Below are 93,771 nucleotides of genomic sequence, written 5' to 3'. Positions count from 1 at the left end.
TCGCACTCCAACCCGTGGAGCACTACACACTCGCCACCGGCGAAGCGATCGCGCCCCACACGGAGACTCAACCACCCTACCAGACACGCTCACACCCTCCAAATCACTGTGGACCGGAGTTCATGGCTCGCTGCGGTGCGTTGAATAAGTTACGCAACGATGACGCGTACACCAAATCCGCACGTCACCGTGTTCATTAGCGAATGAATACGCAGGTCAGCCTGATACGCATGTGCCACTTTCGCTCACCGAGACGACAAACGAACTCAAGTGATGTGGGACACATTCAGATTGCAGCCTCAGAACCCGCTATCGAGCAAACGCTTCGGCGACCATCTCGGCGGTCAGCCCGTAGTCGCTGAGCTCATAACGGTGCTGCGGTTTACGGTCACCGCTGCGGCTCTCCCGGTCGAGTCGCTCCATCTCGGCGCGGGCGGCCGGCGACACCGTCGATCCCACTGCCTCGTAGACCCGCTCGACCGTGCCGAACGGATCATTGCGCAGGTCGGCGAAGTCGACGTCGACGAACTGCGCGGGATCGTATCGAGAGCGCGCCTCGTCGTACGTCTTCAAACCACGCGACCACAACTCGAGCTGCGCCCGGCCGACGACGTCCCCGGTGAACTTCGTCGACCACCCCGGCGTCGCCTGTTCGGCGAGACTGCACATCGAAGCGATGATCGTCTCCGGGGCACGGTGTGTTTGCACCACAACGGCGTCGGGATAGGTCGCCATCAGCGCGTCGAGCGCGAACAGGTGGCTCGGGTTCTTGAGCACCCATCGTTTGTCTGGCTCATTCAAGCCGATGAGCTGCAAGTTTCGGCGATGTCGGGCGTATGCGGGCGTCCAGTCCTGCTCGGCCAGCCACTGCGAGTAGGTCGGCAGGTAGGCCAGCGACTCATACGAGATCGACATGACGTTCTGCCGCAGCAACTGCCAGCATTCTTCGACTTCGGCGGCATCCATGTAGTGCACCCCCATGAACTCGGGGTTCTCGACGTGGTGTTTCTCGAAGCCGGCATTGATCTGCTGGTAGACGGGGTTATCCACCCAGGTGTCGCGCGGTGGCCGCGGCTGAGGAAACTCCGCCAGCCACATCTGGAGCCCCTGGTGCATCGGGTCCGCGGTCAGCAGTCTGTGCAGGGCCGTCGTTCCGGTGCGCGGAAGGCCGGTCACGAAGATCGGCCTGGCGACTTCGACGTCGACGTAGAAGGGATTGGCCTTCCACGACGCCTCGCTCAGCAACCGCGCGACGAGCGCGCCCTTGAGGAAGTAGCGAAACATCTTGGACCCCACCGGGGTGAGTTCCGCATCGTCGCGGTACGCGTCGAGCAGAATCCCCAGTGGTTCGCGATAGTCGTCGTCGCCGAAGTCTGTCAATCCCGTTGTGCGCGTGGCAGCTTCATGGAGTTCGTCGACTGTACCGACCGAGGTCCGGACACTGAGGTCAGTCATGGTATTCACCGCAGTTCACGTCGAGGGTATGGCCGGTGATCGCACTCGCCATCGACGACGCCAGGAACACCACGGCGTCGGCGATTTCGTCTGGCTCGGGCAGGCGGTTGAGGTCGGACTTACTCGCGGTCTGCTCGTAGACCTGTTCGGGCGTGATCCCGTATTTCTTGGCCACTTCCGCGAAGTACCACTTGAGCTGGTCGTCCCAGATATACCCGGGGGCGACGCTGTTGACGCGAATCCCTTTGTCACCCAACTCAGTTGCCAACGACTGCGACATGGCCAACAGTGCCGACTTGGTGAGCTTGTAGCTGCCGTAGCGCGGTTCGGAATGCCGGATGACCATCGAGTTGATGTTGACGATGGCGCCCCTGCGCTCCGACAGCGCGTCGGTGAACGCCTTGATCACCCGCAGCGTGCCGAGCACCGTCAGATCGATGCTTGTGGCGATCTGATCGAAATCGGTGCGCGCCAACGGTCTCATCGACGGCAGCGCGAACGCGTTGTTGACCACCACGTCGACCTGACCGAATTCCTCGATCGTCCGCGCGACGAGATCGTCGACCGCGGCGTCGTCGGTGATGTCGGTGGGTACCACCAACGTCTTTTCCCCGATCGCCTGTACCTCGGCGGCGATGTCGACCAGACGTGACTCGGTGCGCGCCGCGAGAACCACGGTCGCACCCGCCGCGGCCGAGCGCAGACAGATCGAGCGTCCCAGGCCAGGGCCGACGCCCGAGACCACGACCACCTTGTCGGACAGGATTCCCACGCAAGTTCCTTTCAGTATGGCCTACGGCGACGCTTGGCTCAGCCGAGCATGCGCCAGGCAAATGCCCGCTGCCGCACAGTGATTCGGTCCCGCCACCCAGCCTCGTCGATGACATTGTCGGCGTAGTACGGCAAGTGGGCGGCGACGTCGCCGACGTCGATCACCTGCGCGGTGGGGCCGAGTTCGGGTCCGATCGCGTCGTCGGTGCGCTGCCAGCGGAATTGGAGGATCCCCCGGCGTCGGCCCGTCGTCTCGATCCAGTTGGTCACGCCGGGATTGTCCTTGGACACGACCAGCCGGATCATGCCGTCCGGATCCACTTGCGCCTGAGCCGAATTGAGGCTGGTCTGGTGGTTGACGTAGTCGAGGGAGATGTACCACATGCTGCCCAATTGGAAACCCTGATAGGGCGCAGTCGACTTGGGCACGGTGATGATCATCGCCTCGCCATCGGCGAGTTGGTAGTGGCCCACCGACGAGTATTGAGTGGCCAGGCCACCGGGCGTGCGACGGGGCGCGGTAAAGGAGTTGACCGGCTCGTCGAGGTAGAACCATTTCGGAAAGTTGAACCAGGTGTGCACCCGCGCGGTCAGCATCTTCGCCGCAATCGCATACCGTTTGGCCATCCGCGCGACGTCCGGCTCAACGGGAGCGGTGCCGACGGTGTCGACGCGTTCGATGGTGACCGAGCCCTTGATCTCACTGTGCCAGTCGCCGTAGACCTCGCGTACCGCGAGCATCGACGCGCCGTCGCCGAGTGCGAAGTAGTTCGGCGGCGGGTCATCGAGTGCCGGACCGAACGTCAGTTCATACGTCCCGTCGTCGGCGATGTCGAGGCGACGGTCGTCGAACGCGTCGTCGCCGCCCGGCACCGCGCTGGGAGTGTAATCACCGCGCAGCACCTGAAAGCTCAGATCGACTGTGCTGCCGCGTATTCCGCGCACCACATAGGTGGCGTCGGGCTCGACGGTGGCGTGGTAGTAAAGCGTGTCGGGATTATCGAGGCCCATTTTGGCGTACGGACCGGTCGACGTGACGAAGTACGGATGGGATTTGCTGTGTGCACGCGAGAGTTGCAGGATCGCCGACACGGACCCCGCGAGATAGTCGTATCCCTCGGCCAGGTCGGCGTCGGTATCGATGAATTCCGCTGAGGCGATGAGCTTTTCGGCTTCGGCGACGGCCGCGGTGAACGGTGCGGTCAGCAAGGGCCGCGGCCCGTCGGCCGCAGCGGATTCGGCGTCGGTCACAGCCACGTGTCGCCTCCGGTATAGGTGAGGAAGTTTTCCAGCTCGGCCTGCGCCGGAGTGACCCGGGGATGCTCGGTGGACAGATACCCGCCGCGGTAGAAGAGCAGCGGTTTGTCTTGCAGCACTTCGCCGAGAGTCAGCGCGCGGCCCACGACGATGTAGTGGTCTCCGGCGTCGACGACGTTGTCGACATCGCATTCCACCCAGGTGAGACTATGCCGGATGACGGGCAGACCCGCCGGCGACGGATCCCACACAATGGAACGAAACTTGTCGTCACCCGGCGCACCGAACGTCGCCGAGACGTCTTGCTGGCGGTGCGAGAGCACATTGACGACGAACTTTCCGTTCGCTTCGATCACCGGCCAACTGCGCGAGGTCTTCATCGGGCAGAACAGCACCAGCGGCGGATCCAAGGAGAGGGCCGCAAAGGATTGGCAGGCGAACCCGGCCGGGTTCGCGTCGGCGTCGATGGTGGTGATCACGGTGATCCCGCTGCAGAATTGGCCCATGGCGGTGCGGAACTGTCGTGAGTCGAAATCGGTTGTGCCGTATGGCCCTCCCGCGACGCCGGAGGGCCGCGGCTGGCCCGCGGTACTCATCGGCCCGTGAATCCGATGGAGAAGTCGTGGCCCCACAGGCTGACCGCGGTCGATTCGCGGGCAATCCAGTCGTTGTCGTCGACTGTGCGTCCCTCACAACCGAATTCGACGTCGAATCCCCCGGGGGTCTTCATGTAGAACGACAACATCAGGTCGTTGACATGGCGTCCCAGCGTCGCCGACATCGGCACCTTCTTGCGCAACGCACGGTCATGCGCCAGCCCGACGTCGTCGGAGTTCTCCACCTCCACCATGAGGTGCACGATTCCGGTGCTGTTGGGGATCGGTAGGAATGCCAGCGAGTGGTGGCGCGGGTTGCACCCGAGGAAGCGCAGCCACGGTGGCTCGTCCCCTTCTTCGCGACCCACCAGCTGCGGCGGTAGCTTCATCGAGTCGCGCAGCCGGAATCCGAGGACGTCGCGGTAGAATTCGAGGGTCGCCTGGTCGTCGCTGGTGGTGAGTACGACGTGGCCGAGACCCTGCTCGCCGGTGACGAACCTGTGCCCGTACGGGCTGACGATGCGCCGATGTTGAAGTGCCGCACCGTGAAACGCTTCCAAGACATTGCCGGTGGGGTCGGCGAACACGACCAGTTCGTCGACGCACCGGTCGGCCCGCTCCTGCGCCGTACCCTCGCGATACTCGACGCCCGCCGCGGCAAGGCGATCCCGAACCTCTTGCAGCCCAGCGGCATTCGCGGTCTCCCAGCCCGAGCAGGCGAGATGATCGCGATCCGACGGCACAATCACCAACCGTGCCGGGAAGTCGTCCATCCGAAGGTACAGTGCGCCTTCGGTTTTGCCCGTTCCCTCGATCATGCCGAGCACCTTGAGACCATAGTCCCGCCAGGCGGCCACGTCGGTGGCGTCGATCCGCATGTAGCCGAGGGACCGGATGGGTCCGAATTCTGAAGTCATCGAAGCTGTTTCCTCATCGGGGCTGAAAGAAATTCCGTCGCTGCACGTCTCGTGTCCGGTCGCGGCGGGATCGTGGTGTCCGGCCGATCGCGGAGCCGGTCAGACCATCGTGTCACCGATCGGAATTCCGAACTCGCCGTTGCCATATGCCACATACGCGCGCTCGGCGTCGTTGGCGGCATGGACGCGCCCGGCGTGTGCGTCGCGCCAGAATCGCTGGATGGGTGTGCCGTTCTCCAGTGCGTGCGCGCCGGAGTTCTCGAAGAGCCGGTCGATCGCCGAGATCGAGCGGCCGGTGGCGCGCACCTGATCGCGACGCGCCGCGAGCCGCAGTTCCATCGGCACTTCTTCGCCCGCGACGATGAGGTCGTATTCGTCTTGCAGGTTGCCCGAGAGCTGCCGCCATGCGGCATCGATGTCGCTGGCCGCCTCAGCGATACGCACCTTGGCGAACGGATCGTCCTTCGCCTTCTCACCCGCGTAGGCGGCACGGACGCGCTTGCCTTGGTGCTCCACGTGCGCTTTGTACGCGCCGTACGCCATGCCCACGATCGGCGCCGAGATGGTGCTGGGATGAATTGTGCCCCAAGGCATTTTGTACACCGGCGCGGTGTTCTGCGCGAGGCCTGGCGCCGCGCCGGCGCTCATCGTGCGAAACGACAGCATCCGATGGCTCGGCACGAAGGCGTCCTTGACCTCGATGGTGTTGGAGCTGGTGCCGCGCAGACCGACGACGTTCCACACGTCCTTGATGTTGTAGTCCGAGCGCGGGATGAGGAAGCTGACGAAGTCGACCGGCTTGCCGTCTTTGAAGACCGGACCGCCGACGACCACCCAGTCGGCGAGGTTGCTGCCCGACGACCACGCCCAGGAACCGTTGACCTTGTAGCCGCCGTCGACCACTTCGCCCATGCCCATCGGCGCGTACGACGAGGAGATGCGCACCGACGGGTCGTCGCCCCATACGTCTTCCTGCGCTTGCTGATCGAACAGGGCGAGGTGCCAGTTGTGGATGCCGACGATGCCCGACACCCAACCGGTGGATCCGCACGCGGTGCCGATGCGTCGCACGGCCTCATAGAAGGTGACCGGGTCGACCTGGTAGCCGCCCCACTGTTCGGGCTGCATGAGCTTGAAGAAGCCTGCGTCGTCGAGTGCCGCCGCGGTCTCGTCGGATACTTTGCGGTTGTCCTCGGTCTCTTGCGTGCGCTGTTCGATCTCCGGCAGCAGCGCGTTGATCTTCTCCAGAACAGCCTGACCCTGCTCCGAGGCACTCACGAATTCGGACATCCGTTTGGCTCCTTGTCCTAGCCTTGTACGGCGCGTGGGTGCGCCACATCTTCTCGCGCCAGCGAACTGGCATGAGGCCAGATTAGAACACGTTCTCATTTCTGTCGAGCAGTCGGTCAAATCGCTGGTTATCGGCCTGACGCAGCGCAATCTCGGGAATCTCGAACACGTTGGCTACCCAATTTCTGTAACGTGTTCTAGTATTGAGCCAGCGAACTCGATCAGTTCCGTTCACACCAGGGAGACTTTCGATGACAGCCAGCAACGCATCCGACATCCGCGAGATCGACACCGGCACTCCGCCGACCCGATTCGCTCGCGGATGGCACTGCCTGGGTCTCGTCGGCGACTTCAACGACGGCAAACCGCACTCGATCGAGGCCTTCGGCACCAAACTGGTCGCGTGGACCGACACCGCCGGCGAGTTCCACGTACTCGACGCCTACTGCCGGCACATGGGCGGCGATCTCAGCCAAGGTGTCCTGCGCGGCGACAACGTCGCGTGCCCGTTCCACGGTTGGCAGTGGAAGGGCAACGGCCGCTGCGGTTCGGTGCCCTACGCCAAGCGACAGCCTAAGCTCGCCAAGACCCGCACGTGGCCGACGATGGTTCGCAACGGACAGGTGTTCGTCTACAACGATCCCGAGGGCAATCCGCCTGGAGAAGACGTCATCATTCCCGCACTCGACGAGTTCGGCACCGACGAGTGGACCGGGTGGACCTGGAACCAGATCGTCATCGAAGGATCCAACTGCCGCGAGATCATCGACAACGTGGTCGACATGGCGCATTTCTTCTATGTGCACTACGCACTGCCGGACTACTTCAAGAACGTCTTCGAGGGCGAGACCGCAGCGCAGTACATGAATTCGCACGGCCGTCCCGACGTCGGCATATCGTCGTCGTACGGCGACACCCGGCTCGAGTCGATCGCGGCATATTACGGACCGTCGTACATGCTCAACCCGATGGTCCAGTACTACGGCGGGTACGCCGTCGAGACCATCCTCACCAACTGCCACTACCCGATCGATGCGAATTCGTTCGTCCTGATGTACGGGGTGATGGCCAAGGTTCCCGAAGGCCTGACCACCGAGCAAGCCGCCAAGATGGCAGCGAAGATCACCAAGGGCGTCGAGATCGGTTTCCTGCAGGACGTCGAGATCTGGAAGCGTAAGACCCGCATCGACAATCCGCTGCTCGTCGAAGAGGACGGTCCGGTGTATCAGTTGCGGCGCTGGTACGAGCAGTTCTACGTCGACGTCGACGACGTCACCGAGGAGATGACGGGCCGCTACGAATACGAGATCGACACCGAAAAGGCTCTGGAGAACTGGAATATCGAAGTCCAGGAGAACCTGGCCCGGCAGGCCGAGGAACGGGCCGCGCAGGAAGCGGCCGCCGCGACGGCCGAGGTCTGACAATGACCCCGGCAAGCGGGTGGGCCAAAGCACCCGACTACGCCGCCGACCCGGACCGCCTCGCCGCCCTCACGTCGGCGACGGCCCGCGACCGCCGGCACTACCTGTGCGGTGGCATGCGCGAAATCGAGTGTCGCGCATGCCATTCGACGCTGCTGGTCAAGAAGACCGGCCCGCATCAGACCAGTGTGCAGTGGAACGCCGCCGCACGCGCACAATGCCCCGAGTTCGACCAGGTGCGGCGCGACGGCGGCAACCCCGCGATGCTGCCGACTTGCCCCCGATTGTCGGCGAGCATCGACCATGCGGTGGCCGAGGGGATTCTGCCCCGCGAGTCACCGGCGGCGGATCCCGATGGGTACTGGTGAGCTTCTAGTCAGCGGTTCGCTACCGCCTCGCGCACGTTGCGCACCCGATCGGCCACCACCGGAACAGCGCGCTCCTTGAAGTTCTCCGACGCCGTGTGTGCCCGGTCGGCTACCACCGGCGCGTAGCGACGCGTCGTGTCCGCCGCCGACGCCGCAACCTCCGGTGCCCGCTGCGCGACCTCGTGCGCGACGACGTCGAATCGCTCGCCCGCGGCTTTCGCCAACTCCGATGCTCGTTTCGCTGCCGTCGACGCCGCGTCGGACACCACCGGAGACGCGGTGGCCACCGCATCCTCCCACCGGTGGGCCGCGACCTTGCCGGCCGCCGACAGTCGATCCGCGGCTTGCGCGGCGAAGTCCTCGGCATTCGACGCCCAGTCGTGGGCACGGTCGCTCACCTCCGACGTCGTCGAGTCGGACGGAATGATCGCCGAAACCGCGCCGGACACCTGGTCGGATACCCGTTCGGCCGCCCGCTTGGTGCGCCAGACAACGCCCGGGCGCCCTTCGGTGTCGAATCCTGCGATGAGCAGCCCACCGAGCAGCGCGACATTCTGCAGGAAATGAGTCAGTGCCTCGTCCCGGGCCGCGGGGTCGGTCTCGTTCCAGAACGGGTACTCGACGTATGTGGTCGGTACCAGCGACCCGGCCAATGTGAGGGATGCCACCCTGGGTAGCTTCCCGGTCGCCAGCAGGACGCCGCCCGCCAGTTGCACACCCGCGTTGATGCGGACCCAGGCCTGCGGATCCTGCGGTACCGCGGGAGAATCAGGCAGCACGTCGGTCGCCTTATCCACCAACGGCGCGGCGGCCGCCGCGGTGCTCTCTGAATTGCGAAGTGTGCGATATCCGCCGTAGATGAAGATCGAGCCCAACAACGGTCGTGCAATTCGCCGAATCATGAGTGGTGTCACCTTCCTCGCTCCTCTGCGTCCGGACGACGCAGTGCAGGAGGGGTATACCCAGCCGCGAGCGGGGTTAAACCTTCGCCTCGCCGGTGAGGTACGTCGCGGCACTCACCCCGACCACCGCACACACGCCTGCCACGACGATCGTCCCGATCAGCCCCCAGCCGGGCCGCAGCACCGACGATCCGCCGCCGAGCGCGTCGTTGACCGCGGCGTCGAACAGCTTTGACTCGAGAGACCAGACGGTGAGCATGGCCCAGATCGCCGTCGCGAGGGCGACGATCGCGGCCACAGCAGAGGCCACCCGGTGCAATTCTGTTCGCCACCAAGATAATACGGCGGAGATGGCGATCACGATGCCCAGCACCAGACTCACCAGACCCGGTCGCCCGGTGTGGGCTTGGAGGAAGGCGACGTCGTCGGCGGTGAGTCCCCGTACCGAGACCTTGCCCAGGCCGGTGACAGTCGGCTGCACGCCCTGCGTCCCGACGCCCCACGTCGCGAAGGCGAGGCCGAACAGCACGAGCCCGCCGACGAGAAGGATCGGTGGACACCATTTTCGGAGGTCGGTCGTGCGCACGGACTCCAGGGTGTCACACGCCTACGCCTTCGGTGACCTTCGCGACCGCCCGATCCCATGCCATCCGTGCGCCGGCCGTCAGTACGTCCGGCGACTTGACGATGTCGCCGGTCATCATCGCCGTCGCCGACGCCTTGGTCGCGACGGATGCCTTAGACATGTGGCCCGAATCGAACGGCGGCTGCGGGTCGTACTCGACGAGAAGCTGCACCGCTTTCGCTTTGGCCTCCCCCGCGATCTCACCGGTCAGCCACAACGCCAGATCGAGGCCGGCCGACACCCCCGCGGCCGTCACGACCGTGCCCTCCCGCACGATGCGTTCGTCGGCCACCGCCGTCACCCCGAATGCCCTCAGCGCAGGCAAGGCGATCCAGTGCGACGTCGCGCGTTTGCCGTCGAGCAGCCCGGCTGCCGCCAACACCACCGACCCCGAGCACACCGACGTCGTCCACGACGCTCGCGGCGACACCTCGCGCAGCCACCCCAGCACCGCCTCGTCGCGGGCGGCCGGTGCCGTTCCCGGACCGCCCGGAACCAACACGACGTCGGGTTCCGACGTCTCGTCGAAGGTGTGCGTCGCGCCGATCAACAGCACGCCCGAGTCGGCGCGAACGGGCCCCGTCTCCTTCCACACGAAGCGGACTTCGGCGTCGGGCAATTGGCGCAGAATCTCGTACGGCCCGATGAAGTCGAGCGCGGTGAAATCGGGATAGACGACGATGGCGATCTGCATGTGCTGCTCCTCGGAGATTCAAGCGAAGGTCTTGCGGTACTGGTCGGGTGACACACCAACGCGCCGGACGAAGTTGCGGCGCAACGACTCCGCCGACCCGAATCCGCATCGGGCGGCGATCACCGAGACGGTGTCCTCGGTCTCGGTGAGCTGACGGCGTGCCGCGCCGGTCCGGATGCGCTCGACGTAGACGCCCGGCGATTCGCCCACCTCGCCGGTGAATAGTCGCGTGAAATGGCGCGCACTCATCCCCGCATGCCCGGCCAGGGACGCGACGCTATGCGCTGCACCGGGATTCGACTCGATCAAATGTTGGACATCGCGAATGGGAGCGCGCCTGGCGCGCGGCATCCAGACCGGCGGCGCGAACTGCGTTTGGCCACCGGACCGGCGAAGGGAAAGAACCAGTCCACGTGCCACGGTCTGCGCGACGCGGGTACCGTAATCATCCTCGACCAGGGCCAGGCACAGGTCGATGCCCGCGCTCACCCCCGCCGAGGTCCACACGCGTTCAGAACTGCGCACGAAGATCGGGTCGGGATCGACGTCGACCGCGGGGAACTCATCGGCCATCCGCCCCGCCCACGCCCAATGTGTCGTCGCCGTGCACCCGTCGAGGAGTCCGGCCTGCGCGGCGATGAATGATCCCGTACAGACGGTGACGACGCGTCGCGCCGACGACCGCCGCAGCCAGCAGATCAGTTCCGACGTGCCACGCGCGGCGTCCATGCCGTATCCACCGGGAATGATGACCGTGTCGATCGGTTCAGCGACGTCGGACAGCGACGCCGCGGCGAACTCCAGCCCCCGCCCAGCGGACACGGCGCCGCCGTCGATGCTTGCCAACGTGATCGAGTATCCGCCGGTTGCGGCACGGCCTGTACGCGCGGCGTCGACGTCGAGGCGCAACGTCGCCCCCGACAGCACATCGAACGGCCCGACGACGTCAAGCGCCTGCACGCCCGGATACCCGACGATGACCACGTTCTTCTTCACATCACCCAGTCTCAGGCCCGGATCGCGTGACGTCCAGGACACCTACCCCACAGATCAGGCCATCGTGGGCGACCGACAAGTCGGCCCGCACCGATCCGACGATGCGGTCGCGTAAGCCGCCACCGATAACAGCGATGCGTGCACTCCTGCCGCCTTCCCGGGGCAGACTTACGGTGTCCGCAAATCATCGGTTCGTCCACGATGACTTCTGTCCGCCTGCCCAGTCTGTACTCGTGATCGCCCACTTCGAAAGGACCTCCAATGCCTGACTACATCGCCGCGACCGGCGCGCCCGTCTGGTTCGACCTGATGAGCTCCGACCCCGCGCGTGCCGCAACGTTCTACGGCGACCTGTTCGGTTGGGAGGCAACCGAACCCGCCGCGGAGTTCGGCGGCTACCAAAACTTCTCGGCCAACGGCCGCCTCGTCGCCGGACTGGCGCCGCCGATGGACCCGACCGGCCCCGCCGACGTCTGGTCGGTCTACTTCAAGGCCGACGACGCGGCCGCAGCGGTCGAGACCGCCGCCGCAGCGGGCGCCACCGTCATCGTCCCCGCGATGCCCGTCGGGGATCTCGGTGTGATGGCCGTCCTCGCCGACCCGGCAGGCGCCGCGTACGGATTCTGGCAGCCCGGCACCCACGCCGGTTTCACCGAACGCGGCACCCACGGCACCCCCTACTGGTTCGACGAGATGAGCATGGACTACCCGGCGTCGACGGCGTTCTACCAGCAGACCCTGGGCTGGCGGCTCAACGAGGTCGGCACCGGCGGCGACCCGGATTCCGTTGGCCCCGACCACTATTCGGAGGTCTTCCCAGCCGGGTCGGAGGAGAGCGTCGCCGGCATCATGGCCGCGGCCGGGATGTTCGGCGACGGCCACCCCTCGTTCTGGCAGGTCTACATCACCGTCGACGACGTCGCGGCCACCCTTGCCAAGGTGACCGAACTCGGCGGCGAGGTCTTGATGCCCGGCGAGGAGACGCCGTGGGGCACGCTGGCGTCCTTCAAGGACCCGATGGGTGCCGCGATCTGTCTCGGCAAGCCGCCGGCCGGTATGTAGCGTCATCGCCATGGTCAACGAGCAGATGCGGCAGAACTGGACTCAGGGCGCGGCCGGTTGGGTGGAGAACGAGCAGATCTTCGACTTCACCTACCAGCCGGTCACGTCTGCCGTCGTCGCCGCCGCAGCACTCGCTCCTGGCCAACGGGTCCTCGACATCGGTTGTGGCACAGGAACTCTGCTCCTCGCCGCGATCGACGTCGGGGCCGTCCCGGTCGGCGTCGACATTTCGCCGGTGATGGTCGCCGCCGCATCGGCCCGCGTGCCCGACGCGACCGTCGGCATCGCTGACGCGCAGACCGACGACCTCCTGGCGATCGCCCCGGGCCCGACCTTCGATCGAGTCGTCTCCCGATACGGCGTCATGTTCTTCGACGACCCGACTGCCGCGTTCACGAACATCCGCAGCGCCTGCACGCCCGGCGCCCGGCTCAGTTTCGCGTGCTGGCGTGACGTGAGCGAGAACCCGACGTTCACGTTGGGCACCACCACACTGCTCGACCTGATGACCGATCCGCCGCCGACGCCCGGTCCCCGTGCGCCGGGTCCGATGGCCTTCGCCGAGCCGAGCTACGTCCACGAATTCCTCGGTGCCGCAGGTTGGTCCGACGTCGACGTGGCACCGCTGGACTTCGACTGTTTCTACAGCGAGGACGGCGACGGCGTCGAAGAACGCCTGACGATCGTTCTCGGGCTGGCATCGGGTCGTGTCGCTGCGGCGCAGTTGCGCCCGCGACTCGGCGAGGAGGGTTGGGCGGCCCTGCTCGACGACCTTCGAGCCGAGTTGCGCACCCACGTCGTCGACGGCAAGGCTTGCGCATCCGGGCGCGTGCTGGCTGGTCACCGCTCGGGCATGACGGTCGGCTACGACGCGCCCACTCCCCTGTCGACCGAGCCTCGATCACCGATGGCAGGCCCCTCCGCTGGTTGAGCCTCGATCACCGACGGCAGGCCCCTCCGCTGGTTGAGCGTCGATCACCGACGGCGGGCCCCTCCGTTGGTTGAGCCTGGTTTCACCGGTCCGGGCACTGCATCTGCTGGTTGAGCCGCGAGGAGCGCTAGCGACGAGCGTGTCGAAACCCCTGTACCACAATGCATTTGATGTCAGCGCACTTGTCGAACTGTGATGGTATCGGACATCGAGGCGTGTGCACCCGTAGGGTGCACACGCCTCGATTGCCGGGTGTCATCGCCGATGTTGGCGCGCATCATCGAAAGTCGTTGTGGCTGAGAGGTTTCGACACGGACTCGGCTAGCGCCTCGCTCAGCACGGCGCTCGTCCGGCTCAACCAGCAGAGGGGCGCTTCGGCCGGTAGATCCAGGCTCAACCAAGGCTCAACCAGGCTCAACCAGCGGAGGGGGTGCCATCGGCGGATCCAGGCTCAACCAGCGAAAATGGGTCCACCATCGGTGAATCCATGCCGAGCAGTCGGCTACGTCCCGCTCTGCTCGAACGGAACCCGTTGATATACACAATGATTCAACCAGTTCGCGTATAGCAGCACACCGTGGCTGCGCCAGTTCAGGACGGGAGTTCGGGTCTCGTCGTGGTGGGGGTAGTAGTTCGCGGGCATCGCGGTTCCCAGCCCTGCGTCGCGATCGCGTCGATACTCGCGCGACAACGTGTCGCGGTCGTACTCGGGATGCCCGGTGATGAACACCTGCCGGTTGTCGGGGGTCGCGGCGAGCAGAACGCCTGCCTCGTCGCTCGTCGCGAGGATGTCGACGGCCCCGGTCGCGGCGATGTCGGCAGCGTGGACGTCGGTGTGCCGCGAGTGCGGCGCCCGGAAGCGCTCGTCGAAGCCGCGCAGCAGTGCGGAGTCGGGCCGCAGTACCCGATGGTCGAAGACACCCGAAAGCTTCTGCGGCAGTTCATACTTCGGCACGCCGTAGTGGCGGTAGAGGGCCGCCTGCGCACCCCAGCAGATGTGAATCGTCGAGTAGACGTGCTCCCGGCTCCAGTCCAGGATCTGCGTCATCTCCGGCCAATAGTCGACGGCTTCGAAGTCGAGCAGCTCGATGGGTGCACCGGTGACCACCATGCCGTCGAAGTAACGATCCTCGACGTCGGCGAAGGTGGCGTAGAACGCCTCGAGGTGTTCGGGCGCGGTGTTGCGCGACGCGTGGCTGGCCATGTGCAGCAACGTCACCTCGACCTGCAGCGGGGTGCTGCCGAGGACACGCAGCAGTTGCGTCTCGGTCGCCTCTTTGGTGGGCATCAGATTCAGGATCGCGATGCGCATCGGCCGGATGTCCTGGGATCGCGCCCTCTCGTCGGACATCACGAAGATGCCCTCGTCTTCGAGGATCGCGCGGGCGGGGAGATCCCGCGGAATGTTCACCGGCATGGGTTCGATTCTGCCACTTTGCCAGGTTGTCCCCGCGCAGCGGTCACCCATCGGCGCCGGACTCAGCGATTCCACAGCCGACGCGCGCGACAATCCGTCAGGTGTCCGCCGTCCCCGCTCTGCCGCCACTGACGTTTTCCTCCGCGCTGAGCAGCTGGCGCGCCGACCCGGCGACACTCGTCGCGGTCCTCGTCGTCGCGGCGGCGTATCTGTATCTCCGACGCCGGTCCGACGTCGGGCGGGGTCCGGCAGCGGTGTTCCTCGGCCTCGGCTGCGGCGTGTGGTTGCTGTCTGGAATCAGCTTCGTCGGCGTTTACTCCGACACCCTGTTCTGGGTTCGAGCGCTGCAAGTCGTGATGCTGCTGATGATCGCGCCGTTCGGGTTGGCGCTGGGCAAACCACTGACGGTGCTGGCTGCCCAACCGAGCTGGGGCCAGTACGTCGACGCTGCGCTGCACAGTCGGTTCGGCCGGATCATGACGTCGCCACCGGTGACCTCCGCGATATTGCTCGTCACCCCGTGGCTCATCTATCTCACCGGTTGGTATCCGGCGCTGCTGGGCAACTCCCTGCTCGACGCCGTGACCCGGTTCTGGCTGATCATCGCAGGTTTCGGCTACTTCTATGTCCGGCTGCAGATCGATCCGGTGCCGCGCCGTTTCTCACCGGCATTGTCGTTGTTGATCAGCGCGGGCGAGGCGATCGGCGACGGCGTGCTCGGCATCGTCCTGTGGCAGGGGCCGCTGGTCGCGGCCGCCCACTACGAGGCACTCAACCGGACGTGGGGGCCGAGCATCCGCACCGATCAGACCATCGGTGCGGGTGTGCTCTGGATCCTCGGCGACGTCGTCGGGCTGCCGTTTCTGCTGGTGCTGTTCCGGCATTTTACCGACGACGATCGCCGACGCGCGAAAGACGTTGATGCGCAGTTGGATTCGACGGACGACGCAGACGACACGGAAGCCCCGCCGTCGGCGCTGTGGTGGCAGAACGACGAACAGTTCCAGCAGAGGTTCAAACGGTAGGGGCCGACTCAGATCCCCGCGTCGGCGTCGGCCTTCTTCTTCAGTTCCAGCGCGATGTCGATCAGCTGGTCCTCCTGTCCGCCGACGAGTTTGCGTGATCCCGCTTCGAGCAGGATGTCCGCCGCCGAGACTCCGTACTTCTCCGCGTGCGACTCGGCGTGCTTGAGGAACGAGCTGTAGCAGCCCGCGTAGCCCATCATCATGGCCGGGCGGTCGACGAGACACTCGGTCGGCATCACCGGGCGGACGACGTCCTGCGCGGCGTCGGCGATCTTCATGAAGTCGATGCCGGTCTTGATGCCGAGCTTGTCGGCGACGCCGACGAAAGCCTCGGTGGGCGTATTGCCCGCGCCGGCTCCGAATCTGCGGATCGATCCGTCGATCTGTTGGGCGCCCGCGCGCACCGCGAGCACCGAGTTGGCGATCGCGATGTCGAGGTTCTCGTGCCCGTGGAAGCCGATCTGGGCGTCGTCGCCGAGTTCGGCCCGCAGCGCCGAGACACGGTCGGAGACCTGCTCGAGGACGAGCGCACCCGCGGAGTCGACGACGTAGACGCACTGGCATCCGGCGTCGGCCATGATGCGTGCCTGTTTGGCGAGCACCTCCGGCGGCTGGCTGTGGCTCATCATCAGGAAGCCGACGGTTTCCAAACCCAGGTCGCGGGCCAGGCCGAAGTGCTGGATGGAGACGTCGGCCTCGGTGCAGTGCGTCGCGATGCGACAGATCTCGCCACCGTTGTCCTGCGCGGCGCGGATGTCGTCTTTGGTCCCGAGTCCGGGAAGCATCAGGAATGCGATCTTGGCACGCTTGGCGGTCTCGGCGGCAGCCCTGATCAGTTGCTGTTCGGGGGTTTTCGAGAAGCCGTAGTTGAACGACGACCCGCCGAGGCCGTCACCGTGGGTGACCTCGATGACCGGGACACCCGATTCATCAAGTGCGGCAACGATATTTCGAACGTCGTCCTCGGTGAACTGGTGACGCTTGTGATGCGAGCCGTCGCGCAGCGACGAGTCGGTGATACGGATGTCGAGTCGGTCGGAGAACGGTCGGGCGTCGGCCATCAAATCGGTGCTCACTGCTCAGACTCCCAACTTCTGCTTGGCGATTTCCTCGCCGACCTTGGTGGCCGCCGCGGTCATGATGTCGAGGTTGCCCGCATATGGGGGGAGATAGTCGCCGGCGCCTTCTACCTCGACGAAGATCGACACGCGCGCGTGCCCGCCGTTGATGACGCTCGGGGCGTCGAACTGCGGGTCCTGCAGGAGCCGGTAGCCGGGCACGTACTGCTGAATCTCCCTGCACCGCTTGTGAATCGACTCGGCGATCGCATCGGTGTCGGAGTCGGCCGGGATCGCGCAGAAGATGGTGTCGCGCATGATCATCGGCGGGTCGGCCGGGTTGAGGATGATGATGGCTTTGCCCCTGTCGGCACCGCCGATCGTCTCGATGCCCTTCGACGTCGTCTTGGTGAATTCGTCGATGTTGGCGCGCGTGCCCGGCCCTGCGGACTTCGACGCCACCGATGCGACGATCTCCGCGTACGGTACTGGCACCACCGACGACACGGCGTGCACCATCGGGATGGTGGCCTGGCCGCCGCAGGTGATCATGTTGGTGTTCGGTGCGTCGAGGTGTTCACGCAGGTTGGCCGGCGGAACCACCGCTGGCCCGACGGCGGCGGGCGTCAGGTCGATGGCGGTGATGCCCGCGGCCTCGTATTTCGGTGCGTACTCACGGTGCACGTACGCCGACGTCGCCTCGAAAATGAGGTCGGGCCGCTCGGCGGAACCGAGCAGTTCGTCTGCGCCACCGCTCATGGTGATCAGCCCGTGGTCGGCTGCGCGCTTCATTCCGTCACTGTCGGCGTCGATGCCGACCATCCAGCGCGGCGCGATCACGTCGGAACGTTCCAACTTGTACATCAGGTCGGTGCCGATGTTGCCGGATCCGATGATGGCGGCGGTCAATTTGCCTGCCACGTTTCCTCCTTCGAATTGTGCATTGTGTCCTCGTCGACGCCGGTCGAGCGTCGGATGCCGGGTGGCTTTCGCGCTGGTCGATGGTTGCCGCGGGTCGGGGTGGGGTGTTCGGCCTACGGGGTTTCGACTCGGGGCTTCGCTAGCGCTTCGCCCCGGCTCAACCAGCGGTGGGTGGGGCGGGGTGGCGGGCAAGTGGTGGCCGGCGGAGCTGGGCGGGATGGGGCGGCGGGCAACCGGGCCGGCGGGGTGGGGTGGGGTGGGGTGGGGTGGCTCGCAGGCAAGTGGTGGCCGGCGGGCGGCGCCGTCTCACACGAAATCAAGCGTCACGCTCCCCAATCCGTCGAACTCCGCGACGAAATGGTCGCCGGAGTCGATATCGATGGCTCGCGTCGCGGTGCCCGGCAGAATGACATCTCCCTTGCGCAGCCGGACGCCGAAGCTCGACACCGTATTCGCCAACCACGACACCGCGGTCAACGGGTGACCGAGCACCGCGGACGAATTGCCCTGCGCGACAACCTCTCCGTTGCGGTGCAGTCGGGCGTCGATGTTTCCGGTGTCGATGTCGGCGAGGGCGATGCGCTGCTCACCGAGGATCCATCCGCACGACGACGCGTTGTCGGCGATGGTGTCGGGCAGCGTGATCTTCCAGTCTTTGATGCGCGAGTCGATGAGTTCGATCGACGGGACCACGTATTCGATCGCGGCGATCACGTCGTCGCGGGTGCAACCGTCGCCGGGCAGGTCGTCGCCGAGGATGAAACCCACCTCGACCTCCACCCGCGGGTAGCACAGTCGCGACCGGTCGATCGGGGTGTTCTCGAAGTACTGCATGTCGTCGAGCAGATGTCCGTAGTCTGGCTGGTCGACATTCATCATCTTCTGCATGGCCTCCGACGCGAGGCCCACCTTGTGGCCGGCGATCTTCGCGCCCGCGTCGAGTCTGCGTCGGATGTTGATGAGCTGGATCTCGTATGCGTCGACCGCGTCGAGGTCGGGATGCGCCGCCGTCGGCGGATCGATGGCGACCGCGGTTGCCTCGGCGCCGGCGAGTTCTGCGGCGAGCTGTGCGCGGATGGTGTCGCTGACTGCCATCGACTGCCACCTTTCTGTGGGCGGGGAATTTGGTATAGCCTTACGGACAACGGCAATTCTATAACGTGTTCTAGTTTTTCGGAACCTCTCCGCCACTGACCGGGACACGGCGCCGACAGCTCGCGAGCGAGCCCACACGCAACAGGAAGGCGAAACCCGATGACCAGCCCAAATGATGCCGAATCCACCTCGACAGACACCGAAACCGTCGACGTCGTGGTGGTCGGCGCGGGCGCGGCGGGCCTGTCCGCCGCGCTCACCGCAGCGACCCAAGGCCTCAAGACGGTTCTGATCGAGAAGTCGCCGTACTGGGGCGGCTCGACGTCGCGCTCCGGTGGCGGCGTGTGGATCCCGAACAATTCGGTACTCAAGCGCGACGGCGTCGACGACACCGTCGCCAAGGCGCGCGAATATGTGCATGCGATCATCGGCGAGTACGCCGCGCCGGACAAGATCGACGCCTACATCGACCGCGGCCCGGAGGCCCTCGACTACCTGATGGCACATTCGCCGCTGGAGCTCGAGTGGGTCAAGAACTACTCCGACTACTACCCAGAGGCACCGGGTGGCCGGCTGGGCGGGCGCTCGGTCGAGCCCAAGCCGTTCGACGCGCGCAAGCTCGGCGACCACCTGCAGAATCTGCACCCGCAGTACACCAAGGCGCCGCTGAATATGGTTGTGCTGCAAAGTGATTACAAGTGGCTCAACGTCGGCATGCGCCATCCGCGCGGCATCGGCAAGCTCGTCAAGGTCGCCGCGCGATTCACCTGGGCCAAATCGCGCAATAAGAAGCTCATCGCGATGGGCGCGGCCTTGGCCGCCGAACTCTACCTCGGAGTACTCGACGCCGGCGTCGACGTGCGATTCGAGAGCCCGCTTGTCGACCTGATCACCGACGACGGCGCGGTGCGGGGCGTCATCGTCGAGCACGACGGCGAGCGGCAGGAGATTCGCGCCCGCCACGGCGTGATCCTCGGATCGGGTGGCTTCGAGCACAATGCGCAGATGCGCCGGCAGTACCAGCGCCACCCGATCGGCACCGAATGGACCACCGGCGCGGCGTCGAACACCGGCGACGGCATCAATGCGGGCCTTCGCGCCGGTGCGTCGGTCTCGCTGATGGACGACGCCTGGTGGGGCCCGACGATTCCGCTCCCCCGCGGCCCGTGGTTCGCACTGTCCGAACGATCGGTGCCCGGCACGTTCATCGTCAACGAACGCGGCGAACGATTCATGAACGAGTCGCTGCCCTACGTCGAGGCCGTCCACCAGATGTACGGCGGCGACTTCGGTCAGGGCGAGGGCCCGGGCGAGAACGTGCCCGGCTGGATGATCATGGATCAACGATGCCGCAACCGCTACCTGTTCTGTGGCATCAACGCGCGTGCGCCGCTGCCGAAGAGCTGGCTGAAGGCGGGTGTGATTGTGAAGGCTGAGTCGCTGGCGGCGCTGGCCGAGCAGATCGGGGTGCCCGCCGACACGCTCGCGGCCACCACCGCACGGTTCAACGAGTTCGCCCGCACGGGCGTCGACGAGGACTTCGGTCGCGGCAACAGCGGCTACGACCACTACTACGGCGATCCGACCAACAAGCCCAATCCGAGCCTCGGCCCGGTCGAGCGCGGGCCGTTCTACGCGGTCAAGATGGTGCCCGGCGACCTCGGCACCAAAGGCGGCATCGACACCGACGCCACCGGTCGCGCGCTGCGCGGCGACGGCTCGGTGATCGACGGCCTCTACGCCGCCGGCAACACCAGCGCACCGGTGATGGGTCACACCTACGCCGGTCCCGGAGCAACCATCGGTCCCGCAATGGTTTTCGGCTATCTGGCCGCACTCGACACCGCCGCGCGCGCCAAGGCACCGGATTCGTCGGGCGACGGCTCGACGGCGTCGACCACCACCGCATCCACCAGCACCGGAGCCTGACTCATGCCCATCGATCCCAGCATCGCCGTCGGCGCCGAGCTGCCCGAGGTGAGCTTCTCCTGGACGGCGAGCGACGTCGCCCTCTACAACCTCGCCGTCGGCGCGGCCGCGGACCCGATGAACGAGGCCGCACTCGACTACATCGACGACGTCGCCCCGAAGGTGCTGCCGAGCTTCGCCACCGTCGCCGCCACCTTCCACGTCACCGAGGCGCCGAAGGTGTCGTTCCCCGGCATCGACATCGATCTCGCGAAAGTGGTTCACGGTTCACAAGAGGTCGTCGCGCACCGTCGGATCCCGGCGTCGGGTACCGCCACGACGCGATCTCGAGTGGTAGAAGTGCAGGACAAGGGTTCGGCCGCGGTCGTCATCTCGGAGAAGGTGACCTCCGACGCCGACGGCCCGCTGTGGACCGAGCGCTCGTCGATCTTCGCCAAGGGCGAGGGCGGATTCGGCGGCGAACGCGGAGCGTCGACGCGCGTCAGCTATCCCGATCGAACCGCCGACCATCGCATCGAAATACCCACGCACGCCAACCAGGCCCTCCTGTACCGGCTGTGCGGCGACCGCAATCCGCTGCATTCGAGCCCCGCGTTCGCGAAGGCCGCCGGATTCCCCCGCCCGATCCTGCACGGATTGTGTTCCTACGGGCTGGTCTGCCGGGCACTCGCCGACGAGCTCTTCGACGGCGACGTGACCCGAATCGGCGGCTACGCTGCGACATTCGCGGGCATCGTGTTCCCCGGTGAGACATTGATCGTCGACGTCTGGGATGAGGACTCGCAGTTGAAGATGACGGCGTCGATCCTCCAGCGCGACGGCGCACCCGCGCTGGGCAACGTGGTGGCGACTCGCGCCTGAGCCTCGTACGACGAGCGACGGTATCCTGATCTGCGGCGTCGGAACCACCGGCGCCGCAGACGCATAACGCATTTCAAGGAGCAACGACAGATGAGCGATTCCCTGCAGTCCCTGGTCACCACGAATCGTGATGCGGTGGTCACTGAACTGGTGGGTGTCATCGACGCCGAGGTCAAAGACCAGTCGGGCCTATCCGGCGCGGCAGTCAAGACCGCCTACGCCGCCGCACAGAAGGTCAAGCCGGGCGTCGTGGCCAGCGCCACCGACAAGATGCTCCCGGACTTCGTGACCGCTTTGACGCCGTTCTGGGATTCCAAGCCCGCCGGAGCATCGTTCGGCGATCACCTGTCGACCAATTCCGACTCCGCGGCCGAGGCACTACTGGCCGTCACCGACGCTCAGGCGTCGTCGGCCAAACCCGCACTGGCAAAGGCCTACAACTCGCTGCGCGGCAAGGCGAAGAACTACGTCGTCGCCGCGTTGCCGCGAGTCGGCGCAGCCGTCGAGAAGCACGCGTAAGACCGCGTCGACGATGCGCTGAAGACGGGTGTCAGGCGGCGCTGGTGGCAATCACGATCAACCCGACGATGATTGCGACCAGCGCCGCCACCATCGAAAGCACGCGCCACACGTGCACTCGCGCGGGGGTGTAGTCGGTGACCTGGTTTGCAGCCATGATCTCCCACTTTCGGTAGTTTGTACCGGCCACAGCGGCCACAGTTCAGGATCGCTAGACCTGGAGTTTGTTACTCCTGTGAACAATGTGACACAGGTTGAAACACTTCGCCTTCTTCGGCGCGGTGTGTCGGAAAATCGTCTTAAGTTTTTCACAGTTCGACGCCGAACGCTCGCGCTCGGCGCACGGGAAGGCGGACCACGGTGACCGAGCGCATCAACGGATCGGCCGACGCTCAGCCGACCGACCGAATGGATCTACGGTCGCTGTGGCTACTGATCATCGTGTGTGCGGCGGTCAGCATGGTGGTCGCGGCGATGGCCGCCCTGAACACCGCGCTGCCGGAGATCGCGGTCGCCGTCGGGGCCGACGCCAACCAGATGACCTGGATCATCGACGGATACACGCTCGCGCTCGCCGCGCTCCTGCTGCCCGCGGGTGCGCTCGGCGATCGCTACGGCCGTCGGGGCGTACTCATCGTCGGCCTGGCGATATTCGCCGTCGCGTCGCTGCTTCCGGTATGGATCGACGGTCCCACCCAGCTGATCGGGACTCGGTTGATCGCCGGCGTCGGAGCCGCACTGATCATGCCCTCGACGCTGTCGCTGATCACCTCGAACGTTCCCGAGAACAAGCGACCGATCGCCATCAGCGTGTGGGCGGCCGTCGCGGGCGCGGGCGCGATCGCCGGCTTCTTCGTGACCGGCGTTCTGCTGCAATTCTTTTCGTGGGAGTCGATCTTCATCACGTTCGCGGCGTCGGCCGCGCTGACGATGGTGCTGTGCCTGACCATCGGATCATCGAAGGATTCCGATCCGCAACGATTCGACTTCGCCGGATCTCTCACGTCGATCGTCGCCATCGCTGCGATCGTGTTCGGACTGATCGAGGCACCGCACCGAGGCTGGCTCGATCCGCTGACCCTGCTGTGCCTGATCGGCGGCGCGGCGCTCGCGGCATTGTTCTGCGTCATCGAGCTTCGCCTGCCGCATCACCTGCTCGACGTGCGACTGTTCACCAACCGGGCGTTCGGTGCCGGATCGCTCGCCGTGGCGCTGCAGTTCTTCGGCTCCTTCGGCGTCTTTTACCTTGTACTGCAACAACTTCAGCTCGTGTTCGGCTATTCGGCGCTGCGCTCGGCGGTAGCCTTGTTTCCGATGGTCATCGGCGTCGCCGTGTTCACGATGCTTGGCAACTGGATCGCGGTGCGTTTCGACGCCCTCAAATTCGTCCTGGGTGGCGGAATCTGGATCGCCGGATTGGGCATTCTGCTGATGGGCACCATCGACTACGACCAGTACTGGCAACTGGGTTCGCTGCTCGCGGTGGTCGCGGTGGGGATCGGATTGGCGAGTGCCCCGGCGACGACCGCCATCATGTCCAACACTCCGCTCGACGACCAGGGCGTCGGGTCGGCGGTCAACGACACGTCCCGGGAAGTCGGCGCGGCAATCGGCATCGCGCTCGCGGGCAGCCTGCTGGCCGCCGGCTACTCCGATCGGATCGGGCCCACCGCCGAGCTGGCCCGTCGACAGATCGGGGCCGTCGACCCGACTCGCGGCGCCGAAGCGGCCGACCACATCTCCAAGTCCCTCGCCGAGGCCACGCAGGTCGCAGGCCGGCTGCCCGAGCCGCTGTCGTCGCAGATCCTGCACGGCGCACAACAGGCGTTCACCGAGCCGATGCAACTGGGCTGCATCATCCTGGCCTGCGTGATGATGGTCGGCTCGGTGGCCCTCACCTGGTTCGCACCGCGCAGCGTCGTCGAACAGTCCGCGACTTAACCGGCTTCGTCGACCTCGTCGCGTTCGGCTTTGCGTTGCGCCGTCACGCCGAAGTAGTCGCCGCCCTTACGTGCCGGGTTGTCGGTGCCCCAAGCGCGGTCGATGGACGCTGCCGGCACCAGCGCGGGGATGTGCTTGCGGCAGTGAATGTAGGCCTCGTGAACGTCGACGCGCACCCAGACGTCGGGGATGCGGCCGCGAATCGTCTCCTCGGGGAGGTCGGGGACCTGGGCGCGCATCTCGTCGTCGGTGACGATGGACGCGCGACCGTTGATGTGCAGGCCGATGCGGTCCCGCACGAAGTCGAGCATCATGATGCCGACATGTGGATTCTCGCTGATGTTGCCGAGGCTGGCCATGACGCCGTTGCCGCGGTACTCCGGGTAGCAGATGGTGCCGGCGTCGAGCACCTGGATGAACCCGGCCGGACCCGCGCGAAATGAACAGTCGGCCTCGCCGTTGGCGTCCGCCGTCGCGATGAAAGCCATGTCCATCCGGCCGATGAACTCGATCATCTCGTCGTTGAGCGAGTCACTCATCTGATCGCTGTAGAACTTATGGGCGCGTCGCGTGGTTCCGAGTTCATGCTGCAAAGCATGTTCACCGTCGGATCCAGGGTAATGGTGTGCGCTATTCACGATCCTCAATCAATGTCGTTGTCTAGCTCAATGATTCCCATAACTGTGTCATGAAAATGACATCGGTCCCACTCGAGTGGGGACTTTCGCTCTTGACTGATTGCGTTTACTCAGTCGTTCGCGTCGAGGATCGGATGACTCGTCGATAAGCCGGTGTGCGGCGTTCGATGGCACTGTGCGGGTTCAGGGCGCGGCGGGAACGGGCAGATTGCAATCGGGCCGCTCAGGTGCGGCAAGGGAGCCCGTCCCTCGACGACGGTGACGGGGCAGATTGCAATCAGGCCCGCACCCGCGACCACACGACAGATTGCAATCAGGCCGCCCAGGCGCAGCGAGGGAGCCCGTCCCTCGACGACGGTGACGGGGCACATTGCAATCAGGCCCCGCACCCTCGGCCACAGGGCAGATTGCAATCAGGCCGCTCAGGGGGCAGCGAGGGAGCCCGCCCCTCGACGACGGTGACGGGACAGATTGCAATCAGGCCCCCACGCTCGACCACACGACAGATTGCAATCAGGCCGCTCAGGCGCAGCGAGGGAGCCCGCCCCTCGACGACGGTGACAGGGCAGATTGCAATCAGGCCGCTCACCCTCGGCGACAGTGACGGGACAGATTGCAATCAGGCCGGCCAGCCCCGGCAAGGGAGCCCGCCCCTCGGCGACAGTGACGCACCAGATTGCAATCAGTCTCCTCAGGGTCGGCGAGGGAGCCCGCCCCTCAACGACAGTCACAGGACAGATTGCAATCAGGCCCCGCACCCTCGACCACACAACAGATTGCAATCGGGCCGCTCGGGCGCCGCGAGGGAGCCCGCCCCTCGGCGACAGTGACGCACCAGATTGCAATCGGGCCACCGACCCTCGTCGACGTCAGACGTGCGCCGACGCCGCCTCGGCTTTCGCCCATTTGTAGTCGGCCTTACCGGCGGGGGTCCGCTTCACCTCGTCGACGAAGACGACGGTGCGCGGCACCTTGTAGCGGGCGAGTTCGGCTCGAGCATGCTCTTGAATCTCCTCGAGGCTCGGCACATCGAACCCGTCGGCGACTTTGACGACGGCAGCCACCCGCTGGCCGTATTTCGGGTCCGGGACGGGAACGACGAGGGCGTCGGCGATGGCCGGATGCGCGTGTAGAGTCGCCTCGACCTCTTCGGCGTACACCTTCTCACCGCCGGTGTTGATGCACTGCGAACCCCGGCCGAGGAACACGATGCTGCCGTCCTCCTCGAGGTAGCCCATGTCGCCGAGGACGGAGATGCGACGACCGTCGGCCAGGGTCGGGAACGTACGCGCCGACTTCTCCTCGTCCTTGTAGTAGCCGAGCGGAACATTGCCGATGCGCGCGATCATGCCGACCTCCTTCGGCGTGGTGATCTGGTTGAATCGCTCGTCGACGACCATCATCTTGTCGGTGGGCGCGGTCTTCAGGTTTCCGTTCTCGTCGAGCATGATCTCACCGTCGTTGCCCGACTCAGATGCTCCGAAGTTGTCTCGTAGCAGCAGGCCCTCCTTCACCGCGACCATCCGGTCGCGGACGTGCTGCGACCAGATCGCACCGCCGGAGGTGACCGAGAACAACGACGACATGTCGACACTGTCCTTCTGCTTCTCCATCTCGTCGACGAGCGGCATACCCATGGCATCGCCGACGATGAGGATGATCTGCGTCTTGTCCCGTTCGATGTTCTTGACGATCTTGGCGGCGTCGAAGTCGCGCTCAATGATCAGCCGGCCGCCGAGGGTGAGGAACGTGAACAGCGAATACGACGCCGCTCCGTGCATCAGCGGGGCGGCGAGCAGAAACGCAATCGACGGAAATTCCTTTACGGCAGTGCCGATTTCGGCGAGATCCTTGCGCGCTTCGCCATACGGATTGCCGCCCGAGATGGGCTTGCGGAAGAAGTCGTCATGCTGCCACATGACGCCTTTCGGGTAGCCGGTGGTTCCGCCCGTGTAGAGCAGGTAGAGCTCCTCCCCGGTGCGTGGCTCGAAGTCGCGCTCGGTGGGCTGGTCGGTGTGGTCGGCGAACGATACGACCTTCACTTCGCGCCCGTCGGGCAGGTTCGACGCCGCGTCGGCCAGCTCTTCGACGATCTCCCCGACTACGAAAACCGTTCGTACCAAGGGAATTTCCGGGAGAAGCCGGGCGACGCTGCGCTGGTGGTCGGGCAGTTCGACGATGATCGCACGTGAATCGGAGTTGTCGAAGATGTATTGCAGTTCGACGTCGGTGTACCGGTAGTTGACGTTGACCGGCACCGCTCGGATCTTGATCAGGCCGAGCAGGCTCATCACGTGTTCGACACTGTTCTTGAGAAACAGCGCGACGTTGTCGTGCGCTCCGATTCCATTGGCGGACAACAGATGAGCCACCTGATTCGCGAGTTGGTCCATCTCCGCATAGGTGGTCTGCGCCCCCTCGAAGCTGAGCACCACACGCTCCGGCACGGAATCGGCCACGGTCTCGAATACGTCGGCGAGGTTGAATTTCATGACTGCTTACTCCTATTGAGACCGGGTGAGAATGAGACCGCTGGTCGGCACGCCGGTGCCGGCGGTGACGAGGACCTTGGTCGCGTCGTCGACTTGGTTGACCGAGGTACCACGAAGCTGCCGAACGGCCTCGGCGATGCCGTTCATCCCGTGAATATAAGCCTCGCCGAGCTGTCCGCCGTGGGTGTTCAGGGGCAGGCGACCACCGACTTCGAGTGCACCCGGCTCAGCGACGAAGTCTTTGGCCTCTCCGCGGCCGCAGAAGCCGAGTTCTTCGAGTTGCATCAGCGTGTAGGGCGTGAAGTGGTCGTACAGTACGGCCATGTCCATGTCCGCGGGCGACAACCCCGACTGTTCCCACAGTTGCCGCCCGACGAGACCCATCTCCGGGAGTCCGGCGAGCTCTTCGCGGTAGTAGCTGGTCATGATGTATTGATCTGTGCCACTTCCGGATGCGGCACCGGAGATGATCGCCGGTGGGTGCGGAAGATCCCTGGCACGTTCGGCAGACACGACGACGATGGCCACTCCGCCGTCGGACTCCTGGCAGCAGTCGAGCAGATGCAGCGGCTCGGCGATGTAGCGCGACGCCTGGTGGTCGGCCATGGTGATCGGCTTGCCGTAGAAGAAGGCATTCGGGTTCACCGCGGCATGTTTGCGGTCGACGACGGCGACCCGGCCGAAGTCCTCGCTGGTGGCGCCGTAGTCGTGCATATAGCGCTGCGCGACCATCGCGACGAAGGCCGCTGGCGTCGAAAGTCCGTGCGGATAGGAGAAGGCATTGTCGGTTCCCGACGAATTCTCTTGCGCCGCAACGGATTTGTTGACCTGACCGAAGCGAGTCCCGGATCGCTCGTTGAAAGCCCGGTAGGCAACGGCGACATCGCAGACACCTGTCGCGACGGCCATGGCGGCCTGCTGCACAGTCGAACACGCGGCACCGCCACCGTAGTGAATCCGCGAAAAGTACTTCAATTCAGGGATTCCCACGGCGCGCGCCACCGCGATCTCCATGTTGGTGTCCATGGTGAAGGTGACCAGACCGTCGACGTCGGCCGGGGTCAGTCCGGCGTCGGCGAGCGCGGCATTGACGGCCTCGGCCGCGAGTCGCAATTCACTGCGGCCGGAGTCCTTGGAGAACTCGGTCGCGCCGATGCCGACGATGGCGGCCTCGCCGGACAAGGACCGGCGACCCGCCCCCGACGCCGGTGACCGTTCGCTCATGCCGCGACCTCCTTGGTGAAGGTGACCGTGGAGATCACATGCTTGCCGAGGCTGTTGGTGCCGGTGACAGCGACGGTGATTTCGACTCGCTGCGCTCGCTCAGTCTGCAGGGCGGCCTCAGCTCGCTCAATCGGCGGGGCGGGCCGCGTTTCCTGCCGGTTGAGCGACTCCGGAGCGCCAGCGGAGGAGCCAGTCGAAACCCCAACCACCTCTCCGGTGAAGGTCAACGTGTCGTAGGCGTACCAGGGCACACCGAGTTTCAACGAGATCGACGCGATCCGCGCGGACGGTCCGGCCCAGTCGGTGACGAAGCGCTCTACCAGACCGGTATCGGTCAGGATGTTGACGAAGATGTCCTTGGACCCCTTCTGCTGGGCCAGGTCGCGGTCGTGGTGCACGTCCTGGAAGTCGCGGGTGGCCAACGCGGTGGACACGACGAACGTCGGCGTGGCGTCGAGGACCAGCGGCGGCAGTGTGTCGCCGACCGAAATCTGTTGGGTGTCGAGCAATGTCATGTCTACTCTCCCTCCGCGAGGGGCTGCCACGCATACAGCGTCCACGGCTGGCCACCGGTATCGGCGTCGGCGGGGAAATCGAGGAATTCCACCTGTACCCGATCACCGATGGTCACCGACGACGGGTCGACGCCGCGCAACTGGCCGAGCATCCGCACGCCCTCGTCGATCTCCACCAGGGCGACGATGAACGGCAGCTCGCGCCCCGGCACGCGCGGCGCGTGATGCACGACGTAGCTGTAGACGGTTCCCCGCCCGCTCGATACCACGTAATCGGTTGGGGCATAAGTACCGTCGTCGTTGCGATCGGTCCACACCGCGGGCACCGGCGGGTGTTGCAGCGTGCCGTCGGGACGTTGCTGAATGCGCAGTTCGTGAGCGTTGACGCCGTCCCAGAAGAACTGCGTGTCACGGGAAGCGGTGGGCCGGATCAGGTTGGTGTGGTCGATGCCGGCGGGGTCTCGATACGGGTCGTCGCTGCGCTCCTCCCCTACTCGACCAGCAGGGGACGGATCGTCGCTGCGCTCCTCCCCTACTCGACCAGCAGGGGACGGGCCGTCGCTACGCTCCCCTACTCGACCACCAGCAGACGGGGGCCGGAACTTCAGAATGCGGAACAGCATCTCGGCGACCACTTCGTCGTCGACGGTCCAGACATTACGGGTGGTGAAGAACCACCCCTCGCCGAGCGCGGTGTTCTTCGGCCCGACGACGTCGAGCAGTTCCGACGAGATGCTCACCTGCTCGCCCGGCCGGGTGTAGCGGTGGTAGGTGGAATCACAGTTGGTCGCGACCACCGAGGTGTAGCCGGCGTCGTCGAACAGCTGGGAGGCCAGTCCCAGCGGATCATCTTGTGCACGTTGACCATTGAGCCCGCGCATGGTCCAGACCTGGGCCATCGCGGGCGGCGCGACGATGCCGTCGTGTCCGGCCGCGCGGGCGGCGGCGTCGTCGACGTAGACGGGGTTGGTGTCACCCATCGCCTCGACCCAGTTGTTGATCATCGGCTGGTTGATGGGGTCGCGCCCGACGACCGGCTTGCTGAGTCCGCCCGCTTTGATGGTCTCCGCGGCGGACAGAATCTCTGTTTCGGTACTCACACTCGTGCTCCGCTATCGCTTGGCTCGCGGCAGGCCGAGGCCGGCCGTCGCGATCATGTCTCGCATCACCTCGTTGACGCCGCCGCCGAAGGTGATCACCACGTTGCGCTTCTCCTGGGCATCGAGCCACCGCGCCAATTCCCCGGTCTGCGGGTCGGCATAGTCGCCGAACTGGGCCAGCAGATCGTCGATGAGCCGTCCGATCAACTGAATGCGTTCGGTGGCAAAGACTTTCGTGGCAGCGGCGTCAGCCATCGAGATGGTGTCACCGGTGGAAGCGACCTGCCAGTTGAGCAGTTCGTTGATTCGCGCGTACGCGTCGATTCGAGCCAGCGTGCGCCGGACGTCGACGTGCGCGGACACTCCGGCACGCTTCGCCCACTCCGCCGTCCGCCGTGCCAGACCTTCGATTCGTCCGGCCGGCCCGAGCATCACCCGCTCATGGTTGAGCTGGGTGGTGATGAGCTTCCAGCCATCGCCCTCCTCGCCGACGCGCATGCCGACCGGCACTCTGACGTCGGTGTAGTAGGTGGCGTTGACGTGGTGCGCACCGTCTGCGGTGATGATCGGCGTCCAACTGAAGCCGGGGTCCTTGGTATCGACGATGAGGATGGAGATGCCCTTGTGCTTGGGTGCCTGCGCATCCGTTCGCACGGCCAGCCAGATGTAGTCGGCGTCGTGACCGCCGGTGGTGAAGATCTTCTGACCGTTCACGACGTAATGGTCGCCGTCGAACACCGCGGTCGTGGTCAGGGACGCGAGGTCGGTTCCGGCCTCCGGCTCGGTGTAGCCGATGGCGAAATGCACGTCGCCGGCGAGGATCGCCGGCAGAAACTTCCGTTTCTGTTCCTCGGTGCCGTACACCTGCAGCGTCGGCCCGACGGTCTGCAGGGTCACCGACGGCAGCGGGACGTCGGCGCGTACCGCCTCATTGGTGAAGATCTGTTGTTCGATGTCGCCGAATCCCTTGCCGCCGAATTCTTTTGACCAGCCGACGCCGAGCCAGCCATCCCGCCCCAGCTGCGCGATGACCTTTCGGTAGGTGGGGCCGTGTCGTTGGACGAGCATCGTTTCGGCGTCGTCGGCACTGATCAGATCGGCGAAATACTCACGTACCTGCGCCTTGAGCGCGCGCTGGTCGTCGGTCAGATCGATCAACTGGGTGGTATCGGTGCTCGCGACATCGCGTGCGGCCACGGGCTGTGCGAGCGCATCAGCCAGGTTGTCCAGGGTGACGGCCGATCCGCCGACCATCCGCGCCAGATCCTTGGCGATGGAGAAGTAGCGGTGCAGCGGATAGGTGATGTCGACGCCGACGCCGCCGTGCAGGTGGGTCATCGTCCGCAGTGTCGCCGGTATCTCGGCGGCGAGCCAGTAGGTTGCGATCGCGATGTCGACGCCGGCGTCGAGCCCCTGCCCCAGCCGCCAAGCCGCCGCGGTGGTCGCCAGATTCATGGATCGGCCGATCACGTAGATGTCGGCGAGCTGCTGTCCGACGGCCTGAAAGAGTGCGATCGGCTTGCCGAACTGAGTGCGTTGTGACACGTGGTCGGCAGTGAGTCTCGTTGCGCCGGAGACCAATCCGTCCGCGTAGCCGGCGAGGACGAGGCGCCCGGCGTCGAGCAGCGCCGACGCCGGGACGTCGAGCGCATCGGCTTGTGCGCCGTCGAGACCGACGGCGTACTCACTCCATCCACTGGAGGAGAACGTGCGGGTGAGCGTGACACCGTCAGCAGCGGGATCGATCGCGTAGACGGCGTTGGGCGTCGCGATCAACAGCACCGCGGCGCCGTCGGCATGGAGCGCGCCGGCCGCCGAACCCGACAATCGACCGTCGTCGACGGTGACGAAACCGTCGACCGCAACCGCTCCCCAGCCGTCGACGAGACGTTCCTGCCAGAACGCCGCGACGTCACCGGTTGCGCGTTGCAGGACCAGCTGCGCGGCAATCGTCCCGAGCGCCGGGGTGACCGCGGCGGCCCGCCCCATCCGGCGCAGGAGCGGTAGCAGGGCACCGGGCCCGACGTCGTCGCCGCCGAGCGATGCCGGCAGGGCGAGGGACATGACGCCCGCGTCTTGCAGCGCGGACCAGGCGACCTGATCGAAACCCGGCAAGTCGGTGAACTTGTCCGACCACACGGGCTGCAGGCGCCCGAATACGTCGTTCGCGACGTCGGCTACCGCCTCGGCCGTCGCGTCCAGGGCAAAATCCACCCTGCCTCCTAAGAAATTAGAACCTGTTCTAGTTGTATCAGAAAGCCGGAGTCACCCGCGAGGCAAGCCCAGAATGCGTTCGGCGGCAGCGGTTTTCAGAATCTGCGTGGTACCGCCCGCGATCGACAGGCACCGATTGAGCAGGAACGTGTCCGACGCCGCCGACGCCGCGATGCCGTCGACGCCGAGCAAGCGCAGCGCCAGGTCGGGTACCGACTGCCGATGAGTGACGCCGATCAGCTTGCGCACACTCGACACCGCACCCGGGTCGATCGTCGACGACCCCGCCGCTCCGCTCGCCCGATCGAGGCTCTGCGTCACGGCCCGAGCGTCGAGGGCCCGGCCATTGTGAGCGTCGGCGACGAGCGTGCCGAGTTCGGCGAACTGCCCATCGGTCAACTCGGCGTCGGCGACCTGACTCAGCAGGGCATCCATCTCCTTGCCGAGGCCCGACCCGCCCATCGCGACGCGCTCGTTGGCCAGCGTCGTGCGCGCCAGCCGCCAGCCGGCGTCGACCTCGCCGACGACGCACTCGTCGGGCACGAAGACCTCGTCGAGGAAGACCTCGTTGAACAGGGCGCGTCCGGTGAGTTCGCGTAGCGGTCGGACGTCGATGCCCGGCGAGGCCATGTCGACGAGGAAGTAGGTGATGCCCTTGTGCTTGGCGCGTGGTTCCCCCGTCGTTGCGCTCGCCCAGGAATCGGTTCGCGCCAGACACACCGCCCACTGCGCGGTATGCGCCGCCGAGGTCCAGATCTTCTGCCCGGACAACTTCCAGCCGCGCTCGCCCTGCGGCCCTTCGGCACGAATCGCCTTGGTACGCAACGATGCGAGATCGGATCCCGCTTCGGGTTCGGAGAACAGCTGGCACCAGACGATATCGCCGGCCAGGGTGTCGGCGACGAACCGATCGCGCTGCGCCGCTGTCCCGTGCTCGAGGATCGTCGGGATGGCCCAGCCCGCGATGACGAGATCGGGACGTACGACGCCGGCCCTCTCCAACTCGGCGTCGATCAGGAGCTGTAGCGCCGGATCGGCCCCCAGTCCGTACGGCACCGGCCAGTGTGGTGTGAGGTATCCGCTGGCGGCCAAGGCTTTTCGACGATCCGCCGGGTCATCCAGACGTGCGATGGCCGCGATGGTCGCACGCACGTCGTCGCGCTGTGACTCGACAGCCGACAAGTCCACCTCGAAGCGGCGCCGTCGGCCCTCGGTCGCCGACCGCCCGAGTGCGACGCGTTCGCGCTCGGCACCGCCGAGCACCGCACGTGCTGCCAGCGCCGACCGAAGGTACAGATGAGCGTCGTGCTCGAAGGTGAATCCGATGCCACCGAGCACCTGTATGCAATCCTTGGCGTTGGCCAGCGGAAGGTCGGCGACGAGTACCGCCGCGGCGAGGTTCGCCAGCTCCCACTGCTGCATCGCCGACTCCTCGCCGGCGAGCAGATCATCGACGGCGTTGGCCTGATCCCACGCCGCTGCGGCGAGTTGCTCACTGCGGCAAAGCATTTCGGCGCAGATATGCTTGACCGCCTGGAACGATCCGATCGGCGCGCCGAACTGCGTGCGCACCTTGGCGTAGTCGACGGCGGTGTCGAGGGTCCACTTGGCTACACCGCTCTGGTACGCGGCGAACGCGGCGGCCAGCGCCGCACCGGCGGCGACGGGCAGGTCGATCAGCTCGTCGGCCGATACTCCCGCGACCGACAGCCGCGACAGCGACACGGTGCCGTCGAGCGGTTCGACCGCCTGCGCGTCGCGCGTGCCGACTCCGGGCGGTAACAACGCCCAACCCGCCGCGACGGCGAGGAGCAGCGCGGCGTCGTCGACGTATCCGGGCACCAGCCCGAGGTCGGCGGCACCGTCGTCGACGACGGGCGTGCGCGCCAGTCCGTAGTGGGCGGCGGGCACGACCACGGGGAGTTCGCCGCCGATGATCCGCTCCAACAACCGAGCCGCACGCTCGTCGTCGACCAGCCCGAGTCCGACGGCGGCCGCGACGGTCGGCGCGATCGGCCCCGGCACGATGCGGCGCCCGCACTCTTCGACCATCGCCGCGGTATCGGCGAAACGTGCGCCCAAGCCGCCCGACTCTTCTGAGACGGCAGCACCGAACAGTCCCAGCTCGGCGAGTTGCGTCCATAGGTCCCGCCACGAATCGCTAGGTTTGTCGATGTCGGCGCGAACTCTGGCGGCGGCCTCGGCGCGCGCGGCCCACGACGCGATGGCGTCGCAGACCGCGATTTGTTCGGCTGACGTGGCGATTGTCACGGAGTTTTCCTGCAATTCTTCTTGTGGGCGCTAACTAGAACCTGTTCTAATATGACATGAGAGTGCAGTGTTGCCTAGCGGTGGCTTAAACTCTCACGACTATCCGCAACTACGACACCGCTGGTTCGCCAACATGAACCACACCGCGAGTTAGGACCACTCGACATGGCACGATCCGCAGCCGACTCAGGCGTCGACGAGGGCAGTGCCCCCGCGACGGACTCGGCGCCGGCGGGCGCCGAAGTCGGATCCAGCGCTCAGCGTGAGCGCCGACGTCGCATCCTCGACGCGACGTTGGCCCTGGCATCCAAGGGCGGCTACGACGCCGTCCAGATGCGCACCGTCGCCGAGAAAGCCGACGTCGCCGTCGGCACCCTCTACCGGTACTTTCCGTCGAAGGTTCACTTGCTGGTCACCGCACTCGCCCGCGAATTCGAGCGCGTCGAATCGCGCGTCGACCGCGCGTCGCTGCCCGGCGACACGGCGACCGAACGCCTGCGTCACGTGCTCGACATGATCACGTTCTCGATGCAACGCGACCCGTTGCTGACCGAGGCGATGACCCGCGCCTTCATGTTCGCCGACGCATCGGCGGCGGCCGAAGTGGACAAGGTCGCCAACGCCATCGACCGACTCTTCGCGGGAGCGATCGTCGAGATCACCGGCGAACCCGGCGACGAGGATCTGGCGATCGCGCGCGTCATCTCCGACGTATGGATGTCGAACCTGGTGCAATGGCTGACCCGGCGCGCCTCGGCCACCGACGTCACCAACCGACTGGAACTGACCATCAAGCTGCTGCTCGACGGCCGGTCCCGACGGGACGGATCGAAGTAGCACGCACCGAAACCGACAGCCCCAACACTTGTACAGTGTTGGGGCTGTTTGTACTTCGCGACACGGTTTGTATTTCGCGACACGGTCGGGCGCACCCTACTTCAGATCGGCCTCTAGCTTTGGCCAGGTGTTGTGCAGATCGGTCGCCCAGTAGGCCCACGAGTGAGTTCCGTTGGGACGGAAGGTCGTTTGCACCGGAACACCGGCCGCCTTGAACTTCTCGGTGAGCTCGCGGGTGCAGAGGTTCACCACCGCCTCGATTCCGCCGCCGACGACGATCTGGTTGGCCAGGACCATCGGATCCCCCTTCACCAGTGGGGCGGTGAGGGTGTCATTGGGTCCGGGCAGTCCCGAGCCGGCGGTCATGTACACCTTCATGTTCCGCAGCCGCGACGCGTTGAGATACGGATCGTTGGCCACCCAGTCGAGCGATCCCGGCGGGCCCCACATGTTGTTGACGTCGCCGCGCCCACGGTCGGCGACGACCATGCGAATGTAGGCCTGCCCCAACGGGTCACTGGTTCGCGCGCAACCGCTGAACGCGGCGACCGCACGGTAGAGCTTCGGAGCCGCGACCGCCAGGTTCATCACCGACGTCCCCGCCATCGAGATGCCCGCGATGGCATTCGTCTTGGTGGTGTTGAACTGCGCGTCGATCAGCGGCGGCAGTTCCTTGGTGAGAAAGGTCGTCCACTTGTTGCGGCCGAGCACCGGGTCGTCGCGGATCCAGTCGGTGTAGTAGGAGAACGCCCCGCCGATCGGCGTCACCACGTTGACCTGCTTGTCGGCGAAGAATTTCACGTAGTCGGTCTTGGCGGCCCACGTAGCCGAATCCTCTCCACCTCCCGCACCGTTGAGCAGATAGAGCACCGGGGCCGGCTTGCTGGTGTCTTTGGGCCGCAGCACGCTGACCGGGATGACCTTGTCCATCGAGGCCGAATACACCAGCACGGTCAGCTGCTGCTTGGTGCTCTCGATGGTTCCCTGGATCTTCGACGCGTTGACCTGCGGGGTCGACGCCGGGGTGGTCGACGCGGCGGGAGTGGTCGGTGAATCCGGGGCATCGGGCACAGTCGGCGACGCGGGTGCGGTCGGTGCCGCGGGTGCGGTCGGCGCGCCCGGAACGGTATCCGCTGCGCCGGGCGAGACGACGGTCAGTGCCAACACTGCGGCAACCAGCACCGACCCGGTTCCGGCCAGCGTGCGCCGACCTATCCGACGACTAGTCACAGCAGCCTCTTTCATCACAATAATCACATCAGTAACATTTCGAGGTTAGCCGCCTGAACAGCACCGCTCCTAATCGGAGCGAGCAATGTTAGGCAGTTGTGACCGCACCTATGACGCGCACCACAGACCGCGATGAAGACACAGATTTGATCAAACGTCCCACAGGGTGGCGCTGTTGCCGTAGCGTGCTCTCCGAGCATCCGCACAGAATCGGGGTTGGCATGCGTTCTTACCGGGTTCGATCACTCTTCGGGGGATTTCTCGTTGTGGCGGCACTGGTTGCGTCGACCGCGGGCGTGGGCGTCGCCGCGGCGGGCAATCACTACTTCCCATACATCTCCGAGACCGCTGTACCACGGGCCGCGTGTGGCCCGGGTGACCTCGCCGAACGCGGTATCCAGGGCGACGTCAGCGCCGAGGACCGCAATTCCGGCCGCAGCCGCAGAGGCTACAACTGCAATATCACCGAGCTCGGCAACGTTCGCGGCACCGGCGGCGGGATCGTCTCGGTGACCAGCGACCACTGCAGCTACACGTCCAGCTTCTTCCCGGCCAGCGCGGTGGCGGCACGTCGCGGGGTGCAGATCGTCGACGCCGCGAACCCTCGGCGGCCGAAGATCGTGGGATCCCTCGACGCTCCCGCGATGATCGGCGGCACCTGGGAGTCGCTGAAGGTCAACCACAAACGCAAACTCCTCGCCGCGACGTCGGTGCCGTTCCTGTGGGGCGGCGGCTTCTTCGCCGTGTACGACGTCTCCGACTGCGCCCATCCGAAGCTCCTCAACACGGGCGCCGGAACCGCCTGGCCGCTGCCCTTCACCTCCCACGAGGGCGGCTTCTCCCCAGACGGGCGCACCTATTGGGCGTCGGGCGTGTTCCCCGGTCATCTGACCGCGATCGACGTGTCACACCCGCAGAATCCGACCGTCATCTGGAGCGGGCTGCACAGCTTCCTGGGGCACGGATTCGGCATCAGCCCCGACGGTAACCGGATGTTCCTGTCCAACATGGCGGGCATCACCGTGCTCGACATCAGCGCGGTCCAGCGTCGAGCGCCATATCCGCAGGTCTCCACCATCGCCGCGTATCTCTGGCCCGACGGTCAGCTCAATCAACACAGTATCCAGGTCAGTTATCACGGCCGGCGTCATCTGTTCAGCCTCGACGAGGCCGGGTCGGGCGGCGTGAAGGTCTTCGACATCGAGCGACTCGACGCCCCCAAGCTCCTCACGTCGATCAAGTTGGAGATCAACCTGCCGAAGAATCAGGACACCCTGCTGCGCTCGAGCGCGGGCGGGTCGCTGTTCGGCAGTAATCCGCACTACTGCGCGGTCGATCGCCCCACCGATCCCACGGCCCTCGCCTGCGGATGGGAATCGTCGGGAATCCGCGTCTTCGACGTCCACGACCTCGGCAAGATCCGCGAGATCGGTTACTACAACCCGCCCGCTCAGAAGAATGCGACGATCGCGCAACTGCCCAACTCTCCGCACGTCGCGGCGTCGATCATCGGCATGCCGGTGCTGGAATTCCTCAGCCTCGGCATGTCGATCGCCAACGGCAAGGTGTCGCTGCCGAAGATGCTCGGACCCCGTTCCGGAATGCTCGTCGGCGGTGACATGGCCACCGACTGGTGCTTCTCGCCACCGGAGTTCCACGGCAGCCAGTTGTGGACCACCTGCGCGGACGGCGGGTTCATGGCGCTGCAGTTGAGCCCGTCGGTGTACACCCCGCCCGCCGACCAGGCGTCGACGCACGGCTCGGACTGATGGCCGACTTCCCACGTCGACGATGGCTTCTCATCGCCGGATCTGCCTGTGTCGCAGTACTTTTGGTCGCGGTAGGGGTTGCGGTCGGCATCGGCGTCGAACATCATCGGGCGTCGACGCCGCCGATCACCGCGCCGTCGTCGACCGACGTCGGGTTCGCTCAAGACATGTCGGCGCACCATGACCAGGCGATCCTGATGTCCCGATCGTTGCCGTCGAGCGCCGACGCCGAGACCCGCAATCTCGCGTCGCTGATCATCGCGCAACAGCTCTCGGAGGTGTCGACGCTGCGCGGCTGGCTCACCTGGTTCGGACAACCGTTGACGTCGGAGCATCCCATGTCCTGGATGACGACGTCGGGGCATATGCATACCGCAACCGTCGCGCCGTCGTCGGGCGATCAACCGCCGATGCCCGGCATGGCCAGTGTCGCCGAGCTCGCAAAACTCACCGGACTGTCCGGGTCAGCGGCATCGATCTTCTTCTTGCAGTTGATGATTCGACATCACAAGGGTGGACTGACGATGGCGCAGGCGGCCTACAACGCACCCGACGCGGCGCCGGCGACCAAACAACTGGCGATGGCCATGATCGGCGATCAGGGCACCGAGATCGCGCAGATGACGTTGATGCTCAACGCTCGCGGAGCGGCGCCGTTGGCGTCTCAGTAGACACCGGCCGGCCGATCGGATCGCCGATCGGACCGGCGAAGTCGGCGTACGGTGGCATCGAGCGGCGCGGTCCGCTATAAGTAGAGTTATAGAGATCTACGCAACAACAACTGGAGAGCGAATCATGCCCGACATCACCAAGTTCTACATCGACGGCCAGTGGGTCGACCCGATCGGCGAACTGAATGTCCTCGACGTCATCAACCCCGCTACCGAGAAGGCGGCCGGACAGGTCGCGCTGGGCACCAGCGCCGACGTCGACGCCGCCGTCGCCGCCGCTCGCCGCGCCTTCGACTCGTGGTCGCAGTCCAGCGTCGCGGACCGAATCGCCTTGCTACAGGCCATCATCGCCGAATATCAGAACCGTTCCGCCGACCTCGCCGCGGCGGTCACCGAGGAGATGGGCGCTCCGGCCGGTCTCGCCAAGGCCGCTCAGGTGCCGATCGGACTGGCGCATCTGATGACCGCGGCGGCATCGTTGGAGACCTACTCCTTCTCCGAAGACCGCGGGTCGTCACGCATCGTCAAAGAGCCGATCGGCGTGTGCGGTTTCATCACGCCCTGGAACTGGCCGCTGAACCAGGTGATGTGCAAGGTGGCGCCGGCTCTCGCGACCGGGTGCACCATGGTTCTCAAACCGTCGGAGGTCGCACCGTTCTCAGCGGCCATCGTCGCCGAGATCTTCGACGCCGCGGGCGTTCCGGCAGGCGTGTTCAACCTCGTCAACGGTGACGGACCCGGCGTCGGGTCGGCACTGTCGGCGCATCCCGACATCGACCTGATCTCCTTCACCGGCTCTACCCGCGCCGGCATCGAGGTCGCCAAGAACGCTGCACCGACCGTCAAGCGCGTCGCCCAGGAACTCGGCGGCAAGAGCCCCAATATCCTGCTCGACGACGAGTCGCTGACCCGCAACGTCGCCGCCGGCGTCGCCGCGATGATGGTCAACTCCGGCCAGTCGTGTAACGCGCCGAGCCGAATGCTGGTGCCCGCCAACCGAATCGACGACGTCACCGCTGCCATCGTCGAGGCTGCGGCGGACATCACCGTCGGCGACCCGACGAGCAAGGTGAAACTCGGCCCGGTGGTATCGGAGCCGCAGTTCACCAAGATCCAGGGACTCATCGAACGCGCCATCGCCGACGGCGCGACCCCGGTAGTCGGTGGCGCAGGTCGCCCGGAGGGCCTCGAGACCGGGTACTACGTGCAGCCGACCGTGTTCACCAACGTCACCAACGACATGGAGATCGCCCGCACCGAAGTCTTCGGTCCGGTCCTCGTGGTGATCGGCTACGACTCCGTCGATGAGGCCATCGAGATCGGCAATGACACGGAATACGGTCTGGCTGGCTATGTTTCGGGTGACGACCTCGACGAGGTCCGCCGCATCGGCGCCAAGTTGCGCGCCGGCTCCATCACGCTGAACTCGGCGGGCCTCGATCCGGCCGCCCCCTTCGGTGGCTACAAGAAGAGTGGCAACGGCCGCGAGTGGAGCGACTACGCCTTCAGCGAATTCCTCGAAGTGAAGTCGTTGCTGGGCTTCGGAGCGTAGGACGTCCAGTTCAGCCAGCGGCGCGCCGCTCCGCTGGCTGAGCCGGGATTCACCGATGGAGAACTCATCTCGCTGGTTGAGCCGGACGAGGCGCTAGCCGAGTCCGTGTCGAAACCTCTCAGCCACAACGACTTTCGACGGTCCGCGCCAATATCGGCGACTTTCACCCGGCAAGCGTCGCGTGTGCACCCTTCGGATGCACACCCCTCGATGTTCGATACCATCACAGTTCGACAAGTGCGCTACCATCAAATGCATTGTGGTACAGGGGTTTCGACACGCTCGTCACTTCGACTCGGCTAGCGCCTCGCTCAGTACGGCGCGCTTACGCTCCTCGCGGCTCAACCGGCAGATGCAGTGCCCGGACCGGTGAAACCAGGTTGATCCGGCGCGAAACCCCCCTAGTCCTGCCGTTTGCCGAAGACGTCCGCGTGGATCGCGTCGGCGAGCGGCCTCCTGTTCCGCCAGCCGAATCGCTCCAAGTCGGGAACGGTCTGGAACTCCTCGACCGGCCCGACGCACAACCATGCGATCGGCACCACGCCGTCGGGTGCCGCGATGAAATCGGCGAGCACGTCGCGGTCGTAGAACGATACCCAGCCGACGCCGATTCCCTCTGCCGCAGCGGCCAGCCACAGATTCTGAATGGCCAGCGCCGCCGAGAAGACGCCGGTCTCGGGGATGCTGGCACGGCCGAGGATATGGGTACCGCCCCGCGAATGGTCGTAGGTGACGACGATTCCGGTGCCGCTCTCGCGAACGCCCTCGACCTTGATCGGGTCGAACACCTGCGCGCGCTCGGGCGGCAGGCTGTCGGCGAACTCTTTGCGCTTGGCAGCCACATGATCGGCGAAATGCTTGAGCCGCTGCGGATCTCGCACGACGATGAAGTCCCACGGTTGAGTATTGCCCACACTCGGGGCGTGATGCGCGGCGTCGAGCAGTCGAGCGAGCACCTCGTCGGCGATCACCTCACCGGTGAATTCGGCGCGTACGTCGCGCCGCGAACGGATGGCGTCGTAGACGGACATCGTGGGTTCCGCCGAGATGCGCCCGTCGAGCGTGGGATCGATGGTCATCAGCCCATCATCGCAGTGTCCGGTTCAGGTCCGAGGCTGCGGTGGCGGCCTCGCGTCCGCGTCGCGCGGGACACAGCAGATCGGCAGGAAGCGACGTTACCGTGGAAACCATGACGTCCACTCTCGATTCCGAACCGATTTCCGCGCTGATCTCCGACCTGTACGAAAAGGCGCAGCATTCTCATCCGGCACGCCACGCCATGCACCGCGACGCCTCGGCGACAGTACAGGAACGCGCCGACGCGGCGGAAGATCTGTACCTGCCGATCGACCCGCAGACCGGTCGACTGCTGTACTCCCTCGTCCGCGCGACGCGACCAGCCGTCGTCGTGGAATTCGGCACGTCCTACGGCATTTCGACGCTGCACCTCGCTGCCGCGGTGCGCGACAACGGAATCGGACACGTCTACACCACCGAGACCAGCGCCAAGAAGATCGCGGCCGCACGTGCCACCTTCGTCGACGCCGGGCTCGACGATGTGATCACAGTGCTCGACGGCGATGCCCGGCAGACGTTGCGGACTGTCGCCGATCCGATCGGCTTCGTCCTGCTCGACGGCTGGAAGGATCTGTATCTTCCGATACTCGAGCTCCTCGAACCACTTCTGCGCCCGGGCGCCCTCATCGCCGCCGACAACGCCGAAAGCGACTCGGCCGCACCGTACCTCACCTATGTCCGCGATTGCGCGAACGGCTACACCAGTTTCAACTTTCCCGCCAAGCAGCACGACAGCATGGAACTGAGTTCGCGCAACTAGGGCGTGATGCAGACATCCTCACCGACCGAGCTCCGGCGGGTCGCAGCCATCATGCTGGCGATCCTGTCGGTGACCGGCACGGTGCTGTTCACCGCGCCGACCGGTTCCAGTCCTGCGGCCACACTGTTTCCGCAGGCGCAGTCCGCCTCCGACGGCTCGCGGATCGTCTCTGTCAAGCCAATCAGTAACCGGCGCTTCGTGATTGCCGTGTACTCTGCGGCGATGCGGCGAGCGGTGTCGCTACAGGTCATCCGTCCCTCCGACACCACCACACCCGCGCCCACGATGTACATGCTCGACGGCGCCGAAGACGGGTGGACGTCGACCGGCGGCACCAAGACCTGGGAGTCCGAAACCGACTTGGTGAAATTCGTCGCCGACAAACATGTCAACGTCGTCACCGTCATCGACGGTGCGTACTCCTACTACACCGACTGGCTCGCCACCGATCCCGTGCTGGGACGCAACAAATGGCAGACCTTCCTGACTCGGGAACTGCCGTCCGTCCTCGACTCGGCCTTCGACGCCTCCGGACGCAACGCGATTGTCGGAGTGTCGATGTCGGCGACGTCGGTCCTGCAACTGGCGCAGTCTGCGCCCGGCCTGTACCGCAGCGTCGGCTCATTCAGCGGATGCAGCGATCTGGACAATCGATCCTGCACCGCGGGAGTTGCGGCCGTGCTCGCGCTGGGGCGTGCCGACATCGACAACATGTGGGGACCCATGCACGGAAAGCGTTGGGTCGCAGAAGATCCCGGCACATCGGCCAACCTCGCCAAGTTGCGCGGCACCAATCTGTTCTTCGCCTCGGGCAGCGGGCTGCCAGGCAATCACGACAACGTACAGAGTACCGGCAACGATCTCGTGCAACTCGGTCGTCAGCTCGTCATCGGCGGAGGTCCCGAAGCCGTCATCGCGCAGTCCAATCGGCGAATCCAGAAGAAGCTGGCTGCCCTGGGTATCGCAGCCACCTTCCGGTTCACCCCCGCGGGCACCCATTCCTGGGGCTACTGGCAGGACGATCTGCATGCGGCCTGGCCGAGCTTCGCGAAGTCGTTGGGGGTGCCGACGACGCAACGATGACGAGGAAGGCGTCACTCGAAATACCGGTACACCCCCTCGACGACGACCGCGGGCCGGTCGCCGCCGTCCAGTTCGATCACGCCGCCGACCGTGACCTGCACACCGCCGTCGGGGAGATGCTCGACGGCCTTGAGGGTGGCGCGCAAGCGTACTCGGCCGCCCGCCGGCACCGGTGAAGTGAATCGAACCTTGTTGAGGCCGTAGTTGACTGCCATCGTCACGCTGTCGACCGCGAATACCTCACCCCACATCGGAATGATCAACGACAACGTCAGGTAGCCGTGCGCTATCGGGCCGCCGAACGGGCTCTCGACCTTCGCCCGCTCCACGTCGACGTGGATCCATTGGTGATCGTCGGTGGCGTCGGCGAACGTGTTGATCCGATCCTGCTCGACGGGGAACCACGAACTCACGCCCAGTTCGGTCCCGACCAGGACGTCGAGATCGGCGAGAGCGGCGACTCGAGTGGTGACGGCGTCAGTCATGCTGTCCTGCTTTCGATTTCGATGCCGAGAACGTCGAATGCGTTCCGTTTGAAGATGAGTGGCTTGACTTCGGGCTTGATGTCGAGCTCGGCGAAGTCGGCCCGCCAGCGGTCCACCTGGATGACTGGAAAGTCGGAGCCGAAGAGCGCCTTGTTGCGGAGCAGGCCGTTGACCGCGCGAACCAGTTGCGGCGGAAAGTATTTCGGTGACCACCCGGACAAATCGAGATAGACATTGGCCTTGTGGGAGGCGATGGAGATCTGCGCGTCCACCCACGGCACCGCGGGATGCGCCATGACAATGGTCAACTCGGGGAAGTCGGCGGCGACGTCGTCGAGGAGCATGGGGTCGGAGTAGCGCAGCTTGATGCCGTGACCGCCGGGCAGTCCGGCACCGATTCCGGTCTGGCCGGTGTGGAAGAGCGCGGGCACACCGTATTCTGCGAGAGCCTCGTAGATCGGGTAGTACCGTCGGTCGTTGGGTTCGAAGCCCTGCATGCTCGGATGGAACTTGAACCCCTTGACGCCGTACCCTTCGACGAGGGCGCGCAGGCGCTTGACCGCAGCCCTGCCTTGCAACGGATCAACAGATCCGAACGGAATCAAGACGTCGTTGAATTCGGCGGCCTTCTCGGCGATCTGCTCGACACTGTTGGGTTGATGCCCCGACGCCGACGCCGCGTCGACGGTGAAAACGATTGCGGCCATGTTCCGTTCGCGGTAATGCGCAGCGATCGACTCGATGGTCGGGGTGCGCTCCGCACCGGACTTGAAGTACTTCTCCGACGCCTCGATCAGTTCGTCGTCCATCGAGCGGTGGCCGCAGCCGTCGATCTCCACGTGGGTGTGGAAGTCGAGGGCGTCGATGGCGGCGAAGTCGATGCCGTATTTATAGCGGCCTCCGGCATGGGCGGTCATCGTGCGGCTCCGGTCAATTCAGCCGGGAATTCTTCTCCGACGGATTCGAGACGGCCGGCGAAGGTCGTCGGCCATTGTGCGGCGACGTCGTCGGCGCTGAAGCCGCCGTCGTGGAACGCCGTCGCCGTCAATTGTGGGTGCGACCAGAGCGCGAGGCGATCGCCGCCGATCGAGATGGCTTGACCGGTGACGTCGGACGCGGCGTCGGAGGCGAGGAAGGCGATGACGCCCGCGACGTCGCCGGGGGTGCCCATGCCGACCTCGCGGCGAATGACGGCGGGCAGCGGTTCACCGGCGCGCATGCCCTCGATGTAGGGAGCCAGGAAGGGGATGGTCTCGGTCATCGCAGTGGCGGCGACCGGGCAGACCGCGTTGGCTGTGATGCCTGCCTTCTTGAGTTCCATCGCCCAGGTGCGAACCATGCCGACGATCGCGGCCTTGGCGGCGGAGTAGTTGGTCTGTCCGAAGTTTCCGCGCTGACCGGCCGGTGAGCCGATGCAGATGAGCCGACCGCCCTGCCCCTGCTCGCGGAAACGCTCGACGGCGGCGCGCACGCAGGTGAAGGTGCCGCGCAGGTGGACGTCGATCACGGCGTCGAAGTCGTCGTCGGACATCTTCCACAGCACCTTGTCACGCAAGATGCCGGCGTTGGTGACCATGATGTCGAGGCGGCCGAAGGTTGCGACCGCGGCGTCGACGAGGGCGATGGCAGTCGCGGTGGTGCCGACCGGTGCGACGACGGCGACGGCTCGTCCGCCGGCGGCGGTGATGCCGGCGACAGCGGCGTCGGCGGTTTCCTGCCGAACGTCGTTGATGACGACGGCGGCACCGCGGCGGGCGAGTTCCTGTGCGTAGGCGAGTCCGAGGCCCTGCCCGCTGCCGGTGACGACGGCGACTTTTCCAGTGAGATCCATGGTGTGCTCCTGACCTGAGTGGGTGACTACATTCGATTAGAACATCAATCATTGCGTGTTTCAATGATTGATCGAGTGGTACCGTTTCGGCATGACCGACCGGACCACCCGAGATCACGCCTACCTGGACTCCGACCTGGGGTTTCTGCTGGCGCGAGGCAGCGCGACGTTGTCGAGGGCAACCAACGCCGCGCTGGTGCCAGTGGGCCTGAAGGTGCGCGCGTACAGCGTGCTGGCGGCGGTCTGCGACGAACCCGACGGCGCCACTCAGCGTCGACTCGCGACGACCGTCGGACTGGATCCGAGTCAGATCGTGGCGCTGGTCGACGAATTGGAGGGTCGCGGCTTGGTGGTCCGCACCGTCGATCCAGCCGATCGCCGCAACAAGCTGATCAGCGTCACAGCTGAGGGAATTCGCCTGGCAGACAAGGCGAGTCGGATCAGTGCACAGGTGTCGGCAGAGCACTTCCCGGACGTGCCGGCGAAGGATCTGGCGACGATGCGGCGGGTGCTACGTCTGTTGGGCGAGTAGAGCGAAGCGAGCGGCCTCGCCTATGCGTAGATCGACCGCAGTCGGTCCTTACGGATCTTGCCCGTCGCGTTGCGCGGGATCTCCGCGAGGACGACCATCGACTTGGGAATCTTGTAGCGCGCCAGTCGATCCGACAGATAGCTGACGAGATCGGCGAAGGTCAGCGTCGCGCCAGGCGCCAATGAGACTGCGGCGCAACCTACTTCGCCCCATTTCTCGTCGGGTATACCGAACACGCCACACTCGACGACACCGGGCATCGACAACACCACGGCCTCGATTTCGGCGGGGTAGATGTTCTCGCCGCCGGAGATGATCATGTCTTTGAGGCGGTCGACGACGGTGATGAATCCCTCGTCGTCGCGCACGCCGACGTCGCCCGAACGGAACCAGCCGTCGTCGGTGAAGCTCGCGGCGGTGTCAGCGGGGCGGTTCCAGTATTCACGCATGACATTGGGGCCGGAGATCTGGATTTCGCCGCGCTGTCCGACTTCGGTTTCGACACCGGCGGCGTCGACGACGCGGACGTCGGTGAAGAAGTGCGATTTGCCGGCCGAACCGAGCTTGCGTTCGACCTCGTCGGGCTTGAGAATCAGTGCGCCAGGACCGGTTTCGGTGAGACCGTACGCCTGGCAGAGCGCGACGCCCCGGCTCGCGTAGGTGGTCAGGGTGCGTGGCGGCACCGGAGCGGCAGCGACGATCCAGCGGCGGATCGAGGACAGATCGGCGTCGTCGAAACTCGGATGCGCACTCATCGCGTCGAGCATCGTCGGGACACCGAAACCGTAAGTGACGCCATAGTTTTCGATGACCGCGAGGACACGCTCGGCGTCGAATCCGTCTTCGATGACGACTGTCCCGCCTTTGAGCAGCGTCGGCAGCGAGATGAAATTCAGCGCGGCGGTGTGGAACAGCGGAGCGACGACGAGGGAGACTTCGTCGCTGCGCAGGTCGAGGTCGACGATCGGGTTGAGCGCGGCGAAGGTGACCGAACCATGTGTCAGCACAACACCTTTCGGGTGTCCGGTGGTGCCCGAGGTGTACATGATGAAGCACGGGTCGTCGTGGCTGACGGCAACGTCGACGTCGTCCGCACTCGCCTGCGCGATCACCGTCTCGTAGTCCAGAATCGACTCGGCACCCGCCCCGTCCAGCGAGATCAGCACCTCGGCGCCTGCTTGCGCCGACGACTGGGCCGCAACGTCCGACAGCGCTGCGGAATGGATGAGCACTCGCGCACCCGAATCGGCCAATGCGTAGGTCACCTCGGGCGGGGTCAGCCGCGCATTCAGTGGAACGAGCACCGCACCGAGCAGCCCGGCGGCGAAGAGCGCCTCCAGATATGCGGGATGGTTCGCACTGAGCAGGGCGATGCGATCCCCCTGCTCGACGCCGCGCTCGGCCAGTGCATGAGCCAGGCGGCGCGACCGCTCATCCAGCTGTTCGTAGCTGATCTCGTTGCCGCGGAAGATGATTGCGGTCTGCTCCGGCGAACGTCGCGAGGTACGGCGGGGCCAGCTTCCGACGCCTTGATTGCGCATGGATCCTCCTGGAGAGCGCGGTGTGAACACACACTACGATCAATCATTGAGATCGTCAATGATTATTCTTCGCAATCGCTGTGTGGCATTCAGCGTAGGACGTCGGATTTCTCATTCACGAGGGACATCGGGCCGAGAGTGCTCCGCGAGGTCCAGCCCGGCCCGATCCGCTGCCGTCAAGGCCAGCCACAGCAGTGCGGACCCCTGCGTCGACGTGGGCTTGAGGCCGGTCAGTTGCTCGACCTTCTTCAATCGATAAACGAGAGTCTGCCTGTGTACTCCGAGTGCGTCAGCGGCCCGCTGCCATCCGCCGTCGTTGTCGAGGAAGACGCGCACCGACCGCACCAACTCTGCGCCGGCGTCGGCATCATGGCGGATCAACGGTCCGAGGATATTTCGCACCAGGTGCCGCGTGTCTTCGACGCTGGTCGGCAGAAAGTCCGCCCGCACCGCCACCTCGCCGTATGCCGCGACCGTACAGCCACGCTCATTCGCCTGCGCGACGGCGAGGTGCGCCTGCCGAAATGCCTCGGGCACTTGCGAATTAAGCGCGAGAACGGCCGACAGTCCGACGCCGCAACTGGGCGCCAGGGCGCACGCGACACGCCTGAGCGTCTCCGTGTCATTGGGGACGATCGCGATCAGCTCCCCGTCGCGCACACTCAGCAGGGGCGCGACGTTCTGCAGGCAACGCAGATGGTGGATCGAGGTGTGATCGAGCGGTTGTCGGTCGGGCGCCGAGAAGCAGGCGACCACCAGCTCGCCGGTCATCGACCGAAGGCCGAACTCCGGCCACACCGCAGACAGTGTGATCGACTCGTCGAGTAGTCCGTTCAGCAACGCCCGGCCGGACTCTCGCATCCGATCACGTTGCTCCGCAGCATGTTCCAGCTCTAAGGCGATGAGCCCACCGACATGTTCGAGCAGCGGCCGGTCGGTCGGCTCGCCGGCGTCGACGCCGGCAATCAATGCGGTGCCGGCTGCGCCGGGCAGCTCGACCTGCACTTCGACGTCGTCGACGTCGCCCTCAAAAGCTTTACGTCCCAGCGCAATCGACTCGCCTGACGAGAGATCGACGACGCGCAGGCTCCACCCCGTCGAGCGTTCCAGCGCCGACAGCCGCTCAGCGAGGGTCGCACGGCGGTGCAGCGACTGCCAGTAGGTGTCGTACAGTCGTTTGATCGCGGCGACGCGTTGGCGCTCAGACTCGATCGCACTCTCGATCACAGTGCGCGCCAACGTCACGAACTGAAGGTCGTACCCGGCCGCCAAGACGGGAAACCCTCGATCTCGCGCGACGTCGAGCATGCCGGGGGTGATCGCCGGCGCCGATTGCCCGGGCGCGACCACCAGTCCCGCCACTGCGCTGTCGATCAGCGAGGTGATCCACCTACGCTGATCGTCCTCGCCGTCCGGCAATCCGCCGCAGGTGGTCATCACCAGGTCGCCGGAGTCGAACCACGACCACGGATCGGGCAGATCGCACGCGTGCGCCCAGGTGACCAATCGCGAACCCCCTCGTTCCCCGGCCAGGTAGCGCAGGCCGAGTGACGGAACCGCGACGAGCTGGTCCACCGAAATCATGACGTACCTCCTTCATACGAAAGTATGAAGGCCTTCGTCAGGTCTAGCGAGTCTACGAATGTCCAAGCTCGGCTGCGCACCACACACTGATGGTCGACGACGTCACGCTCGACGTCGACGACATCTGAGGAGTGGGAAATGACAGTTCTCAAGCCGACCGGTCGGCCGACACCGGGCGTACCGCTGTGGGCGTCGCAGAGTAGCACCGCGACTCGGCCCATGCTCGATGGCGACATCGACGTCGATGTCGCCATCGTCGGTGCCGGCTTCACCGGGCTGTGGACCGCCTACTACTTGTTGAAAGCGGAGCCGAGCCTGCGCGTGGCCATCATCGAACGCGAGTTCGCGGGCTTCGGGGCCTCCGGGCGCAACGGCGGATGGGCGTCGTCGATCTTTCCTGTCTCGCTGGCACACGTGGCCAAGCGGTACAGTCACGACGCCGCACTCGATCTGCAGTCGGCGATGAACGACACCGTCGCCGAGATCGGCGAGGTCGTGACAACCGAGGGCATCGACTGCTCCTACGCCCGCGAAGGATTTATCTCGTTGGCACGCAACGAGGCTCAACTCGCCCGGGCTCACGCTACGGTCGCCGCGTCGGCGGCGTTCGGCACTCACCGTCAGTGGTCGTTCCTGTCGGCGTCCGAGGCGTCGGAGAAGATCGCGGCGACCGGCGTCCGCGGCGGCATCTTCACCGAGCACTGCGCACTCCTGCAGCCGGACCGGCTCGTTCGCGGCCTCGCCGATCGCGTCGAGGCGCTCGGCGCGACGATCTACGAGAACACCCCGGCGTCGAGCATCGCCGCCGGGGTGGTGCAGACCGTGTACGGCCGGGTCACGGCGTCCACCGTGGTGCGTGCCACCGAAGCGTTCACACCGGAGTTCGCGGCCTACCGCCGCAACGTCGCACCGCTCTACTCGCTGGTGGTGGCCACCGCCCCGCTGCCCGACGACGTACGAGAGTCCTTGGGGCTCAACAGTCGTATCGCCTTCAACGATATGCGCAACCTGCGGATCTACGCGCACCCCACGGCCGATGGGCGACTCGTCTTCGGTGGCCGCGGCGCGCCTTACCACTTCAACTCGAAGGTCGACGCACGATTCGACGTCGATGACCGAATCCACGCGAAGATCGTCGCGACGATGCACGAGTTCTTTCCCGCGTTCGCCGACGTTCCAATCACGCATCGCTGGGGCGGACCGCTCGGCGTGCCGCGCGACTGGTTCCCCTCGGTCGGCTATGACCGCCGCAACAAGCTCGCGTGGGCGGGGCCGTACGTCGGGGACGGCGTCGCGACCAGCAACCTGGCCGGGCGCATCCTTCGAAACCTGTTGCTGGACAAGCCCGATGCACTCAACAGCCTGCCCGTCGTCAACCACAATTCAAAGAAGTGGGAAGTGGAGCCGTTCCGGTGGCTCGGCGTCAACGCCGGATTGCAGGCGGCGTCGGCCGCCGACGCCGAGGAAGCGATTACCCGCAAACCCTCAAAGATCTCCGCTCTGCTCGAAAGACTCACCGGCGCACACTGATTCGTTACCTTCCAAGGGAGTTTGCCATGATCTCGCTCGTACACCTCGCACAGTCCACGGTCACCGGGCCGCTCACTCCGGCTGGACAGCGCCCCGGCGCCGACAGCGGCGATCCCCGGTTGGCGACACTGACCGTCGACGCGGCCGCACCCGCTCAGGTCGGCATCTGGGAATGCCGTCCCGGTGGCTGGCCCGTCGTCGACCGCCCCGACACCGAAACCTGCTACATCATCTCCGGTCGCGCCACCATCACCGACGACGCGTCCGGCACGACCGTCGACGTCAGTGCGGGCGACTTCCTCACCCTGCCTGTCGGCTGGAGCGGGCGATGGGACATCACCGAGACGCTGCGCAAAGCCTATTCGATCTTCTAGTGGATTGTCGCGGCTAATGGTATTGATATCTTGCCGTACCCCTGCTTCGCCGCATCCTGCTGGTTGAGCGAGTCGAAGCTGAGTCGAAACCACGGTGACGCTGCGGGTTTCGTCATTTCCCGGCCGGCGGGGTTTTGACTCGCTCCGCTCAACCTGGATCCGCCGATGGTGGGCCCATTTCGCTGGTTGAGCCTGGAACCACCGGCCGAAGCGTCCCTCTGCTGGTTGAGCCGGACGAGCGCCGTGCTGAGCGAGGCGCTAGCCGAGTCGAAGTAGCGCTAGCCGAGTCCGTGTCGAAACCTCTCAGCCACAACGACTTTCGATGATGCGCGCCAACATCGGCGATGACACCCGGCAAGTGAGGCGTGTGCACCCTACGGGTGCACACGCCTCGTTGTTCGATAGCATCACAGGTCGACAAGTGCGCTGCCATCAAATGCATTGTGGTACAGAGGTTTCGACACGCTCGTCGCTTCGACTCGGCTAGCGCCTCGCTCAGTACGGCGCGCTTGCGCTCCTCGCGGCTCAACCAGCGGGTAGGGCCCGTCGTCGGTGGATCCAGGTTGAGGCGGCCGACTTGATGGGCCAGGACGTCGCCGGTCCGAGACGCTAGCCGAGTCCGTGTCGAAACCACGGTGACACAACAGGTTTCGCGCGACCGTTCACCTCGCGTTCTGATCGCGTGACCTTCTCCAGTCGAATACACCCAGCAGGTGCATTCGACGCATACGCTGAAGTCACCATCCCCACCTGCCTCGACTCACCGAAATCCATTGTCTCACTGTGGTTTCGACACGCTCGTCGCTAACGCTCCTCACGGCTCAACCAGCGGAGAGGGCCACCATCGGTGCACCAGGCTCAACCGGCAGAGGAACGCAACGGTCATATAGCTCTTTAGTGCGACACCCTAGGGTGTGCCGTCGGGCCGCAATTCCAGGCGGCGGACCATCCTGCGGACCCGCTCGACGATCTCCTGCGCGACGTCGTCGGGTTCGATCACGCGAACACCATCAGCGAAGCGCCACAACACATTCGCGGCGTGACGTCGATCGGAGAACTTGACGGTCAGTCGGGTGTCCCCGTTGCCCCGTGGTTCCGACTCCAGGACTTTCGCGGCGTGACTGAGCGCGGGGAGAGTCTCGGCGTCGACGTCGACGACTACCTCGATGAACTCGAACCGCTCGCGGAATGATCGTCGGCTCTCCTCCCAGATCGATTCGAGGTCGACGTCGTCGGGTCGGTCTGCGGGGTCGTCGAGGACCTCGACGTCGCGGCAGCGCGATACTCGGAACATTCGTTGGGCACCTTGTGAATTCGCGACAAGATACCAAGCGCTGTCGGCGGCGATGAGGCCGATCGGATCCAGGGTGCGCGGCTTGGGTTCACCGTCGAACCTGCGATAGGTCAGTCGGACTCTACGTCCTTCGAGCACGGCCTGCTGTAGCGGAGCAAGTACCGTCATCGGCGTCGACTCGCCGAGGTAACCTTCTGGGCGCACCAGGATGCGCTGCGCGGCGTGAGTCGCTTGTGCGCGTTGCCGTTCCGGAAGGGCGACCGCGATCTTGCGCATCGCGCTGGCGAAGTCGGCGGGGGCGAGGCGACCGGCGCCGGCGAGCAGCGCCGTCGCCTCGTCGACCGAGAGCGTCGAGAGGTCGGCGCGAAACCCGGGAAGCAGCGAGAATCCGCCGTTTCGGCCACGTTCGGCATACACGGGGATACCGGAGATCGATAGCGAGTCGATGTCGCGCAACACCGTTCGTTCCGAGACCTCCAGTTCGCCGGCGATCTCGGCCGCCGTCATCCGGCCGCGCAGTCGCAGTAGCGCGACGAGGGACAGCAGGCGGTCGGTGCGCATGTCAGGTCAGGGCCGCGGTCATCGTCGTCTGGATCAAGCGAAAGTCGTTTTCGCTCAACGAAATCAGTCCCCTACGCAGTTGATATCCCCAGTTGGGCGCGGTAGTCAGCACCAGTCGGGTGTGCAGCTCCGCCAGTGGAACCGCCTCTGCGTCAAGGTAATTCACTCGACGCCGATACGGCTTGAACGACCCCTCGTCGGCCTGCCAGATGTCGTCGTCGGCGACGATGCCGACTGCGGTGAACGCTCGCAGCGGATCACCGTCGGGGTAGTCGGTGCGCGGTGAGTAGTAGACAAGGCCGTCGCCTCGTGCCATCCGGGCCAGCCCCGCGCGTTTGCCGTGGTTGACTTGGGCGATGCCGAGGTCGATGCCGCGTCGGACGTGACTCGCGCTTACGACGCCGAGCCAGTAATTCTGGTGCGTTGAATTAGTCATCTTCATCTCCTGCTTCGAGGCTCTCCTGCTCCATGACTCCGGGCGGAACCGCCGAAACAAACTTCTCAAACAATCATGACAGAACTTGTCAGGTATTGCCGATCTACTTGGTTCACCACCGAAACAGCCGATCAACAGGAGGACATCATGACCGCACCGACCCAACTCGATCCTCGACCCATCTACTTCGCCGCAACCGCCTGGGTGACCGAACTGTTGCACAACGTCGACGCCGGGCAGCTCGGCGATCCGACTCCGTGTACCGAATTCGACGTCGCTACGTTGGGCTCCCACCTGGTCGCGACGGTTGGGCGAGCCGCCGTCGTCGGCGAGGGCGGCGACTTCTCGTCGATGCCGGTGCTGGCCGAGGGCCACGACGCCGATGCCTATGCGGCGGCAGTCGAGCGCGCTGCCGCCGCCTGGGCAGACGACTCGCGACTGTCCGCGATGGTGACAGTGCCGTGGGGCGAGGTTCCCGGCGCCGGCGCATTGTGGGGATACATCAACGAGACACTGGTGCACGGCTGGGACCTGGCCGTCGCGACGGGGCAACCCGCGGAAGCCGACCCCGCCCTGGTCACCCCGGTACTGGCCGCGGTGAAGAACTTCCTGCCCGCGCACATCCGGTCCAGCGACGAGGTTCCGTTCGGCGAGGTAGTGACGCCGCGCGACGACGCTGGCTTGACCGAACAGTTGGCGAACTGGTCTGGGCGAGCGCCGTTTACGCGGGCTTAGGCCGGCGTCGATGCAGTGGGCAGATTGCAATCTGTCTGTTGAGCGGCGGCGAGGGGCCGGCTCCCTTGGCGTCCGTGAGGCGCCAGACTGCAATCTGTCTGTTGAGCCGCGGCGAGGGGCCGGCTCCCCCGGCGTCGGCCACGGGCAGATTCCAATCGGCCCGCTGAGCCTGGGCGAGGGGCCGGCTCCCCCGGCGTCCGTGAGGCGGCAGATTGCAATCGGCCCGCTGAGCCTGGGCGAGGGGCCCCGGGCCCCTCGACGTCCGTGAGGCGCTAGATTGCAATCTGTCTGTTGAGCCGCGGCGAGGGGCCGGCTCCCCCGACGTCGGCCACGGGCAGATTCCAATCGGCTCGCTGAGCCGCGGCGAGGGGCCGGCTCCCCCGACGTCCGTGAGGCGCCAGACTGCAATCTGTCTGTTGAGCCGCGGCGAGGGGCCGGCTCCCCCGACGTCGACCAGGCGGCAGATTCCAATCAGCCCGCTGAGCCGCGGCGAGGTGCCCGCTCCCCCGACGTCGACCAGGCGGCAGATTCCAATCGGCCCGCTGAGCCTGAGCGAGGGGCCCGCTCCCCCGGCGTCGGTGACGCGCCAGATTGCAATCTGTCTGTTGAGCCCGCCGCAAGGGGCCGGCTCCCCCGGCGTCGACCACGGGACAGATTCCAATCGGCCCGCTGAGCCTGGGCAAGGGGCCGGCTCCCTCGGCGTCGACCAGGCGGCAGATTGCAATCTGGCTCATTCAACAGCAGCACGCTGTCCGCGGTCGCCTGGTTGCCTGGTCGCCGGAAATACCTTTGGGCACGTTGGTATTTCGGCTTACGACCCCTCGTTACACCGAACCTCGTTCACTTCGACTCGCAAGCTCGCTCCGCACGGCTCCTCGCTTCGGCACTCGGCGAACGAGGCAGGCACCGCAAAGCGACGAGTGACTACTCCACCAAATCCTCGTATCGGTACTCGGTCGAAATCGACTGTCCCGCTTGGCTTGCATCGGCTTCGCGACGCTGTAGCTCCACTCGCCTGATCTTGCCCGAGATCGTCTTGGGGAGCTCGAAGAATTCGACGCGGCGGACCTTCAGGTAGGGCGCCAAGTGGTCACGCGAGTATTCGAGGATCGCCTTGGCGGTGTCGGCCGTCGGCTCCCACCCGGCTGCCAGGGTGACGTACGCCTTCGGCACCGCCAACCGCGTCTCGTCGGGCTGCGGCACCACCGCGGCTTCGACGACGGCGGGGTGCTCGATGAGGACGCTCTCGAGTTCGAACGGTGAGACTTTGTAGTCCGACGACTTGAACACATCGTCGGTGCGCCCGACGTAGGTGATGTAGCCGTCCGAATCCCGTTGTGCCACATCGCCGGTGTGGTAGTAGCCACCGGCCGTCACGGCTTCGTTTCGAACGGGGTCGCCGAGGTAGCCGGTCATCAGATTCATCGGATGCTTCGACAGGTCCAGACAGATCTCCCCCTCGTCGCCCAGCTCGCCGGTGAGTGGGTCGACCAGGACGACCGGCACGCCCGGCATCGGCCGACCCATGGAGCCCGCCTTCACCGGCTGTCCCGGTGTGTTGCCGACCTGCAGAGTCGTCTCCGTCTGACCGAATCCGTCGCGAATCGTGAGCCCCCACCCCTCTTCGACCTGCCGGATGACATCCGGATTGAGCGGCTCACCTGCTCCGAGCAATTCCCGGAGTCCGGACGGCTTGTCACCGAGGTCGGCCTGAATCAGCATGCGCCACACCGTCGGTGGGGCGCAGAATGTGTTGACCTTCGCCCGACGCAGCTGTTCCATGAGCGCGACGGCGTCGAATCGCGTGTAGTTGTAGACGAAGATCGTCGACTCCGCGATCCACGGCGCGAAGAAGCAGCTCCACGCGTGCTTGGCCCAGCCGGGGGAGCTGATCGCGAGGTGCACGTCCCCCGGCCGCAACCCGATCCACGCCACGGTCGTGAAATGCCCTACGGCATAACTGATTTGGGAGTGCTCCACCAACTTGGGCCTACTGGTGGTGCCCGAGGTGAAGTAGATCAGCATCGGCTCGTCGATCGTCGTCGTCGACTCGAACGGCCCGGACGACTCGACGTCGGCCGCGTCGGCGTAGGCGATCCATCCCGGCGCCTCGCCCCCGACGACGATACGCAGGTAGTCACCGTCGATCTCGGCGAACTTCGGGACGTCGGCGAAATTGGTGATGACACAACGAGCTTCGCCCCGATTGATGCGGTCACGCAGATCCTCGGGCCCGAGCGCCGCGGTGGTCGGCATCACGATAGCTCCGAGCTTCAGCACCGCGAGCATCACCTCCCACAGCTCCACCTGATTGCCCAACATGAGAATCACCCTGTCCCCCTTGGTGATTCCCAGACTGCTCAACCACGTGGCGACTTGGTCGGAGCGACGTGCCATCGCGTCGAAGGTGACTTTGAGTTCCGAGCCGTCCTGCTCGGTGATCCACAGCGCAATGCCGTCGTTGCCGCGGGCGAACGCGTCGAACCAGTCGATGGCCCAGTTGAAGGTTCCAGTGAGTTGCGGCCAGCGGAACTCGGCGACGGCGCGGTCGTAGTCGCTGATCGTCTCGATCAACTGGTCGCGGCTGCTGCGGTAAAGCTCGGTATTGGTCATGGATTTATGATCCACGTCACTTCGACGACGGGCCACCCTCCGAAGAGGGTGGCCCATCGCCTCACGCCTTGGAAAGCTTGGCGTCGACCCATTCGAGCAGGTCGTCGCGCACTTCCTCGCGGTTGGTCTCGTTGAGGATCTCGTGTCGCGCCTCGGGATAGCTCTGCAGAGTCACGTCGGTCAGACCGCCGGCGGCGAAATGAGCGAGGAGCAGGTTCGCCAGTGCCAGTTGCCCGTTCACCGGGTCGTGCTCGCCGACTGCGACGAGGATCGGCAGTTCCGAACGCATCGCGCCGACGGCCGACGCGTCGGCGAGCGGCCGTGCCCCGACGAACATCGCCTTGCCCGACGCCGCGTCGATGCCGAATCCGCAAAACTCGTCGGCGACGTACTTGTCGACTTCCGCTTCGTCTCGCGACAGCCATTCAAAACCGGTGCGGGCCGGCTCGAAAGGCGCGTTGAACGCCGAAAGGTCAACGCCTGCATCAAGATCGAGCGCGGGCTCCAGACCGTCTAGTGCCGCGGTACCGCTGAGAATCACGGCGTCGGGAACGTCGGAGTTGGTCAGCAGATACTGCTGGGTCGCAAAAGACCCCATGCTGTGTCCGAGGATCGCAAGTGGCAGATCGGGGTGTTCGCGGACGGCATGATCGACGACGACGCCGATTTCCCCGACCAATGCCGTCCAACCGTTCTCGCCGAGATCGCCGAGCTCGCGGCCGTCGAGTTTCGACAGCCCATGGCCCCGATGGTCGTAGGCGTAGACGACGAATCCTTTGTCCGCGAAGAACTCTGCGGTCGCGGCGTAGCGCAGTGAATGCTCTCCCATGCCGTGGACGAGGACCAGGACCGCGCGGGCGTCACCTGTCGGGTCCCAGCGCCGCCCCGCCAAAGTGTTGCCATCGATTCCGGTCTCAGTGAAGGTCTCCACAGAAATGCCCTTTCGTCGCACGTGGTCGATGCGAGTCTATGCGGCCCGATCGGTGCGCGAGGGCACTCCACGGATGAGCCGCGGGCTCGTTCGCCGTAAGTTTGCGGTCATGACACCTACGACGTCGAGGCGCGTATCCCGGGTGATCGACGCGGTCGTGTCGGTGTTGCTGGCACTCGGACAGATCGTCGTGGTCGTCGCCATGTTCGGCATCGCGCTGGGCGGCGGCATGGCCACCGGCAACTGCTTCCGGCCGGACCCGTGTGGGAGTCAGTCGTGGCTGACCGGCGGGATGTGGGTGGGAATCGTCGGGGCCGCGGTGATTCCCGTGGGCTCGTGGATTCTCGCGGGTGCGCGGGCCAGACGGGGCCGATACGCATGGTGGGTCGTGTTGTGCGGCTTGGTCCTGTTGGTCGTCGTCGCGACGGTGATGGCATGGATGATCCGGCAGGCCACGCCATGACGGACTGTCCCAAGAAACGATCGATCTCGCTGAAACGACGAACGCACCCAAGGGTGAAAACCCTTGGGTGCGTTGGCCGTTGCCGCTAGGCGACTACGACGCGTCCGCTTCGCCTGCCTTCGACAATTCGATCGGGGCGTCGGGCACGGCGCGCGGCTTGTCCGATCCGACGAAGGTGAACTTCGCCTGATCTCCGTCGCCCTCGCCGTCCCAGTTCTCGACGTCGACGAGAACGATCTGGCCCGGAGCGATGTCGCCGAACAGGATCTTCTCCGACAACTGATCCTCGATCTCGCGCTGGATCGTACGGCGCAGCGGGCGGGCACCGAGGACCGGGTCGAAGCCACGCTTGGACAGCAACGACTTCGCCTTGTCGGTGACCTCGATGGCCATGTCCTTGTTCTTCAGGGCACCCTCCACCCGGTTCAGCATGAGGTCGACCATCTGGATGATCTCTTCCTGCGTGAGCTGGTGGAACACGACGATGTCGTCGATGCGGTTGAGGAACTCGGGGCGGAAGTGCTTCTTCAACTCGTCGTTGACCTTGAGCTTCATCCGCTCGTAGTTCGACGTCGAGTCGTCGCCCTTGGTGAAGCCCAGCCCGACCGCCTTCGAGATGTCACTGGTGCCGAGGTTCGAGGTGAAGATCAGCACGGTGTTCTTGAAGTCGACCGTACGACCCTGACCGTCGGTGAGGCGACCGTCTTCGAGGACCTGCAACAGGGTGTTGTAGATCTCCGAGTGAGCCTTCTCGATTTCGTCGAACAGCACCACCGAGAACGGCTTGCGGCGCACCTTCTCGGTGAGCTGACCGCCCTCTTCGTACCCGACGTAGCCGGGAGGGGCACCGAACAGGCGCGATGCGGTGAAGCGGTCGTGGAACTCGCCCATGTCGATCTGGATGAGCGCGTCGTCGTCGCCGAACAGGAAGTTGGCCAGCGCCTTGGACAGTTCGGTCTTCCCGACGCCCGACGGCCCCGCGAAGATGAACGATCCGGACGGACGCTTGGGATCCTTCAGACCGGCGCGCGTGCGACGGATCGCCTTGGAGACGGCCTTGACGGCGTCTTCCTGGCCGATGATCCGCTTGTGCAGTTCGTCCTCCATGCGGAGCAGACGGGTGGTCTCCTCTTCGGTGAGCTTGAAGACGGGGATGCCGGTCCAGTTGCCGAGCACCTCGGCGATCTGCTCGTCGTCGACTTCCGCCACGACGTCCATATCGCCACTGCGCCACTGCTTTTCGCGTTCGGCGCGCTCGGCGACGAGGGTTTTCTCCTTGTCGCGCAGGCTCGCTGCCTTCTCGAAGTCCTGGGCGTCGATCGCCGATTCCTTCTCCTTGCGAGCGTCGGCGATGCGGTCGTCGAACTCACGCAGGTCTGGCGGTGCGGTCATCCGGCGGATACGCATGCGCGCGCCCGCCTCGTCGATGAGGTCGATCGCCTTGTCCGGCAGGAAGCGGTCGTTGATGTAGCGGTCGGCGAGCGTCGCCGCGGCGACCAGCGCGCCGTCGGTGATCGACACGCGGTGGTGCGATTCGTAACGGTCGCGCAGACCCTTGAGGATCTCGATGGTGTGCTCGACCGACGGCTCGCCCACCTGCACCGGCTGGAAACGGCGTTCCAGTGCGGCGTCCTTCTCGATGTACTTGCGGTACTCGTCGAGGGTGGTGGCGCCGATGGTCTGCAGTTCGCCGCGGGCCAGTTTCGGCTTGAGGATCGACGCGGCGTCGATCGCGCCCTCGGCGGCGCCCGCACCGACCAGCGTGTGCAGCTCGTCGATGAACAGAATGATGTCGCCGCGCGTGTTGATCTCCTTGAGGACCTTCTTCAGGCGCTCTTCGAAGTCGCCGCGGTAGCGGCTGCCGGCGACCAGCGACCCGAGGTCGAGGGTGTAGAGCTGCTTGTCCTTGAGGGTCTCGGGCACATTGCCGCTGACGATCGCCTGCGCCAGCCCTTCGACGACGGCGGTCTTGCCGACACCGGGCTCGCCGATCAGCACCGGGTTGTTCTTGGTGCGACGGCTCAGCACCTGCATGACCCGCTCGATTTCCTTTTCCCGGCCGATGACCGGGTCGAGTTTGCCCTCACTGGCCGCGGCGGTCAGGTTTCTGCCGAACTGGTCGAGGACCAGCGACGTCGACGGACTTCCCGACTCGGTGCTGCGTCCGCCGGTGCCCGCCTCCTGCGGCTCCTTGCCCTGGTAGCCCGAGAGCAGCTGGATGACCTGCTGGCGCACGCGATTGAGGTCGGCGCCGAGCTTGACGAGGACCTGAGCGGCGACGCCTTCACCCTCGCGGATCAGACCGAGCAGGATGTGCTCGGTGCCGATGTAGTTGTGGCCGAGCTGCAGTGCCTCACGCAGCGACAGCTCGAGGACTTTCTTGGCCCGCGGCGTGAACGGGATATGCCCCGACGGCGCCTGCTGGCCCTGGCCGATGATCTCCTCGACCTGGCTGCGGACGCCTTCGAGCGAGATGCCCAGCGACTCCAGCGCCTTGGCGGCGACCCCTTCACCCTCGTGGATCAAACCCAGCAGGATGTGCTCGGTGCCGATGTAGTTGTGATTGAGCATGCGCGCTTCTTCTTGGGCCAGAACCACAACCCGTCGAGCGCGATCGGTGAACCGTTCGAACATCGTTCTCCCTTTCCAAAAACCTTCGACCCCTTACCGCGGTGACACGACAAACAGCCTGCTTGGCTCAAGTCTAGTGGTCACGTATGCGCTGCTTGCAGTTAATGTGCACCCCGACGATCGACGCCGGGGCCCTGCTGCGGGTCTTGGAAGGCTCAACGTCGCAGGCAGGGGGTATGTTCCGGGGTCGCTACGCTTTGAGCGAACGGCACCGCGGGTTAGGCCCGCAGCGCGTTGATCAGCTGTTCGACGACGTCACGCGTCTCGCGGCGGGCCTGCTGCGCGTCGTCGGCGCGGGAAATGTAGAGGGCCAGTTCGTCGACGGCACCGAGGACGAGGTGTGCCAGCGGCCGCACCGGTTGGTCACGGAGTTGCCCGAGTTCGATCGCGTGGGTCAGCGCGGCCTCGATGGAGGCGAACGCATACTGCTCGCCACGCAGCCGCCACTGCTCCCACCCGAGGACCGCCGGAGCGTCGATCAAGATGATCCGGTTGACCGCCGGGTCGGCCATCCGCGCGATGAAGTCGTCGAATCCGACGATCAGGGCCCCGAGCGGATCGGCGGGGTCGGCTCCGGCGATCGCCTCGGCGGTCTGCCCGATGACTTGCGCCTCGACGTCGTCGAAGACCGCGGCGAACAGCGCGGCCTTGTCGCCGAACTGGTGATAGAGCGCGCCCCTGCTCACCCCCGCGGCGTCGACGATCATCTGCGTTCCGACGGCGGCATACCCGTGTTCGGCGAAGAGGGCGCGCGCGGCGTCGCGCAGGGCGAGTCGCGTCTTCGCGGTTCGCTCCGCCTGGGTTCGACCATTGACTTTCATACAGACTGTACGTAACTTTCATGCAAGATGTTTGTAAGTTCGAGCAAAGGATAGCTCCCGTGCAGCTCGCAGAATTGCCGTCCGGCCGAATCGAGTACGACGTCTACGGCCCCGACGACTCCACCCACCCGCCCGTACTGTTCGTGCACGGGGTGCTCGTAAACGGTCTGTTGTGGCGCGACGTCGCCGAACGCCTCGCCGCCCTGGGCTACCGCAGCTACGTCCCGACGTTCCCGCTCGGCGCACATCGCATCCCCGTCGAGGCGGGCAGCGAGCTGAGCCCGCCGGCGATCGCCCAGCTGATCCGGGAGTTCGTGCACGCCTTCGAACTCGACGACGCCACCCTCGTCGGCAACGACACCGGCGGCGGGCTGTGCCAGTTCGCACTCGGCGTCGAGCCGGATCTGGTCGGGCGCGTGGTGCTGACCAATTGCGACGCCTTCGACGTGTTCCCGCCGCAACCGTTCCGATTCGCCTTCAAACTGCTCAAGCGACCCGCAGTCCTGAACCTGGCCATGCCCGGATTCGGCACCGCGGCGCTGCGGCATTCGTGGCTCGGATTCGGTTTGCTCGCAACCCGACCCGACGCCCGCCTGACCGACGAGATGACCCGTTCGGTGCGCACCGATCCCGCAATCCGCGCCGATGCCGCCGCCGTCCTGGCCGCAATCGACGAGCTCGGCGACATGACGATGGCGACCAAGCGGATGTCGACGGTGCAGGTGCCGGTCACCGTGCTGTGGGGCATGGCTGACCGATGCTTCGGCGCGCCATTGGGCAAGCGCCTCGCTTCGACCTTCCCGAACGGACAGTTCGTCGAGGTGCCTCGATCTCGGACGTTCGTGTCGCTCGACGCCCCGCAGGCCGTCGTCGACGCCGTCGTAGCGATCGGGGACCAGGGTTGACTACGCTTGACCGATGGGCATGCCGCCGATCCAACCGTTCCCGTTCAGTGAGTCTTCGCCGCTGGCAACGGCTTTCACCTGGACGGGTACCGCCACACTGACCCCCGACCAGCAGGCGGCGCTCAATGTCGGCGCAATTCTCAACAGCACCAACGGTTTCGCGTGCGATACCCTCGCCGTCGGCGAATCGCCCGACGACGCTCGACGCCGGATGGTCGACTGGTGGGGCGTCGACAGCGCGGTATCGGCGCGAATCACGGTGGGCCGCTTACTCGATGGCATGCACAGCCGGGGTTTCGAGGTGGTGGCGCCGCTGGTCGCCGATGCGATCGACAGCACCGACGGACTCACCATCGACAATCATCGTGAGTTCCTCACCGCGCGGCTGATCGGTTCCACCCAGCCGATCGCCGGCGACGTCGACGACTACAACGCGCTCTACAACCTGCGGACCATGGATATTCTGCGCCCGGTGCTGCGCAACGAGAACTTCCCCGACCACATCCGCGCGTGGGACCTGGGACGTATCCCGTTCATCGTCCGGATGAGTCTGCGCTGCGGATACCTGACCGACGACGAGGTGTGGCCGTTGCTGAGCGCGGCGCTGTCCGCGGCCCGGGACTACTACGCGAACTGGCGGCAGTTCGCACACGGGTACCTGATCGGGCGCGCCTATTGGATGGCCGGCTACGACCTCAAGAAGGCCGGAACCGCGGCAAACGAGGTGGGCGCGATGATCAACGCCCTGCTGGTACGGCAGGACAGTCCGTGGCGGCGGCAGCCACTGGCGAGCTGAGTTCGGCCCGCTATGCGAAGATCCGCGCGATCGCGTCCCGCGCGGTGGGCTCGTCGAGCCCGCCGGATCGCTGGGCCTCCCGGATCGACATGAACCGTTTGAACTGATCGCGCACCCCGGCATCGTCGGCCTTGTCCAGTTGGTCGCGACGCTCGCTCATCTGTTTACGCGTCAGCCAGAAGATGCGCTGGTCGGTGATGTCGACGGGCAGCTTGTTGCTGGTGAAGATCTTGGTCCAGGACTCGTAGTCCTGCAGCTGTCCGATGAAGTACTTGCCGTCCTTGTCGCCGTGGGCGAATCCGAGGACCGCCGCGGCAGGCAGCTCGTAGGCGAAACCGCGCTTCTCGTCGGATCCGGCGGCTACCATCAACACGCGTTCGGTGGTCACCGCGAGGATGCCCCACAGCCCCTTGAACCAGGCGACCGCGGCATTGAGCAGCAGTTCGCGAGAGCTGAGGTAGGCGATCAGGTGTTCGGCGTCGGCATCGTCGGCGCCCGCCCACCACAGCGCCGCGGCGATGTCGGCGCGCTCACGCCCCGCCACACCGAAATTCGGTTCATCTCCCACAGATGCAATGTAGCCGCCCCCGCTGACATTCATTGCCGGTCGTAGGCTTCCCGCGCCAGTTCGACATCGCCGACACGGCCTTCGACGACGTCGATCAGTACCAGCAGCTGATCGGCGACGATCCGTCCGAGGTCGGTCAGCGAGTACTCAACCTTCGGCGGAATGGATTGCAGCACTTCACGATTGACGAATCCATCACGCTCGAGAGATTGGAGCGTCACCGACAGCATGCGCTCGCTGACACCGTCGACCCGGCGTCGAAGCGCACTGAACCGCAGGTCACCTTCGCGGAGCGCGGCCAGCGCGAGCAACCCCCAGCGACTGGTCACGGTCTGCAAGATGTCTCGCGACGCGCAGTTGCGCGCGAAGACGTCGGCTTCCAGGGTCGCATCGACGACGGGTTCTCCCGCGGACTCGTCAACCCTTCTCGGCTCCATGAATGTGAAGCATACGCCATCGCATGCGCTTACCCTGGTATTGACACTTACTTCTAGTAAGTGCATAGTGAGTGAGAAGCGCCCAAGACTTGGGCATCGTCGAGCGAGGAGACAATCCATGACCACCTATGCGGTAACCGGAGCAACCGGCGGACTGGGCAGCAGTGCGATCGACGCACTGTTGAGCAGCGGCATCGACGCAGCCGACGTCGTCGCGATCGTGCGCGACCCCGCTAAGGCGGCAACGCTGGCCGACGCCGGCGTCACCGTCCGCCGGGCCGACTACGACGACGTCGATGCACTGACCGCGGCCCTATCCGGAGTCGACCGGTTGCTGTTCGTATCGGGGTCGGAGATCGGCCGGCGGGCCACCCAGCATGCGAACGTGATCGCGGCGGCCAAGGCGGCGGGTGTGCCGTTCGTCGCCTACACCAGCCTGCTGCGCGCCGACGACAGTTCGTTGAGTCTCGCCGAGGAGCATCGCGCCACCGAGCAGGCCCTGGCCGAGAGCGGGATCAACCACTCGCTGCTGCGCAACGGCTGGTACTGGGAGAACTACGTCGCCTCGGCCGGGCCCGCCAGCGAATCGGGCACCCTCTACGGCGCTGCCGGCGACGGCCGGGTGGCTGCCGCGGCTCGCGCCGACTACGCGAAGGCCGCGGCGGCGGTGCTCACCTCCGACGCGCCACGCGCTGTCTACGAATTGGCGGGCGACGTATCGCTGAGCTACCCGCAGATCGCGGCGCAGATCTCCGACGCATCCGGGAAACCCGTTGCGTACCAGAACCTTTCCGAGGGCGACTACGCGGGCGCACTCGTCGGCGCCGGCCTCCCCGAACCGGTGGCCGCCATGCTGGCCGACTCCGACACCGGCGTGTCGAACGGGCAACTCGATTCGGCGTCGACCGACCTCGTCGACCTCATCGGGGGACCGGCGACGTCGTTCGCGCAGGTGCTGCGCACAGCGCTGTAGGTCGACGCCGGCGGCCGACGCCGATCCCGACCTTCGCCCGTGGAACCGCATGATTGACTGATAGCCATGTCAGGGCAGCGAAATTCGGTCACGCGGCGATTCGGGATCGGCACGGTGGTGGCGATCTGCAGCGTGCTGCTCGTGGCCGCGGTCGGCGTGGTCCTATCCATCAAGACCCCGCCGGCGACCGGCGACGGCCGGCTGCGCGACTATTCGTCGGCGCCCGACGTCGCCTGGACCGTCGACCGCGACACCCTGCCCGGCTACGGAGAGGGAACCGAGATCACCGTCGCCGGAACATGGATGGATCGCTGGTTGCTCGCCTACCCGTCCGGCCTCGGCCGCGCGTATCTCATGGTCAGCGCGGTCTCCGGACATCCCGTGTGGGACAACCCGATTCGGGTCGGGCTGGGCGGCTGCGCACTCAACGGCGACGGAATCGTGGGTTGCGCGATGCGACTGGGCGATCACCCCGACGGATTCTACCTCGCCGACCTCGACACCGGAAAGCTCAGCGCCCCAACAGATCTCGATGCGACGACGCAGGTCGTCGGGCTGGGTCAGAACTTCGTGCGCATCGACGACGCCGGATACCGGGTCATGCTCAGTAAACCGTCCGGCGAGGAGATCTGGACCCGCACCTTCGCCAGCGCCACCACCGCGCGATACGACGACGGGGTCCTCGTCGCCACCGGGTCCGACGGCACCAACGTCGTGCTCGACGCTGCGACCGGCGCAGGCGAATTGTCCTGCACCGCCTGCGACATCAGCCTCTACCCCACTGGAATCGCAGTGCAGCACAACACCTACGGCCACGAGGGCGTCGACTTCTACGGCATCGTCGACGGAGTGCTGAACACGTCGCAGCCGACATATCGAGCCACCCGCATACAACTCGTGCGTGGACGGTCGACGCTGCCCGTACTCACCGGCGTCGGCGAGGCCACGGTGCAGGATACTCAGGGGCACTTCGAGATTCGGGATCCCGCGAAACCGAAAGCGTTGTGGGCCATCACCGATCCGGAACTGTCGAAGGCCGGCGCGCGGCCATGCGGCGGCGCGGTCTCGTTCGCACTGAAGGATCGCTCACGAGTGGTGTATCGACTCTCCGACGGCCGGTCACTCGGCAAAGGTCCCTCGCCCGACGTCGGCAACCCCGATGCCGACATCGATCAGCTGACCTGCGTCGGAGCGTCGCCGTCGACGATGGTGTTCGCGAACAACAATCAGCTCAACGGATTCCGCATCGCCGACGGCACGCATTGGGAACTTCCGATCATCGGCACGGCGCAGGCCGTCGACGGCTACATCGTGCTGCATCAGGGACAGTCGATGTCGGTGCTGGCGCCGAACTGAGCGGTTGCGACTGCAGGCGACGCCCTGGCCCGGCAGAGCCTAGCCCAGCAGAAATGCCTGCAGCGCAGCGGAATACATCCAGACGTCGTCGACGCCCATCAGTTCCCGAGCGCTGTGCATCGCGAGCTGCGGCGCGCCGACGTCGACCGTGCGCAGTCCGGTCCGCGTCGCGGTGATCGGTCCGATGGTGGAACCGCAGGGCAGGTCCGCGCGGTGCACGTAACGCTGCAGTGGCACTCCGGCACGTTCGCATGCCAGCGCGAACACGGCCTCCCCCAACGCATCCGACGCATAGCGTAGGTTCTGGTTGACTTTCAGAACCGGGCCACCGTTGATCGCGATCCGGTGAGCCGGCTCGTGACGTTCGGGATAGTTCGGGTGCGTCGCGTGCGCCATGTCGCCCGACACGCAGACACTGGCCGCCATCGCACGATGGTAGTCGTCGCGGGAACCGCCGCGCGCCGACACGATCCGCTCGCAGACGGTAGCGAGGAAGTCCGACGCCGCGCCCCGCTCCGAGCCGCTGCCGACCTCTTCGTGGTCGAACAGGGCGAGCATTCGGATACCGTGCATCGGCACCTCGGTCTCGCCGGAGTCGAGCAGCGCCCGCAGCCCCGCATAGCAGGTCCCCTGGTTGTCCAGTCGGGGCGCACTCAGCAGATCTTGTTGTGCGCCAATGATTCTGCTCGGTGTCACGTCGTGCGTCATCAGTTCCCAGCCGAGCACCGCCGCGGGATCGATGTCGAGCTGTTGCGCGACCCAGTCGAGCAGCGGTGGCGCGTCGGCGACGCCGAAGATTCCGTCGACATGACGCTGCGGATCAAGGGCCACGCCCTTGCGGTCGTCGGACAGGTGAATCGCCAACTGCGGCACCCGAAGTACCGGCTCGGTGATGTGCACGAGCTGGTGCGCGACCGTGGTCGAATCGCGATAAGCGAGGCGACCGGACAAGCCGAGGTCACGGTCGAGCCAGGAGTTCAGCCAGGCACCGCCGTACGATTCGAGACCGACCATCGCGACGCCCGCCGACGTCTTGTCGGGGTGCTGTTTGACCCGCAGATTCGGGCTGTCGGTATGACCGCCGACGATGCGGAAGTCGCCGTTGCCGGTCGCCGACGACCACGCGATGATCGACCCGCCGCGAATCACGTAGAACGAGCCGCCGCTACCCATCCACGGGTCGGTCTCGGCCAGCTCACGGAAGCCGGCCGCGTCGAGTTCGCTTGCGACGCTGGCACATACGTGAAACGGCGACGGCGAAGCGTCGATGAATTCGCCGAGACCGACCGCACTCGCCGACGTGTCGAGCGTCATCGGGATCAGGCGGTCGCCAGCACGGCGTCGAGCACCGAGTAGAACAGGCCGAGCCCGTCGTCGCTGGGCCCGGTGAGTGCTTCGGTCGCGTGCTCGGGGTGCGGCATCAATCCGACGACACGGTTTTTCTCGCTGCAGATGCCGGCGATGTCGAGCTGCGATCCGTTGGGATTGCCGCCCGCATAGGAGAAGACGATGCGTCCCTCGCCCTTGAGCTCTTCGAGCTTCTCGTCCGAGGCGACGTAGCGACCTTCGCCGGACTTCAACGGCACCAGGATCTCGGCGCCGAGGTCGAATCGCGAGGTCCACGCGGTGGTGTTGTTCTCGACTTTGAGCCACTGGTCGCGGCAGATGAAGTGCAAGCCCTCGTTGCGGGTGAGCGCGCCGGGGAGCAGACCCGCCTCGCACAGCACCTGAAAACCGTTGCAGATACCCAATACCGGCAGGCCCTTGTTCGCGGCGTCGACGACCGACCGCATCACCGGCGCGAACTTGGCGATCGCTCCCGCACGCAGGTAGTCGCCGTAGGAGAATCCGCCCGGAACGACGACGGCGTCGACTCCCTTGAGGTCGTCGTCGCCGTGCCACAGGTCGACCGACTCGGCGCCGGCGAGACGTACCGCCCGCGCGGCGTCGACGTCGTCGAGGGTGCCTGGAAACGTGATGACCCCGATGCGTGCGCTCACGTCAGGCCTCCACGCGGGTGACGTTGAAGTTCTCGATGACGGTGTTGGTCAGCAGCTCCTCGGCGATGCGCTCCAGAGCGAGGTCGTCGACGGTGTCGTCGACTTCGAGCTCGAAACGCTTGCCCTGCCGGACATCGACGATGCCGGAGAATCCGAGCCGGCCCAGTGCACCGACAATCGCCTGCCCCTGAGGATCGAGAATCTCGGCCTTGGGCATCACGTCGACAACCACACGCGCCATGTAAGAGCACTCCTTATAGGTGGAGACGCCGCGGGGATGACCGCGGCGTCGCACAAACCGGTCGCCTCAGCTTACCCGGCGCTTCGACGCGTGTTCGTTCTGGAGCGAGAGCACTGGCGTCGCGATATCAAGCGACCGCCGAGGGTCGGGCCGAGCGGCTACCGCCGTTTGCTGGTTGACCGGTGCCCGACGCGCCGTGTCTAGCGAACGCAGCGGGTCGAAGTGACGCGCCCGCGTCGAAACATGGTGAGACGAGTTACCAACTGTCGCTATGTGTTTGGTGCGCTGGCATCGTCGGGTTGCGTGGTTTCGACACGGGCCTTCGCTAACGCTCCGGCCCGGCTCAACCAGCGGAGTGGATGGTCAGTGCTAGCGCTGCGGCCCCAGGCTCAACCAGCGGAGTGGATGGTCATCGCCGGCGCTCCGGCACGGCTCAACCAGCGGACGAGGGAAGAATGCGACTTCAGCTCCGCCCCGACCACTCGAGCTAATCCAAAACAGCCTCGATGGCCGAGATGACCTCGGGCGCATCGGGTTCGGTGCGCGGACGGAAGCGGTTGACAACGGTGCCCGAGGCGTCGACGAGGAATTTCTCGAAGTTCCACTGGATGTCGCCGGCCTCGCCGTCGGCGTCGGCGGCCTCGGTGAGCTCGGCATAGAGTGGGTGGCGGCCCTCGCCGTTGACGTCGACCTTCTCCAGCAGCGGGAAGGTGACACCGTAGGTGGTCGAGCAGAAGGTCGCGATCTCTTCGGCGGTGCCCGGCTCCTGCCCCATGAACTGATTGCACGGCACACCGACGACCGTGAGGCCGCGGTCGCCGTAGGTCTTGGCGAGCTGTTCGAGCGCCGTGTACTGCGGGGTGAGGCCGCACTTGCTGGCGACGTTGACGACGAGGAGGGGCCCGGCGAAGTCGGCGAGGCTCAGGGCGCTGCCGTCGAGGGCGGTGACTGCGATGTTCTTGACGTTGCTCACGCTGTTCGACGCTACTCCAGGCGTGGGTCACGCACTCGCCCAGCATGTGGTTCGCGTCACGGAAAACGCCTGGACGTGCGCGAACTCACCATTAGTTGCGCTTGCGGTAATAGTTGCGTTGGCGTTACTTTTGTTCGCGTGCAACCAACCGTCTCTTCGTCCGACGACCCCGTCAGCGCCACCTGCGCGGTGATGGAACAGTTCTTCGAGCGCCTTACCTGCTCGGCGAAAGCTGCGACGATGGACAGCCTGGTCGCCACCGAACTCAGCCTCTCGCAGATGCGTTCGGTGTTCATCCTCGGTTCGCATGGTTCGCCGATGTCGGTCAACGAGCTCGCCGGTGAGCTCGGTCTGTCGCTCGCCGCCGCAGGTCGGGGCATCGACAAACTCGTCGGGCTCGACATCGTCGATCGGCGCGAAGACGCGTCGGATCGTCGCATCAAACGTATTTCCCTAACCGAAAAGGGGCGAGAGATCGTCGACGCCCAGATGTCGGTCAAAGAAGATCTGTTGCGCGACTTCGTATCTCGGCTCCCCGCCGAAGTCCGCGACAACCTCCGGTCCGCGTTGGACGCGGTAGTCAACGGCGACCACTACTTCGCAACCTCACTCTCACAGGAAGCTCACGCATGACGTCACCATCCTCGGCCGGCGCCACGAAGGCCCCGGACACCACCCTCGACCGGCATGTGCTGGTCGTCGCGGGCGTGGTCGTGCTCGGCGCGATCATGTCCATCCTCGACGTCACCGTCGTCTCGGTGGCACAGAACACTTTCCAGACCACCTTCAACACCGACGCCGCCGGCGCTGCCTGGACGATGACCGGCTACACCCTCGCGCTCGCATCGGTGATCCCGTTGTCCTCTTGGGCCGCAGCACGTTTCGGCACCAAGAAGGTGTACCTGACTTCGCTGGTCCTCTTCACCGCCGGTTCCGTTCTTTGTGCGCTGGCCCCGAATATCGGTGCACTGGTCGCGTTCCGCGTGGTCCAGGGTCTCGGCGGCGGCCTGCTCATGCCGATCGGCATGATGATCCTCACCAAGGCGGCCGGTCCGGAGCGGATCGGTTCGATCATGGCGGTGCTCGGCATCCCGATGCTGCTCGGCCCGATCGCCGGCCCCATCCTCGGCGGTCTGCTGATCGAGAAGGCATCGTGGCACTGGGTGTTCCTGATCAACGTCCCGGTCGGCATCGTGGCACTGATCTACTCGGCGCTGGTCCTCAAAGACGACGACGAGAAGTCGAAGCCGAAGATCGACATCGTCGGCCTGCTGATGCTGTCGCCCGGTCTCGCACTGTTCCTCTACGGCGTGTCGTCGAGCACCGAATCCGGCACCTTCATCACCCCCAAGGTGCTGATCCCGGCGATCGTCGGAGCCGTCCTGATCGGTCTGTTCATCCGCCACGCGTTGGTCGCCGACAAGCCGCTGCTCGATCTGCGCCTGTTCAAGAACAAGACGCTGACCATCTCGGTGGTCACGATGAGCATCTTCATGATCGCGTTCTTCGGGGCGTCGCTGCTCTACCCGCAGTACTTCATCGCCGTGCGCGGCGAGTCGACGCTGGCCGCTGGGCTGCTGCTCGCACCGCAGGGGCTGGGCGCCATGCTGACCATGCCGATCGCCGGTCGCATGACCGATAAGATCGGCCCCGGAAAGTTCGTGCTCGCGGGTATCGTGCTGATCTTCCTCGGCGTCGGCACCTTCACCTTCCTCGGTGCGGACACCCCGTACTGGTTGCTGTGCGGTGCGCTGTTCGTACAGGGCCTCGGCATGGGTATGACGATGATGCCGATCATGTCCGCAGCGTTGGCCACCCTGACCAACGCACAGGTGCCCGACGGTTCGACGATGATGAACGTCGTGCAGCAGACGGCGTCGTCGATCGGTACCGCCATCATCGGCGTGATCCTGGCGACCGGACTGAAGAACGACATGAAGGGCGGCGCGGCAGTGCTGTCCAACGTCGACCCGCAGAAGTACGACGCCGCGGTGGCCGCCCACATGGCTCCTCCGCAGCCCCCGCTGGAGTGGTTCGAGTCGGCGGCGAGCCACTACGGCACCGCGTTCATCGTCGCGACGGTCCTGGTCGCCGCCACCCTGATCCCGGCGTTCTTCTTGCCGCGCAAGAAGATCGAGTCACCACTCACCGAAGAAGAGATGGATCGTCAGCCGACGATCATGCACTGAGGTTCATCGCGAGATCTGCAAGAACAAACGGTCGGCAAGGGCATTTGGTCCTTGCCGACCGTTTGGTTGTGGGGGTGTGAATTCTCCAGTCGTCCACCCGGGTTCTGTTGTCCACAGATTCCGGCGCTGCGCGGCCGACCCGGGGGTTTGCCGCGCCCGCGACGCGGTACGTTCGTCGGCATGGGGAACGAAGGGGAATACAATGACCACCATGCCTACCGAGATGCCGGGGCTACCACGGGGACGTACGCTGGTCCGCGACGATCTGGACGCGATGCCCGATGACGGGCACCGGTACGAACTCCTAGACGGAATACTCATCGTGAGCCCCGCGCCGCGGATCAATCATCAGCGGGCGATCGGTCAGTTGTTCCTCGCGCTTCGCGCGGCCTGTCCGCCTGAACTGGAGGTTCTCTTCGCGCCCCTCGACGTCGTACTCGCCGAGGACACGGTGCTCCAGCCCGATCTGCTCGTCGCCCCACGCACAGCGTTCACCGAACGCGACCTCCCGACGGCTCCGTTGCTGGCGATCGAGGTGCTCTCACCGTCGACGCGGGGTGTCGACCTGTTGCTGAAGAAGGACCGACTCCGCCGAGCCGAGTGCGCCCACTACTGGGTTGTCGACCCAGACGAGCCGTCGATCACCGCATGGACCTTGCGGGACGGCGAGTACTGCACGATCGGCGCCGCGGTGGGCGCCCAGGAGTTGCTCGTCGACGACCCGTTCGTCGTCCGTGTGGTTCCGTCGGCGTTGCTGGGCTGAACGAGTCGGGCCACCCGCGTCGGTTACGCCACGCTCTTCGCGCGTTCCCCGCTACGGTAAGCCGCTCCCACTGCGCTGGTCGATTCGACGCTGCGGTGGTTGCTTCCCGCGACGGTAACCACGTCGGCGCGAGCACACCACCGCGGTGGGCAATCAGTCACCGCAGTGCGAACCTATTGCAGGGCGACGCTGGGTCGAAAGCCATTCCGTCCGTTGGTCTTTCGGCTCACGGCCCCTCGATACACCGAAGCTCGCGAGCTCGCTTCGGCACTCGGGGAGCGGAGGGCGCGGCTCCCAGACGAACACCGGCACTCGGGCAGCGAAGGGGCCGGCTCCCAGACGAACACGGCACTCGGGGAGCGGAGGGCTAGGCTCGCGAGCTCGCTTCGGCACTCGGGAGCGAAGGGCGCGGCTCCCAGACGAACATCGGCACGCGAGCTGATCGGAGGCGTCTCCCAATTACACTTCGGCGAGCGCCCACTATCTCTACAGCCAGCGCTGCGCAGCCCGCAGGTGCTCACGGAAGCCCGCGAAGCTCTCGATCACCTCGCCCGCGGTGCGCATCTGTGTCACCAGGCCCGCGGACTCACCCGCGTAAACCGGGGCCATCGCCGTATTACCTTGCGCACGAGCCTCTTTCATGGCAGCTGTCAGTTCGTCGGGAACATCGGCTTCCAGTTCGGACACCCGGTCCACCCACTGCGAGGTGAAGTCGTTGGCGAGGGCACGGCCGCCGTAGATCGTCGGCCAATTGAACCGCTGCGCGACGTCGAACGCACGGGTGTAGACGGTCTGATCGGTGTCGGCCGCGATCACCGCCTGCTTCGCCGAGTCTTTGAAGAGACTCTCCTCTGACGCGGCGAACGGTGTGCCGACCCAGGCTCCCGACGCTCCCGCGGCGAGCACCGCCGCCAGCCCCCGCGCCGTCGCGATGCCGCCCGCGGCGAGCACGGGCTTATCGGTGATGTCTAAGATCTGTTGCAGCAGAGGCAGAGTCGCGACTACTCCACGTCCGTGGCCACCGCCCTCATCGCCGCGGACCACTACGGCGTCGACACCCGCGTCGACCACGTCGACTGCTTCAGCCCGGGTACCCACCTGGGCGACGACGGCGATCCCGGCGTCGTGCACCCGGTCGAGGTATGGCCGCGGGTCGCCGAAACTGAGACTGATCACCGACGGGGCGTGCGCCAGGGTGACGTCGAGCAGCGCGGGATTGTCGGGTAGGGACCAGCACATCAGTCCGACCCCGAATACCCCACCGGCGCAAGCGATTTCCAGTTCGGGTGTGATCTGCTCGACGGTGGCGACATTGCCGACCCCGACCATGCCCAGACCTCCGGCGGCGGTGATCGCCGCGGCGAGTCGACCACCGGCCGCTCCGGCCATCGGTGCACCGACGACGGGCACTCGCAGACTGCCGAGCAGTTCGGCGACGTCAGTCATGGAGTGCTCCTGTCTGCTGCAGAATCCAGGCCAACTCGTACGCCGTCTCTTCCCACTGTTTGTACCGTCCCGAGACGCCGCCGTGTCCGGCCGACATCTCCGTCTTCAGCAGAATCGGATTGTCGGCGGTGGTGTTCTCCTGCAGCCGCGCAATCCATTTCGCCGCCTCGACGTAGAGCACCCGGGTGTCATTGAGGGAGTTGAGCGCCAGGATCGCCGGGTACGGTTTAGGCCCGACGTTCTCATAGGGCGAGTAGCTCTTCATGTACGCGTAGACGTCGGCGTTGTGCAGCGGGTCACCCCACTCGTCCCATTCGATGACCGTCAGCGGCAGCGACGGGTCGAGTATCGAGTTGAGCGCGTCGACGAACGGCACCGCCGCCAGAATCCCGTTGAACAGTTCCGGCGCAAGGTTGGCTACCGCCCCCATCAGCAGACCGCCCGCCGAACCACCCTCGGCCACAAGGTGTTTCGGATCAGTCCAGCCGCGATCGATGAGATGTCGGGCCGAGTCGACGAAGTCGGTGAAAGTGTTCTTCTTGGTGAGCGTCTTGCCGTTCTCGTACCAGTGTCGCCCGAGCTCACCTCCGCCGCGGATGTGGGCGATGACGAACACCACCCCCCGATCGAGCATCGACAGCCGCGACACCGAGAAGCCCGGATCCATGCTGGCCTCATACGAGCCGTACGCGTAGAGCAGCGTCGGATTCGGCGTACCCGGCTCAATTCCGTTGCGCCGCACGATCGACAGCGGAATTCGGGTGCCGTCGACGGCGGTCGCCCACTCGCGACTCTGGGTGTAGTCGCCCGGGTTGTAGTCGCCGAGGACCACCTGCCGCTTGAGCAGGGTCCGCTCTCCGGTCGCGACGTCGAGCGAGAACACCTCCGACGGTTCGATGAAGCTGGTGTAGCCGATGCGCAGGGTCGGCGTGGTGAACTCCGGATTGCCGCCCAGCCCAACGGAATACAGTTCCTGATCGAACGCCAGCGGCACGAAGTCGTCGGCCGTCGGCACACCGGCGATGGTGCGCAGGTCGGCGATCGCGGTCTGCGGCAACGCATTTTCGCGATAGCTCAGTACCAGGTAGTCGGCGAAGGCATCGACGCTCTCGATCCGGCGCTGCGTCGAATGACCGATCAGTTCTCGACGCCGGCCCGGGTCGCCGACCGGGGCGATGTCGACTGCGGAGTTGAGGTACTTGACACCGTCGCGCTCCTCGTTGTGGACGAACAGGAAGTAGTCGTCGCCGTCGATGACCGCGTGCTCGACGTCGTATTCCACACCCTCGATTCGCGGTGCGACACTGACGAATTCGCCGGTCGGGTCGTCGGCGGCGAGGACGAAGGCCTCCGAGGTGATCTTCGACCCGACGCCGATGACGAGGTACTCGCGGCTGCGGGTCAGCCCCATGCCGACCCAGTACCGTTCGTCGGGCTCATGGAAGACCTGCACATCGTCGGTGCCCGCACCGATGGCGTGGCGCCACACCGTATCCGGGCGCCAGGAGTCGTCGACGGTCTGATAGAAGACATGTTTCGCATCGCGCGACCACACCGCTCCGCCCGCGGTGTCGGCGATGACGTCGTCGAGCAGTTCGCCGGTGGTCAAGTTCTTGAAATGCAGCGTGTAGCGTTCGTTGCCGACGACGTCGATGCTGTAGGCCAGCCAGTCCCCGTCGGTGCTGACCGTCGCCGCGCCGAGGCTGAAGAAGTCGTGGCCCTGAGCTTCAATGTTGCTGTCCAGCAACACTTCCTCACCGGGCAGCGCTTCTCCCGGGCTGATCTGCGGCGGTGTCCAGTCGTCGTCGGAGGCGACCGGGCACCGGCACGACACCGTGTACTGCTTACCCTCCTCGGTGCGCACGAAGTACCAGTACTTGCCGAGCCGATAGGGCAGCGACATGTCGGTCTCCTGGACGCGACTCTTGATCTCGCCGAAAATCTGCGTGCGCAGGTCGGCAAGTTGGTCGGTGTGCGCTGCGGTGTAGGCGTTTTGAGCTTCGAGGTACGCGATGACCTCGGCATCGTCCTTGTCGCGCAGCCATTCGTAGTCGTCGATCACGGTGTCGCCATGATGAATCCGCTCGGCGGGAACCTTCTTCGCAACCGGCTTGCTCGGCACTGTAGCCACTGAATTCGCTCCTACTCTGCGTTCGGCCAGTCTGCGAACGAAAGGCCGGAAATACGTTCGTACGCTTCGATATAACGCGCCCGGGTGCGCGCGACGACGTCGGCGGGTAGCGGCGGCGGGGACGAGTCGCCGTGGCGGTCCCAGCCGGAGTCGGGCCCGGTGAGCCAGTTGCGCACGATCTGTTTGTCGAAGGACGGCTGCACCCGCCCCGCGGTGTAGGTGGCGGCCTCCCAGTACCGCGACGAATCCGGCGTCAGCACTTCGTCGGCGAGCACCAGCGCGCCGTCGGCGTCTTGGCCGAACTCGAACTTGGTGTCCGCCAACAGGATTCCTCGTTCGGCTGCGAGTGCGGCGCCACGGCCGTAGATGTCGAGGGTCGTCGTGCGCAGCGTTGTTGCGAGGTCCTCCCCCACCTGTGCCGCGACGTGCTCGAACGACACGTTCTCATCGTGATCGCCCTGCGCGGCCTTGGTCGCGGGGGTGAAGATGGGCTCGGGCAGCCTACTCGCCTCGCCGAGGCCCGCCGGCAGTTCGACGCCGCAGACGGCGCCAGTGTTGCGATAGTCGATGAGCCCGGAACCGGTGAGGTAGCCGCGTGCCACGCACTCGACCTGAACCATCGGCAACCTGCGCACCACCATCGAGCGGCCGAGAGCTGGACCGGGAATACGCTCGTCGGTCGGTCCGCCGGCGAGATGGTTCGGCACACCGAGGGCGTCGAACCAGAAGAAGCTCATCGCGGTCAGAATGCGGCCCTTGTCGACGATGGGTGTGTCGAGAATGAAGTCGTAGGCCGAGATCCGATCGGAGGCGACCATCAGCAACGTGTCGTCGTCGATCTCGTAGATCTCACGAACCTTGCCCGACGCGAGGTGCCGGTACGAATCCAGAGTTGGGCGCATCAGTCCAGGCTAGTGACGTAAGACCATGCCCTTGCGGCCGGGTCAGGCGCACGCTTGCGAGACTTTATTCGCAGACGTATATTCGTAGACGAGTAATCGGAGGTGAGTGATGGCACACAAGCGCAAGGTTGCGAATCTATTGGGGCTGGCGGTGCTGTCCACCCTCTTCGAGCGTCCCATGCATCGCTACGAAATCGCCACCGTGCTGCGTGAACGCGGCAAAGACCGGGACATGTCGATCAAGTGGGGCTCGCTCTACACCGTCGTCGACAACCTCACCAAGCACGGGCTGCTCGAGATCACCGGAACCGATCGGGACGGCGCGCGCCCGGAACGGACGATCTATCACATCACTCCGGCAGGACGCGAAGAGCTCGCCGACTGGACCCGCGATCTACTCCGCACGCCGCAATCCGGAGCGCAGCCATTTGTGGCGGGACTTTCGGTCGCCGCGGTGCTCGCACCCGACGACGTCGTCGCACTGCTCGACGAGCGCATCGTAACACTTTGCGCGACAATCGATTCCGATGCAGCCACACTGACCGAAGCGGCTACGCACGTGCCCCGACTCTTCCTCATCGAGGACGAGTACATGCTCGCAATGCTCCGCGCCGAACTCGACTGGGTGTCGTCGTTGCGAGACGAACTCGTCGCGTCGTCATTCCCGGGAATCGACCGATGGCGCCGAATGCACCGCGACGGCTTCAACCCACAGGAGGTACCCGAGAGCCACTGAGCGCAATCGATATGAAGCAGAATCGGACCCAGGCGGTGCGGCAACACCACCCGGGCCCGACCATCACGACCCTCATCAGTTCTCGCTTGCGCGAGTCCGACTCGGCGAAGTGGCATTCCCAGGATAGCCGGACCATCCGCGCAGGCATCAACACTCACCAGGAGTAACGCAATGTCTGCAGTCAACTCAGCAATCGTCATCGGCGGCGGAATCGCCGGACCCGTGGTCGCGACGGCCCTTCATCGAGCCGGGATCGCGGCGTCGGTGTACGAGGCCTATCCCGGCCCGGCGTACAACATCGGCAGCGGCCTCGGCTTCGCGTCGAATGGTCTTGCCGCCCTTGACATCATCGGCGCGGGGGATGCGGTGCGCGACGTCGCGCTCGCGCTCCCGGCGTCGCAGATAGCCATCGGGGACAAGCTGATCACCGTGCCCGCACTCCCCGGAGCCGAACCGCTGCGGATCGTCGACCGCAGCGATCTGCATCGCGTCCTGCACGATCACGCGGCCGCATCCGGCGTCGGATTCCACTATTCCAAGCGCCTGGTCGGGGTCGACGAGACGGCCGACGGCGTGACAGCCGTGTTCGACGACGGATCGTCGGCGACCGGCGACATCTTGATCGGCGCCGACGGCGTGAAATCGACGGTCCGCAGAATCATCGATCCCACGGCCCCCGACGCCGATTTCACCGGAATGCTCGGATTCGGCGGATACGCGCGTATCTCAACGCCTGTCACTCCGGACACGATGACCTTCGCCTTCGGGAGAAACGCCTATTACCTCTACTGGCCGCTGCCGGACGGTCGGGTGGCGTGGGGTGCCAACCTACCGAGCAAGCAGTATCTGACGCTCACCGAAGCTCGTGACCGCGGGGCCGCACAGTGGCTGTCGGTGCTGCGTGACACCTACGCCGCCGACAGCCCGGGCGCCGAACTGGTGGCCGATACCGCGCCCGAGGACTTCGAGATCACCGGCGGGTTGCACATCATGCCGCCCGTCCCCCACTGGTCGCGCGGGCGACTCGTCCTCGTCGGCGACGCCGTTCACGCGCCGTCGAACAGCACCGGCCAAGGTGCGTCCCTGGCGATCGAATCGGCGATCGAACTTGCCCGCTGCCTGCGCGACTTCGATTCTGTACCAACGGCTTTGGGCAGCTACGAGCTGATTCGACGTCCCCGCGTCGAAGCCATCGCCGCACGCGGAGCGAAGATCAATTCGACGAAGACCCTGGGTCCGGTGATGCGCCGGCTCATGCCGCTGGTCATGCCCCGGTTCTTCGGCTCGAAGAAGCTTCAAGCACAGATGGCCGGCGAACAGAACTACCGCATCGACTGGGCGGCGTCGGTGTGAGTGCTCGCTGGCCGGTGAGGGGCAGATTGCAATCTGGCAGCTCAGGCGCAGCGAGGGGCGGGTTCCCTCGACGTCGACCACGAGGCAGAATGCAATCGGCCCGGCGAACGCCGGCGAGACTGGGCAGAATGCAATCTGGCAGCTCAGCCGCAGCGAGGGGCGGGCTCCCTCGACGTCGACCACGGGGCAGAATGCAATCGGCCCGGCGAACGGCGGGCGGCGAGACTGGGCAGAATGCAATCTGGCAGCTCAGCCGCAGCGAGGGACGGGCTCCCTCGACGTCGACCACGCGGCAGAATGCAATCGGCCCGGCGAACGGCGGGCGGCGAGACTGGGCAGAATGCAATCTGGCAGCTCAGCCGCGGCGAGGGACGGGCTCCCTCGACGTCGACCACGCGGCAGAATGCAATCTGGCCCGGCGAACGGCGGGCGGCGGCGGGGCAGAATGCAATCTGGCAGCTCAGCCGCGGCGAGGGGCGGGCTCCCCCGACGTCGACCACGGGGCAGATTGCAATCGGCCCGGCGAACGGCGACGGCGGCGGGAAGATGCAATCTGGCAGCTCAGCCGCGGCGAGGGGCGGGCTCCCCCGGCGTCGACCACGCGGCAGAATGCAATCTGGCCCGGCGAACGGCGCCGGCGGCGAACCTTGTCGCGAAAGACGCTGGGCGCCTTGGCATCTTGCGTCACCGACCCCTCGTTACACCGAAGCTCGTGCCTCGCTTCGGCACTCGGGGAGCGGGGTAAAGGGCGCTCAGGCAGCGAAGTGGGTGCACCCACGCAGCGGGGTGGGCGCATCCACGCAGCGAGGTGGGCGCACTCGGAGAGCGGCGTAAGGGCGCTCGAACAGCGAAGTAGGTGCACTCAGCAGCGGGGCGCGCCGGTCCCCTACAAGATCGGGGCTGGCACGTAGCTCGCCGCCCGCGGGTATTCGGCGATGATCTTCTGGGCGGCGGCGATCACGTCGGCGACCTGCTGCTCGGCCGCGCCGACGAAGGCCTTCTTGTCGGCGAGTGCCTCGTCGAGCTGGGCACGGTCTAGGGGAAGACGCTCGTCGGCGGCGAGGCGATCGAGGAGATCGGGTTCCTTACCGTCCTCACGCATCGCGAGAGCTACGGCGACCGCATTCTCCTTGATCGCCTCGTGTGCGGTCTCGCGTCCGACGCCGGCGCGCACCGCGGCCATCAATACCTTGGTGGTGGCGAGGAAGGGCAGGTAGCGGTCGAGCTCGTTGGCGATCACGGCCGGGTAGGCGCCGAACTCGGCGAGAACGGTCAGGAAGGTCTCCATCAGCCCGTCGATGGCGAAGAACGCGTCGGGCAGCGCGACGCGGCGCACGACCGAGCAGAACACGTCACCCTCGTTCCACTGGGCGCCGGCGAGTTCGGCGGCCATCGAACCGTAGCCGCGCAGCACCACGGCCAGGCCGTTCACACGCTCGCAGCTGCGGGTGTTCATCTTGTGCGGCATCGCCGAGCTGCCGACCTGGCCGGGCTGGAAACCTTCGGTCACCAGTTCATGGCCGGCCATCAGGCGGATGGTATGCGCCAACGACGACGGCGCCGCAGCGGTCTGGACCAGCGCCGACACGACGTCGTGATCGAGGGAGCGCGGATAGATCTGGCCGACCGACGTCAGCGACCGGGCGAACCCCAGGTGCGCCGCGACCGCGTCCTCGAGCTGCGCCAACTTCGCGGCGTCGCCGCCGAGGAGGTCGAGCATGTCCTGCGACGTCCCCATCGGCCCTTTGATCCCGCGCAGTGGATAGCGGTCGATCAGCTCCGACAGTCGGGTCAACGCGATCATGAGTTCGTCTGCGGCAGAAGCGAATCGCTTGCCGAGAGTGGTCGCCTGCGCGGCGACGTTGTGGCTGCGGCCGGCCATGACGACGGTCGAGTACTGCGCGGCGCGGTCGGTGATGCGCGCCAGCATCGCGACGCCATGGGCGTGCACGTGGCGCAGCGACGCGAGGATCTGCAGCTGCTCGACGTTCTCGGTGAGGTCGCGGCTGGTCATCCCCTTGTGAACCTGCTCGTGGCCGGCGAGCGCGTTGAACTCCTCAATGCGCGCCTTCACGTCGTGGCGGGTGACGCGTTCCCGATCGGCGATGGAATCGAGGTCGATCTGGTCGACAACCCGCTCGTAGTCGGCGATGGCCTGCTCGGGAACATCGATGCCGAGATCGCGCTGAGCCTTGAGGACCGCGATCCACAACTGCCGTTCGGCGGCGATCTTGTTGCGCGGAGACCAGATCTCGGCCAGTTCGGCGGAAGCATAACGGGAAGCCAGGACATTGGAGATGGCGGGTTTAGGCACCTGACCAGTGTAGTGGGGTCGGGAACGAGGACTACAAACTCGTGTGCTCGGCCAGCTCGCCGAGGTCGGCCGACAGCGGCGCCAACAGGTCCACCACCTCCACCAGCGCATCACGTGCGGCCAGCGTGGCATCGGTGTCGCCCTTCGCCAGCGCTCCGACCACCGCGCCGTCTTCGACGGCCATCAACTGTGCGATGTGCACCGAGTCGCCCAGCCGCCCCGACTTCACCAGCACGTCGCCGTGCAGATGCGACAGCAGACCCTGCCGCTCGCGGATCGCCGCCTGCAGTCCGGTGTAGCGCGCGGCGAGGACCACCAGTTCGTAGCGGGTCGCCAACTGAGCGCGGGTCATGTCGCGCCCGACGAACACGTCCGCGAGGGCTTCCGCGGTAGCCGCCGCACCGCGTCGACGACGGGGCAGCGCTTCACACCGTGCAGCGATCGACGCGGTGTCAGTGGTCGAGACATGAGCGACTGCGGCCGCCAGCAGATCGTCGAGTGAGCCGAAGTAGTAGGTGGTCGACGCCAGCGGCAACTCGGCCCGTTCTGCGACGGCCCGATGTCGCACGGCGTCGACGCCGCCCGCCATCAACAGCTCCGCCGCGGCCTCGATCAGGCGGGCGCGCCGCCTTAATCCTTTAGGCGTGGCTGCTGTTGACATGGGGAACATCGTGCCAAACCGAAGTTCACGCGGGTGCGGTATTGATCGAAATCATCTGCGCTGCTCAGCCTATGTGGTATCGGTGGCGGCGAAGGCTGCTCGAAGCAATGCGGGCGCCTGGAACGGAGCCCACCGACCAGCCGGCTGGGCGAGGCGATCGGCGATCGCCCAGATCACAGCCGGATGGTGACCGAATCCGAAGTGGCTGCTCCACACGGCGATGTTCTCGGCCTGTTCACCCGGGCGATCGACGCACGTCTGCCACGCGACGATCCCGTCGATACGTGAGTAGATCGACGTCGACGGGACAGGCAGCGGCGCGGCGTCGGACTCCAACGGCAGCTGTAGTCGTTCGGCGTGACGATGTTCGAACCGTGAATAGATCGGCGCCGCCCAGCTCTGATCGTGACGTGCCAGCCGGAACGGGCTGCCCAGCGTGATGACCTGGCGGACCTGCTCGGGATGGCTGCGTGCGAGCTGCCGCGCGAACACTCCGCCGAGGCTCCAGCCGATCAAGGTCACGGGTTGCCCGTAACGACCGTGCAGTTCGTCGAGGCGTGCCGACAGCCCGTCGAGCACCTGTGCCGTCGGGCCGACGTTACGTCCCAGCCGCCACCCGTGCGCCTGATACCCCAGTGTGCGCAGCAGTCCCCGTAGCGTGACCGTCCACCGATCGTTCGTCATGAACCCCGGCAACACCAACACCGGATGGCGCTGTCCGCGCGGCAGCGTCGCGAGCATCGGATAGCTCGCGGCCAGCGCCCAGAAGTCGACCGACGAGCGCGCCAGTTCGGTCGAGTAGAGCCAGACCGGTGGTTTGCGCGCCGACGACACCGGTTCGGCGGCGATCGTCATCAATCCCCCAATTCCTCTGCCAGACCGAGGGTTTCCATCGATCCCCACGAGTCGTCGACGAAATGCGCCAGCATCAGCATGTCGCGCAGGTGCCCGTTGCGGTCGCGAATATGGTCGCGCAGCAACGCTTCTCCGGTGAATCCGAGTGTCGCGAACATGGCGACGGCGTGTTCCTGGTCAGCCGTCAGCTCGACGACGATCTTGCGCCGACCGTCGGTGATGGCGGCGGCGAGCGCATGCCGGGCGAGTTCGCGCCCGACGCCGGTGCGGCGGTGCGCCGGGTCTACGACGAGCCGGATGTCGCCGACGTGATCGGACCACCCCGGGCGCGATTTCACCGCCACGTACCCGCCGATCCGTCCGGCGTCGTCGACCGCCACCCACTGCTGCACGCGCGTCGCGAGCAGGCTGCGCACGGCGTCGGGGTCGCCGACATCCTCCTGGATGAAGGTGCGGTCCTCCTCCGGGAGGGCGAGAAAGAAGTCGACGAGGGCTGCGGTGTGCTCGTCGGTCACGGGGCTGATGGTCACCGGGTGACCTCCTCACTGCGTTTACGCATGAAATCGATGATCTTCGGGATGGTGGTCTTGTGCGCCGTCTTGCCGACCACCAGCCCGACGTGCCCGGCCGGCAGGCGGAACTGCTCGGCCTCAGCCGAACCGACCAGCCCGACGAGGGGCGCCGAGCACTTCTCCGGAATGATGTGGTCGCGGTCGGCGGTCACGTGCAAGAACGGAATGGTGATGTCCGACAAGTGAACGCGGTCACCACCGATGACGATGCGGTCGTTGACGAGCGCGTTGTCGGTCATCATGGTGACCATCTGCCGTGCCACTCCGCCGGGAAACGGGATGTGCTCATTGCCCCATCCGCTCATCGACTGATGCGCGGCCACGTAGTCCTCGTCCCACATCTTCTGCCAGAGGTTGACGTAGGCGGTGACATCGGCGGTCGGGGTCAGCGACCGGAAGGCCGCCAGCAGGACGTCGGGCGCGATGTTGCCGTCCTCGTTGAAGGTGTCCTCGATGTCGAGACCCGACGCCCCAAGCGCGTCACCCATCGGCCCCAGTTCCTGCAGATCGGTCGGGGTGGTCATCACGGTGAGGCTGCGCAACGGCGCGTCCGGGTGGTGGCCGGCGTAGAGGACGGCGAGAAGCCCGCCGAAGCAGTAACCCAACATGTTCACCGTGTCCGATCCGCTGATCTCACGGATGCGGTCGACCGCGGTCGGAATGAAATCGTCGACATAGTCTTCGAAGGTGTTGTCCGCGTCGCGTTCATCCGGGATGCCCCAGTCGAGCATGTACACATCGAAGCCGGAGCCGAGCAGACGCTGGATGAAGCTGTTGCCCTCGGCCAGATCGAGAATATAGCTGCGGTTCAACAGGCTGTAGATGATCAACACCGGCGGGGCCAGGGTCACCGCGTCGTTGCGGTAATGCCACAGTTCACAGCGCCCGGCACGCCACACGACGTCCTTGGCAGAGGCCCCCGGGTTCGGTTTCGACACTCCGGCAACGATTTTGATCCCGTTGCGGGCTCGCAGTGCATTACGTTCGATCTCTTTGCGGACCCGGTCCAGCGCGCTGGTGGGGTTCGGGATGCTCACCACCAGCTCTTACCGCTCTCCGTGTCGCCGTCGGACTCCTTGGCGGCCGGATCGTCGAACCACCGGTCCCGACGTTCCCGCTCCAGGGCGATGGTCAGTCGCCGGACCTCGCGGTCGAGCGAGCCGACTTGCTTGCGCAGCCGTTTGACGTCGGTGCCCGCGGGCAGATTGACCAGGTGCCACAGTTTCGCGGTGGCTCCGCTGACCTGTCGTCCGACGGTCTTCTGCACCTTGACCACCAGTCCGTTGACGACGTTGAACCCGTCGCTCTGAACTAGATCGGTCACCTTCGGAGTGACCTCCTTATCGACTTTGTCGTACACCTGCCGCCACATCGGCTGCTGCGGTTTCTCCGCCATCTCGACTCCCAGACTGGTCGACGAAGTGACTCTCGTCACACTGTCCGTCCAGTCTTACCACCCCCGGCCGACACGTCAGACGGCCGTCCACCACTTCGGCCCGGTGGTCGGCGGTGCTCGCGTGCAACCGATCATGGGTGACCAGCAGTGTTGCCGCGTCACGCTCGGCGGTCAGTCGGGCGAGCAGCGCCATCACCGCCGCGCCCCGCTCGGTGTCGAGGGCACTCGTCGGTTCGTCGACGACGAGCAGTCCGGGTCGCCCCATGAGTGCCCGGGCGATGTTGACCCGCTGCCGCTGACCGCCGGAGAGTCGGTCGGGCCGCGCGGTGGCGCGGTCGGCCACGCCGACGGCGTCGAGCAGGTCCAGCGCACGGCGTCGAATCTCGCGACGACGACGCGGACCGATCCAGCGATGCTGCCCGAGGCGCTCGGTGACTTCCAGTTGTTCGACGGCGGTCAGTCCCGACACCAGGTTCGGTTGCTGAAAGACGATCCCGACGTCGGTGCGGCGCAGCGCCGTGAGTTCCGCGCGGGACAGCTCGCACAGGTCGAGCACACCGCCTTGCCTGTGTAACAACACTTTTCCGGAATCGGGGCGGATCAGCCCGGAAGCGACGGCGAGCAGGCTCGACTTTCCCGAACCCGACGGCCCGGTGATCGCGGTCAGCTCGCCGCGGCGCACGGTGAGGTCCACGGCGTCGAGCGCGGTGAGCCGCCCGTCCCCGTCGGGATAGGTCAAGGTGACCTCGTGCATCTGCAGGACGACGGAATTCATCTCTGGGCTCCTCGAAGCGTGCCGGTCAACGTGCGGCATTGAGTGCGGTCAGTGGATCGGTGGTGATGAGAAAACGAAGCGCGACAACCGAACCCGCCAGGCCCAGCACGATGAGTAGCGTGGCGGGCAGCAGCGTCGTCGACGCCGACACCTCGAACGGAACGGCGCCCCCGACGGCGACGCCGACCGCGGCGGCCAGTCCGGTGCCGACCGTCACGCCGAGTCCGAGGACCAGTGCGGCCTGACCGAGTGCATCGACGACGAGAGTCCGCGTGGCGGCGCCCAGCGCTTTGAGCGTGGCGATGTCGCCGATGCGCTGCATGGTCCACACGACGAAGAACGACCCGACGACCAGCGCCGAGATCGCGAAGAGCATGACCGTCATCAATTGCAACGATCGATGTTCGGAGTCGTAGGAGCCGATCGCCGACAGCGCCCGGTCCCGGGTCAGCGCGACGGTTCCGCCGACGGCCGGCGACGACGCCGTGGTGACGACGGTCGCGGCGCCCGACTGCGGATTCACCAGTCGCCAATCCGCAAGCGCCACATAGGCGACGGGCGTGTGTGAGTACCAGCGATCGGCGTGGTCGACGTCGACGGTGAACGCCATCGCGCCGACCGTCACCCGGTCACCGGCCCGAACTCCGAGGCTGTCCGCGGCCGCCGCGCTGAGCCGGATGGTTCCGTGTTCTCGCCGCACCGCGTCGGGCGTGGCTTCCGGCGGCATGCCGAACACGGCCACCGGGAGCACTCGGCCCTCCGCTTCGACCGTGCCCCGGGAGATCCCCACCGGAAGCGCGGCTCGGTCGGCGCGCATGGTCGCGTCCACCTGAGCATCGGTCAGTTGAGAGCGGTCGAACGACGCCGGGGCACCGTCGTCGGCGACCACGACATGCGTGCCCGGCAGCGCCTGTACCGCCGAGATGTTCTGCCGGGCGAGTCCCGCGGTCAGGCCGCCCAGGAAGGCGACCAGCACTCCGAGTAGCGCGACGACCACGGTGATCATCGCGAATCTTCCTCGCGCAGTGTGTAATTCACGTATCGCCACGTACAACGAGTTACCTCCGGTGAGACTGCGGTCCGACGCACCTTGCGCCACCCGTCTCATCGTCGCCGCCGCGCAGTCAGCCGGCATCGCCCGCACGACTGGTCGGCGGTGGTCCGAATCGACGTCGGCGACTACACCTTTCGGGCGATGCGGCCGCGCTGGCGGCGGTTAGGCTGGCCAGAATGCACGACTCCCCGCTGACTCCGGTCTTCGCGACGCTGCGGCTGTGCCTGCACGCGTTGGTGCTGGCGCTGGCCGCGGTGGTCGTGGTGCGCGCGGCTGCCGAGAGCGGACCGCATCGGACCGCGGTGATCGTCGTGACTCTGGCGTGGCTGGCGTGTTACGCGCTCGGCGCGGGGCTGCGGCGTCGACCGTCGTGGACGCTCACTTGGCTGGGTGTGTTGAGTGCGGGATGGCTGGCGCTGGTCGTTCTGACTCCGGACGCGGGATATCTGGCGTTCGCGCTGTTCTTCCTATATCTGCATCTGCTGCCGCGACGCGCCGGGCTGGTCGCTGTCACCGCGGCGACCGTCGCGTCGATCGCCGGCTTTCTCGCGCATTCGGGATTCACCGCGGCCGCCGTCATCGGCCCGACCCTGGGCGCTGCGGTGGCGGTGACGATTGCCAGCGGGTACGCGCGGCTGTACGCCGAAGTCATCGACCGCGAGCGGTTGATCGCGGAGCTGCGCGAGGCGCGCGCGGAACTGGCCGCTCAGCAGCACGCGGCCGGGATTCTCGCCGAGCGGGAGCGACTGGCCGGTGAGATCCACGACACCGTCGCGCAGAGCCTGAGCAGCATCGGCATGCTGATCCACGCGGCCGCACGCACCGTTGACGCGCCCGAATTGGCCCTCGCCGGGCAGGCGACCGCCGACGCCCTGGGGGAAACGCGCGCCCTCATCGACGGCCTCGCACCGGCGTCGCTGCGCGAGCGATCACTGGTCGCCGCCCTGCAGCGGATCACGGCGTCGAATGCCGGTCACGGAGTCGAAGTGCGACTGCGCGTCGACGGTGAACCGCGTCGGGTGTCGATGCCGATCGAGGCGGCCCTCGTTCGCATCACCCAAAGCCTCCTGGCCAACGTCGTGCAGCATTCGCGGGCCGCCTCCGCGCATGTGACGCTGACCTATTCGGCCGACTCGATTCATCTCGACGTCGCCGACGACGGCGCGGGCTTCGACGTCGGGGCGGTACTCGACACGCAGACGTCGCACCGGCCGGGTTCGCTGGGGTTGCGCCTCGTCGGGCAGCGGGTCACCGATCTGGGCGGCGACTTCAGCGTCGAGTCCGACGACGGCGGGAGCGTCGTCGCGGTGTCCTTTCCACTCGACGACGGTGCCGGGCAGGACTCGCGATGATCGTCATCGGCATCGTCGACGACCACGCCATCGTCCGCGCCGGTCTGCGGGCGCTGCTCGCCGACGCCGGTGACGTGCACATCGACTTCGCCACCGGATCGTCGCGCGACGCCGTGGCACGTTGTGCGACAACAGAAGTGGATGTGGTGCTGATGGATCTGCGGCTGGGCGTCGGCGAGTCCGGCGTCGACGCGACGGCGGCGCTGCGCGCACTGCCCCGGCCGCCGCAGGTTCTGGTGGTGACCAATTACGACACCGATGCCGACATCCTCGGCGCGATCGAGGCGGGTGCGGCGGGGTACCTCCTCAAAGACACTCCTCCGGCCGACCTGATCGCCGCGATACGCGCTGCGGCACAAGGCGATTCCGCACTGTCACCCGCCATTGCCACACGCCTGCTCAGCCGGGTGCGCCGGCCCGACCCGGATACGCTGACGCCTCGCGAGGTAGATGTGCTCGCCCAGGTGGCCGACGGCCTGTCGAATCGCGAGATCGCCAAGGCGTTGTTCTTGAGCGAGATGACGGTCAAATCCCATCTCGCCCATGTCTATGGCAAACTCGGGGTCCGGTCGCGAACGGCCGCCGTCGCGCGGGCTCGGACGATGGGACTGCTCGGCTGAGGTCCACGCTCAGCCCACAGTGCTGCGGCACAGCGCGCCGCCGCCGTCGCGCACCGCGACCGGTACCGGCACGCTGCGGGCCGCGCCCTGCTGAGCCACCAGGATGCGGTCCCCGCGCAAGGTGGGAGTCCAACGCACCGATGCGACACCGTGGTGCGGCAGCACCGGTGTGCCCGCCTCGACGGGTCGCTCGCCGTCGACGTCGGACTCGATGAAGGTCACCTGCTGCGCGTCGGGCACGGCGACCTCGAGTCGGTAGACACAGTCGGTGCCGAACAGCGGCGTCGTCGACGACGCCGGGACGACCATCGCGTTCGCCACGCCTGCCCCCGACGCAAGCGTGACGCCGCACAGCACCGTGGACACCACGAATCGCCGCGCTCGAATTGCGTGTGCGTGAGCCGAACCCATGGTTGTGACCTCGTGTTATCCGGTGTTGCGTGGCCATCGCGATGACCTCTTCCACAATGACTCTGCGCCCGAACATGTGCGCGAGTAGAGGACTACTCGACTTTTTCAGTCAATGAGTGGACGCCGGAGCGTAGAAAAGTCATTCAGCCGGGCGACGGTGACGGCACCGATCGGTGCGGCTCGGCGGCGACGGACTCCGTCGTCGCGCGGGCACGGGCGTCGGCTGCGACATGTGTCACACTGTTTCCTCGGACCGGCGTGGCGGACGTTTGGATTACCGATTGATAACGGCGACCACGTATCCTCGAGCCGATGATTTCTGCCGCTCGCCATCGTCTCCCGACCGCCGTCACCCGACGCGCGGTCTTGTTGTCCGGGCTGGGCGCGGCCACCGCCGCGGGCCTCGCCGCATGTGCGAAGCCGCAGGAACAGCCGACCGTCACCCCGAAGAAGATGGAGCAGGAGCGCACCGCCGACGACGAGTTGCCGTCGGAGACGCATGAAGCGGCGTCGCCCGGCAGCATTCCGTTGATCACCGGGAGCTTCGTGTCGGCCAAGATGGGCGGTCGGCAGACGAACTGGGTGGTCGCGCGTCCCAACGGCGTGACCGGCAAACTACCCGTCGTCGTGATTCTGCATGCCCTCAATACCAACGAGATGTCGATCTTCAGTTCCAAGCTGGAGATGCAGCTGACGCTGCAACAGTACGTCGACGCCGGGAATCCGCCGTTCGCGCTCGCCGCTGCCGACACCGGCCGCAACTACTATCACCTGCGCACCGACGGCGCCGACGGTGGCGCGATGATCCTCGACGAATTCCTCCCGATGCTGGCGGCCAACCCCCAGCTGAACCTGTCGACGGAGCGGATCGGTTTCTTCGGCTGGTCGATGGGTGGTTACGGCGCGCTGCGCTTGGGTGCACTGCTCGGCGCGCCCCGCGTCGCAGCGGTCAGCGTGAGTTCCCCCGCGCTGTGGGGCGATCCGCGCAACTATCCTCCGCGCGCGTTCGACTCCTTCGCGGACTACGAGGCCAATTCGCTGTTCGGGCAACAGGATCGGTTCGCGAAGATCCCGGTGATGATCGACATCGGGTCGAGCGATCAGTTCTTCATGTACACCCGGCAGTGGGCCGCGGCACTGCATCCGCCGGCAGCTTTCTCGACGACCGCCGGCGGACACACCAACCGCTACTGGCGCAGCGTCCTGCCCGACCACATCGCATTTCTGGGACGAAACCTGGCGGTGTAGGGGATTCGTCGGGCGGATAACGAAAGCCCGTCCCCCAGTTGGGCGTTCGGGTCACCGGCCCCTCGTTACACCGAAGCTCGTTCCTCGCTTCGGCACTCGGGGAGCGGGGGGTCGCTTCGTACACTCGAGGCCCCCGGGATTGCTTGGCGCTGGGGCGCCGAAGGCGCGGCAGCGCTACTGTCCCGACGGAATCGCGATCCGGCCCTCTTGGGCTGCCAAACCGATGTCGGTGCGAAAGTGGCTGCCCGCCAATTTGATCGACGCCAGGCGATCGTAGGCGTCGGCACGTGCCGACGCTAGATCCACGCCGGTCCCGACGATGGCCAGTACACGCCCGCCTGCGGATACGACGGCACCGTCGCCGCCGACGGTCGTTCCGGCGTGCAGCACGCCGTCTCCGTCGGCGCCGGAGATGACGTCGCCGGTACGCGGACGTCCCGGGTAGTTCTCCGCGGCCAGCACCACCGTCACCGCCGAACCGTCAGCCCATTCCAGCGGCGGCAGATCGGCGAGTGTTCCGGTGGCAGTCGCGTACAACGCTTGTCCCAGAGGCGATTTCAGCAGTGACAGCACCGCCTGCGTCTCCGGATCACCGAAACGGCAATTGAATTCGACGACGGCGGGCCCCGTCGCCCCCATCGCCAGTCCCGCATAGAGCAGCCCGGAGAACGGGGCCCCGCGTCGAACAAGTTCTGCCGCAACGGGTTTCACAACGTCGGCGACGATCTGTTCGACGGCTTCGGCCGGCAGCCACGGCAGCGGTGTGTAGGCGCCCATGCCCCCGGTGTTGGGTCCGGTGTCACCGTCGCCGACGCGTTTGTGGTCTTGCGCCGGGATCAGGGGAACCACCGTTTCGCCGTCGACGAGGCAGAACAGCGAGACTTCGGGCCCGTCGAGGAAGGTCTCCAGCAGCACCGGATGCCCGGTCTCCAGCAGTTCGGCGCCGTGGTCGCGCGCCTTGGCGCGGTCGGCGGTGACGACGACTCCCTTGCCGGCGGCCAGGCCGTCGTCCTTGACAACCCAGGTGGGCCCGAATCGGTCGAGGGCGGCGTCGAGGTTGGCGGCCGAATCGACGATCTCGCTGTGCGCGGTCCGCACGCCGGCGGCGGCCATCACATCCTTCGCGAAGGCCTTGGACCCTTCGATGCGTGCGGCGGCGGCGCTCGGACCGAAGGTGGCGAATCCCGCAGCGCGCAGGGCGTCGGCGACGCCGAGCACCAGCGGTACCTCGGGGCCGATGACTACGAGGTCCGCGGCGATCTCAGTGGCGAGTGCCACCACGGCGTCGGCCGAACTCACATCCACCGCGTGGTTGGTCGCGATGGCGACGGTTCCGGCGTTACCGGGTGCAGCGTGCAGGTCGGAGACCTGCGGGTCGCGGCTCAGGCCGAGGAGCAGGGCGTGTTCGCGGCCGCCCGAACCGATCACTAGTGCGCGCACGGTGTGCCACTCTACGCGAGTGCCTCATCGACCGGATCAGCCTGCGCCCGCAGTCGTTCGAGTGCCGCGACACGACGAGTACCGATGAGCAATTCGTCGACGACGACGATGAAGATCGGTGCACAGGCCGCGATGACCAGCGCCACGACGACTGACACGCCGGCCGACGCCACGACCACCGACGCCGCCAGAAAGGCGAGCGCACCACCCGCGAGCAGGACAGACAACGGGTCGAAGTCGAGTAGATAGTCGTAGATCGCGAGGATGCCGAGGCAGAACAGTCCGAGCGGTACCGCGACCGTCGCCACCACCACGCCCGGCCCGACGTGCGCCTCGTGTTCGATGTACAGCGCGGCCACGTGCAACCCGGCGCCGACGGCGGCGGTCGCCATGAAGACGACGATGTGCCCGTAGCCCCACACGAAGCACTTGCGCCTGCGCAGATGCAGTGCCTCGCCGGTGGGGATGACGAAGTAGATCCACCACATCGCGAACGGAATCGCCATCCCGGTCAACCCGAGCACCGCGGCGTCGAGGCTCCAGCCGTCGACGTCGACGACCGCCTGAAGTGCGGCGATGGTCCCGACGACACCTTCGCCGAGGGTCACGATCGTGAGCGCGCCGTACCGTTCGGCGATGTGGTGCGCGTGCCACGGCGTCGGCCCCGCCTTGCTGTTCTCGGCGATGACCGGGCCGGACAGTTCGACGACGACGAGCAGCAGCGACGCTATCGCCGCCGGCCACAGCGGCAAGTCGATGAGTGCCACCGCAACCCAGCCGATCTGTGCCACCCAGATCGCGACGGCGTAGGTGAGGCAGGCGCCGCGATAGCGCTGCGACGCCTGTGCGGCGCGCAGCCATTGGATGGACATCGCCACGCGCATGATCACATACCCGAGCACGAGCACCCGGTTGTCGATGTGCTCGTGCCCCTGCAGCGACGCGAAGACCGACGGAATGCCGAGTGCGAGAACGGCGACGCCGACCATCTGCGCCATCGTGGTGACCCGGAAGAACCAATCGTCGGTGTCGAAGGCCGACGCGAACCAACTGAAGTTGATCCATGCCCAGATCGCGGCGAACGTGGAGAAGAGGAAACCCGCGGTGGCGACGAAGAAATGCCCCTCCGCCAGCGCGTGCGCCACCTCGACACCGGCTACCGAGAAGGCGACGACGAAGACGAGGTCGAAGAACAGTTCCAGAGTCGTCGCGACCCGCCCGGTTTCGTGCGGGTCGCGACCGACCATTCGAGTGACTCGATGCTGCGCGGTGATCCTCATGATCGAGCACTCTATTCAGTTGTCTGGATAATGGCTCAACTTCCCTTGGGCGCGCTCAGATCGTAGAGCGTGATGCCGTCGACGGTCTTCGATCCGAAGGTGGCCTCGATCCAGTCGGAGATCTGCGCCGACGTGCGGCTGGAGTCGGAATTGCCCATGAAGCCGTCGCGCCCGCTGG

At 65.9% G+C, this 93,771-nt stretch carries 88 protein-coding genes and 1 pseudogene (1 of these 89 running past the window's edge); 32 read left to right on the top strand and 57 right to left on the bottom strand.

The window, feature by feature from the left end:
* Positions 1-309: 309 nt before the first annotated feature.
* From HH308_RS07095 to hsaA, 6 genes are all read right to left on the bottom strand, one after another.
* Positions 310-1,455: a sulfotransferase family protein gene (locus tag HH308_RS07095; protein ID WP_170193470.1), complete on the bottom strand. Its 1,146-nt coding sequence runs from the start codon at positions 1,453-1,455 to the stop codon at positions 310-312.
* Positions 1,448-2,227, bottom strand: a complete 780-nt coding sequence (locus HH308_RS07090) for an SDR family oxidoreductase (protein ID WP_170193469.1) — start codon at positions 2,225-2,227, stop codon at positions 1,448-1,450. Before HH308_RS07090 ends, HH308_RS07095 begins: the two co-directional genes overlap by 8 nt.
* A 38-nt stretch (positions 2,228-2,265) precedes the next feature.
* The gene (locus tag HH308_RS07085) at positions 2,266-3,483 is read right to left on the bottom strand and encodes a hypothetical protein (protein ID WP_312870437.1); all 1,218 of its coding nucleotides are present in this window, start codon (positions 3,481-3,483) and stop codon (positions 2,266-2,268) included.
* On the bottom strand, positions 3,474-4,079 hold the full coding sequence (hsaB, locus tag HH308_RS07080) for a 3-hydroxy-9,10-secoandrosta-1,3,5(10)-triene-9,17-dione monooxygenase reductase subunit (protein ID WP_170193468.1): 606 nt from the start codon (positions 4,077-4,079) through the stop codon (positions 3,474-3,476). Before hsaB ends, HH308_RS07085 begins: the two co-directional genes overlap by 10 nt.
* Positions 4,076-4,996 (bottom strand): iron-dependent extradiol dioxygenase HsaC, encoded by a 921-nt coding sequence (hsaC, locus tag HH308_RS07075; RefSeq protein WP_170193467.1) that lies wholly within the window; start codon positions 4,994-4,996, stop codon positions 4,076-4,078. The genes hsaB and hsaC overlap by 4 nt, the downstream gene beginning before the upstream one ends.
* Positions 4,997-5,095: 99 nt before the next feature.
* The gene (gene hsaA, locus HH308_RS07070) at positions 5,096-6,286 is read right to left on the bottom strand and encodes a 3-hydroxy-9,10-secoandrosta-1,3,5(10)-triene-9,17-dione monooxygenase oxygenase subunit (protein WP_170193466.1); all 1,191 of its coding nucleotides are present in this window, start codon (positions 6,284-6,286) and stop codon (positions 5,096-5,098) included.
* 251 nt (positions 6,287-6,537) lie between these two features.
* On the opposite strand from hsaA, the gene HH308_RS07065 reads away from it, so the two are divergent.
* Entirely contained in the window at positions 6,538-7,707 is a 1,170-nt protein-coding gene (locus HH308_RS07065) for a 3-ketosteroid-9-alpha-monooxygenase, oxygenase component (RefSeq protein WP_170193465.1), read from the top strand.
* Between the two features lie 2 nt (positions 7,708-7,709).
* Positions 7,710-8,075 carry a hypothetical protein gene (locus HH308_RS07060; protein WP_170193464.1) on the top strand — a complete coding sequence of 122 codons (366 nt, stop codon included), beginning with the start codon at positions 7,710-7,712 and terminating at the stop codon, positions 8,073-8,075.
* An 8-nt stretch (positions 8,076-8,083) separates the two neighbouring features.
* Here HH308_RS07060 and HH308_RS07055 read toward each other — a convergent pair whose 3' ends face one another.
* The 4 genes from HH308_RS07055 to HH308_RS07040 all read right to left on the bottom strand — a co-directional run bounded on the left by HH308_RS07055 (position 8,084) and on the right by HH308_RS07040 (position 11,292).
* Positions 8,084-8,977, bottom strand: coding sequence for a DoxX family protein (locus HH308_RS07055; protein WP_170193463.1), 894 nt, complete (start codon positions 8,975-8,977; stop codon positions 8,084-8,086).
* A 76-nt stretch (positions 8,978-9,053) separates the two neighbouring features.
* Positions 9,054-9,563 (bottom strand): hypothetical protein, encoded by a 510-nt coding sequence (locus tag HH308_RS07050; RefSeq protein ID WP_170193462.1) that lies wholly within the window; start codon positions 9,561-9,563, stop codon positions 9,054-9,056.
* A gap of 13 nt (positions 9,564-9,576) precedes the next feature.
* The gene (locus tag HH308_RS07045) at positions 9,577-10,296 is read right to left on the bottom strand and encodes a DJ-1/PfpI family protein (protein ID WP_170193461.1); all 720 of its coding nucleotides are present in this window, start codon (positions 10,294-10,296) and stop codon (positions 9,577-9,579) included.
* Between the two features lie 18 nt (positions 10,297-10,314).
* Positions 10,315-11,292 (bottom strand): GlxA family transcriptional regulator, encoded by a 978-nt coding sequence (locus tag HH308_RS07040; protein WP_170193460.1) that lies wholly within the window; start codon positions 11,290-11,292, stop codon positions 10,315-10,317.
* A 261-nt stretch (positions 11,293-11,553) separates the two neighbouring features.
* Between HH308_RS07040 and HH308_RS07035 the strand changes: the two genes are divergently transcribed.
* The gene (locus tag HH308_RS07035; RefSeq protein ID WP_170193459.1) at positions 11,554-12,354 is read left to right on the top strand and encodes a VOC family protein; all 801 of its coding nucleotides are present in this window, start codon (positions 11,554-11,556) and stop codon (positions 12,352-12,354) included.
* A 10-nt stretch (positions 12,355-12,364) separates the two neighbouring features.
* Positions 12,365-13,285 (top strand): class I SAM-dependent methyltransferase, encoded by a 921-nt coding sequence (locus tag HH308_RS07030; protein ID WP_312870436.1) that lies wholly within the window; start codon positions 12,365-12,367, stop codon positions 13,283-13,285.
* Between the two features lie 502 nt (positions 13,286-13,787).
* Here the strand turns inward: HH308_RS07030 and metA are convergent.
* Positions 13,788-14,702 carry a homoserine O-acetyltransferase MetA gene (metA, locus tag HH308_RS07025; protein WP_170193458.1) on the bottom strand — a complete coding sequence of 305 codons (915 nt, stop codon included), beginning with the start codon at positions 14,700-14,702 and terminating at the stop codon, positions 13,788-13,790.
* Between the two features lie 101 nt (positions 14,703-14,803).
* On the opposite strand from metA, the gene HH308_RS07020 reads away from it, so the two are divergent.
* Entirely contained in the window at positions 14,804-15,727 is a 924-nt protein-coding gene (locus HH308_RS07020; RefSeq protein WP_170193457.1) for a cytochrome c oxidase assembly protein, read from the top strand.
* A gap of 8 nt (positions 15,728-15,735) precedes the next feature.
* Here HH308_RS07020 and dmpG read toward each other — a convergent pair whose 3' ends face one another.
* The 3 genes from dmpG to HH308_RS07005 form a co-directional block, all read right to left on the bottom strand.
* A complete protein-coding gene (dmpG, locus tag HH308_RS07015) occupies positions 15,736-16,788 on the bottom strand; it encodes a 4-hydroxy-2-oxovalerate aldolase (RefSeq protein WP_170193493.1) in 1,053 nt (350 codons plus the stop codon).
* A gap of 18 nt (positions 16,789-16,806) precedes the next feature.
* Entirely contained in the window at positions 16,807-17,706 is a 900-nt protein-coding gene (locus HH308_RS07010) for an acetaldehyde dehydrogenase (acetylating) (protein WP_170193456.1), read from the bottom strand.
* A 306-nt stretch (positions 17,707-18,012) separates the two neighbouring features.
* A complete protein-coding gene (locus HH308_RS07005) occupies positions 18,013-18,801 on the bottom strand; it encodes a 2-keto-4-pentenoate hydratase (RefSeq protein WP_170193455.1) in 789 nt (262 codons plus the stop codon).
* A 159-nt stretch (positions 18,802-18,960) separates the two neighbouring features.
* Here HH308_RS07005 and kstD point away from each other — a divergent pair, with 159 nt between their 5' ends.
* The 3 genes from kstD to HH308_RS06990 all read left to right on the top strand — a co-directional run bounded on the left by kstD (position 18,961) and on the right by HH308_RS06990 (position 22,110).
* A complete protein-coding gene (gene kstD / locus HH308_RS07000; protein WP_170193454.1) occupies positions 18,961-20,730 on the top strand; it encodes a 3-oxosteroid 1-dehydrogenase in 1,770 nt (589 codons plus the stop codon).
* 3 nt (positions 20,731-20,733) lie between these two features.
* Complete coding sequence (gene chsH3 / locus HH308_RS06995; protein ID WP_170193453.1) at positions 20,734-21,591, top strand: enoyl-CoA hydratase ChsH3; 858 nt, start codon at positions 20,734-20,736, stop codon at positions 21,589-21,591.
* 90 nt (positions 21,592-21,681) lie between these two features.
* Positions 21,682-22,110 (top strand): DUF6918 family protein, encoded by a 429-nt coding sequence (locus HH308_RS06990; protein WP_170193452.1) that lies wholly within the window; start codon positions 21,682-21,684, stop codon positions 22,108-22,110.
* 31 nt (positions 22,111-22,141) lie between these two features.
* Here HH308_RS06990 and HH308_RS30135 read toward each other — a convergent pair whose 3' ends face one another.
* Entirely contained in the window at positions 22,142-22,267 is a 126-nt protein-coding gene (locus HH308_RS30135; RefSeq protein ID WP_281362938.1) for a hypothetical protein, read from the bottom strand.
* Between the two features lie 251 nt (positions 22,268-22,518).
* Between HH308_RS30135 and HH308_RS06985 the strand changes: the two genes are divergently transcribed.
* On the top strand, positions 22,519-24,051 hold the full coding sequence (locus tag HH308_RS06985) for an MFS transporter (RefSeq protein WP_170193492.1): 1,533 nt from the start codon (positions 22,519-22,521) through the stop codon (positions 24,049-24,051).
* On the opposite strand, the gene HH308_RS06980 is transcribed toward HH308_RS06985, so the two are convergent.
* The 8 genes and pseudogenes from HH308_RS06980 to HH308_RS06950 all read right to left on the bottom strand — a co-directional run bounded on the left by HH308_RS06980 (position 24,048) and on the right by HH308_RS06950 (position 34,505).
* Positions 24,048-24,689, bottom strand: a complete 642-nt coding sequence (locus HH308_RS06980) for a pyridoxamine 5'-phosphate oxidase family protein (RefSeq protein WP_170193451.1) — start codon at positions 24,687-24,689, stop codon at positions 24,048-24,050. The two genes, HH308_RS06985 and HH308_RS06980, sit on opposite strands and share 4 nt — an antisense overlap.
* Before the next feature lie 869 nt (positions 24,690-25,558).
* Positions 25,559-27,181, bottom strand: a complete 1,623-nt coding sequence (locus HH308_RS06975; RefSeq protein ID WP_170193450.1) for an AMP-binding protein — start codon at positions 27,179-27,181, stop codon at positions 25,559-25,561.
* A gap of 12 nt (positions 27,182-27,193) precedes the next feature.
* Positions 27,194-28,405: a lipid-transfer protein gene (locus tag HH308_RS06970; protein WP_170193449.1), complete on the bottom strand. Its 1,212-nt coding sequence runs from the start codon at positions 28,403-28,405 to the stop codon at positions 27,194-27,196.
* Entirely contained in the window at positions 28,402-28,920 is a 519-nt protein-coding gene (locus HH308_RS06965; protein ID WP_170193448.1) for a MaoC family dehydratase, read from the bottom strand. Before HH308_RS06965 ends, HH308_RS06970 begins: the two co-directional genes overlap by 4 nt.
* A 2-nt stretch (positions 28,921-28,922) precedes the next feature.
* Positions 28,923-30,020 (bottom strand): bifunctional MaoC family dehydratase N-terminal/OB-fold nucleic acid binding domain-containing protein, encoded by a 1,098-nt coding sequence (locus tag HH308_RS06960; protein WP_170193447.1) that lies wholly within the window; start codon positions 30,018-30,020, stop codon positions 28,923-28,925.
* A gap of 12 nt (positions 30,021-30,032) precedes the next feature.
* Positions 30,033-31,178 carry an acyl-CoA dehydrogenase family protein gene (locus HH308_RS30380; RefSeq protein ID WP_312870439.1) on the bottom strand — a complete coding sequence of 382 codons (1,146 nt, stop codon included), beginning with the start codon at positions 31,176-31,178 and terminating at the stop codon, positions 30,033-30,035.
* Positions 31,179-31,238: 60 nt separating this feature from the next.
* A pseudogene (locus tag HH308_RS30375) lies at positions 31,239-32,009 on the bottom strand (acyl-CoA dehydrogenase family protein); the annotation flags it as partial.
* A gap of 276 nt (positions 32,010-32,285) precedes the next feature.
* Positions 32,286-34,505 carry an acyl-CoA dehydrogenase family protein gene (locus tag HH308_RS06950; protein ID WP_170193445.1) on the bottom strand — a complete coding sequence of 740 codons (2,220 nt, stop codon included), beginning with the start codon at positions 34,503-34,505 and terminating at the stop codon, positions 32,286-32,288.
* A gap of 165 nt (positions 34,506-34,670) precedes the next feature.
* Here HH308_RS06950 and kstR point away from each other — a divergent pair, with 165 nt between their 5' ends.
* Positions 34,671-35,342, top strand: a complete 672-nt coding sequence (gene kstR, locus HH308_RS06945; RefSeq protein ID WP_170193444.1) for a cholesterol catabolism transcriptional regulator KstR — start codon at positions 34,671-34,673, stop codon at positions 35,340-35,342.
* Between the two features lie 96 nt (positions 35,343-35,438).
* Here kstR and HH308_RS06940 read toward each other — a convergent pair whose 3' ends face one another.
* A complete protein-coding gene (locus HH308_RS06940) occupies positions 35,439-36,587 on the bottom strand; it encodes an alpha/beta hydrolase (RefSeq protein ID WP_246284307.1) in 1,149 nt (382 codons plus the stop codon).
* 206 nt (positions 36,588-36,793) lie between these two features.
* On the opposite strand from HH308_RS06940, the gene HH308_RS06935 reads away from it, so the two are divergent.
* From HH308_RS06935 to HH308_RS06925, 3 genes are all read left to right on the top strand, one after another.
* Positions 36,794-38,341: an LVIVD repeat-containing protein gene (locus HH308_RS06935; RefSeq protein ID WP_246284305.1), complete on the top strand. Its 1,548-nt coding sequence runs from the start codon at positions 36,794-36,796 to the stop codon at positions 38,339-38,341.
* Positions 38,341-39,012 (top strand): DUF305 domain-containing protein, encoded by a 672-nt coding sequence (locus tag HH308_RS06930; protein ID WP_170193443.1) that lies wholly within the window; start codon positions 38,341-38,343, stop codon positions 39,010-39,012. The genes HH308_RS06935 and HH308_RS06930 overlap by 1 nt, the downstream gene beginning before the upstream one ends.
* A 124-nt stretch (positions 39,013-39,136) precedes the next feature.
* Positions 39,137-40,564, top strand: a complete 1,428-nt coding sequence (locus HH308_RS06925) for an aldehyde dehydrogenase family protein (RefSeq protein WP_170193442.1) — start codon at positions 39,137-39,139, stop codon at positions 40,562-40,564.
* 401 nt (positions 40,565-40,965) lie between these two features.
* Here the strand turns inward: HH308_RS06925 and bluB are convergent, their stop codons facing one another.
* Positions 40,966-41,643 (bottom strand): 5,6-dimethylbenzimidazole synthase, encoded by a 678-nt coding sequence (bluB, locus tag HH308_RS06920; RefSeq protein WP_376767183.1) that lies wholly within the window; start codon positions 41,641-41,643, stop codon positions 40,966-40,968.
* A 110-nt stretch (positions 41,644-41,753) separates the two neighbouring features.
* On the opposite strand from bluB, the gene HH308_RS06915 reads away from it, so the two are divergent.
* Together HH308_RS06915 and HH308_RS06910 are read left to right on the top strand one after the other, a co-directional pair.
* Positions 41,754-42,401 (top strand): O-methyltransferase, encoded by a 648-nt coding sequence (locus HH308_RS06915; protein ID WP_170193441.1) that lies wholly within the window; start codon positions 41,754-41,756, stop codon positions 42,399-42,401.
* A gap of 6 nt (positions 42,402-42,407) precedes the next feature.
* The gene (locus HH308_RS06910; RefSeq protein WP_246284303.1) at positions 42,408-43,484 is read left to right on the top strand and encodes an alpha/beta hydrolase; all 1,077 of its coding nucleotides are present in this window, start codon (positions 42,408-42,410) and stop codon (positions 43,482-43,484) included.
* Between the two features lie 11 nt (positions 43,485-43,495).
* Here the strand turns inward: HH308_RS06910 and HH308_RS06905 are convergent, their stop codons facing one another.
* Genes HH308_RS06905 through couN form a run of 3 tightly spaced genes read right to left on the bottom strand, consistent with a single transcriptional unit; the run spans position 43,496 to position 45,800 of the window.
* Positions 43,496-43,969, bottom strand: a complete 474-nt coding sequence (locus HH308_RS06905; protein WP_170193440.1) for a MaoC family dehydratase — start codon at positions 43,967-43,969, stop codon at positions 43,496-43,498.
* On the bottom strand, positions 43,966-44,886 hold the full coding sequence (couO, locus tag HH308_RS06900) for a 4-hydroxyphenyl-beta-ketoacyl-CoA hydrolase (RefSeq protein ID WP_170193439.1): 921 nt from the start codon (positions 44,884-44,886) through the stop codon (positions 43,966-43,968). The genes HH308_RS06905 and couO overlap by 4 nt, the downstream gene beginning before the upstream one ends.
* Entirely contained in the window at positions 44,883-45,800 is a 918-nt protein-coding gene (gene couN / locus HH308_RS06895; RefSeq protein ID WP_170193438.1) for a 4-hydroxyphenyl-beta-hydroxyacyl-CoA dehydrogenase, read from the bottom strand. The genes couO and couN overlap by 4 nt, the downstream gene beginning before the upstream one ends.
* Before the next feature lie 91 nt (positions 45,801-45,891).
* Between couN and HH308_RS06890 the strand changes: the two genes are divergently transcribed.
* Positions 45,892-46,332: a MarR family winged helix-turn-helix transcriptional regulator gene (locus tag HH308_RS06890; RefSeq protein WP_170193437.1), complete on the top strand. Its 441-nt coding sequence runs from the start codon at positions 45,892-45,894 to the stop codon at positions 46,330-46,332.
* 20 nt (positions 46,333-46,352) lie between these two features.
* Here HH308_RS06890 and HH308_RS06885 read toward each other — a convergent pair whose 3' ends face one another.
* Positions 46,353-47,873: an acyl-CoA synthetase gene (locus tag HH308_RS06885; RefSeq protein ID WP_170193436.1), complete on the bottom strand. Its 1,521-nt coding sequence runs from the start codon at positions 47,871-47,873 to the stop codon at positions 46,353-46,355.
* Between the two features lie 111 nt (positions 47,874-47,984).
* Entirely contained in the window at positions 47,985-49,457 is a 1,473-nt protein-coding gene (locus HH308_RS06880; RefSeq protein WP_170193435.1) for a PucR family transcriptional regulator, read from the bottom strand.
* Positions 49,458-49,595: 138 nt separating this feature from the next.
* On the opposite strand from HH308_RS06880, the gene HH308_RS06875 reads away from it, so the two are divergent.
* Together HH308_RS06875 and HH308_RS06870 are read left to right on the top strand one after the other, a co-directional pair.
* Entirely contained in the window at positions 49,596-50,987 is a 1,392-nt protein-coding gene (locus HH308_RS06875; protein WP_170193434.1) for an NAD(P)/FAD-dependent oxidoreductase, read from the top strand.
* A 26-nt stretch (positions 50,988-51,013) separates the two neighbouring features.
* Complete coding sequence (locus HH308_RS06870) at positions 51,014-51,361, top strand: cupin domain-containing protein (RefSeq protein ID WP_170193433.1); 348 nt, start codon at positions 51,014-51,016, stop codon at positions 51,359-51,361.
* 907 nt (positions 51,362-52,268) lie between these two features.
* Here the strand turns inward: HH308_RS06870 and HH308_RS06865 are convergent.
* Positions 52,269-53,216, bottom strand: coding sequence for a helix-turn-helix transcriptional regulator (locus HH308_RS06865; RefSeq protein WP_170193432.1), 948 nt, complete (start codon positions 53,214-53,216; stop codon positions 52,269-52,271).
* Position 53,217: 1 nt separating this feature from the next.
* Entirely contained in the window at positions 53,218-53,652 is a 435-nt protein-coding gene (locus HH308_RS06860) for an EVE domain-containing protein (protein WP_211188230.1), read from the bottom strand.
* A 147-nt stretch (positions 53,653-53,799) separates the two neighbouring features.
* On the opposite strand from HH308_RS06860, the gene HH308_RS06855 reads away from it, so the two are divergent.
* Entirely contained in the window at positions 53,800-54,387 is a 588-nt protein-coding gene (locus HH308_RS06855; RefSeq protein WP_170193430.1) for a TIGR03086 family metal-binding protein, read from the top strand.
* A 924-nt stretch (positions 54,388-55,311) separates the two neighbouring features.
* Here the strand turns inward: HH308_RS06855 and HH308_RS06850 are convergent.
* Entirely contained in the window at positions 55,312-57,000 is a 1,689-nt protein-coding gene (locus HH308_RS06850) for an AMP-binding protein (RefSeq protein ID WP_170193429.1), read from the bottom strand.
* A 61-nt stretch (positions 57,001-57,061) separates the two neighbouring features.
* Positions 57,062-57,931, bottom strand: coding sequence for an alpha/beta fold hydrolase (locus tag HH308_RS06845; RefSeq protein ID WP_312870432.1), 870 nt, complete (start codon positions 57,929-57,931; stop codon positions 57,062-57,064).
* 109 nt (positions 57,932-58,040) lie between these two features.
* Here HH308_RS06845 and HH308_RS06840 point away from each other — a divergent pair, with 109 nt between their 5' ends.
* Positions 58,041-58,394 carry a hypothetical protein gene (locus HH308_RS06840; protein WP_170193428.1) on the top strand — a complete coding sequence of 118 codons (354 nt, stop codon included), beginning with the start codon at positions 58,041-58,043 and terminating at the stop codon, positions 58,392-58,394.
* 93 nt (positions 58,395-58,487) lie between these two features.
* On the opposite strand, the gene HH308_RS06835 is transcribed toward HH308_RS06840, so the two are convergent.
* On the bottom strand, positions 58,488-61,028 hold the full coding sequence (locus HH308_RS06835; RefSeq protein WP_170193427.1) for an ATP-dependent Clp protease ATP-binding subunit: 2,541 nt from the start codon (positions 61,026-61,028) through the stop codon (positions 58,488-58,490).
* Positions 61,029-61,243: 215 nt separating this feature from the next.
* Positions 61,244-61,846, bottom strand: coding sequence for a TetR/AcrR family transcriptional regulator (locus tag HH308_RS06830; protein ID WP_170193426.1), 603 nt, complete (start codon positions 61,844-61,846; stop codon positions 61,244-61,246).
* Positions 61,847-61,905: 59 nt separating this feature from the next.
* Here HH308_RS06830 and HH308_RS06825 point away from each other — a divergent pair, with 59 nt between their 5' ends.
* Positions 61,906-62,751: an alpha/beta fold hydrolase gene (locus HH308_RS06825; RefSeq protein WP_170193425.1), complete on the top strand. Its 846-nt coding sequence runs from the start codon at positions 61,906-61,908 to the stop codon at positions 62,749-62,751.
* 13 nt (positions 62,752-62,764) lie between these two features.
* A complete protein-coding gene (locus tag HH308_RS06820) occupies positions 62,765-63,547 on the top strand; it encodes a DUF1266 domain-containing protein (protein WP_170193424.1) in 783 nt (260 codons plus the stop codon).
* A gap of 10 nt (positions 63,548-63,557) precedes the next feature.
* Here HH308_RS06820 and HH308_RS06815 read toward each other — a convergent pair whose 3' ends face one another.
* On the bottom strand, positions 63,558-64,115 hold the full coding sequence (locus tag HH308_RS06815; RefSeq protein WP_312870431.1) for a hypothetical protein: 558 nt from the start codon (positions 64,113-64,115) through the stop codon (positions 63,558-63,560).
* Positions 64,116-64,144: 29 nt separating this feature from the next.
* Positions 64,145-64,552, bottom strand: coding sequence for a winged helix-turn-helix transcriptional regulator (locus HH308_RS06810; RefSeq protein ID WP_170193422.1), 408 nt, complete (start codon positions 64,550-64,552; stop codon positions 64,145-64,147).
* A 118-nt stretch (positions 64,553-64,670) separates the two neighbouring features.
* Between HH308_RS06810 and HH308_RS06805 the strand changes: the two genes are divergently transcribed.
* Both HH308_RS06805 and HH308_RS06800 read left to right on the top strand, forming a co-directional pair.
* Positions 64,671-65,525, top strand: coding sequence for an SDR family oxidoreductase (locus HH308_RS06805; RefSeq protein ID WP_170193421.1), 855 nt, complete (start codon positions 64,671-64,673; stop codon positions 65,523-65,525).
* A gap of 66 nt (positions 65,526-65,591) precedes the next feature.
* Positions 65,592-66,881, top strand: coding sequence for a hypothetical protein (locus tag HH308_RS06800; protein WP_170193420.1), 1,290 nt, complete (start codon positions 65,592-65,594; stop codon positions 66,879-66,881).
* 39 nt (positions 66,882-66,920) lie between these two features.
* Here the strand turns inward: HH308_RS06800 and HH308_RS06795 are convergent, their stop codons facing one another.
* The 4 genes from HH308_RS06795 to HH308_RS06780 all read right to left on the bottom strand — a co-directional run bounded on the left by HH308_RS06795 (position 66,921) and on the right by HH308_RS06780 (position 70,095).
* Positions 66,921-68,195: a M18 family aminopeptidase gene (locus tag HH308_RS06795; protein ID WP_170193419.1), complete on the bottom strand. Its 1,275-nt coding sequence runs from the start codon at positions 68,193-68,195 to the stop codon at positions 66,921-66,923.
* A gap of 5 nt (positions 68,196-68,200) precedes the next feature.
* Positions 68,201-68,881: a phosphoribosylformylglycinamidine synthase subunit PurQ gene (gene purQ / locus HH308_RS06790; RefSeq protein ID WP_170193418.1), complete on the bottom strand. Its 681-nt coding sequence runs from the start codon at positions 68,879-68,881 to the stop codon at positions 68,201-68,203.
* A gap of 1 nt (position 68,882) precedes the next feature.
* The gene (gene purS / locus HH308_RS06785; RefSeq protein WP_170193417.1) at positions 68,883-69,122 is read right to left on the bottom strand and encodes a phosphoribosylformylglycinamidine synthase subunit PurS; all 240 of its coding nucleotides are present in this window, start codon (positions 69,120-69,122) and stop codon (positions 68,883-68,885) included.
* Between the two features lie 487 nt (positions 69,123-69,609).
* Positions 69,610-70,095 carry a glutathione peroxidase gene (locus tag HH308_RS06780; RefSeq protein WP_170193416.1) on the bottom strand — a complete coding sequence of 162 codons (486 nt, stop codon included), beginning with the start codon at positions 70,093-70,095 and terminating at the stop codon, positions 69,610-69,612.
* Positions 70,096-70,233: 138 nt separating this feature from the next.
* Between HH308_RS06780 and HH308_RS06775 the strand changes: the two genes are divergently transcribed.
* From HH308_RS06775 to HH308_RS06765, 3 genes are all read left to right on the top strand, one after another.
* Entirely contained in the window at positions 70,234-70,728 is a 495-nt protein-coding gene (locus HH308_RS06775) for a MarR family winged helix-turn-helix transcriptional regulator (RefSeq protein WP_312870429.1), read from the top strand.
* The gene (locus HH308_RS06770; protein WP_170193415.1) at positions 70,725-72,284 is read left to right on the top strand and encodes a DHA2 family efflux MFS transporter permease subunit; all 1,560 of its coding nucleotides are present in this window, start codon (positions 70,725-70,727) and stop codon (positions 72,282-72,284) included. Before HH308_RS06775 ends, HH308_RS06770 begins: the two co-directional genes overlap by 4 nt.
* A 202-nt stretch (positions 72,285-72,486) precedes the next feature.
* Positions 72,487-73,047: a Uma2 family endonuclease gene (locus HH308_RS06765; RefSeq protein ID WP_170193414.1), complete on the top strand. Its 561-nt coding sequence runs from the start codon at positions 72,487-72,489 to the stop codon at positions 73,045-73,047.
* Positions 73,048-73,533: 486 nt separating this feature from the next.
* On the opposite strand, the gene HH308_RS06760 is transcribed toward HH308_RS06765, so the two are convergent.
* From HH308_RS06760 to HH308_RS06750, 3 genes are read right to left on the bottom strand one after another with little or no spacing between them, the layout of a single operon-like run.
* A complete protein-coding gene (locus tag HH308_RS06760) occupies positions 73,534-74,493 on the bottom strand; it encodes an NAD(P)H-dependent flavin oxidoreductase (protein ID WP_170193413.1) in 960 nt (319 codons plus the stop codon).
* Positions 74,486-76,624, bottom strand: a complete 2,139-nt coding sequence (locus HH308_RS06755) for a S9 family peptidase (protein ID WP_170193412.1) — start codon at positions 76,622-76,624, stop codon at positions 74,486-74,488. The genes HH308_RS06760 and HH308_RS06755 overlap by 8 nt, the downstream gene beginning before the upstream one ends.
* Positions 76,625-76,635: 11 nt before the next feature.
* Positions 76,636-77,526 carry a phosphoribosylaminoimidazolesuccinocarboxamide synthase gene (locus tag HH308_RS06750; RefSeq protein WP_170193411.1) on the bottom strand — a complete coding sequence of 297 codons (891 nt, stop codon included), beginning with the start codon at positions 77,524-77,526 and terminating at the stop codon, positions 76,636-76,638.
* A gap of 109 nt (positions 77,527-77,635) precedes the next feature.
* On the opposite strand from HH308_RS06750, the gene HH308_RS06745 reads away from it, so the two are divergent.
* Both HH308_RS06745 and HH308_RS06740 read left to right on the top strand, forming a co-directional pair.
* Positions 77,636-78,262, top strand: a complete 627-nt coding sequence (locus HH308_RS06745) for a PadR family transcriptional regulator (protein ID WP_170193410.1) — start codon at positions 77,636-77,638, stop codon at positions 78,260-78,262.
* Between the two features lie 171 nt (positions 78,263-78,433).
* Entirely contained in the window at positions 78,434-79,615 is a 1,182-nt protein-coding gene (locus HH308_RS06740) for an FAD-dependent monooxygenase (RefSeq protein WP_170193409.1), read from the top strand.
* 886 nt (positions 79,616-80,501) lie between these two features.
* Here the strand turns inward: HH308_RS06740 and purB are convergent.
* Genes purB through HH308_RS06700 form a run of 8 tightly spaced genes read right to left on the bottom strand, consistent with a single transcriptional unit; the run spans position 80,502 to position 87,242 of the window.
* Positions 80,502-81,929 (bottom strand): adenylosuccinate lyase, encoded by a 1,428-nt coding sequence (purB, locus tag HH308_RS06735; RefSeq protein WP_170193408.1) that lies wholly within the window; start codon positions 81,927-81,929, stop codon positions 80,502-80,504.
* 31 nt (positions 81,930-81,960) lie between these two features.
* Positions 81,961-82,599 carry a TetR/AcrR family transcriptional regulator gene (locus HH308_RS06730; RefSeq protein ID WP_170193407.1) on the bottom strand — a complete coding sequence of 213 codons (639 nt, stop codon included), beginning with the start codon at positions 82,597-82,599 and terminating at the stop codon, positions 81,961-81,963.
* A gap of 60 nt (positions 82,600-82,659) precedes the next feature.
* The gene (locus HH308_RS06725; RefSeq protein ID WP_376767182.1) at positions 82,660-83,448 is read right to left on the bottom strand and encodes an esterase/lipase family protein; all 789 of its coding nucleotides are present in this window, start codon (positions 83,446-83,448) and stop codon (positions 82,660-82,662) included.
* Positions 83,445-83,975 (bottom strand): GNAT family N-acetyltransferase, encoded by a 531-nt coding sequence (locus tag HH308_RS06720; protein WP_170193405.1) that lies wholly within the window; start codon positions 83,973-83,975, stop codon positions 83,445-83,447. The genes HH308_RS06725 and HH308_RS06720 overlap by 4 nt, the downstream gene beginning before the upstream one ends.
* Positions 83,972-85,054 carry an alpha/beta fold hydrolase gene (locus HH308_RS06715; protein WP_312870426.1) on the bottom strand — a complete coding sequence of 361 codons (1,083 nt, stop codon included), beginning with the start codon at positions 85,052-85,054 and terminating at the stop codon, positions 83,972-83,974. Before HH308_RS06715 ends, HH308_RS06720 begins: the two co-directional genes overlap by 4 nt.
* Positions 85,051-85,341, bottom strand: a complete 291-nt coding sequence (locus HH308_RS06710) for a hypothetical protein (RefSeq protein ID WP_211188229.1) — start codon at positions 85,339-85,341, stop codon at positions 85,051-85,053. The genes HH308_RS06715 and HH308_RS06710 overlap by 4 nt, the downstream gene beginning before the upstream one ends.
* A gap of 16 nt (positions 85,342-85,357) precedes the next feature.
* A complete protein-coding gene (locus tag HH308_RS06705; protein WP_170193403.1) occupies positions 85,358-86,188 on the bottom strand; it encodes an ABC transporter ATP-binding protein in 831 nt (276 codons plus the stop codon).
* Positions 86,189-86,213: 25 nt separating this feature from the next.
* Positions 86,214-87,242, bottom strand: coding sequence for an ABC transporter permease (locus HH308_RS06700; RefSeq protein ID WP_170193485.1), 1,029 nt, complete (start codon positions 87,240-87,242; stop codon positions 86,214-86,216).
* Positions 87,243-87,418: 176 nt separating this feature from the next.
* Between HH308_RS06700 and HH308_RS06695 the strand changes: the two genes are divergently transcribed.
* Positions 87,419-88,594, top strand: coding sequence for a sensor histidine kinase (locus HH308_RS06695; protein ID WP_170193402.1), 1,176 nt, complete (start codon positions 87,419-87,421; stop codon positions 88,592-88,594).
* Entirely contained in the window at positions 88,591-89,214 is a 624-nt protein-coding gene (locus HH308_RS06690) for a response regulator transcription factor (protein WP_170193401.1), read from the top strand. The genes HH308_RS06695 and HH308_RS06690 overlap by 4 nt, the downstream gene beginning before the upstream one ends.
* A 9-nt stretch (positions 89,215-89,223) precedes the next feature.
* Here the strand turns inward: HH308_RS06690 and HH308_RS06685 are convergent, their stop codons facing one another.
* Positions 89,224-89,625 (bottom strand): cupredoxin domain-containing protein, encoded by a 402-nt coding sequence (locus HH308_RS06685; RefSeq protein WP_170193400.1) that lies wholly within the window; start codon positions 89,623-89,625, stop codon positions 89,224-89,226.
* A gap of 312 nt (positions 89,626-89,937) precedes the next feature.
* Here HH308_RS06685 and HH308_RS06680 point away from each other — a divergent pair, with 312 nt between their 5' ends.
* Positions 89,938-90,873, top strand: a complete 936-nt coding sequence (locus tag HH308_RS06680) for an alpha/beta hydrolase (RefSeq protein WP_170193399.1) — start codon at positions 89,938-89,940, stop codon at positions 90,871-90,873.
* 174 nt (positions 90,874-91,047) lie between these two features.
* Here HH308_RS06680 and purD read toward each other — a convergent pair whose 3' ends face one another.
* From purD to HH308_RS06665, 3 genes are all read right to left on the bottom strand, one after another.
* Complete coding sequence (gene purD, locus HH308_RS06675; RefSeq protein ID WP_170193398.1) at positions 91,048-92,313, bottom strand: phosphoribosylamine--glycine ligase; 1,266 nt, start codon at positions 92,311-92,313, stop codon at positions 91,048-91,050.
* Between the two features lie 11 nt (positions 92,314-92,324).
* A complete protein-coding gene (locus HH308_RS06670) occupies positions 92,325-93,560 on the bottom strand; it encodes a low temperature requirement protein A (protein ID WP_170193484.1) in 1,236 nt (411 codons plus the stop codon).
* 68 nt (positions 93,561-93,628) lie between these two features.
* A protein-coding gene (locus tag HH308_RS06665; protein ID WP_170193397.1) for an ArnT family glycosyltransferase crosses the window boundary here: on the bottom strand, positions 93,629-93,771 show its 3' end. The gene runs 2,050 nt beyond the window's last position; 143 of the gene's 2,193 nt are visible here — the last part of the coding sequence; its start codon lies off the right edge, out of view; the stop codon is at positions 93,629-93,631.

This window comes from Gordonia asplenii, from assembly GCF_012933505.1.
GTDB classification, from domain to species: Bacteria; Actinomycetota; Actinomycetes; order Mycobacteriales; family Mycobacteriaceae; genus Gordonia; species Gordonia asplenii.
This window is presented reverse-complemented; position numbering and strand designations above follow the sequence as displayed.

Bases quoted from the DNA above. Each gene is read 5' to 3' on its own strand.
- HH308_RS07095 (WP_170193470.1), bottom strand. From the start codon at position 1,455: ATGACTGACCTCAGTGTCCGGACCTCGGTCGGTACAGTCGACGAACTC.
- hsaB (WP_170193468.1), bottom strand. From the start codon at position 4,079: ATGAGTACCGCGGGCCAGCCGCGGCCCTCCGGCGTCGCGGGAGGGCCA.
- hsaC (WP_170193467.1), bottom strand. From the start codon at position 4,996: ATGACTTCAGAATTCGGACCCATCCGGTCCCTCGGCTACATGCGGATC.
- hsaA (WP_170193466.1), bottom strand. From the start codon at position 6,286: ATGTCCGAATTCGTGAGTGCCTCGGAGCAGGGTCAGGCTGTTCTGGAG.
- HH308_RS07065 (WP_170193465.1), top strand. From the start codon at position 6,538: ATGACAGCCAGCAACGCATCCGACATCCGCGAGATCGACACCGGCACT.
- HH308_RS07060 (WP_170193464.1), top strand. From the start codon at position 7,710: ATGACCCCGGCAAGCGGGTGGGCCAAAGCACCCGACTACGCCGCCGAC.
- HH308_RS07055 (WP_170193463.1), bottom strand. From the start codon at position 8,977: ATGATTCGGCGAATTGCACGACCGTTGTTGGGCTCGATCTTCATCTAC.
- HH308_RS07045 (WP_170193461.1), bottom strand. From the start codon at position 10,296: ATGCAGATCGCCATCGTCGTCTATCCCGATTTCACCGCGCTCGACTTC.
- HH308_RS07035 (WP_170193459.1), top strand. From the start codon at position 11,554: ATGCCTGACTACATCGCCGCGACCGGCGCGCCCGTCTGGTTCGACCTG.
- HH308_RS07030 (WP_312870436.1), top strand. From the start codon at position 12,365: ATGGTCAACGAGCAGATGCGGCAGAACTGGACTCAGGGCGCGGCCGGT.
- metA (WP_170193458.1), bottom strand. From the start codon at position 14,702: ATGCCGGTGAACATTCCGCGGGATCTCCCCGCCCGCGCGATCCTCGAA.
- dmpG (WP_170193493.1), bottom strand. From the start codon at position 16,788: ATGGCCGACGCCCGACCGTTCTCCGACCGACTCGACATCCGTATCACC.
- HH308_RS07005 (WP_170193455.1), bottom strand. From the start codon at position 18,801: ATGGCAGTCAGCGACACCATCCGCGCACAGCTCGCCGCAGAACTCGCC.
- kstD (WP_170193454.1), top strand. From the start codon at position 18,961: ATGACCAGCCCAAATGATGCCGAATCCACCTCGACAGACACCGAAACC.
- chsH3 (WP_170193453.1), top strand. From the start codon at position 20,734: ATGCCCATCGATCCCAGCATCGCCGTCGGCGCCGAGCTGCCCGAGGTG.
- HH308_RS06990 (WP_170193452.1), top strand. From the start codon at position 21,682: ATGAGCGATTCCCTGCAGTCCCTGGTCACCACGAATCGTGATGCGGTG.
- HH308_RS30135 (WP_281362938.1), bottom strand. From the start codon at position 22,267: ATGGCTGCAAACCAGGTCACCGACTACACCCCCGCGCGAGTGCACGTG.
- HH308_RS06985 (WP_170193492.1), top strand. From the start codon at position 22,519: ATGGATCTACGGTCGCTGTGGCTACTGATCATCGTGTGTGCGGCGGTC.
- HH308_RS06975 (WP_170193450.1), bottom strand. From the start codon at position 27,181: ATGAAATTCAACCTCGCCGACGTATTCGAGACCGTGGCCGATTCCGTG.
- HH308_RS06970 (WP_170193449.1), bottom strand. From the start codon at position 28,405: ATGAGCGAACGGTCACCGGCGTCGGGGGCGGGTCGCCGGTCCTTGTCC.
- HH308_RS06965 (WP_170193448.1), bottom strand. From the start codon at position 28,920: ATGACATTGCTCGACACCCAACAGATTTCGGTCGGCGACACACTGCCG.
- kstR (WP_170193444.1), top strand. From the start codon at position 34,671: ATGGCACGATCCGCAGCCGACTCAGGCGTCGACGAGGGCAGTGCCCCC.
- HH308_RS06940 (WP_246284307.1), bottom strand. From the start codon at position 36,587: ATGAAAGAGGCTGCTGTGACTAGTCGTCGGATAGGTCGGCGCACGCTG.
- HH308_RS06935 (WP_246284305.1), top strand. From the start codon at position 36,794: ATGCGTTCTTACCGGGTTCGATCACTCTTCGGGGGATTTCTCGTTGTG.
- HH308_RS06930 (WP_170193443.1), top strand. From the start codon at position 38,341: ATGGCCGACTTCCCACGTCGACGATGGCTTCTCATCGCCGGATCTGCC.
- HH308_RS06925 (WP_170193442.1), top strand. From the start codon at position 39,137: ATGCCCGACATCACCAAGTTCTACATCGACGGCCAGTGGGTCGACCCG.
- bluB (WP_376767183.1), bottom strand. From the start codon at position 41,643: ATGACCATCGATCCCACGCTCGACGGGCGCATCTCGGCGGAACCCACG.
- HH308_RS06915 (WP_170193441.1), top strand. From the start codon at position 41,754: ATGACGTCCACTCTCGATTCCGAACCGATTTCCGCGCTGATCTCCGAC.
- HH308_RS06910 (WP_246284303.1), top strand. From the start codon at position 42,408: ATGCAGACATCCTCACCGACCGAGCTCCGGCGGGTCGCAGCCATCATG.
- HH308_RS06905 (WP_170193440.1), bottom strand. From the start codon at position 43,969: ATGACTGACGCCGTCACCACTCGAGTCGCCGCTCTCGCCGATCTCGAC.
- couO (WP_170193439.1), bottom strand. From the start codon at position 44,886: ATGACCGCCCATGCCGGAGGCCGCTATAAATACGGCATCGACTTCGCC.
- couN (WP_170193438.1), bottom strand. From the start codon at position 45,800: ATGGATCTCACTGGAAAAGTCGCCGTCGTCACCGGCAGCGGGCAGGGC.
- HH308_RS06890 (WP_170193437.1), top strand. From the start codon at position 45,892: ATGACCGACCGGACCACCCGAGATCACGCCTACCTGGACTCCGACCTG.
- HH308_RS06885 (WP_170193436.1), bottom strand. From the start codon at position 47,873: ATGCGCAATCAAGGCGTCGGAAGCTGGCCCCGCCGTACCTCGCGACGT.
- HH308_RS06880 (WP_170193435.1), bottom strand. From the start codon at position 49,457: ATGATTTCGGTGGACCAGCTCGTCGCGGTTCCGTCACTCGGCCTGCGC.
- HH308_RS06875 (WP_170193434.1), top strand. From the start codon at position 49,596: ATGACAGTTCTCAAGCCGACCGGTCGGCCGACACCGGGCGTACCGCTG.
- HH308_RS06870 (WP_170193433.1), top strand. From the start codon at position 51,014: ATGATCTCGCTCGTACACCTCGCACAGTCCACGGTCACCGGGCCGCTC.
- HH308_RS06865 (WP_170193432.1), bottom strand. From the start codon at position 53,216: ATGCGCACCGACCGCCTGCTGTCCCTCGTCGCGCTACTGCGACTGCGC.
- HH308_RS06860 (WP_211188230.1), bottom strand. From the start codon at position 53,652: ATGACTAATTCAACGCACCAGAATTACTGGCTCGGCGTCGTAAGCGCG.
- HH308_RS06855 (WP_170193430.1), top strand. From the start codon at position 53,800: ATGACCGCACCGACCCAACTCGATCCTCGACCCATCTACTTCGCCGCA.
- HH308_RS06850 (WP_170193429.1), bottom strand. From the start codon at position 57,000: ATGACCAATACCGAGCTTTACCGCAGCAGCCGCGACCAGTTGATCGAG.
- HH308_RS06840 (WP_170193428.1), top strand. From the start codon at position 58,041: ATGACACCTACGACGTCGAGGCGCGTATCCCGGGTGATCGACGCGGTC.
- HH308_RS06835 (WP_170193427.1), bottom strand. From the start codon at position 61,028: ATGTTCGAACGGTTCACCGATCGCGCTCGACGGGTTGTGGTTCTGGCC.
- HH308_RS06830 (WP_170193426.1), bottom strand. From the start codon at position 61,846: ATGAAAGTCAATGGTCGAACCCAGGCGGAGCGAACCGCGAAGACGCGA.
- HH308_RS06820 (WP_170193424.1), top strand. From the start codon at position 62,765: ATGGGCATGCCGCCGATCCAACCGTTCCCGTTCAGTGAGTCTTCGCCG.
- HH308_RS06810 (WP_170193422.1), bottom strand. From the start codon at position 64,552: ATGGAGCCGAGAAGGGTTGACGAGTCCGCGGGAGAACCCGTCGTCGAT.
- HH308_RS06805 (WP_170193421.1), top strand. From the start codon at position 64,671: ATGACCACCTATGCGGTAACCGGAGCAACCGGCGGACTGGGCAGCAGT.
- HH308_RS06800 (WP_170193420.1), top strand. From the start codon at position 65,592: ATGTCAGGGCAGCGAAATTCGGTCACGCGGCGATTCGGGATCGGCACG.
- HH308_RS06795 (WP_170193419.1), bottom strand. From the start codon at position 68,195: ATGACGCTCGACACGTCGGCGAGTGCGGTCGGTCTCGGCGAATTCATC.
- purS (WP_170193417.1), bottom strand. From the start codon at position 69,122: ATGGCGCGTGTGGTTGTCGACGTGATGCCCAAGGCCGAGATTCTCGAT.
- HH308_RS06770 (WP_170193415.1), top strand. From the start codon at position 70,725: ATGACGTCACCATCCTCGGCCGGCGCCACGAAGGCCCCGGACACCACC.
- HH308_RS06765 (WP_170193414.1), top strand. From the start codon at position 72,487: ATGACCACCATGCCTACCGAGATGCCGGGGCTACCACGGGGACGTACG.
- HH308_RS06760 (WP_170193413.1), bottom strand. From the start codon at position 74,493: ATGACTGACGTCGCCGAACTGCTCGGCAGTCTGCGAGTGCCCGTCGTC.
- HH308_RS06750 (WP_170193411.1), bottom strand. From the start codon at position 77,526: ATGCGCCCAACTCTGGATTCGTACCGGCACCTCGCGTCGGGCAAGGTT.
- HH308_RS06745 (WP_170193410.1), top strand. From the start codon at position 77,636: ATGGCACACAAGCGCAAGGTTGCGAATCTATTGGGGCTGGCGGTGCTG.
- HH308_RS06740 (WP_170193409.1), top strand. From the start codon at position 78,434: ATGTCTGCAGTCAACTCAGCAATCGTCATCGGCGGCGGAATCGCCGGA.
- HH308_RS06730 (WP_170193407.1), bottom strand. From the start codon at position 82,599: ATGTTCCCCATGTCAACAGCAGCCACGCCTAAAGGATTAAGGCGGCGC.
- HH308_RS06705 (WP_170193403.1), bottom strand. From the start codon at position 86,188: ATGAATTCCGTCGTCCTGCAGATGCACGAGGTCACCTTGACCTATCCC.
- HH308_RS06695 (WP_170193402.1), top strand. From the start codon at position 87,419: ATGCACGACTCCCCGCTGACTCCGGTCTTCGCGACGCTGCGGCTGTGC.
- HH308_RS06690 (WP_170193401.1), top strand. From the start codon at position 88,591: ATGATCGTCATCGGCATCGTCGACGACCACGCCATCGTCCGCGCCGGT.
- HH308_RS06685 (WP_170193400.1), bottom strand. From the start codon at position 89,625: ATGGGTTCGGCTCACGCACACGCAATTCGAGCGCGGCGATTCGTGGTG.
- HH308_RS06680 (WP_170193399.1), top strand. From the start codon at position 89,938: ATGATTTCTGCCGCTCGCCATCGTCTCCCGACCGCCGTCACCCGACGC.
- HH308_RS06670 (WP_170193484.1), bottom strand. From the start codon at position 93,560: ATGGTCGGTCGCGACCCGCACGAAACCGGGCGGGTCGCGACGACTCTG.